The 115,343-nt window shown below is 68.3% G+C and carries 100 protein-coding genes, 3 tRNA genes and 1 other RNA gene (1 of these 104 running past the window's edge); 41 read left to right on the top strand and 63 right to left on the bottom strand.

Annotated features, from left to right (window positions below; all coding sequences use genetic code 11):
- Together JI739_RS08385 and JI739_RS08380 are read right to left on the bottom strand one after the other, a co-directional pair.
- Positions 1-514: the 5' portion of a RelA/SpoT family protein gene (locus tag JI739_RS08385; protein WP_201683438.1), read on the bottom strand. It extends 1,670 nt beyond the left edge of the window; 514 of the gene's 2,184 nt are visible here — the first part of the coding sequence; the start codon lies at positions 512-514; its stop codon lies off the left edge, out of view.
- Positions 495-1,427: an alpha/beta fold hydrolase gene (locus JI739_RS08380; RefSeq protein WP_201683437.1), complete on the bottom strand. Its 933-nt coding sequence runs from the start codon at positions 1,425-1,427 to the stop codon at positions 495-497. Before JI739_RS08380 ends, JI739_RS08385 begins: the two co-directional genes overlap by 20 nt.
- A 55-nt stretch (positions 1,428-1,482) precedes the next feature.
- Between JI739_RS08380 and JI739_RS08375 the strand changes: the two genes are divergently transcribed.
- Positions 1,483-2,253, top strand: a complete 771-nt coding sequence (locus JI739_RS08375) for a 3-hydroxybutyrate dehydrogenase (protein ID WP_201683436.1) — start codon at positions 1,483-1,485, stop codon at positions 2,251-2,253.
- A gap of 6 nt (positions 2,254-2,259) precedes the next feature.
- On the opposite strand, the gene JI739_RS08370 is transcribed toward JI739_RS08375, so the two are convergent.
- The 3 genes from JI739_RS08370 to JI739_RS08360 are packed head-to-tail and all read right to left on the bottom strand — an operon-like array spanning position 2,260 to position 4,747.
- Entirely contained in the window at positions 2,260-3,078 is an 819-nt protein-coding gene (locus tag JI739_RS08370) for a metallophosphoesterase family protein (RefSeq protein ID WP_201683435.1), read from the bottom strand.
- The gene (locus JI739_RS08365) at positions 3,075-4,013 is read right to left on the bottom strand and encodes a diacylglycerol/lipid kinase family protein (protein ID WP_201683434.1); all 939 of its coding nucleotides are present in this window, start codon (positions 4,011-4,013) and stop codon (positions 3,075-3,077) included. The genes JI739_RS08370 and JI739_RS08365 overlap by 4 nt, the downstream gene beginning before the upstream one ends.
- Positions 4,010-4,747, bottom strand: coding sequence for an SIMPL domain-containing protein (locus JI739_RS08360; protein WP_201683433.1), 738 nt, complete (start codon positions 4,745-4,747; stop codon positions 4,010-4,012). Before JI739_RS08360 ends, JI739_RS08365 begins: the two co-directional genes overlap by 4 nt.
- 184 nt (positions 4,748-4,931) lie before the next feature.
- On the opposite strand from JI739_RS08360, the gene ompR reads away from it, so the two are divergent.
- Together ompR and JI739_RS08350 are read left to right on the top strand one after the other, a co-directional pair.
- Complete coding sequence (ompR, locus tag JI739_RS08355) at positions 4,932-5,663, top strand: osmolarity response regulator transcription factor OmpR (protein WP_201683432.1); 732 nt, start codon at positions 4,932-4,934, stop codon at positions 5,661-5,663.
- Positions 5,664-5,753: 90 nt separating this feature from the next.
- Complete coding sequence (locus JI739_RS08350) at positions 5,754-7,190, top strand: sensor histidine kinase (RefSeq protein ID WP_201683431.1); 1,437 nt, start codon at positions 5,754-5,756, stop codon at positions 7,188-7,190.
- 38 nt (positions 7,191-7,228) lie between these two features.
- On the opposite strand, the gene JI739_RS08345 is transcribed toward JI739_RS08350, so the two are convergent.
- From JI739_RS08345 to surE, 4 genes are all read right to left on the bottom strand, one after another.
- Positions 7,229-7,744: a BON domain-containing protein gene (locus JI739_RS08345; RefSeq protein ID WP_201683430.1), complete on the bottom strand. Its 516-nt coding sequence runs from the start codon at positions 7,742-7,744 to the stop codon at positions 7,229-7,231.
- 277 nt (positions 7,745-8,021) lie between these two features.
- Positions 8,022-9,077: a peptidoglycan DD-metalloendopeptidase family protein gene (locus JI739_RS08340; RefSeq protein ID WP_201683429.1), complete on the bottom strand. Its 1,056-nt coding sequence runs from the start codon at positions 9,075-9,077 to the stop codon at positions 8,022-8,024.
- A 14-nt stretch (positions 9,078-9,091) separates the two neighbouring features.
- Positions 9,092-9,868: a protein-L-isoaspartate(D-aspartate) O-methyltransferase gene (locus JI739_RS08335; protein WP_201683428.1), complete on the bottom strand. Its 777-nt coding sequence runs from the start codon at positions 9,866-9,868 to the stop codon at positions 9,092-9,094.
- Positions 9,865-10,632 (bottom strand): 5'/3'-nucleotidase SurE, encoded by a 768-nt coding sequence (surE, locus tag JI739_RS08330; protein WP_201683427.1) that lies wholly within the window; start codon positions 10,630-10,632, stop codon positions 9,865-9,867. The genes JI739_RS08335 and surE overlap by 4 nt, the downstream gene beginning before the upstream one ends.
- A 182-nt stretch (positions 10,633-10,814) precedes the next feature.
- Here surE and JI739_RS08325 point away from each other — a divergent pair.
- A tRNA-His gene (locus JI739_RS08325) sits at positions 10,815-10,890 on the top strand.
- Positions 10,891-11,011: 121 nt separating this feature from the next.
- Here the strand turns inward: JI739_RS08325 and JI739_RS08320 are convergent.
- The 8 genes from JI739_RS08320 to uvrC form a co-directional block, all read right to left on the bottom strand.
- Complete coding sequence (locus JI739_RS08320; protein ID WP_201683426.1) at positions 11,012-12,934, bottom strand: SurA N-terminal domain-containing protein; 1,923 nt, start codon at positions 12,932-12,934, stop codon at positions 11,012-11,014.
- Positions 12,935-13,011: 77 nt separating this feature from the next.
- Positions 13,012-13,087, bottom strand: a tRNA-Val gene (locus JI739_RS08315).
- Positions 13,088-13,103: 16 nt separating this feature from the next.
- The gene (locus JI739_RS08310; RefSeq protein ID WP_201683425.1) at positions 13,104-13,376 is read right to left on the bottom strand and encodes an HU family DNA-binding protein; all 273 of its coding nucleotides are present in this window, start codon (positions 13,374-13,376) and stop codon (positions 13,104-13,106) included.
- 223 nt (positions 13,377-13,599) lie between these two features.
- A complete protein-coding gene (locus tag JI739_RS08305) occupies positions 13,600-14,685 on the bottom strand; it encodes a tartrate dehydrogenase (RefSeq protein ID WP_201683424.1) in 1,086 nt (361 codons plus the stop codon).
- Position 14,686: 1 nt separating this feature from the next.
- Positions 14,687-15,568, bottom strand: coding sequence for an alpha/beta fold hydrolase (locus JI739_RS08300; protein WP_201683423.1), 882 nt, complete (start codon positions 15,566-15,568; stop codon positions 14,687-14,689).
- 34 nt (positions 15,569-15,602) lie between these two features.
- Positions 15,603-16,517 carry a DMT family transporter gene (locus JI739_RS08295; RefSeq protein WP_236589426.1) on the bottom strand — a complete coding sequence of 305 codons (915 nt, stop codon included), beginning with the start codon at positions 16,515-16,517 and terminating at the stop codon, positions 15,603-15,605.
- 39 nt (positions 16,518-16,556) lie between these two features.
- Complete coding sequence (gene pgsA / locus JI739_RS08290) at positions 16,557-17,123, bottom strand: CDP-diacylglycerol--glycerol-3-phosphate 3-phosphatidyltransferase (protein ID WP_201683422.1); 567 nt, start codon at positions 17,121-17,123, stop codon at positions 16,557-16,559.
- 37 nt (positions 17,124-17,160) lie between these two features.
- Positions 17,161-19,194, bottom strand: a complete 2,034-nt coding sequence (uvrC, locus tag JI739_RS08285) for an excinuclease ABC subunit UvrC (RefSeq protein ID WP_201683421.1) — start codon at positions 19,192-19,194, stop codon at positions 17,161-17,163.
- A gap of 21 nt (positions 19,195-19,215) precedes the next feature.
- Between uvrC and earP the strand changes: the two genes are divergently transcribed.
- The 4 genes from earP (at position 19,216) to JI739_RS08265 (ending at position 22,801) form a co-directional block, all read left to right on the top strand.
- Positions 19,216-20,295 carry an elongation factor P maturation arginine rhamnosyltransferase EarP gene (gene earP / locus JI739_RS08280; protein WP_201683420.1) on the top strand — a complete coding sequence of 360 codons (1,080 nt, stop codon included), beginning with the start codon at positions 19,216-19,218 and terminating at the stop codon, positions 20,293-20,295.
- A 138-nt stretch (positions 20,296-20,433) separates the two neighbouring features.
- Positions 20,434-20,988 carry an elongation factor P gene (gene efp, locus JI739_RS08275; protein WP_201683419.1) on the top strand — a complete coding sequence of 185 codons (555 nt, stop codon included), beginning with the start codon at positions 20,434-20,436 and terminating at the stop codon, positions 20,986-20,988.
- Between the two features lie 63 nt (positions 20,989-21,051).
- Positions 21,052-21,873 carry a heme-dependent oxidative N-demethylase subunit alpha family protein gene (locus JI739_RS08270; protein WP_201683418.1) on the top strand — a complete coding sequence of 274 codons (822 nt, stop codon included), beginning with the start codon at positions 21,052-21,054 and terminating at the stop codon, positions 21,871-21,873.
- A 67-nt stretch (positions 21,874-21,940) separates the two neighbouring features.
- Complete coding sequence (locus JI739_RS08265; RefSeq protein WP_201683417.1) at positions 21,941-22,801, top strand: LOG family protein; 861 nt, start codon at positions 21,941-21,943, stop codon at positions 22,799-22,801.
- 13 nt (positions 22,802-22,814) lie between these two features.
- Here the strand turns inward: JI739_RS08265 and JI739_RS08260 are convergent, their stop codons facing one another.
- Genes JI739_RS08260 through JI739_RS08240 form a run of 5 tightly spaced genes read right to left on the bottom strand, consistent with a single transcriptional unit; the run spans position 22,815 to position 28,021 of the window.
- Positions 22,815-24,005 (bottom strand): MFS transporter, encoded by a 1,191-nt coding sequence (locus tag JI739_RS08260; RefSeq protein WP_255520201.1) that lies wholly within the window; start codon positions 24,003-24,005, stop codon positions 22,815-22,817.
- Positions 23,986-25,332 (bottom strand): DNA recombination protein RmuC, encoded by a 1,347-nt coding sequence (locus JI739_RS08255; protein WP_435531595.1) that lies wholly within the window; start codon positions 25,330-25,332, stop codon positions 23,986-23,988. Before JI739_RS08255 ends, JI739_RS08260 begins: the two co-directional genes overlap by 20 nt.
- Positions 25,329-26,321 carry a 2-hydroxyacid dehydrogenase gene (locus tag JI739_RS08250; protein WP_201683416.1) on the bottom strand — a complete coding sequence of 331 codons (993 nt, stop codon included), beginning with the start codon at positions 26,319-26,321 and terminating at the stop codon, positions 25,329-25,331. The genes JI739_RS08255 and JI739_RS08250 overlap by 4 nt, the downstream gene beginning before the upstream one ends.
- 11 nt (positions 26,322-26,332) lie before the next feature.
- Positions 26,333-27,061 carry a nitroreductase gene (locus JI739_RS08245; protein WP_201683415.1) on the bottom strand — a complete coding sequence of 243 codons (729 nt, stop codon included), beginning with the start codon at positions 27,059-27,061 and terminating at the stop codon, positions 26,333-26,335.
- A 33-nt stretch (positions 27,062-27,094) separates the two neighbouring features.
- Positions 27,095-28,021, bottom strand: a complete 927-nt coding sequence (locus JI739_RS08240) for a histone deacetylase family protein (protein ID WP_201683414.1) — start codon at positions 28,019-28,021, stop codon at positions 27,095-27,097.
- A gap of 184 nt (positions 28,022-28,205) precedes the next feature.
- On the opposite strand from JI739_RS08240, the gene JI739_RS08235 reads away from it, so the two are divergent.
- From JI739_RS08235 to rpoD, 6 genes are all read left to right on the top strand, one after another.
- A complete protein-coding gene (locus JI739_RS08235; RefSeq protein ID WP_201683413.1) occupies positions 28,206-28,754 on the top strand; it encodes a phasin family protein in 549 nt (182 codons plus the stop codon).
- Between the two features lie 299 nt (positions 28,755-29,053).
- Positions 29,054-30,097, top strand: coding sequence for an extracellular solute-binding protein (locus JI739_RS08230; RefSeq protein WP_201683412.1), 1,044 nt, complete (start codon positions 29,054-29,056; stop codon positions 30,095-30,097).
- A gap of 122 nt (positions 30,098-30,219) precedes the next feature.
- On the top strand, positions 30,220-30,978 hold the full coding sequence (locus JI739_RS08225) for a 3-hydroxyacyl-CoA dehydrogenase (RefSeq protein WP_201683411.1): 759 nt from the start codon (positions 30,220-30,222) through the stop codon (positions 30,976-30,978).
- Between the two features lie 82 nt (positions 30,979-31,060).
- Positions 31,061-32,806 (top strand): gamma-glutamyltransferase family protein, encoded by a 1,746-nt coding sequence (locus tag JI739_RS08220; RefSeq protein WP_201683735.1) that lies wholly within the window; start codon positions 31,061-31,063, stop codon positions 32,804-32,806.
- A gap of 39 nt (positions 32,807-32,845) precedes the next feature.
- Positions 32,846-34,624 carry a DNA primase gene (dnaG, locus tag JI739_RS08215; protein WP_201683410.1) on the top strand — a complete coding sequence of 593 codons (1,779 nt, stop codon included), beginning with the start codon at positions 32,846-32,848 and terminating at the stop codon, positions 34,622-34,624.
- Between the two features lie 262 nt (positions 34,625-34,886).
- Positions 34,887-37,271: an RNA polymerase sigma factor RpoD gene (rpoD, locus tag JI739_RS08210; protein ID WP_201683734.1), complete on the top strand. Its 2,385-nt coding sequence runs from the start codon at positions 34,887-34,889 to the stop codon at positions 37,269-37,271.
- Positions 37,272-37,350: 79 nt separating this feature from the next.
- Here the strand turns inward: rpoD and JI739_RS08205 are convergent, their stop codons facing one another.
- From JI739_RS08205 to JI739_RS08165, 9 genes are all read right to left on the bottom strand, one after another.
- A complete protein-coding gene (locus JI739_RS08205; RefSeq protein WP_201683409.1) occupies positions 37,351-38,793 on the bottom strand; it encodes an efflux transporter outer membrane subunit in 1,443 nt (480 codons plus the stop codon).
- Between the two features lie 2 nt (positions 38,794-38,795).
- Positions 38,796-41,996, bottom strand: coding sequence for an efflux RND transporter permease subunit (locus JI739_RS08200; protein ID WP_201683408.1), 3,201 nt, complete (start codon positions 41,994-41,996; stop codon positions 38,796-38,798).
- Positions 41,993-45,142, bottom strand: coding sequence for an efflux RND transporter permease subunit (locus tag JI739_RS08195; RefSeq protein ID WP_201683407.1), 3,150 nt, complete (start codon positions 45,140-45,142; stop codon positions 41,993-41,995). The genes JI739_RS08200 and JI739_RS08195 overlap by 4 nt, the downstream gene beginning before the upstream one ends.
- Positions 45,139-46,785 (bottom strand): efflux RND transporter periplasmic adaptor subunit, encoded by a 1,647-nt coding sequence (locus JI739_RS08190; protein WP_201683406.1) that lies wholly within the window; start codon positions 46,783-46,785, stop codon positions 45,139-45,141. Before JI739_RS08190 ends, JI739_RS08195 begins: the two co-directional genes overlap by 4 nt.
- A 220-nt stretch (positions 46,786-47,005) precedes the next feature.
- On the bottom strand, positions 47,006-47,443 hold the full coding sequence (locus JI739_RS08185; protein WP_201683405.1) for a universal stress protein: 438 nt from the start codon (positions 47,441-47,443) through the stop codon (positions 47,006-47,008).
- Between the two features lie 79 nt (positions 47,444-47,522).
- On the bottom strand, positions 47,523-49,091 hold the full coding sequence (locus JI739_RS08180; RefSeq protein ID WP_201683404.1) for a ShlB/FhaC/HecB family hemolysin secretion/activation protein: 1,569 nt from the start codon (positions 49,089-49,091) through the stop codon (positions 47,523-47,525).
- Positions 49,092-49,104: 13 nt separating this feature from the next.
- Entirely contained in the window at positions 49,105-50,613 is a 1,509-nt protein-coding gene (locus tag JI739_RS08175) for a FecR family protein (RefSeq protein WP_201683403.1), read from the bottom strand.
- Positions 50,604-55,445, bottom strand: a complete 4,842-nt coding sequence (locus JI739_RS08170; protein ID WP_354003693.1) for a two-partner secretion domain-containing protein — start codon at positions 55,443-55,445, stop codon at positions 50,604-50,606. Before JI739_RS08170 ends, JI739_RS08175 begins: the two co-directional genes overlap by 10 nt.
- 190 nt (positions 55,446-55,635) lie before the next feature.
- Positions 55,636-56,217: a bifunctional adenosylcobinamide kinase/adenosylcobinamide-phosphate guanylyltransferase gene (locus JI739_RS08165; protein WP_201683401.1), complete on the bottom strand. Its 582-nt coding sequence runs from the start codon at positions 56,215-56,217 to the stop codon at positions 55,636-55,638.
- Between the two features lie 264 nt (positions 56,218-56,481).
- Between JI739_RS08165 and JI739_RS08160 the strand changes: the two genes are divergently transcribed.
- The 4 genes from JI739_RS08160 (at position 56,482) to JI739_RS08150 (ending at position 58,179) form a co-directional block, all read left to right on the top strand.
- Positions 56,482-56,697 carry a DUF904 domain-containing protein gene (locus JI739_RS08160; RefSeq protein WP_201683400.1) on the top strand — a complete coding sequence of 72 codons (216 nt, stop codon included), beginning with the start codon at positions 56,482-56,484 and terminating at the stop codon, positions 56,695-56,697.
- A gap of 8 nt (positions 56,698-56,705) precedes the next feature.
- A complete protein-coding gene (locus JI739_RS08155) occupies positions 56,706-57,026 on the top strand; it encodes a cell division protein ZapA (RefSeq protein ID WP_201683399.1) in 321 nt (106 codons plus the stop codon).
- Positions 57,027-57,131: 105 nt separating this feature from the next.
- Positions 57,132-57,310, top strand: a non-coding RNA gene (ssrS, locus tag JI739_RS24925) — 6S RNA.
- Positions 57,311-57,363: 53 nt separating this feature from the next.
- Entirely contained in the window at positions 57,364-58,179 is an 816-nt protein-coding gene (locus JI739_RS08150) for a sulfite exporter TauE/SafE family protein (protein WP_201683398.1), read from the top strand.
- Here JI739_RS08150 and JI739_RS08145 read toward each other — a convergent pair.
- A complete protein-coding gene (locus JI739_RS08145) occupies positions 58,158-58,967 on the bottom strand; it encodes an alpha/beta fold hydrolase (RefSeq protein WP_201683397.1) in 810 nt (269 codons plus the stop codon). The two genes, JI739_RS08150 and JI739_RS08145, sit on opposite strands and share 22 nt — an antisense overlap.
- Before the next feature lie 5 nt (positions 58,968-58,972).
- Complete coding sequence (locus tag JI739_RS08140; RefSeq protein WP_201683755.1) at positions 58,973-59,302, bottom strand: hypothetical protein; 330 nt, start codon at positions 59,300-59,302, stop codon at positions 58,973-58,975.
- 113 nt (positions 59,303-59,415) lie between these two features.
- Between JI739_RS08140 and JI739_RS08135 the strand changes: the two genes are divergently transcribed.
- A complete protein-coding gene (locus JI739_RS08135) occupies positions 59,416-59,868 on the top strand; it encodes a GNAT family N-acetyltransferase (protein WP_201683396.1) in 453 nt (150 codons plus the stop codon).
- 71 nt (positions 59,869-59,939) lie between these two features.
- Here the strand turns inward: JI739_RS08135 and JI739_RS08130 are convergent, their stop codons facing one another.
- From JI739_RS08130 to lgt, 3 genes are all read right to left on the bottom strand, one after another.
- The gene (locus JI739_RS08130; RefSeq protein WP_201683395.1) at positions 59,940-61,487 is read right to left on the bottom strand and encodes a malonate--CoA ligase; all 1,548 of its coding nucleotides are present in this window, start codon (positions 61,485-61,487) and stop codon (positions 59,940-59,942) included.
- Between the two features lie 26 nt (positions 61,488-61,513).
- Complete coding sequence (locus JI739_RS08125; RefSeq protein ID WP_201683394.1) at positions 61,514-62,512, bottom strand: Bug family tripartite tricarboxylate transporter substrate binding protein; 999 nt, start codon at positions 62,510-62,512, stop codon at positions 61,514-61,516.
- Between the two features lie 87 nt (positions 62,513-62,599).
- The gene (gene lgt / locus JI739_RS08120; protein WP_201683393.1) at positions 62,600-63,418 is read right to left on the bottom strand and encodes a prolipoprotein diacylglyceryl transferase; all 819 of its coding nucleotides are present in this window, start codon (positions 63,416-63,418) and stop codon (positions 62,600-62,602) included.
- 125 nt (positions 63,419-63,543) lie between these two features.
- Between lgt and ilvD the strand changes: the two genes are divergently transcribed.
- On the top strand, positions 63,544-65,238 hold the full coding sequence (ilvD, locus tag JI739_RS08115; protein ID WP_201683392.1) for a dihydroxy-acid dehydratase: 1,695 nt from the start codon (positions 63,544-63,546) through the stop codon (positions 65,236-65,238).
- 76 nt (positions 65,239-65,314) lie between these two features.
- A complete protein-coding gene (locus tag JI739_RS08110; protein ID WP_201683391.1) occupies positions 65,315-66,826 on the top strand; it encodes an FAD-dependent oxidoreductase in 1,512 nt (503 codons plus the stop codon).
- Between the two features lie 20 nt (positions 66,827-66,846).
- Here the strand turns inward: JI739_RS08110 and JI739_RS08105 are convergent, their stop codons facing one another.
- The gene (locus tag JI739_RS08105; RefSeq protein ID WP_201683390.1) at positions 66,847-67,080 is read right to left on the bottom strand and encodes a TIGR04438 family Trp-rich protein; all 234 of its coding nucleotides are present in this window, start codon (positions 67,078-67,080) and stop codon (positions 66,847-66,849) included.
- 116 nt (positions 67,081-67,196) lie between these two features.
- On the opposite strand from JI739_RS08105, the gene JI739_RS08100 reads away from it, so the two are divergent.
- Positions 67,197-67,502: a c-type cytochrome gene (locus tag JI739_RS08100; RefSeq protein ID WP_201683389.1), complete on the top strand. Its 306-nt coding sequence runs from the start codon at positions 67,197-67,199 to the stop codon at positions 67,500-67,502.
- A 68-nt stretch (positions 67,503-67,570) separates the two neighbouring features.
- On the opposite strand, the gene JI739_RS08095 is transcribed toward JI739_RS08100, so the two are convergent.
- The 3 genes from JI739_RS08095 to JI739_RS08085 form a co-directional block, all read right to left on the bottom strand.
- On the bottom strand, positions 67,571-68,413 hold the full coding sequence (locus tag JI739_RS08095) for a hypothetical protein (protein WP_201683388.1): 843 nt from the start codon (positions 68,411-68,413) through the stop codon (positions 67,571-67,573).
- Between the two features lie 257 nt (positions 68,414-68,670).
- Complete coding sequence (locus JI739_RS08090; protein WP_201683387.1) at positions 68,671-70,101, bottom strand: MmgE/PrpD family protein; 1,431 nt, start codon at positions 70,099-70,101, stop codon at positions 68,671-68,673.
- Complete coding sequence (locus JI739_RS08085) at positions 70,098-70,898, bottom strand: HpcH/HpaI aldolase family protein (RefSeq protein ID WP_201683386.1); 801 nt, start codon at positions 70,896-70,898, stop codon at positions 70,098-70,100. The genes JI739_RS08090 and JI739_RS08085 overlap by 4 nt, the downstream gene beginning before the upstream one ends.
- 191 nt (positions 70,899-71,089) lie before the next feature.
- Between JI739_RS08085 and JI739_RS08080 the strand changes: the two genes are divergently transcribed.
- A complete protein-coding gene (locus JI739_RS08080; protein ID WP_201683385.1) occupies positions 71,090-71,914 on the top strand; it encodes a GntR family transcriptional regulator in 825 nt (274 codons plus the stop codon).
- Positions 71,915-71,942: 28 nt separating this feature from the next.
- Here JI739_RS08080 and JI739_RS08075 read toward each other — a convergent pair whose 3' ends face one another.
- The 5 genes from JI739_RS08075 to acs all read right to left on the bottom strand — a co-directional run bounded on the left by JI739_RS08075 (position 71,943) and on the right by acs (position 77,995).
- Positions 71,943-72,470, bottom strand: coding sequence for an aromatic-ring-hydroxylating dioxygenase subunit beta (locus tag JI739_RS08075; RefSeq protein ID WP_201683384.1), 528 nt, complete (start codon positions 72,468-72,470; stop codon positions 71,943-71,945).
- The gene (locus JI739_RS08070) at positions 72,467-73,792 is read right to left on the bottom strand and encodes an aromatic ring-hydroxylating oxygenase subunit alpha (protein ID WP_201683383.1); all 1,326 of its coding nucleotides are present in this window, start codon (positions 73,790-73,792) and stop codon (positions 72,467-72,469) included. The genes JI739_RS08075 and JI739_RS08070 overlap by 4 nt, the downstream gene beginning before the upstream one ends.
- 42 nt (positions 73,793-73,834) lie before the next feature.
- Positions 73,835-74,605, bottom strand: a complete 771-nt coding sequence (locus JI739_RS08065) for an SDR family NAD(P)-dependent oxidoreductase (protein ID WP_201683382.1) — start codon at positions 74,603-74,605, stop codon at positions 73,835-73,837.
- Positions 74,598-75,563, bottom strand: a complete 966-nt coding sequence (locus JI739_RS08060; RefSeq protein ID WP_201683381.1) for a Bug family tripartite tricarboxylate transporter substrate binding protein — start codon at positions 75,561-75,563, stop codon at positions 74,598-74,600. The genes JI739_RS08065 and JI739_RS08060 overlap by 8 nt, the downstream gene beginning before the upstream one ends.
- Positions 75,564-76,009: 446 nt before the next feature.
- Positions 76,010-77,995, bottom strand: coding sequence for an acetate--CoA ligase (acs, locus tag JI739_RS08055; RefSeq protein WP_201683380.1), 1,986 nt, complete (start codon positions 77,993-77,995; stop codon positions 76,010-76,012).
- Positions 77,996-78,121: 126 nt separating this feature from the next.
- Between acs and JI739_RS08050 the strand changes: the two genes are divergently transcribed.
- Positions 78,122-78,739, top strand: a complete 618-nt coding sequence (locus JI739_RS08050) for a YqhA family protein (protein ID WP_201683379.1) — start codon at positions 78,122-78,124, stop codon at positions 78,737-78,739.
- Here the strand turns inward: JI739_RS08050 and JI739_RS24840 are convergent.
- The 13 genes from JI739_RS24840 to JI739_RS07985 all read right to left on the bottom strand — a co-directional run bounded on the left by JI739_RS24840 (position 78,736) and on the right by JI739_RS07985 (position 91,353).
- Positions 78,736-80,070, bottom strand: a complete 1,335-nt coding sequence (locus JI739_RS24840) for an ATP-binding protein (protein ID WP_201683378.1) — start codon at positions 80,068-80,070, stop codon at positions 78,736-78,738. The genes JI739_RS08050 and JI739_RS24840 overlap by 4 nt on opposite strands.
- A 251-nt stretch (positions 80,071-80,321) precedes the next feature.
- Complete coding sequence (gene fumC / locus JI739_RS08040) at positions 80,322-81,716, bottom strand: class II fumarate hydratase (protein WP_201683377.1); 1,395 nt, start codon at positions 81,714-81,716, stop codon at positions 80,322-80,324.
- 76 nt (positions 81,717-81,792) lie between these two features.
- Complete coding sequence (locus tag JI739_RS08035; RefSeq protein ID WP_236589425.1) at positions 81,793-83,466, bottom strand: complex I subunit 5 family protein; 1,674 nt, start codon at positions 83,464-83,466, stop codon at positions 81,793-81,795.
- Complete coding sequence (locus JI739_RS08030; protein ID WP_201683375.1) at positions 83,466-84,935, bottom strand: proton-conducting transporter transmembrane domain-containing protein; 1,470 nt, start codon at positions 84,933-84,935, stop codon at positions 83,466-83,468. Before JI739_RS08030 ends, JI739_RS08035 begins: the two co-directional genes overlap by 1 nt.
- Complete coding sequence (locus JI739_RS08025) at positions 84,932-86,434, bottom strand: complex I subunit 5 family protein (protein WP_201683374.1); 1,503 nt, start codon at positions 86,432-86,434, stop codon at positions 84,932-84,934. Before JI739_RS08025 ends, JI739_RS08030 begins: the two co-directional genes overlap by 4 nt.
- Positions 86,415-86,738 (bottom strand): NADH-quinone oxidoreductase subunit K, encoded by a 324-nt coding sequence (locus JI739_RS08020; RefSeq protein WP_201683373.1) that lies wholly within the window; start codon positions 86,736-86,738, stop codon positions 86,415-86,417. The genes JI739_RS08025 and JI739_RS08020 overlap by 20 nt, the downstream gene beginning before the upstream one ends.
- Positions 86,735-87,661: a hydrogenase subunit MbhD domain-containing protein gene (locus JI739_RS08015; protein WP_201683372.1), complete on the bottom strand. Its 927-nt coding sequence runs from the start codon at positions 87,659-87,661 to the stop codon at positions 86,735-86,737. The genes JI739_RS08020 and JI739_RS08015 overlap by 4 nt, the downstream gene beginning before the upstream one ends.
- Positions 87,658-87,966, bottom strand: coding sequence for a cation:proton antiporter (locus JI739_RS08010; RefSeq protein ID WP_201683371.1), 309 nt, complete (start codon positions 87,964-87,966; stop codon positions 87,658-87,660). Before JI739_RS08010 ends, JI739_RS08015 begins: the two co-directional genes overlap by 4 nt.
- Positions 87,963-88,250: an MrpF/PhaF family protein gene (locus JI739_RS08005; RefSeq protein ID WP_201683370.1), complete on the bottom strand. Its 288-nt coding sequence runs from the start codon at positions 88,248-88,250 to the stop codon at positions 87,963-87,965. Before JI739_RS08005 ends, JI739_RS08010 begins: the two co-directional genes overlap by 4 nt.
- A complete protein-coding gene (locus tag JI739_RS08000) occupies positions 88,240-88,734 on the bottom strand; it encodes a Na+/H+ antiporter subunit E (RefSeq protein WP_201683369.1) in 495 nt (164 codons plus the stop codon). Before JI739_RS08000 ends, JI739_RS08005 begins: the two co-directional genes overlap by 11 nt.
- A 130-nt stretch (positions 88,735-88,864) precedes the next feature.
- Complete coding sequence (locus tag JI739_RS07995; protein WP_201683368.1) at positions 88,865-89,911, bottom strand: MBL fold metallo-hydrolase; 1,047 nt, start codon at positions 89,909-89,911, stop codon at positions 88,865-88,867.
- A 23-nt stretch (positions 89,912-89,934) separates the two neighbouring features.
- Positions 89,935-90,594 (bottom strand): peroxiredoxin, encoded by a 660-nt coding sequence (locus tag JI739_RS07990; protein ID WP_201683367.1) that lies wholly within the window; start codon positions 90,592-90,594, stop codon positions 89,935-89,937.
- A gap of 117 nt (positions 90,595-90,711) precedes the next feature.
- On the bottom strand, positions 90,712-91,353 hold the full coding sequence (locus tag JI739_RS07985) for a DUF502 domain-containing protein (protein ID WP_201683366.1): 642 nt from the start codon (positions 91,351-91,353) through the stop codon (positions 90,712-90,714).
- A 145-nt stretch (positions 91,354-91,498) separates the two neighbouring features.
- Here JI739_RS07985 and JI739_RS07980 point away from each other — a divergent pair, with 145 nt between their 5' ends.
- The 4 genes from JI739_RS07980 to JI739_RS07965 all read left to right on the top strand — a co-directional run bounded on the left by JI739_RS07980 (position 91,499) and on the right by JI739_RS07965 (position 94,649).
- Positions 91,499-92,068 carry a DUF2238 domain-containing protein gene (locus JI739_RS07980; protein WP_201683365.1) on the top strand — a complete coding sequence of 190 codons (570 nt, stop codon included), beginning with the start codon at positions 91,499-91,501 and terminating at the stop codon, positions 92,066-92,068.
- A gap of 12 nt (positions 92,069-92,080) precedes the next feature.
- Entirely contained in the window at positions 92,081-92,821 is a 741-nt protein-coding gene (locus tag JI739_RS07975) for a ZIP family metal transporter (protein WP_201683364.1), read from the top strand.
- A gap of 107 nt (positions 92,822-92,928) precedes the next feature.
- Positions 92,929-93,357: a DUF2231 domain-containing protein gene (locus tag JI739_RS07970; protein ID WP_201683363.1), complete on the top strand. Its 429-nt coding sequence runs from the start codon at positions 92,929-92,931 to the stop codon at positions 93,355-93,357.
- Positions 93,354-94,649: a PQQ-dependent sugar dehydrogenase gene (locus JI739_RS07965; protein ID WP_201683362.1), complete on the top strand. Its 1,296-nt coding sequence runs from the start codon at positions 93,354-93,356 to the stop codon at positions 94,647-94,649. The genes JI739_RS07970 and JI739_RS07965 overlap by 4 nt, the downstream gene beginning before the upstream one ends.
- Before the next feature lie 6 nt (positions 94,650-94,655).
- Here JI739_RS07965 and JI739_RS07960 read toward each other — a convergent pair whose 3' ends face one another.
- Positions 94,656-95,765, bottom strand: coding sequence for an endonuclease/exonuclease/phosphatase family protein (locus JI739_RS07960; RefSeq protein WP_201683361.1), 1,110 nt, complete (start codon positions 95,763-95,765; stop codon positions 94,656-94,658).
- Between the two features lie 737 nt (positions 95,766-96,502).
- On the opposite strand from JI739_RS07960, the gene JI739_RS07955 reads away from it, so the two are divergent.
- Together JI739_RS07955 and murI are read left to right on the top strand one after the other, a co-directional pair.
- Positions 96,503-98,044 (top strand): fumarate hydratase, encoded by a 1,542-nt coding sequence (locus JI739_RS07955; RefSeq protein ID WP_201683360.1) that lies wholly within the window; start codon positions 96,503-96,505, stop codon positions 98,042-98,044.
- Complete coding sequence (gene murI / locus JI739_RS07950) at positions 98,041-98,838, top strand: glutamate racemase (protein WP_201683359.1); 798 nt, start codon at positions 98,041-98,043, stop codon at positions 98,836-98,838. The genes JI739_RS07955 and murI overlap by 4 nt, the downstream gene beginning before the upstream one ends.
- Here the strand turns inward: murI and JI739_RS07945 are convergent.
- From JI739_RS07945 to ompA, 4 genes are all read right to left on the bottom strand, one after another.
- Complete coding sequence (locus tag JI739_RS07945; RefSeq protein WP_201683358.1) at positions 98,835-100,124, bottom strand: MFS transporter; 1,290 nt, start codon at positions 100,122-100,124, stop codon at positions 98,835-98,837. The two genes, murI and JI739_RS07945, sit on opposite strands and share 4 nt — an antisense overlap.
- A gap of 112 nt (positions 100,125-100,236) precedes the next feature.
- Complete coding sequence (locus tag JI739_RS07940) at positions 100,237-100,869, bottom strand: DUF6806 family protein (protein WP_201683357.1); 633 nt, start codon at positions 100,867-100,869, stop codon at positions 100,237-100,239.
- A gap of 22 nt (positions 100,870-100,891) precedes the next feature.
- Positions 100,892-100,980, bottom strand: a tRNA-Leu gene (locus JI739_RS07935).
- 366 nt (positions 100,981-101,346) lie between these two features.
- Positions 101,347-102,066 (bottom strand): outer membrane protein OmpA, encoded by a 720-nt coding sequence (gene ompA, locus JI739_RS07930; protein WP_201683356.1) that lies wholly within the window; start codon positions 102,064-102,066, stop codon positions 101,347-101,349.
- Between the two features lie 232 nt (positions 102,067-102,298).
- On the opposite strand from ompA, the gene gyrA reads away from it, so the two are divergent.
- The 11 genes from gyrA (at position 102,299) to JI739_RS07875 (ending at position 114,980) form a co-directional block, all read left to right on the top strand.
- Positions 102,299-104,950: a DNA gyrase subunit A gene (gene gyrA / locus JI739_RS07925; protein ID WP_201683355.1), complete on the top strand. Its 2,652-nt coding sequence runs from the start codon at positions 102,299-102,301 to the stop codon at positions 104,948-104,950.
- A gap of 57 nt (positions 104,951-105,007) precedes the next feature.
- Positions 105,008-106,090: a prephenate dehydratase gene (gene pheA, locus JI739_RS07920; RefSeq protein WP_201683354.1), complete on the top strand. Its 1,083-nt coding sequence runs from the start codon at positions 105,008-105,010 to the stop codon at positions 106,088-106,090.
- Positions 106,091-106,094: 4 nt separating this feature from the next.
- Entirely contained in the window at positions 106,095-106,970 is an 876-nt protein-coding gene (locus JI739_RS07915) for a prephenate dehydrogenase (protein WP_201683353.1), read from the top strand.
- Between the two features lie 2 nt (positions 106,971-106,972).
- Positions 106,973-108,967 (top strand): bifunctional 3-phosphoshikimate 1-carboxyvinyltransferase/cytidylate kinase, encoded by a 1,995-nt coding sequence (locus JI739_RS07910; RefSeq protein WP_201683352.1) that lies wholly within the window; start codon positions 106,973-106,975, stop codon positions 108,965-108,967.
- A gap of 165 nt (positions 108,968-109,132) precedes the next feature.
- Positions 109,133-110,809 (top strand): 30S ribosomal protein S1, encoded by a 1,677-nt coding sequence (gene rpsA / locus JI739_RS07905; protein ID WP_201683351.1) that lies wholly within the window; start codon positions 109,133-109,135, stop codon positions 110,807-110,809.
- A gap of 67 nt (positions 110,810-110,876) precedes the next feature.
- Positions 110,877-111,176, top strand: a complete 300-nt coding sequence (locus JI739_RS07900) for an integration host factor subunit beta (RefSeq protein WP_201683350.1) — start codon at positions 110,877-110,879, stop codon at positions 111,174-111,176.
- Between the two features lie 35 nt (positions 111,177-111,211).
- Positions 111,212-111,484: a LapA family protein gene (locus tag JI739_RS07895; protein WP_201683349.1), complete on the top strand. Its 273-nt coding sequence runs from the start codon at positions 111,212-111,214 to the stop codon at positions 111,482-111,484.
- Positions 111,474-112,610, top strand: a complete 1,137-nt coding sequence (gene lapB / locus JI739_RS07890; protein WP_201683348.1) for a lipopolysaccharide assembly protein LapB — start codon at positions 111,474-111,476, stop codon at positions 112,608-112,610. Before JI739_RS07895 ends, lapB begins: the two co-directional genes overlap by 11 nt.
- Before the next feature lie 40 nt (positions 112,611-112,650).
- Positions 112,651-113,583, top strand: a complete 933-nt coding sequence (rfaE1, locus tag JI739_RS07885; protein ID WP_201683347.1) for a D-glycero-beta-D-manno-heptose-7-phosphate kinase — start codon at positions 112,651-112,653, stop codon at positions 113,581-113,583.
- The gene (rfaD, locus tag JI739_RS07880) at positions 113,580-114,590 is read left to right on the top strand and encodes an ADP-glyceromanno-heptose 6-epimerase (protein WP_201683346.1); all 1,011 of its coding nucleotides are present in this window, start codon (positions 113,580-113,582) and stop codon (positions 114,588-114,590) included. Before rfaE1 ends, rfaD begins: the two co-directional genes overlap by 4 nt.
- Positions 114,591-114,662: 72 nt before the next feature.
- On the top strand, positions 114,663-114,980 hold the full coding sequence (locus JI739_RS07875; RefSeq protein ID WP_201683345.1) for a ComEA family DNA-binding protein: 318 nt from the start codon (positions 114,663-114,665) through the stop codon (positions 114,978-114,980).
- The last annotated feature ends 363 nt before the right edge of the window (positions 114,981-115,343 follow it).

The raw sequence follows: 115,343 nt of genomic DNA, 5'->3' as shown, positions 1-115,343 counted from the left end.
GCGGCGCGATCGTGCGCGAAGCGGCATGCCAGCGCAGCGTTTGCAGGCGCGAGGCCAGCCGCAGCATCACCACACGCAAGTCGCGCGAGAACGCTAGCAGCATCTTGCGCACGTTCTCGGCATGTTCGCGTGAATCGGTTGGCGCGTCGTTGTCCCGCGTCTGCCGCTGCACCGCCACCAGCTTCGTGGTCTCGATCGCCAGGGTGGCATAGCTCTCGCCGAAGGCCTTGGCGATGACCTCGTGCGGCCGGTTCAGGTGGGCGCAGGCATACACCAGGTAGCTGGCGGCCTGCATCGCTTCGGAGCCGCCCATCTGCTTGAGGATGGCGGCCACGGCATCGGCATGGACCAGCGTGTTCTCGCCGGTGTCCAGGGTCTCGCCGGAGATCAGCGGTTCGGCGAAGGCCCGGGCCCGGGCCAGCGTGTCGGCCTGTCGTGGCAGCGACTGCTCGGCAGCGGTGACCAGGTCCGAGACCGGGGCGGCCTCGGCCGCCTCACTCGACAGGCTCTTCATCCAGCGGTGGCTCCTGCAGCAGGAACGAGACCACGGCATCGACCTGGGCCGGCGTCACCAGGGTCGGCGCGTGGCCGATGCCCGCGAATTCGATCAGCCGGGCGCGTGGACCGCGCTGGGTCATCTGAACCGCGGTGGCATGCGTGAGCAAGTCGGAATCGGCCCCTCGTATCAGCAGGACCTGGGCGCGGATCTGGTCATACAGCTGCCAAAGCACAGCCTCGCTGGCAGCGGCATCGTCCGGGCGCAGCTGCGACAGGGGCACGGAAATCGCCGGGTCGTAGTGCAAGGTAAAGCCGCCTTCCGGCAGCGGTCGCAGCATGGGCTTGGAGAGCGCCAGCCATTCTTCGGGTGAGTGCGGACCGAACCCGGCGGAGATCACGGCCATCGCGTCGGCCGCATGCTGCACGGTGTCGTAGCGCCCCGCTTTGCCCAGGTACTGCCCGATGCGCTGGAGCGCCTCCCACTGGATCACCGGACCCACGTCGTTGAGCACCAGGCGCCGCACCGGTGCGGGCATCGGCAAGCCCGGCGTACCGCAGACGCCCAGGCCGATGAGGCCGCCCATGCTCGTGCCGACCCAGTCGAACCAGGCGACCGGGGCGGTTCGGTCAAGCTCGTTGCACAGCGCCACCATGTCGGCGGCGTAGGTGGGGATCCGGTAGTGCGTCGGATCCTGCAGCCAGTCACTGTGTCCACGCCCGGCGACGTCCGGGCACACCACGCGCAGCGCCCCCCGCGCGGCACCCAGCAAGGCGCGCGCGAGCACGTCGAAATCACGACCCTGGCGCGAGAGCCCATGCACGCAGACCACCACCTGCGACGCCTGTGGATCACCCCATTGCCAATACGCCATCCGATGCGCACCAGCGGCACTTTGGCAGGTGATGTGGTGCAGGCGCGGCTCGGGCATGGTGCGGATGAAAATGGGGATACTCGGCGCATCCTAATTGAATCGGAGAAGGCAGATGCTCAGAGGCAAGACGGCTCTCGTCACGGGTTCCACCAGCGGCATCGGGCTGGGGATCGCCAAGGCACTCGCGCGCCAGGGCGCACGGATCCTGCTCAACGGGTTCGGCGACGTGCAGGCGCCCAAGGCCGAGATCGCAGCCCTGGGCGTGGAGGTCGACTACCACGGCGCGGACATGAGCCGGCCGGCCGACATCGAACAGATGATGCAGTTCGCGGCCGAGCGCTTCGGCCAGGTCGACGTGCTGGTGAACAACGCCGGCATCCAGCACGTGGCACCGGTGCAGGAGTTCCCGCCCGAGAAATGGGACGCCATCCTCGCCATCAACCTGTCGAGCGCCTTCCACACCACGCGGCTGGCGCTGCCGGCCATGCGGGCCGCCAATTGGGGCCGCATCATCAACGTGGCATCGGTGCACGGCCTGGTCGCCTCGGCCGAAAAGTGCGCCTATGTCTCGGCCAAGCATGCGCTGGTCGGGCTGACCAAGGTGGTGGCCCTGGAGAACGCCACCACCGGCATCACCTGCAACGCGATCTGCCCGGGATGGGTGCTGACGCCGCTGGTGCAAAAGCAGGTGGACGACAAGGCCGCGGCCCATGGCTGGAGCAACGAGGAAGCCACCCGGCGCCTGCTCGGAGAGAAGGAGCCGTCGATGCAGTTCACGACGCCCGAGGAACTCGGCGAGCTGGCCGTGTTCTTCTGCTCTCCGGCCGCGAACAACGTGCGCGGCGTGGCCTGGAACATGGATGGCGGCTGGGCCGCGCAGTAAGGGCCCTCATCCCAGCGCCAACTGGTGCTGGTCGGCGACGATGAACGCGCCGGCGTGTTCGTCGTAGTCGTGGCGCTCCACCTTGCAGCCGCGCGGCTGCCCCGGATCGGCCGCGTGCCAGTGGATCAGGTTGAGGGAGTTCGCCGTTCCCCAACGCACCCGGCGCGACAAGGCCGTTCCAGCCTGCACGCACCACAGCGGGCTTGCGCCGGTCGCGCCGCACTGGCGGCTCACTTCCACCACGTAGGGCAGATGGATGTGTCCGCCCAGCACCAGGTCGGCACCGGCTTCGGCCCACGCCTTGAGTGCGGCGTCCGCGCCTATCAGGCGGTCGTGCTGGTCGCCGGCGCGGATCACTGCCGCCGGCTGGTGGGTCACCACGATGCGCAACTGCCCGGGCGATCTCGCCGAGGCCAGTCGACGGGCTACCGCGTCCACCTGCAGCGACGACACCTCGCCGTCGGTGTGGCGTTGCGGCCGGGTGGTGTTCACTCCGATCACCAGGCAATCCTCCAGCTCCAGCACGGGCTCGAGCTCGGTCCCGAAGGCATGCGTGTAGCGGCGGTACGGCTGCAAGAAGCGAAGTGCCAGGTTGTAGAGCGGAATGTCGTGGTTGCCCGGCAGCACCAGACGCGGCTGGCGACCCAGCTCGTCGAGCAACCGCCGAGCAGCCGCGAACTGCGTGGCGGTGGCGCGCTGGGTCACATCGCCGCTGAGGATCACCGCGTCCGGCCGGCGCTCCTGCACCAGGTCTTTCAGTGCCTGCACGACAGGCGGCTGCTCGGTGCCGAAATGGGTATCGGAGATGTGCAGCAGCAGGCTCACTCCACCTCCACTCGGTCCTCGGCGCACGGCAGCATCAGCGTCAGCGGCTGCTCGCAGACTTCGAAGCGGATCGGCTGAGTCATCACGCCGATCTCGCCATCCGCCGCCACCTTGGTGCGGCGCACGCCACGCATGCGCACGGTGAGCCGCTGGAAGGTGAAGCTTTCCAGCTGGTCGGCCTCGCCCAGGCGACCCAGCGCGCCGCGAAGCAGCAGGCCCAGCATGGCCCAGGTGCCGATGGGCCTGAGCACCAGTGCCGCAAGCGATCCGTGCCCCACGTCTTTGACCAACCCGGCGTCCAGTCCCAATCGGGCGAGCTGCAGGGGGTTGTTGCCCACGAAGATCATGGGCGTGCGCAGCTGTCGCACCTGACCATCCGCCTCGACCTCCACCCGCAGCTGGTGCCGCCAGCGGACCAGCGTGGCCAGCGCAGCGGCCAGGGCCACCCAGCGGCGGCGGCCGAAGCGCTCGAGGAAGTCCTCCCGGTCATCGAGCAGCTGCGGGTACATGCCCAGGCTGGCATTGACCAGGAACAGGCGCGAGTTCACCGCCCCCACGTGCACCTGCCGCGGCTCGGCGCGCGCCAGTGCCTTGACGGCACGTTCGAGATCCTGCGGGATGCCGTGCACTCGGCAGAAGTAGTTGAAGGTGCCCTGTGGAATGGCACCCATGACGCAGCCCGCTTGATGCGCTGCCTGGGCCGCGGTGGTGATGGTGCCGTCCCCACCGACGGCGACCAGCACGGCGTCCTCGCGGCGCGCACGCTCGGCTGCCGCCCGGCAGGTCGAGTCCAGCTGCCCCGGATCGCGCACCTCGATGAAGTCGAAGTCGGCGCCGGCCTCGCGCAACCCCTGCTCGATCGCGCCGCGGCGCTCGGCCGCGTCGGCCGCGCCCGAACCCGACGCCGGGTTCATGATGACGAGCAGGCGCTTCATCGAGCACCCACCGGTGCATTCATCTGGATGGATCCCGAGACATTGACACGGACGGTCGTCCGCCCGGCCTCCACCGGCACGGGCGAGTCGGCGGTGGCGGCCCGGGCTTCCATCGCCAACATGCGCGGACGCGGCGGTGGACCCTGCTCGTTCGAATCGACGCTGGCTTCCCGCAGGACATAGCCGCCGAAGCCGAAGGCACGGGCCAGCTCGGTGGCTTTTGCCCGGAATCGCTGGATGGCTTCGTGCTGCGCGCGAGCCTCGGCTTCACGCAGCCGCTCGCGACTGAGGCCGAACTCGACGCCGGCCACGGTCATCGATTCGATGCGACCGGCCGCGCGGGTGATCCGTGCGATGTCCTGTCCCTCGAGCAGGATTTCGGCAGTGCCCGTCCACGATTGGATGCGCCCGTCGCGCCCGAACCTGGGCTGCACGTTCAATCCGCCGGTGCGCACCTCCATCAGCTGCTCCTGCGCCTGCGGCCGCAGCTGGCCCAGCGCCTGGTCCACGGCGGCCTTCAGCTGTTCCTGCACCGCCTGGGCCACCGGCGCCTCGCGCGTCGTGGACAAGCGCAGGCTGAGCTTGTCCTGTGGCACGTCGACGCTCGCGCTCGTGCTGAAGTTGAGAACATTTTCCGGAACCAGGGGGGTGGCAGGCGGCGTCTGCGCCACGGCGACGAAACTCTGCAGCAGCCATGGCAAGATCAGCGCAGCTACGCGCAAGTCGGGTTTCATGCGGTCTTTCTTATTCATAGAAGATGTGCAATTCGCTTGCCGGGGAGCGTACGCGAGCCCAATGTCCCTGCGTCCTGCTGGGGCAACTTTTGTAACCCTGTGTGAGGCACCGGGCAAAACATCGCACGACATGCAACAAGCGGCTCAAAATGGCCACTGTTACAAATGAACTTGTGGAATGCCGATGAACCAAAATGCAGCCCGCACAGACAAGATCCTCGTCGTCGATGACGACGCCCGGATTCGCGACTTGCTGCGCCGCTACCTCACGCAAGAAGGCTTCGAGGTCATCCTTGCGGAAGACGGCAAAGCCCTCAACCGGTTGATGCTTCGCGAGACGGCCGACTTGATCGTGCTGGACCTGATGATGCCGGGCGAAGACGGCCTGTCGATCTGCCGGCGCCTTCGTGCAGCCAACGACCGCACCCCCATCATCATGCTGACGGCCAAAGGCGAAGATGTGGATCGTATCGTCGGGCTCGAGGTGGGCGCCGACGATTACCTCGGCAAGCCTTTCAATCCGCGCGAACTGCTGGCGCGCGTCCATGCGGTGCTGCGGCGGCGCCCGGTGCAGGAAGCGCCCGGTGCTCCCTCCAGCGAGAACGAGGTGGTCAATTTCGGCCCCTTCGCCTTCGACCTGGGTGCCCGCACCTTGCGCAAGAACGGCGACGAACTGCCCTTGACCACCGGCGAATTCGCCATGCTCAAGGCGCTGGTGCGTCATCCGCGGCAGCCCCTGTCGCGGGAGAAGCTCGCACAACTGGCGCGCGGCCGTGAGTTCGAGCCGTTCGATCGCAGCCTCGACGTGCAGGTCTCGCGCCTGCGCAAGCTGGTCGAGACCGATCCCGCTGCACCGCGTTATATCCAGACCGTCTGGGGCGTGGGCTACGTGTTCGTGCCGGACGGTGCTGGCTGATCTATTTGAACCGTGCCTCGCGACGAGTCGCAGGACTCCAGGAAAGCCCGAGCCTTGCTCAGCGCACATAGCCGCCCCATCGAACCACCCATGAGCGGGCCCGTCCCGCTCGAAACTGCACCAGCCCCGCTGGAGAGCCGGCCCCGGGTGGGGCTTTCGCTCTTCTGGCGCACGTTCTTCTTGCTGTCGCTGCTGCTGATCGGCTCGATCGTTGCGTGGCTGCAGACCTTCCGCGCCCTCGAGTTCGAGCCGCGCGCGATGCAGACCGCGCAACAGATCGCGTCTCTGGTCAACCTCAGCCGGGCGGCCCTCCAGTATTCGGATGCCATTGCGCGCGTCTCGCTCATCAAGGCCTTGGCCGAGCGCGAGGACATGCGCATCATGCCGCGCAAGACGACTGATCGTTACACCGTATTCGACTCGGCGTCCATGGACCAGAACATCGCCCGCGAGCTGATGTCGCGGCTCGGTCCCGGCACGCTGCTGGCGGCGAGCGTCAACGGCGAAGCAGGCCTGTGGGTGGGATTCACCATCGGTGAGGATTCGTACTGGCTGCTGATGGACCGCACACGCTTTTCGCGCGTAGGCGGTCGCACCTGGCTGATCTGGCTGGTGACGGCGGCTGGACTGTCCCTGGCCGGTGCGGCGCTGATCGCACGGCTGATCAACCGCCCGCTCAAGCAACTGTCTTTTGCGGCCAGCCGCGTGCGCGACGGCGACTTCGACGCGAGCCGCCTGGACGAGAAGGCCGTCACCAGCGAGATCCGCGAGGTGAACATCGGGTTCAACCGCATGGCGCAGCAGTTGGCCAAGATCGAGCAGGATCGCGCCGTCATGCTGGCGGGCATCTCGCACGACCTGCGCACGCCGCTGGCCCGGTTGCGGCTTGAAACCGAAATGAGCGTGGCCGACCAGGATGCACGCGACCACATGGCCGCTGACATCGACCAGCTCGACGCCATCATCGACAAGTTTCTCGACTACGCCCGGCCCGACCACACCGAGCTCCGGCGCGTGAGCCTCAACGATGTGATCCAGGCCTGCGTGTACGCCGTGCAAGACCAGGGCGACATGCGCATCAACGTCGACATGCCGCGCAACATGTATGTGCTGGCGGACGAAGTCGAGCTCGCACGCGTGATCTCGAACCTGCTTGAAAACGCCCGCCGCTATGGCAAGACGCCCGACACCGGCATCGCGGTGGTCGACATCGCAGCGAAGACGCGCAATGACTGGGTGCTGCTGAAGGTGCGCGACCACGGCCCCGGCGTGGCCCCCGAAGCCTTGCCCAACCTCATGAAGCCCTTCTTCCGCGGTGACACCGCCCGAACGGCGGCCACGGGTGCGGGGCTCGGCCTGGCCATCGTGGACAAGACCGTGCAGCGCATGGGCGGTGTCTTCGCCCTCGCCAACACGAGTTCAGGCGGTCTGGCCGCCCACATCAAGCTGCAGCGCGCCCGCACGCAGAACGCCACGGAGCCTTCAGCGGCAGCGGACGGCCGCTCACCGGCGGCCCAACGCCGGTAAAGCCGCCGGGACAAGCTGGCAAGGCCGCGGCGAGAGTCTCAGCGGTCAGATTGCTGCTCGGGGTGACGGGCCGGACCCGCCCCCATGCGGGCGTCTCCACGCCGCTCGCCATCCATGCGGGCCGCCTGGGCGTCGACTCGCAGCTCGTTGCGTACCTGGCGCACTTCACTGTAGTTTTCGCGGACCAGGCGCTCGGCATGGAGCTTCGCCTCCTCGGAAGGCACCACGCCACGGAGCGTGACCACGTTGTCCAGGCTATGCACCTTGATGTCCTGAGCGCTCAGGTTCTCCTCGGCGGCCAGTCGCATATTGATGCGGGCAATCAGCGCAGCGTCCCCGATGGCTTCGGCGATGCCGCGGTTACTCTCGCCCGTCGGGGCATACACGCCCGGCTTCACGTTGCCTACGGGGGCGTAGTCTCTTTCTCGGGCCTGGGCCGCTGACTCGCGGGAGTCCGTCGCGGTCGCCTCGGCCGCAGCGTGGCCTGCGCTCAAAGCCAGCAGGACAGCGACCGATGACGCGGCCATCAGGCGCTTGGATCGAAGCTGATGCATGGCAGTGTCCTTTCATCGGTGAGCGGGCAACGCGCCCGCGACGGCCCACTTTGCAGCCGTCCGTCCACCTGGCAGGTGGGCCGGCCCTGGCGTCTGCCGTAGGAAGGGCTGGCGGACCGCGTTGCGATGCAGCGACCGGAAGAGTCGGCCGGTGCGCGGTGGCCGTGCCAGCGAAGGACTACATGAGAAGGTGATGCTCACCTTCAGCTTGGCCGCAGTAGTCCCCCACGAAAAAAAGAGCAGGCTGCACCTGCTCTTTTTTCTCAGCAGCGGATCGTCATCGGGACAGGAAGCGCGCGGGGTCGACGGGGCGTCCCTGTCGCCGAATTTCGAAGTGCAGCTTGACTCGATCGGCGTCCGACGATCCCATCTCGGCGATCTTCTGGCCCTTGCGAACCATCTGGTCTTCTTTCACCAGCAGCGTCTGGTTGTGCGCGTACGCGGTGAGATAGGTGTTGTTGTGTTTCAGGATGACGAGATTGCCATACCCGCGCAAGCCGGCGCCGGCATAGACCACCCGTCCGTCGGCCGCGGCTGTGACCGGGTCACCCGCCCGCCCCGCGATGTCGAGTCCCTTGTTGCGCGCCTCGTCGAAGGCGGCGATCACCTGGGTGTTGCCGGGGGCGGGCCAGCCCCAAGCGACGTCCTCGTCCGACGAGGGGACCGGGGCGCTGGGCGCAGGAATGGTGGGTGCCGGTGCCGGTGCCGGTGCCGGTGCCGGTGCCGGTGCCGGTGCCGGAGGCGATGCGGGTGCGGCCGGCGTGGCAGCAGTGGTGCCGGTCGCGCCTGGCGTCGGTGCGGTCGCGCCAGGTGCGGCGGCAGCGCCACGCGCCTGGCCAGACTGGGGCGCCACCGGCGCAGCGGCCATCGGAGAAGGTGGCACAGGACGAGTGACCACGCCGTCCGGTGTGGCGGTGGCCGGCGCCGTGGCGGCAGTAGCCGCGGCGACGGCAGGCCCCACCGGCGCCACCACGCGCAGCACCTGGCCCACTTCGATCAGGTTGGGGTTGTCCAGGTTGTTCCAGCGCTGCAGGTCGCGAACCGTGGATCCGGTGTCGAGCGCGATGCGGATCAGGGTGTCGCCGGGCCGAACGGTGTAGTAGCCCGGCTTGCCGGCGTTCTCGGCGCCCGGCAGCACGCGGGGAGCCTCGGCCACCACGGCGGGCTGCGGCGTCGACGTCGGTGCAGCGGCTGGTTGCGTGGCGCTGCGAACCATGGCACTGCGGTCTTCGATCGGTGCGGGTCCACGCGCGCGCGACGCGCAACCCGAGAGCACCGCTACCGCCAGCAGGATGAAAACGGGATTCCGAACCTGCCTCGGAAGCTGTGACATGTTGTGCAATTCCTTCAAGCGATTCCAGATTTTAGAGGGACGAAATGAACAGCCTCGAGCACGCTTCGCTTGAGGCCGGCGGTGGTCTTTTCCAGCACCACGAGGGCTTGCGCACCTCCGGTCATGACACTGGGCGCGACGATGCGCGCGCCGAACGCGAGCTGCTCGATCCATGCCGACGGAATGGACTCGCCGCCCGCCGCCGAGATGATTCCGGCGTACGGCCCGCCTTTGGCAAAGCCGACCATGCCGTCACCGAACAGGAGATGCACATTGGGGACCCGCAGCGGCCGCAGGTTGGCGCGCGCCTTCTCGTGCAGCCCCCGCAGCCGCTCGATGCTGTAGACCTCGCGCGAGACGCGTGCCAGCACGGCCGCCTGGTAGCCGCAGCCGGTGCCGATCTCCAGTACGCGGCCCAGGCGACCGTGCTCGTCGCACTGGCCGCCAAGCAGGAGTTCGATCATGCGCGCCACCACGTTGGGCTTGGAGATCGTCTGTCCCAGACCGATCGGCAGGCTGGTGTCCTCGTAAGCCTGGTTCACCAGCGCGCTGTCGACGAAGGCATGGCGCGGCACCTCGCCCATGGCCTGCAGCACGCGGCTGTCGGCGATGCCCTGGGCGGCGAGCTTGCGCACCATGCGGGCGCGAACCGCCGCGGAGTCCAGCCCGAGACCGCTGGCCTGGGTCGTCTTCGACACGACGGGTTGCGCGGGCGCTCCCGTGCCGCGCCGGATCGGGATCACCGCGGCAGGAATGGGCAAGCGTGCTGGAAAGGTGGGACGGCGCGTCATGGGTTGGCGCCGAAGCCCTGCACGTGACGCGTCCAGTCTCCGAGGCCCTCGTAGTCGGTGAGATCCACTTGCAGGGGAGTGACGGAGATGTTGCCTTGCGCCGTGGCGTGGAAATCGGTCCCTGGCGCACCGTCCTTGGCGGCACCGGCAGCACCGATCCAGTACAGCGTGCCACCACGCGGGCTGGCCTGCGAGATCACGTTCTCGGCCGCGTGCCGGCGCCCGAGCCTGCACACCTCGAACGAGCCGAGCGATTCGAGCGGCCGGTTCGGAATGTTCACGTTCAGCAGGAAGGGCGTGGCGCCCGCTTGCAGGCCTTGCTGCATCACGCGCTGCACCAGCTCGCGCGCCTTGTGGGCCGCCGCATCGAGATGGGCCCATCCCTTTTCGACCTGAGAGAAGGCAATCGCCGGAACACCGAACAGGTAGCCCTCCATCGCGGCTCCGACGGTGCCGGAGTAGATGGTGTCGTCGCCCATGTTGGCGCCGTTGTTGATGCCGCTCACCAGCAGGTCGGGCCGATATCCGAGCAACCCGGTGAGCGCGATGTGCATGCAGTCGGCGGGCGTGCCGTTGACGTAGCGAAAGCCGCGCGCCCCTTCGTACACGGTGAGCGGCTGGTTCAAGGTGAGCGCATTGGACTTTGCGCTGTTGTTGTGTTCGGGGGCGATGACTTCGACCTCACCCAGGTCCTTCAGCGCGTCGTGCAGCGCGATGATGCCCGGGGCCTGGTAGCCGTCGTCGTTTGAAATGAGGATTTTCATGGGCAAGCAGATGCAAACGATTTTAGAAGCGCTTGCGCCCCTCTCCTCACCTGAACTCATCCGAACAGCGACTGCCGACACATCGAGGCACGATTGTTCACGCCCCACCTCGCTTGCAGACGAAGAAGCTCAGGCGTCCTGAAAAGGAGCCGAGTTCGCCGGCTATAATGCCGGACTCGACGGTGGCTGTAGCTCAGTTGGTAGAGTCCCAGATTGTGATTCTGGTCGTCGTGGGTTCGAGTCCCATCAGCCACCCCACCATTTGAAGCCCCGGCAAGTCCGGGGCTTCGTCTTTTGTGCATCACGCACATCAACGGCACGAGACGCGCGAGCCGGCCGCCAGGTCGGCTCGCGGCTCGCCCTCAACGGCGGATGGCGTTCACCGGGGGGTCTCGGCGCCCAGTTGCGGCTTCGGCGCGCGAATCTGCACGTCGTAACGCTTCTGGAGCATCTCGTAGTACGCGCGAGCTTCCGCCTGCGCCACCCATTGAGCGACCTGCTGGCGTTCCTGCTGGGTCACGTCATCGGCGCGTGCCTCGCGCGGAACCACCTCCAGCACCTTGACCACCGCGTAGCCGTCCCTGCCCAGGTCGACGCCCACCGCGCCAGGCAACTTGCCCGGATCGGCGCGCAGTGCCGATTCGACGACGGCTTCAGGCAGGTTGCGCGGGGTTTCGCGCGAGATGACCATGGGCTCGGGAAGCTTCACCGAGCCAGGATCCGCCTTCAGCGCCTCCAGTTGCTTGACGCCCGCTTCACGCGCGAGCTCGATGCCTCGCGCCATCTTGAGTTGCTCGCGGGCACGATCTTTCACCTGCTCGAGCGGCAGCACCTGGGCGGGCTGGTGATTCACGACCCGCGCCGATACCAGCTGATTGGGTCCGACTTCGATGGCATCGGTGTTGCGCTTGCGCGAAATGCTTTCGGGCGAGAACAGGGCATTGAGCAGCTTCGGGTTGGACAGCACGCCTTGCGCGCCGGGAGCCGGTTCGCGCTGCACGCCGCTGGCGGTGCGCAGCTGGAGCTTGAAGCGTTCGGCCACCGGCTTCAGGGCCTCGGCCTGCTCGTACACCGCGTTGCTGAAGGCGTCGGCCATCTCCGCGAATTTGCGCTGCGCCTGCTGCTTCTTGAGCTCGGCCTCGAGCTGGGGACGCACCTCGGCGAATGTCTGCTGCTTGGGCGCGCGCACATCGGTGAGCTGGATGATGTGATAGCCGAAGTCCGTCTCCACCACCTCGGAGATCTCCCCCTTCTTCAGGTTGAAGGCCGCCTCTTCGAAGGGCTTGGTCATGGCCCCGCGGGTGAAGAAGTCGAGGTCACCACCACGCGCTGCCGAGCCCGGGTCTTGCGAGTTCTTGCGGGCGAGTTCGGCAAAGCTGGCGGGCGACTTCTTCACCTGCGCCAGCAGTTCTTCTGCCTTGCGTTTTGCGGCCTCACGCTCGGCCGCGGGAGCCGAAGCGGGCGCCGCCACCAGGATGTGGCTGGCGCGGCGCTCTTCGAGGCCGGCCTGGCGGGCCATGTTCTGCTCGAAATAGGTCTTGAGGTCGTCCTCGTTGATGCGGATGTCGCGCATGACCGACTCGAGGTCGAGCACCACATATTCGATGTCCACCTGTTCCGGCGCCTGGAACTGCTGCGTGTTGGCCTTGTAATACGCCTCGACCTCGGCATCGGTCGGCGTGACGCGCTTGGCGAATTCCGCGGGCTCGAAACGCTCCACCTGCACCTTGCGCCGCTGCAGGAAGGCATCGAGGATGGCCTGCGCCTGCGAAGGCGGCACCAGGCTGCTGGCGGCCAGGCCGCCGAGCACCTGCCGGTTGGACAGGTCGGCGCGCAACTGGTTTTCGAACATCTCGGGCGTCATGCCCTGCTGCGCCGCGAGTTGCCGATAGCGCGCCATGTCGATCTGGCCGTCCGGGCCGCGCAGGGACGCGATCACCGGGTGGTTCTGCAGTTCACCCGCGAGCCGCTGGTCCCCGGTGAATAGGCGCGCATCACTGGCCGCCGCGCGAATGACACGGTCCCGCACCAGGGCCTCCAGCGTGCCGTAGCGCGCCTGCGGCGTATCGAGCAGCTTGATGTCCAGGTTGGGCATGGCCTCGCGCATGCGGTCGACCTCGCGCCGGTGCGCGGCCTCCCATTCGCTTTCGCGGATGTCCTCGCCGGCCACTTTGGCGACCACCGGGCCGCGGTCGTTCATGCGGGTGTACCCCTCGATGCCGAACAGCACGAACGAGGGGATGATCAGCAGGAACAAAATGAACATCAAGACACGGTTGTTCTTGCGGATGTACTCAAACATGTCGACTCTCTTGGCGCGGTGCGCGTCGCTCTGGCGAAAAGACAAAAGGCGAACCTGAAGGTCCGCCTTTGCATGGATGGTGGGTGCTGACGGGCTCGAACCGCCGACCTACGCCTTGTAAGGGCGCCGCTCTACCAACTGAGCTAAGCACCCCACCGAAAGTTCCAGATCAATTCAGCGCATCCTTGAGCGCCTTACCGGGCCGGAACTTGGGTACCTTGGCGGCTTTGATTTTAATCTCGTCGCCGGTGCGGGGATTGCGGCCGCTGCGCGCAGCCCTCTTGCCAACGGCGAAGGTTCCGAAACCGACCAGGGAGACCGAGCCGCCTTTGCGCAGAGTCGTCTTGACGGCGCCGATCATGGACTCCAGTGCGCGGGTGGCTGCCGCCTTGGAGATGTCGGCGTGCTTGGCAATGTGATCGATCATCTCGGTCTTGTTCACGGGTACCCCTCATTGGTGATGAATAGCAGTCCGGTCGCCCTTGATCATCGGCCGACGCCTCCCCGACCCGCGAACTCGTCGCGGGCGCCAGATGAACAGGGAGGGTCGTACGTTGCAGCTGAGCCAGGCGGCCGCCGGAGGTGATTAAAGCCACCGCCCCAGGCGGTGTCAATACGGCCTGCGGCATTACAACAGGCTACCTCCGGCGCCCTGCGCAGCGGCCTCACAGGGCCGCGGCGATGTCGCGCCCGACGTCGTCGGTGCGGCCGGTGCCGCCGATGTCGGGTGTGCGCGCGGCGCCGCTGCCAGGGCGCAGCGCCTGCTCGATCGCCGCCAGGATCGCATCGTGCGCGTCCTTGTAGCCCAGGAACTCCAGCATCATCGCGCCGCACCAGATTTGCCCGATAGGGTTGGCCACTCCCTTGCCCGCGATGTCCGGCGCCGAGCCATGCACCGGCTCGAACAGGGACGGAGAACTGCGGTCCGGGTTCAAATTGGCGCTGGGAGCGATACCGATGGTGCCGGTGCAGGCGGGGCCGAGGTCGGACAGGATGTCTCCGAACAGGTTGCTGGCCACCACCACGTCGAAGAAGTCCGGCCGCTGCACGAAGTGCGCCGTGAGGATGTCGATGTGGAACTTGTCCACGTTCACCTGCGGGTAGGCGCGAGCCATGGCCTCCACGCGCTCGTCCCAGTAAGGCATGGTGATCGCGATGCCGTTGGATTTGGTGGCGCTGGTGAGGTGCTTCTTGGGCCGCGACTGGGCGAGCTCGAAGGCGAAGCGCAGCACCCGGTCCACGCCGAAGCGCGACATCACGGTTTCCTGCATCACGATCTCGCGCTCGGTGCCTGCGTACATCCGCCCGCCGATGCTGGAGTACTCGCCTTCGGTGTTCTCGCGCACGATGTACATGTCGATCTCGCCTGGTTGGCGAGGGCTGCCGTCACGGCGTACGACCGGGGCCATGATGCCGGGCATGAGGCGCGCCGGCCGCAGGTTGATGTACTGGTCGAACTCGCGCCGGAACATCAGGAGCGAGCCCCAGAGCGACACGTGGTCGGGGATCTTCTCGGGCCAGCCGACGGCGCCGAAATAAATCGCGTCGTGACCGCCGATGCGGTCCTTCCAGTCGTCCGGCAGCATCTTGCCGTGCCGCTCGTAGTACTCCCAGCTCGAGAAGTCGAAGTGGTCGAATTGCAGGTCGATGCCGAAGCGCGAGGCCGCCGATTCCAGCACGCGAATGCCCTCGGGCATGACCTCCTTGCCGATGCCGTCGCCCGCGATGACAGCGATGCGGTGCTTGCTCATTTCATGTACTCCTGAGAAAAGGCAGGGCCTCGGACAGCACCTCCTGCGGCGCCTCCTCGGCCAGGTAGTGGCCGCATGGCAGGCTGCGGCCCGTCACGCGCACGGCCCGCTCGCGCCACAGCGCCAGCACGTCGAAACAGGTTTCGAGCACACCGCGCCGGCCCCACAACACGTGTAGCGGCTGCTCGATGCGTCGGCCCCCGGCGATATCCGCGCGGTCGTGTTCGAGGTCGATGCCGGCGCTGGCACGGTAGTCGGCACACATGCCGCGCGCGCTGCCGGGAAGCTGGATCCAACGCTCGTACTCGGCCAGTGCGGCGGGATCGAACAGCGCCAGGCCGCCAGGCCTGCTGCCCATCACGCTGCGCAGGTAGCGCACCGGATCGGATTCGATCAGCGCCTCAGGCAGGGGCGGCGGCTGGATCAAGAAGAACCAGTGCCAGTAGGCCCGTGCGAAGGCCTCGCTGGTGTGCTGGTACATGCCCAGCGTGGGAGCGATATCCAGCAGCAGCAGGCGGTCCACCGCTCCAGGATGGTCCGCCGCCAGGCGGTGCGCCACACGGGCACCGCGATCGTGGGCGAGCACGGCGAAGCGATCGAAGCCCATCGAATGCATCACGTGCAGCGCGTCGGCGGCCATCTCGCGTTTGCTGTATGCCGCGCTCCCCTGCCCCGGCTCTGGCCGGGCCGAATCACCGTAACCGCGCAGGTCCATCAGGACCACCGTGAACTCGCGCGCCAGCTCCGGAGCGACGCGGTGCCACATGGACATGGTCTGGGGGTGTCCGTGCATCAGCAACAAGGGCGCGCCCTGCCCGCCGCGCCGTACGTGGAGCCGCACACCGGCGCGGTCCACCTCATGGGGAATGAAGTCTTGCAGCATGCCGCGATTCTGGAGCCGTGGAGGGATCAGGCAATCACGAGCGGCCCGTCCGCACGACGAGGCTGACCCCGATGGCGGTCAGCGCCACCCCGGCCACGGTGAGCGCCGTGATCGGCTCGCCGAAAAGCACCCAGGCCATCAGTGCGGTGGTGGGCGGCACGAGATACATCAGGCTGGTGACCGAGGTCGCCACGCCGCGCTGGATCAACAGGTACAACAGCGAACTGCCGCCCAGCGTGAGGACCAGCACCGACCAGGTCATGGCACCGGTGAGCTCGAGGTTGAGCGATCCGGAGGGCAGCCACCAGCGCATGGCCTCCCGCTCGAGCAGCGCAAACGGCAGCGTGATGACAAAGGCAGCCGCGAGCTGGACCAGGTTGGCGGTGCGCACATCGCAGGGCTGCACGAATCGCTTCTGGTAGAGGGTGCCTGCGGTGATGCTCAGGAGTGCCATGCCCGCCATCAGCAGGTTGGCCGAATTGACCTCACCGAGGCCCAGCTTCTGCCACACCACCAGCAGGAGTCCGCCCAGGCCGAGCGCGAGGCCCGTCCACTGTCGGCTCGACACCGATCCGCCCGCGCTCGAGACCCACAGCGCGGTGAGCACGGGCTGCAGGCCGACCAGCAAGGCCGCCAGGCCGGCACCCATGCCGCCCTTGACGGCGGCCCACACACCGCCCAGGTAGCCCGCATGCATGAGCACACCGGTCACGCCCAGATGCAGCCATTGCCTGCTGCCGGACGGCCATACGGCCCGCGCCAGAGCGGCCCAGGCCAGGAACGACAGCACCGAGAGGCCATAGCGGATCGCCAGGAAGGTCATCGGCGGCCCATGCGGCATGCCGTAGCGCGCCACGATGAAGCCGGTGCTCCAGATCAGCACGAACACCGCGGGCATCGAACGCAACAGCAAGTCCTGGCGCGCGTTTGTCGGCAGGGCCGCCGTCATGTCAGTTCTCCCATACGCTGCATCACTCCGGCCGCGTGATCACTTGACGCGCTTGCGGATCTCAGGGAGCGCCTTGCGCAGGTAGTACACCATCGACCAGACCGTGAGGACCGCCGAGATCCAGATCAGCCAGGCTCCCCAGGTGCCCGTGTGCAGCGCCCCGAAAAGCACGCCATCGAACAGCAGGAAAGGGATGGCCACCATCTGGACGGTGGTCTTGACCTTGCCCAGCATGTGAACCGCCACGCTGCGCGAGGCGCCGATGTGCGCCATCCACTCGCGCAAGGCGGAAATGGCGATTTCGCGGCCGATGATGATGAGGGCGACGAACACGTCGGCGCGCCCGAGGTTGACCAGCACCAGGAGCGAAGCGCTCACCAGGAACTTGTCCGCAACGGGATCGAGAAAGGCGCCGAAGGCGGAGGTCTGGTTCAGGCGCCGGGCCAGGTAGCCGTCCAGCCAATCGGTGAGCGCGAAGGCAATGAACATGACCGTGGCCACCAGGTTCTGCAGGCGCGGCTCCAGCCCGACGTAAAACACACCGACGAGGAGCGGAATGGCGACGATGCGCGTCCAGGTCAGGATCGTCGGGAGGGTCAGGAACATGGGCGCGATTCTGGCACGGCCGTGCTGTGCGCCCGGGTCAGTGCAGGGCGCGATAAATCTGCTCGGCCAGGTCACGCGAGATGCCTTCGACGGTGGCGATGTCGTCCACCCCCGCGGCGGCCACGCCGCGGATGCCGCCGAAGCGCTGCAATAGCCGCGCACGCTTCTTGGCTCCGACCCCGGGTATCTCCTCCAGCGTGCTGCCGCCCACGCGCACCCGAGCACGCCGTGCGCGCATGCCGGTGATCGCGAAACGGTGCGCTTCGTCGCGGATCTGGGCCACCAACATGAGGGCGGCGGAATCCTTGCCCAGGTACACCGAGGGACGGCCGTCGGCGAACACCAGCTCCTCCAGACCCACCTTGCGGCCCTCCCCTTTCTTGACACCGACGATGACCGACAACTCGAGCCCCAGTTCGGCGAAGACCTCGCGCGCCATCCCGACCTGGCCTTTGCCGCCGTCGATCAGCACGAGATCGGGCAGGCGGGTCGCGGCGCCGGTCGATCCGCGCGCGAAGCGCCGGGCCGGCGTCGCAGCCGCCTCGGCGGCTTCCGGTTCGCCACCAGCCTGCGGCACCGCGGCTTGCGGTGGCGAGGCGTCGGGCGGGTCGCGGCCGACCTCGGCCAAGCGGCCATAGCGGCGGGTGAGCACCTGGCGCATGGCGGCGTAGTCGTCACCGGGCGTGATGTCATCGATGTTGTAGCGCCGGTATTCGCCGTTCTGCATCTTGTGGTGGTGGAACACCACGCACGAGGCCTGGGTGGCCTCGCCGGCCGTGTGGGACACGTCGAAACATTCGATGCGCAGCCCGTCCAGGTCGTCCGGCGTGAGCTCCAGCGCCTCGACCAGCGCCCGCGTGCGAGCCTGCTGCGAGCCCTCCTCCGCAAGCAATCTCGCGAGCTGGAGCGCTGCGTTTTTCTCGGCCATCTCCAGCCAGATGCGACGCTGCTCGCGGGGATTGTGCACCGCGCCCAGCCGGATGCCCGCCTGTTGCGACAAGGCATCGATCAGTGCCCGGTCCACGGCATGGCTGGTGATCAGGGCCGGCGGCACCGGCACGTTGAGGTAGTGCTGGGCGATGAAGGCTTCCAGGACCTGGACCTCCGCCGGGCGAGCCGGGGCCGCGTCGGCCGCATCGTCCAGCGCCTCGACCGCCATCGCGTCCTCCACGTGCGTGGGAAAGTAGGGTCGATCGCCCAGGTGGCGCCCCCCGCGCACCATGGCCAGGTTCACGCAGGCCTTGCCGCCTTGCACCCGCACGGCCAGGATGTCCACGTCCTTGTCAGATGCCGTCTCCACCGACTGCTGGTGCAGCACGCGCGACAGCGCGCTGACCTGGTCGCGCAGCTGCGCGGCCTGCTCGAACTCCAGCCGTTGCGCGTGTTCGGTCATACGCGACTCCAGCGCATGCAGCACGCCCTGCGCATCGCCACGCAGGAAGGCCTCGGCGTCGGCGACATCGCGCTGGTAGGAGTCCGCGGACACCAGTCCGACGCACGGGCCCGAGCAGCGCTTGATCTGGTGCAGCAGGCAGGGTCGCGTGCGGTTGGCGAACACCGTGTCCTCGCAGGTGCGCAACCGGAAGACCTTTTGCAGCAGCTGGATGGATTCCTTGACCGCCCAGGCGCTCGGATAGGGGCCGAAGTAGCGATGCTTGCGATCGACCGCGCCGCGGTAGTAAGCCACCCGCGGGAACTCGGCCGCGCCCTGCCCGTCGGCACCGAGCTTGTCGGCGGCGCCGGTGATCTTCAGGTAGGGATAGCTCTTGTCGTCGCGGAACAGGATGTTGAACCGCGGGTTGAGCGCCTTGATGAGGTTGTTTTCGAGCAGCAGCGCCTCGGCCTCGGAGCGCACCACCGTGGTCTCCATTCGCGCGATGCGGCTGATCATGTGGCCGATGCGGGTGCCGCCGTGGTTCTTCTGGAAGTAGCTGGAGACGCGCTTCTTGAGGTTGCGCGCCTTGCCCACGTAGAGCACGCCACCGTCGGCATCGAAATATCGGTAGACCCCTGGCAGCTGCGGCAGGGCCGCGACCTGCGCCAGGAGTTGTTCGGAATGCACCACGGACATGCGCCCTATTATCCCGGGAGCATGCGCTGGGACATCTTCTGCAAAGTCATCGACAACCATGGCGATCTGGGCGTGTGCTGGCGCCTGGCGGCCGAACTCGCCGGCCGTGGCGAGTCGGTGCGGCTCTGGGTCGACGAGCCCGCCGCGTTGGCTTTCATGGCCCCCCGGGGCGCGCCTCGGGTCGAGGTGTTGCGCTGGCAGGAAGCGTCGGCGGCGCATTCGCCCGCGCAGGTGGTGGTGGAGGCCTTCGGCTGCGATCCGCACGAGGCCTACCTGGTCGCCCTGGCCGAGCGCACCCGGCGCGAACAGCGGCAGCCGGCATGGATCAACCTCGAGTACCTCAGTGCCGAAGCATGGGTCGAGCGCTGCCACGGATTGGCCTCGCCCGTGCTGAGCGGGCCGGCCAAAGGCCTGACCAAGAAGTTCTTCTATCCCGGCTTCACACCGCTGACCGGCGGGCTGATTCGTGAACAGGCCCTGGCAACTCGCCAGGCGGCGTTCGACCGCGCCGCCTGGTTGCGTGCGCGATCGCTGCCGCCGGAAGGAGAGAGGCTCATCAGCCTCTTTTGCTATGAGCCGCCCGTCGAACCGCTGCTGATGCAGCTGGCGCGGGGCGAGCCCACGCGGCTGCTGGTCACGGAAGGCCGCGCTCGCGCCGCCACCGGGCGTGCCATGCGCGAGCTCGACGCGCGGCAACCCGGCTGGAACGCTTCCGGCACCCTGCGAACGAGCTTTTTGCCGCTGATGAGCCAGGAGCAGTTCGATGAGCTGCTCTGGACCTGCGACCTGAACTTCGTGCGCGGCGAAGACTCGCTGGTGCGTGCGCTCTGGGCCGGCCAGCCCCTGGTCTGGCAGATCTACCCGCAAGAGGACGGGGTCCACCGCGACAAGCTGGATGCGTTCCTCGACCGCCTTGCGGCGCCACCGTCGCTGCGCGCCTTCCACTTGGCGTGGAACGGCTTCGCACCGGACTTGCCACCCATCGACGCGCTGTCCGGATGGCAACGGGCGGCACAGGCAGCCCGGGCCCGGCTGCTGGCGCAGGAGGACCTGGTCACGCAGCTGATGCGCATGGCGACAGGCAGCTGCCCGCGCGCCTGAAAGGGCCTTGGGCTTTACCGCGTAAAATCACGGGCTTTGCGCCTACTGGGCCGCCCACCGCGGCCATCCAGGGCGCCCTTGCCGCGGCATTCACGAACCGACTTGGTGCCGGCCGGCCTCACCCTCGCCACCACAGTTATGAAAATCGCTCAAGAAATTCGCGCCGGCAACGTCATCATGCAGAACGGCGCGCCCTGGGTCGTGCTCAAGACCGAGTACGCCCGCGGCGGACGCAACGCGGCCACGGTCCGCATGAAACTCAAGAGCCTGCTGTCCAACCAGGGCACCGAGATCGTCTTCAAGGCCGACGACAAGATGGACCAGATCGTGCTGGACAAGAAGGAGTGCACGTACTCCTACTTCGCCGATCCGATGTACGTGTGGATGGACACCGAGTACAACCAATACGAAGTCGAAGCCGAGAACATGGGCGACGCGCTCAACTACCTCGAAGACGGCATGTCCGCCGAGGTGGTGTTCTACGACGGCAAGGCGATCTCGGTCGAACTGCCCACCAGCGTCGAACGCGAGGTCACCTGGACCGAGCCGGCGGTCAAGGGCGACACTTCGGGCAAGGTGCTCAAGCCGGCCAAGATCGCCACCGGCTTCGAGGTCGGCGTGCCGATCTTCGTGGCGCAGGGCGACCGCATCGAAATCGACACGCGCACCGGGGAATACCGCCGCCGCGTCTGACGCCCAGCGCCAGGCCGGACCCCATTCAAGGGCTCCCTCGGGAGCCCTTTGTCTCTTGAGGCCATGGACTTCGACTTCAACCTGATTGCGACGCCCTTTCGCATGCAGCCCGGCCTGTCCCGCCTGGCGCCGGGCCGTGCGCCGCAGTTGACGGCGCTCGATCCTGGCAGTCCGCTGCATGCGGAGAAGCTGCGGGTCTGGCAGTCGGGCCAGTCACGGCTGTGCGTCCCCGGGTTCGACCCGGCCGCCGCGCAGGAGAGCATCGCCGAGCAAGCGGCGCTCGACGGTTGCGGTGCTGCGCTGGCCGCCGGAGCGCCACTCGAACTTGCTTTCGAGGAAGACCTGGCGATTCTGGATGGCTCCGACGGGACACTGCCCTGGCTGTGCGTATGCACGCCTTCGCACTGGGCACCCGAGCAAAAGATCGGCCGCAGCTTCGCCCAGGTGCATGCGCCGGTGGCCGACAACGCCAATCTCATCGCCGCAGCGCAGCAGCTGGTGCGCCTGGCCACGGCCGGGGACCGATGGCAGCGCCATGTCTGGACGATCAGCCCCTCGGCCCGGTTCGACCAGCATCCGCTGCGGCACCCCCGACAGCCCTGGCCCGCCGGCGACGATCCTGCGGCCCTGGCGCAGGCGAGCTTTCTCCGGGTGGAACGACAGACCTTCTTCCCTGTCGGGCGCGGCACGCGACAGGCGGTGTTCACCATCCGCGTCCAGTTGCAGCCACTGGTGCTCGCCGTCGACACGCGCGCCAAGGCCGCGCGGCTGCACGACAGCCTGGCTTCCATGAGCGAGGCGGTGGCGGCGTACAAGGGTTTGGCGCCAGCGCGCGCCGGGCTGCTTCGATGGCTGGCGCGACAGGCCAGCGACGCGCCGGCATAGTCCGCTCGGGCCATCGACGCCTCGTGTTCAAGGGCCGGGGTGCGACCTTGCGGTCAAAATCGCGCACATGGCTTCTCGAAACATCCACGATCAACGCCTGGCCGACGCCTGGGCCACCCTGCAAGCCCATTCCGATGCCGGCTTGCCCCTGACACCTGAAGCAAGCCGGCTCGCCTTTGCAGATCCCGAGTTCCTGCTGCGGCGCGAGACACGTGGCATCCGCTTCCAGCTGGAGCTGCTCAAGCCGGACCTGGGACAGATCGAGCACGGCATCGAGAACACGATCGTGGTGTTCGGAAGCGCACGCTTTCGCAGCCAGGAAGAGGCCGATGCGCTGCTGGCGGCGGCCGAAGCAGGCGGCGATGAGACCACCATCCGCCGCGCCAGGACGCTGGCACGCAACGCGCGCTACTACGAGCAGGCCCGTGCCTTCGGTCAGCTGGTGGCGCGCTACAGCTCGGACAAGGAGCCGTCCGACAAGCTGTTCATCTGCACGGGAGGCGGGCCGGGAATCATGCAGGCGGCGAACCGTGGGGCCTTCGAGGCGGACGGCATCAGTGTCGGCCTGTCCATCGCCCTGCCGATGGAAGAGGCCGCCAACCCCTACGTCACGCCCGCGCTGTCCTTCAAGTTCCACTACTTCGCCCTGCGCAAGATGCACTTCATGATGCGGGCCAAGGCGCTGGTGGCGTTCCCCGGCGGCTTCGGCACGCTCGACGAATTGTTCGAGGTGATCACGCTGGTGCAGACGCGCAAGTCGCGCCAGGTGCCCATCGTGCTGTTCGGGTCCGACTACTGGAAACGCCTGATCAATTTCGACACGCTGGTGGAAGAAGGCGTGATCTCGCCCAACGATTTGTCCTTGTTCCAGTACGCCGACGACCCCGAGGCAGCCTGGGACGTGATCCGCGGGTTCTACAACCTCTGACCTTGCGCTGGGCTCACGCCGGGCGGGGCTTCATCGCGAACGCCAGGCGGGTGCATGCGGCCATCACGGCACCCGTGCTCCAGAACACGCCGGCGACGCCCACCGCGGCGCCAGCCGCACCGAACAGCATGGGCATGACGACGCTGGAGCCGTTGAGCGACATCAGGCGCAGTCCGAGCGCCTCGCCATGCCGATGCGCGGGCGTGATCTGGTGCAGGGTGCTCATGACCATCGGTTGCACGGAACCCAGCGCCACGCCCAGCAAGGCCGAGCAGACACCCATGGCCCAGGGCGGTGCCACCAGGGGGTAGACGCCGAACACGAGCGCGGTCGTGGCCATGGCCCCGGCGATGACCTGCCACTCCTGCAGCCGCGCCGCGATCAGGGGCATGGCCAGGCGCACCAGGGCAGCGGCCAGGGCGAACGTGCCGAGCAAGGTGCCGATCACCGAGGCCGCCAGGCCCCGCTCGTGGCCCAGCACGGGCACGATGAACAGGTGCACGTCCCAGCACGAGGACAGCACCCAATTGATGACCATCAGCCGACGGAAATCGGGTTGACGCAGCAGGTCCCAGGCACTGCCCTTGCGGTCTCCAGCGGCCATCGCCACCGGCGGCAACTCACGCGCGCCACGGATGCAGGCCCAGGTGATCAGCGGCATCAGCGCCAGTGCGAAAAAGGCCACGCGGAAACCGCCGTTGTCGATCAACAGGCCAGCCATGAACGGCCCGACGAAGTTGGAGAACGCTGGCCCGATGGACAGCCAGGAGAAGACCTGGCGCAATTGAACGGGTCCCGCCGCCACCCGCCCCGCGTGGCGCTGCAGGCAGATGGACGCGACGCCGGTCGCCCCACCCGTCAGCAGCGCAGCCAGGCAAAGCACCGGAAAGATCGGCAAGGCCGCGGCAGCGCCGGCGCCCAGGGTTGCCGCGACCACAGCGAATTTCAACGGACGCTTCAGGCCGTGCCGGTCGGCATAGCGGCCGGCCGGCAGGGCCAGGAACACCTGCGTGAGAGCGAACAAGGCAAGCAGCATGCCCACCGCCAAGGGGGTATGGCCCTCGCGCAGCGCCAGCAGCGGCGCGGCCATGCGGGTGCCGGCCATGGTGCCGTGGATGAACAGCTGCCCCGCGATCAGGCGCGCCAGTTCGCGGCCGAGGGCGGGCCTGCCGTTGCCCGGGGGCTCAGGGTGCTTGCTCGTCAAGCGCGTCCTCCCCGACGGGCAACAGGGCCTGCGCCTGCGCCGCCGGCAAGGCCTCCACCTCTTTCAGCGCCCGCCGCAACTGGCGCGTGCGCGTGTCGGCCTTGTCCAACGTGTCGGCGGCCTTCTGCATCTGCTCGCGCATGCGCGCCACCCAGTCGCCATAGCGCTCCAGTTCGGTCTTGACGGCACCCAGCACCTTCCAGACTTCGGAGGCCTGCTCCTGCAGGGCCAAGGTTCGAAAGCCCATGTGCAGGCTATTGAGCATGGCCAGCAAGGTGGTGGGACCTGCGAGGGTGACGCGGTGCTCCCGCTGAAGAAAGTCCATCAGCCCGGGGCGGCGCAGCACCTCGGCGTAGAGGCTCTCCACAGGGAGGAACAGGATCGCGAAGTCAGTGGTGTGCGGTGGGCAGACGTAGTTTTCGCAGATGCTGCGCGCCTCCTGGCGAACCCGTGCTTCGAGGGCACGCGCCGCCGTCTCGACAGCCGCGGCGTCGGCGCGGTCGTGCGCATCGAGCAGGCGGTCGTAGTCCTCGCGCGGAAACTTCGCATCGATGGGCAGCCAGACCGGCGCGCCGTCGTCGCTGCGGCCAGGAAAGCGGATGGCGAAGTCCACGCGCTGTCGGCTGTTGGGCCGCGTCTCGACCTGGCACGCGTACTGCTCAGGGGTAAGCACCTGCTCGAGCAGCGCCTCCAGCTGCACCTCACCGAAGATACCGCGCGTCTTCACGTTGGTCAGCACGCGCTGCAGGTCACCCACACCCTGCGCCAGCGACTGCATCTGCCCCAGGCCGTGGTGAACCTGCTCGAGCCGCTCGGCGACTTGCCGGAAGCTCTCGCCAAGGCGAGTCTCCAGCGTGGCCTGCAGCTTCTCGTCGACGGTGCGGCGCATCTCCTCGAGCTTGGCGGTGTTGTTCTGCTGCAGTGAGGCCAGCTGGGTCTCCAGCGTCGCACGCACCTCGCCGATGCGGCGCGCGTTGGCTTCGCCCAGCGCGGCCAGCTGCAGGTTCAACGTGTCGCCCAGAGACTTTTGCAGCAGGGCCAGCTGCTGCCCGAAGGCATCGATCTGCGCGTTCTGGGTGCGGGTGGCCTCGGCCCCCTGTTGCACCAGCGCTTGCTGGAAGTGCGTGAGGCTGTGGGTGAGTTCCTGGCGGCCGCTGCGCGACGATTCGCTCACCTCGCGCCGCAGTTCGCGCTCGAGCCGCTCGCCCGCCGCGAGAAGTTCGGCACGCATGCTGCCGGCCTGCTGCAGGCTGCGGGCCAGCAGCAGCACCAACAGGGCGAGCGCGCCCAACGCCGCCGCCGCGGCGACCCAGGGTTCGGCGTTCAACGGTCCCCCAGCACTTCGGGATTGACCGGCGTCAGCGGTTTGCCGTGGACCAGGAAGGCGACCAGGTTATCGGCGGCCAGCTGCGCCATCGCGCGCCGCGTCGGCACCGAGGCACTGGCGATGTGGGGTGTGAGCACCACGTTGGGAACCGCCAGCAGGTCGGGGTGCACCTGCGGCTCCCCTTCGAACACATCCAGCCCGGCGGCGGCGATACGGCCCTCGCGCAGAGCGCGGGCGAGCGCCGCATCGTCGACGATGCCGCCCCGCGCGATGTTGACCAGCGTGGCGGTGGGCTTCATCAGGGCGAGCTCGGCCTCGCCGATCGCGTGGTGGGCTGCCGGGCTGTAGGGCAGCACCAGCATCAGGTGGTCAGCGCTTCGCAGCAGTTCGTCCTTGCTCACGTAGCGGGCCTTGCAGTCGGCTTCCAGCTCGGGCGAGAGGCGGCTGCGGTTGTGGTAGATCACCTGCATGCCGAAGCCGTGCGCTCCGCGTCTCGCGATACCCTGGCCAATGCGCCCCATGCCCAGGATGCCCAGCGTGGTGCCGTGCACGTCCTGGCCGGCGAACAGGTCGTAACTCCACTTGGTCCACCGGCCGGCGCGCAGGAAATGCTCGCCTTCGGTGATTCGACGGGCGGTGGCCATGAGCAAGGCGAAGCCGAAATCGGCCGTCGTCTCGGTGAGGACCCCCGGGGTGTTGGTCGCCAGCACGCCTGCGGCGTTCATGGCCGGCACGTCGAAGTTGTTGAAGCCCACGGCCATGTTCGCGCAGATGCGCAGCTCCGGGCAGGCGGAGAGCACCTCGGCATCGATGCGCTCGCTGCCCGTGGTCAGGGTTCCGGCCGCCCCGCGCAGCGTGGCGATCAACCGCTCGGGGCTCCAGACCTCGTCATCCTGATTGGCCTGGATGTCGAAATAGGTCTGCAGCTGCGCCAGCACGTCTGGGTAGACGGCGCGCGCCACCACGACGCGAGGTTTGGTTTTGCTCATGGGGATTTACTTCAGTCGAGCCAACGGGTGAAGGACGCCACCGGTTCCCGGGGCGTGTGGAAGTGATTGACTGGCGCGGTCTCGTCCGCCCAGCCGAGGGACATGCCGCACACGAGCATTTCGTCGGGGCCGGCTCCGATGTGCGGCAGCACGATGCGCGAAAAGCCGTTCCAGGCGGCCTGGGGACAGGTATGCAGGCCCCGGGCCCGCGCGGCCACCATGATGTTCTGCAGGAACATGCCGTAGTCCATGAGGGAACCACGGCCCAGCACGCGATCGATGGTGAACATCAGCCCCACGGGCGCGTCGAAGAAGCGGAAGTTGCGCTGGTGCTGCGCATGCATCTTGTCCTTTTCACCCCGAGCGATGCCCAGCAGCCCATACAGTCCCCAGCCGTTCTCGCGCCGGCGATCCAGGTAGGGGGACACCCATTGGCGGGGGTAGTAGTCCCAATCCTCGGGGTATTCCTGGGCGAGTGATGGATCGGCGTAGATCGCGTCGTGGGCGGCGCAGACCTGCGCCACCAGGGCCTCGCGGCTGGCACCTTGCAGGACGTAAACCCTCCAGGGCTGCGTGTTGGTTCCGGACGGTGAACGGCGCGCCACTTCGAGGATGCCTTCGATGGTCTCGCGCGGAACGGGCCGCGGCAGGAAAGCCCGCGCCGAGAATCGGCTGGCGATCGCGTCATCGACGCTGCCGGGATCCTCGATGCGGGTGCTGACTTGGGATGGGGTGCTCACGAAAGGTTCTCCAGGGTGGCGCGAACCGGCCGCTCACCGCGACCGATTTTGCCAGCGCCGCCAGTATTGGCTGGCCACGGTGAATGTGTTCACTTGCGCCTGCACGGTGTCTTCGATGCGGCGGCCGTAGCCACCGGCCATCGCGAAGGCCAGCGGCACGCCGCGTTGCCAGGCCCAGTCGAACACGCGGCGGTCACGCGCCTCGAGGCCATCCCAGGTGAGTTTGAGCCGCCCCAGGCGATCGCCTTCGTGCGGGTCGGCTCCGGCCAGGTAGATCACCAGGTCCGGGGAGAACCGATGTTCCAACTCCTGGAGCGCTCCATCCAAGGCGCACAGGTATTCGTCGTCCCGACAGCCGTCTGGCAGGTCCACGTCGAGATCGCCGGCTTCCTTGCGAAACGGGAAGTTGTTCCTTCCATGCAGCGACAAAGTGAACACGGAAGGGTCCTTGCGAAAAATGCGCGCGGTGCCGTTGCCCTGGTGCACGTCCAGGTCGATGACCGCCACCCGTAGCGCGCGCTGGCGACGTACCGACTCGGCCTGCATCAGGCGTGAGGCCACCGCCGCGTCGTTGAAGACACAAAAGCCACCGCCGCGCTCGGCACTGGCATGATGGGTTCCGCCGGCGATATTGGCAGCGATCCCCTCCTGCAGGGCGATCCGGCAGGCGGCGATCGTCGCTCCAACCGATCGGCGCGCCCGCTCTGCCATACCCGCGCTCCAGGGGAACCCGATTTCGCGAAGGATTTCAGCCGCCACGCTGCCATCGGCAATGGACCGGACGTAACCTGGCGCATGAGCCAGTGCGAGTTCGCCGTCGCTGGCGGCTTCGGCCTGCATCAGCCGCAATTCAGGCAGTTCCTGCACCAGCCGATCGCGCAACAGCTGGTATTTGGCCATCGGGAACCTGTGCCCAGCCGGCAACGGAAGCACGAACTGGGTGGCATAGAACACCTGCATCCGATCATTGTCGAACGGTCCGGCGGACTCGACGGCTGTGCCTGGACACCTTCTTTTTGTGCATCGCAGCAAAAAAAGCTTGCAATGCGCGTCAGCGTCCGTAAAATTCGGTTCATGCTGCGGCGCAACATCAACGTGAGGCGAGCAGCGACCGTTTCCCCCACCCTACCATTGGAGATTCCTCATGTTGACCGCAGAACAAGTCCTCGCCTCCCAGAAAGCCAGCTTTGAAACCCTGTTCGGCCTTACCGCCAAGGCTTTCGAAGGCGTCGAGAAACTCGTCGAACTGAACATCACCGCGTCCAAGGCTGCCCTGGCTGAAGCCGCTGGCAACGCCCAGGCCCTGCTGAGCGTCAAGGACGCGCAGGAACTGCTGGCGCTGCAGGCTTCGCTGTTCCAGCCCCTGGCCGAGAAGACCGCTTCCTACAACCGCCATCTGTACGAGATCGCGTCGGGCGCCAACGCCGAGCTCACCAAGACCTTCGAAGCCCAAGCTTCGGACGTGCAGAAGAAGCTGCTCGCCGTCGTCGACAACGCCGCCAAGAACGCCCCCGCCGGCAGCGAAACCGCCGTGGCCGTCTTCAAGAGCGCCGTTGCCGCCGGCAGCAACGCCCTGGAGTCGGTGCAGAAAGCCGTCAAGCAAGCGACCGACGTCGCCGAAGCCAACTTCAACGCAGTCGCCACGACTGCTGTGAACGCCGCCAAGACGACCACCCGCACCGCCAAGCGCTGATCTTTTATTCCGGGCCTGGGGAACTCCGCCCCGGGTCGAGGTAACCAAACTTTCGTCTGGGGGTGCCCAGGCAAGGTTCTTCAGGTTGTCTCCTCGGGTCCTTTCGACACCTTCGTGGTTCAGGGATCCCTTCAAGCCCCAGTCGCAAGACTGGGGCTTTTTTTCGCTCTCGATCCGCCGGGGGGCGATCGCCGATGTGGCGAAAGGCGGATGCCGACCGCCGGCCAGCCTCTGATTGCGAATCATTCTCGTTTTCTTTATGATCGCGCGGGTCCGCTTGTATACACATAAGGAGCCTCATGACTCGCAAGACACTGGCCACGCTCGGTTTGCTGCTGGCCGCAGCCACATCCGCTTCAGCCCAGGAGCAGGTGCTCAACCTGTACTCCGCACGCCACTACTCCACGGATGAGGCGCTCTACAACAACTTCACCAAGGCCACGGGGATCCGGATCAATCGGGTGGATTCGGACGACGCGGGCATCCTGGCGCGCCTGAAGGCCGAGGGCGCCGCTTCGCCGGCGGACGTGATCCTGCTGGTGGACGCAGCCCGGCTGCACCGCGGGCAGGTGGACGGGCTGTTCAAGCCGATCAAATCAAAGGTGCTGCAGGACGCGATCCCGGCCCAGTACCGCGGGCCGGAAACCGCCGAGGGCACCCCGTGGTTCGGGTTTTCAACCCGCGGACGAGTGATCGTTTATGACAAGGCACGGGTCAACCGTGCCGATGTGGACACCTACGAAGAACTCGCCGACCCCAAGCACAAGGGCAAGATCTGCATCCGGTCCGGTTCACACCCCTACAACCTCTCATTGTTCGGCTCCATCATGGAGCAAATGGGCGAACAACGAACGGAGGAGTGGCTGCGCGGCGTCGTGTCCAACCTGGCGCGCACGCCGCGCGGCGGCGACACGGACCAGATTCGAGGTGTCGCGAGCGGCGAGTGCCAGATCGCCGTCACCAACACCTATTACCTGGCCCGCTTGCTGCGTTCCGACAAGCCCGAGGACAAGGCGCTGGCCGAGCGTGTGGGCGTCGTGTTCCCGAACCAGAACAGCTGGGGCACCCACATGAACATCGCGGGCGGCGCCGTGGCCGCTCACGCCAAGAACCCGGCCAATGCGGTTCGGTTCCTCGAATACCTGGCCAGCCCCGAAGCGCAGAACTACTTCGCGAACGGCAACAATGAATGGCCCACGGCCAAGGGCGTGAAGGTCGCCAATCCGGCCCTGCAGGCCATGGCGGGTGGCGGAGACTTCAAGACCGAGACCATTCCCCTGGTGGCGGTGGGCGCGAATACGGTGAAGATCCAGCAGATGCTGGACCGCGTCGGCTTCAAGTAACCCAACCGCAAGTCGCGAAACAGCCCGGCCCAGCCGGGCTGTTTCGCTTCGTGGGGCACGAAAGTGCGTCCTCCATAATTCCGGCGACTACCCGTCTGCATCAACATCGTTCAGGAGCACACATGGATATCCAGGGCAAGGTTTTCATCGTCACCGGCGGCGCTTCGGGCCTCGGGGAAGGCACTGCGAGGATGCTCGCCTCGGCCGGAGGCAAGGTGGTGGTGGCCGACATGCAGACGGAAAAAGGCCAAACCGTCGCGCGCGAGATCGGGGGCGTCTTCGTGCGCTGCGATGTCACCCAGGAAGCCGATGCGAAGGCGGCCGTGGAGCAAGCCGTTTCGTTGGGCAAGCTGATGGGGCTGGTGAATTGCGCCGGCATCGCCACGGCCGAAAAGACCGTGCACAAGAACGGCGCCCATGACCTGGCCCTGTTCACCAAGACCGTGATGATCAACCTCGTGGGCACGTTCAACATGATTCGCCTGGCCGCCGATGCCATGGCTCGCAACGAGCCGGAACCCACCGGCGAGCGCGGCTGCATCGTCTCCACCGCATCCGTGGCGGCCTACGACGGCCAGATCGGACAGGCCGCCTACAGCGCCTCCAAGGGCGGCGTGGTGGGCATGACCTTGCCCATCGCCCGCGACCTGGCGCGCAGCGGCATCCGCAACATGACCATCGCGCCCGGCATTTTCGGCACGCCCATGATGTTCGGCATGCCCCAGGAAGTTCAGGATTCGTTGGCCGCGGCGGTGCCCTTTCCCTCCCGGCTGGGAACGCCGCAGGACTACGCCAAGCTAGCCCGCCACATTTTCGAGAACGACATGCTCAACGGCGAGGTGATCCGCCTCGACGGAGCCATCCGGCTCGCTCCGCGCTGAGCGGTCGGCAGTGCTCGACGGATCCTGGTTTCGGGAGGTCGGAGCCAAGACCTCGCGCCTTGCCGCGTGGGTCGTGGCGGCCATGCTCGCGGCCTGCGCCCACGCCCCGCCGGCTGTCACCGTCGAGCCACCCAGCCAGCCCGAGGCCGGCACCGGCCTCAGCAACAAGCCGGGGTGGGCCGTCCGCACCTGGGCGGTGGCGGCTGCCAACCCGCTGGCGGCCGATGCCGGGTTCCAGATGCTCCGGGCGGGCGGATCGGCGGTCGATGCCGCCATTGCCGTGCAAATGGTGCTCACCCTGGTGGAGCCGCAGTCCAGCGGCATTGGCGGGGGCGCCTTCCTGCTGCACTTCGACGGGCACCGGGTGGAAGCCTTCGACGGCCGGGAAACGGCCCCAGCAGCCGTCGATGACCGCCTTTTCATCGGCGCCGACGGCAAGGCCCTGCCCTTCTACGAAGCCGTGGTCGGTGGCCGCGCCGTGGGGGTGCCCGGGACGGTCCGCATGCTGGAGATGGCTCATCGGCAGCACGGCAAGCTGCCCTGGTCCCGCTTGTTCCAGCCCGCGATCCGGCTCGCCGAGCAGGGCTTTCCGGTCAGCCCTCGGCTGCACACGCTGCTGGCCGGCGACACCCACCTCAAGAAGGACCCGGTGGCGGCCGGCTATTTCTACCAGCCAGACGGCCGGCCGCATCGAGTCGGGCATGAGCTACGCAACCCGGCACTGGCTGCGGTGTTGCGCCGTCTGGCCATCGAAGGCGCGCGCGCCCTGCACGAAGGCGACATCGCCCAGGCCATCGTCGAGAAGGTCCGCAGCCATCCGGACAACCCAGGTCGCATGACCCTGGCCGACCTGGCCGGCTACCAGCCCAGGCAGCGCTCCGCGCTGTGCCACGACTGGCGTGCCAGTGGGAAGGACTGGCACGTGTGCGGATTTCCGCCCCCGAGCTCCGGCGCCATCGCCGTGGCGCAGATCCTGGGCATCCTCTCGTTGCGGCCTGCGGCCTCGCTGCCCCTGCGGGACGGATTGCCTTCGGCGGACTGGTTGCACGAATACACCGAGTCGGCGCGCCTGGCATTCGCCGACCGGGCCCAGTACGTCGCCGATCCCGACTTCGTGCAGCCGCCTGGCGGCAGCTGGGCGAGCTTGCTCGAGCCCGATTACCTGGCCCAGCGCGCGGCCCTCATCGCCAGCCGCAGCATGCGGGTCGCGCAGCCAGGTGTCCCCGGCGCGCTCCGCCCTGCGCAGGGCGCCATGGGCGAGCAACTCGAATACGGCACCTCTCACATCAGCATCGTGGACCGGTGGGGAAACGCGCTTGCCATGACTGCGAGCATCGAGGACCAGTTCGGGTCGCGCCAGATGGTCCGCGGCTTCCTGCTGAACAACCAACTGACCGACTTCAGCTTCGTTCCCGCCGACGCGCTAGGGCGGCCGATCGCCAACCGGGTCCAGCCCGGCAAGCGCCCGCGCTCGTCCATGGCTCCCACCCTGGTCTTCGACCGTGCCGACGGCCGACTCGTGCTCACGGTCGGCAGTCCGGGGGGCGCGCAGATCATTCATTACGTCGCCAAGACGCTGCAGGGCGTGTTCGGCTGGGGGCTCGATGCGCAGCAGGCCATCACGCTGCCCAACTTCGGCTCCAACAATGGCCCGACGGTGCTCGAGGAGGGTCGCTTTCCGTCCCACGCCATCCAATCCCTGCGCGCGCGCGGCGCCGAGGTGCGTGAGCAGGCCATGACCAGCGGTCTGCAGGCCATCATGCGCACCCCGGACGGCTGGTTCGGCGGAGCCGACCCGCGTCGCGAAGGCGTCGTCATGGGTGAGTAGCCGCCCGCCCCGTCACAATACGGCGCCGAGACCGCAGTCATGGCCATCCCCGAAACCTTCATCCAGGAGTTGCTGGCCCGCGCCGACGTGGTCGAGATCGTCGGCCGCTACGTGCCGCTGAAGAAGACGGGCGCCAACTTCTCCGGGCTGTGCCCCTTCCACGCGGAGAAGTCGCCCTCCTTCACCGTGAGCCCCAGCAAGCAGTTCTTCCATTGCTTCGGCTGCGGCAAACACGGCAACGCCATCGGCTTCCTGATGGAGCACACCGGCATGGGCTTCATCGAGGCCGTCAAAGACCTGGCGGGGCAGTTCGGCCTGCAGGTGCCCGAGGACGAGCGCTCGCCTCAAGACCAAGTCCTGGCCGCCCAGCAGCGGCAGAAGCAGTCGACCCTGACCGGGGTTCTGGAGAAAGCCGCCGAGGCCTACCGGCAGCACCTCAAGCAGGCGCCTCGCGCCGTGGCCTACCTGAAGAATCGCGGGCTGTCCGGCGAGGTGGCCCGGCGGTTCGGGCTGGGCTACGCACCCGAAGGCTGGCGCACGCTGGCCGGCGTGTTTCCCTCCTACGACGATCCGGTGCTGGCCGAAAGCGGCTTGGTCATCGTCCACGAGGAGGACGACAAGCGCTATGACCGCTTCCGCGACCGCATCATGTTTCCGATCCGCAACGTCAAGGGCGAATGCATCGGCTTTGGCGGCCGCGTGCTCGGGGACGAAAAACCCAAGTACCTGAACTCGCCCGAAACGCCCGTCTTCAGCAAAGGGCGCGAGCTCTACGGGTTGTTCGAAGCCCGGCAGGCGCTGCGCGAGCACGGCTTCGCCCTGGTCACCGAGGGCTACATGGACGTGGTGGCATTGGCCCAGCTCGGCTTCCCCAATGCCGTCGCGACCCTGGGCACCGCCTGCACGACCGAACACGTGCAGAAGCTGTTCCGATTCACCGACAGCGTCGTGTTCAGCTTCGATGGGGACGCCGCCGGCCGACGCGCGGCGCGCAAGGCGCTCGACGGGGCCCTACCCTTTGCCACCGACCTGCGTTCGGTCAAGTTCCTGTTCCTGCCCCCTGAGCACGACCCCGACAGCTACGTCCGGGAGCACGGCCACGACGCTTTCGCGCGGTACATCGGAGAGGCCGCGCCCTTGTCGCGCTTCCTGGTCGACAGCGCCCGCGAGGGCTGCGACCTGTCCACCGCCGAAGGCCGCGCGCACATGGTGGCCACGGCCAAGCCGCTGTGGATTCAGCTGCCCGACGGCGCCCTCAAGCGCCAGCTGCTGGGGGAAATCGCCGACCTGGCCCAGCTCGACCGGGACGACCTGTCGGCCCTGTGGACCGGCCGCCCCGCGGCGTCGCGCAAGCCCCGTCGCCGGGTCGAGGGCGCGCCGCCCCGCCCCCGACCCGGGCGCGTGCTCCCGTTGGGGCGTGCCGATCGCATCCTGCAGATCATGTTGACCGATGCCGCCGCCTGGGAGCGCCTGTCGAACGACGACCACCACATGCTGTGCGAGCTGTCGGCCCCGCACGGACCGCTGCTCGCCTGGCTGGACGCGCGCATGCACGAGCACGGTCCCGAGCCGTGGGACGCCCTGCAGGCGGCGCTCCAAGGGCACGAGCACCACGACTTCGCGGTGTCGGTGATGACCCGCATGCCCACGGCCATTGAAAACGACCCGGCCGAGCTCGCGCACATCCTGCAGCTCGAGCGCGAGCGCCGGCGAGCCGAGGAAATGAAGGAGTTGTCGCTGCGCGCCGCCAGCGACCCCGCGGCCTATGAGCGCCTCAAGCAGCTGGTGGCCGGTCATCGCGCAGCCCGCACCTCTTGAAATTAGGCATCGAAGGTATAATGTGCGGTTTGCTCGCGGCAAGAGCGACAGCAGCACCTCCGGGCCGGCCGACAGTGACAGATGCATCCCCATGCAGCACGACAGCGCCATTCACGCAAGGACTGCACTCCAAATGTTCGCCCCACCATCTTGCCCCTGAGTCGCCGACCGCCCAGCCACGGGCGGCAGGTGCTCATCCCACGCGCCGGGCCCGCGGCGCATTTGTTGGTGTCTCGTCCTGAACATGCAGAGGTACTGGTACATGCCCGCACAGAAGTCAGCCCAGGCTGCCGTGAAACCCACCGCCACGAAGTCGATCAAACAAGCCTCCGCTGCTGCGAAGCCCGAGCTCAAGGTTGTCAAGACCCACGACAGGCCCGCAGCTGCCCAGTCATCCACGAAAGCCAAGCCTGTGCCTGCAACGAAGACCATTGCCAAATCCGATAAAGCCACGGCCAAGGACGAGCTGAAGAAGCCCGTCAAAGCCGCTGCCGAGGCGGGTGAAGTCGTCGCCAAGAAGAAGCCGGGTCGCCCGCCCAAGAGCGCGGCCGCCGAATCCGACGCCCCTGCCAAGGCGCCCGCCAAGCGCGGCCGCAAGCCCAAGGCCGCCACCACGGCCGCGGCCGGCAAGACCGGCGACACCGAAGACGAAGACCTCTCCGACATCGAGGCCGAGTTCGCCGAAGAGTCGGTGCCCGAGGCCGAGACCGCCACGGCCGAGAAGGCCAAGCCCCTGCGCATGAAGATCAGCAAGGCCAAGGAGCGGGCCTTGATGAAGGAATTCGGCCTGGACGAAACCGTCCTCACCGAAGAGGAAATGCTCAAGCGCCGCCAGCGCCTGAAAACCCTCATCAAGCTGGGCAAGACGCGCGGCTACCTGACCCACGCCGAGATCACCGACCACCTGCCCGAGAAGCTGGTCGAGGCCGAGACGCTCGAGGTGGTGGTGTCCATGCTCAACGACATGGGCGTGGCCGTGTACGAGCAGACGCCCGATGCCGAGACCCTGCTGCTGACCAACACCGGCCCCACCGCGGCCACCGAGGAAGAGGCCGAGGAAGAGGCCGAAGCCGCCCTGTCCACGGTCGACAGCGAATTCGGGCGCACCACCGACCCCGTGCGCATGTACATGCGCGAGATGGGCACGGTCGAACTGCTCACCCGCGAGGGCGAGATCGAGATCGCCAAGCGCATCGAAGGCGGCCTGCAGGCCATGATGGAGGCCATCTCCGCCTCCCCGGCCACCATCGCCGAGATCCTGCGCCTGGCCGCCGAGATCCGCGAGGGCAAGGTCGTCATCTCCACGGTGGTCGACGGCTTCTCCAACCCCAACGAAGCCGACGACTACGTGGCCGAGGAAGACTTCGACGAGTTCGATGCCGACGACGACGACGACGGCAACGGCGGCTCCAAGGCGCTGACCAAGAAGCTCGAGGAGCTGAAGAACCAGGCGCTGGAACGCTTCGCCCGCATCGCCGAGCTGTTCGAGAAGATCCACGCGACCTACGACCGCGAAGGCTACGGCACGCCTGCCTACATGGCCGCGCAACGCGAGCTGTCCGAGCAGCTCATGACCATCCGCTTCACCGCCAAGACCATCGAGAAGCTGTGCGACATGGTGCGCACCCAAGTCGAGGACGTGCGCAAGAAGGAGCGCGAGCTGCGCCGGATCATCGTGGACAAGTGCGGCATGCCGCAGGACACCTTCATCAAGGAGTTCCCGCCCAACCTGCTGAACCTCAAATGGGTGGAGAAGCAGGCTGCCGCCGGCAAGCCCTGGAGCACGGTCATCGCCCGCAACGTCCCGCCCATCCAGGAGTTGCAGACCAAGCTGGCCGAGATCCAGTCGAAGGTCGTCGTGCCGCTGACCGAGCTCAAGGAGATCAACAAGCGCATGAACGAAGGCGAGGCGGCCTCGCGCGATGCCAAGAAGGAGATGATCGAGGCCAACCTGCGGCTGGTGATCTCCATCGCCAAGAAGTACACCAACCGCGGCTTGCAGTTCCTGGACCTGATCCAGGAAGGCAACATCGGCCTGATGAAGGCGGTGGACAAGTTCGAATACCGTCGCGGCTACAAATTCTCGACCTATGCCACCTGGTGGATCCGGCAGGCCATCACGCGCTCGATCGCGGACCAGGCCCGCACCATCCGCATCCCGGTCCACATGATCGAGACCATCAACAAGATGAACCGCATCTCGCGCCAGCACCTGCAGGAGTTCGGCTTCGAGCCCGACGCCGGCATCCTGGCGGCCAAGATGGAGATCCCCGAGGACAAGATCCGCAAGATCATGAAGATCGCCAAGGAGCCGATCTCGATGGAAACGCCCATCGGGGACGACGACGATTCGCACCTGGGCGACTTCATCGAGGACACCGGCAACACCGCCCCCATCGAGGCGGCCATGCAGGCTGGCCTGCGTGACGTGGTCAAGGACATCCTCGACAGCCTCACCCCGCGCGAAGCCAAGGTGCTGCGCATGCGCTTCGGCATCGAGATGAGCACGGACCACACGCTGGAAGAAGTCGGCAAGCAGTTCGACGTGACCCGCGAGCGCATCCGCCAGATCGAAGCCAAGGCCCTGCGCAAGCTCAAGCACCCGAGCCGCAGCGACAAGCTGCGCAGCTTCATCGATTCGCTCTGATCGGGCGCCGGCAGGGTCCGGCGCCTGGCATCAAAGGGGACCCTCGTGGTCCCCTTTTTCCTGGCCGCCGTCGATGAACCTAAGAGCCGGCATCCGGCGCGCGCCAGCCGCCGCCCAGTGCCTGGACCAGCGACACCGCCGCCGCCTGCCGGCTGGTGCGCAGCTGGGCCAGCGCGCGGCGGGCTGTCTGTGCCGTGTTCTGGGCGGTGATCACCTCGCTGAAGCCGACCTGACCCGCCTGGTAGCGGTTCATCACCTGCTGTTCGACCAGGGCCGCATCGCGGGCGGCCTGCGCGCGCAGGGCTTCCTGCTCGCGCAGCAGCCGCACCGCTGCCAGCTGGTCTTCCACGGCGCGGAACGCGGCCAGCACCGTCTGCCGGTAGCGCGCCGCCGACTCTTCGAGGGCGCCCTCGGCCGCCCGCACCCGGGCCGCGATCGCGCCCCCCTCGAACACCGTCTGCGCCAGCGACGCACCCAGCGCCCAAACCAGGCTGCCTGCGCTGAGCAGGTCGCCCACGCTAGCCGCGCCCAGGCCGGCCGAGCCACTCAGGCGCAGGCTGGGATACCAGGCGGTCTGCGCCACGCCCAGCTGCGCATTCGCCAGGGCCACGCGGCGCTCGGCGGCGGCGATGTCGGGCCGGCGCAGCAGCAGCAGCGATGGCACCTCGGGCGGCACCTCGGGAATGCGGACGAAGGGCGTGTCCAGCGACTCCGCGGGGCGCGCCGCCAGGCTGAAGTTCGCCGGCGCCCGCCCCACCAGCACCGCGATGGCGTGCTCCAGCTGCGCCCGCTGGCGCTCCAGGCTCAACAGCTCGGCCCGTGAATTGGCCAGCTGCGTCTGCGCCTGCAGCACGTCGGTGCGGGCCACCACGCCAGCCTCGTAGCGGTTGCGCGTGATCTGCAGCGTGCGTTCCAGGCCCTGCACGATTTGCTGCAGCAGGGCGCGCTCGGCATCGGTGCCGCGCAGGCTGAAGTAGCTGAGCGCCAGCTCCCCCTGCAGCGACAGCCGCGCCGCCGCCAGGTCGGCCGCGCTGGCCTGCTCCGACGCGCGTGCGCCCGCCAGGCCCAGCCCCAGGCGCCCCCACAGGTCGGGTTCCCAGCTCGCGCCCAGCCCCAGGTCGAAGCTGCCGCGCGTGCCACTGGTGCCGCTGCGCGCGCCGGAGCGGTCGGCCCCGGCCTGCCCCGTCACCACCGGGAAGAACGACGCCCGCTGCTCGGCCACCAGCGCCCTCGCCTGGGCGTACGCGGCCACGGCGGCCGCGAGTGTCTGGTTGGACACCTCCACCCGCTGCATCAGTTCGGCCAGCTGCGCATCATCGAAGAGCTCCCACCAGGCGCCGCGCCCCCAGGCCTGCGCGTACCCGGCCGACGCCGGCACCCAGCTGCCCGAGCCCTGCCGGAAAGCCGCCGGCGTGTCCACCACCGGAGGCGGCTCATCGCGCACGGGGGCCATGGCGCAACCGGCCAGCGCGAGGCCGACCAGCAGGCAACCGGGGACACGAGAGGATTGCAGGCACTTCATCGTCAGGAGGTCTTCGGGTCGGCGTGGCGCACCAGCTGGTGCTCGGTGGCGCTGCGGCGGCGCAGCTTGTCCAGCAGCAGGTACACCACCGGCGTGGTCAGCAAGGTGAGCAGCTGGCTGGCGATGAGGCCGCCGACGATGGCGATGCCCAGCGGCCGGCGCAGCTCGGCGCCGTCGCCGAATCCGATCGCCAGCGGCAGCGCGCCGAGCATGGCGGCCAGGGTGGTCATCAGGATGGGGCGGAAACGCAGGAGGCAGGCCTCACGCACGGCCTGTGCCGGCGACAGGCCTCGCGCCCGCTCGGCCTCCAGCGCGAAATCGATGATCAGGATGGCGTTCTTCTTGACGATGCCGATCAGCAGGAACAGGCCGATCAGCGCCATCACCGAGAAATCGAGCCGGAACAGCATCAGCGCCAGCACCGCCCCCAGCCCGGCCGAGGGCAGCGTGGACAGCACCGTCACCGGATGCACCAGGCTTTCGTACAGGATGCCGAGCACCAGGTAAATGACGGCGATCGCCGCCGCGATCAGCAAGGCCTGCTGCGCCTGCGATTGGGCGGCCGCCCGGGCCGTGCCCTGCAGGCTGCCGCGCACGTTGTTCGGCAGGGCCACCTGCGCCTCGGCGGCGCGCACGGCCGCCTGCGCATCGGCCAGGCTGTGGCCCTCGGCCAGGTTGTAGGAGATGGTGGTGGCCAGCTCCGCGTCGTCGTGGCTCACGCCGGCCGCGGCCGGGCGCTGCGAAAAACGGGCGATCGCGGCCAGCGGAACCATGGGCGTGCCGACGCTGCTCAGGGCCTGGCCGGTGGCCGGATCGCGCAAGGCCGGGTTCGGTGGCGAGCCGGCGCCTGCCCCGGTTCCGGCGGCCGCCGCGCGCGCGGGCACGTGGATGTCCTCCAGCGCCTCGGGGCTGCGGATGTAGCGCGGCTCCACCCCCAGGATCACGCGGTACTGGTTCTGCGAGTCGTAGATGGTGGCGACCTGGCGCTGGCCGAATGCGTTGTAGAGCGCGTTGTCGATGTCGCGCGAACTCACGCCCAGGCGCGAGGCGAGCTCCTTGTCGACCTCGACGTAGCTTTCCACGGCCCGGTCCTGCTGGTCGGTATCCACGTCCACCAGCGCCGGCTGCGCCTTCATGGCCTCGGCCATGCGCAGGGCCCAGCGCTTGAGGTCGGCCTCGTTGTCGCTCTTGAGCGTGTACTCGTAGGTGGAGTTGCTCGAACGCCCGCCCATGCGCAAGTCCTGAACCGGATTCAGGAACAGGCTGATGCCGGGCACCTGGGCGAGCTGCGGCCGCAGCCGGCCGATCACCGCCTGGCCGCGCTCCCCCTTGGGCCGCTGGTCGGCCGGCTTGAGCGTGACGAAGACGAAGCCGCTGCCGGCGCGCGATCCGCCGGTGAAGCCCACCACCGTGTCGACCGACGGATCGGCCCGGATGATGTCGATCAGGGCCCGCATCTTGTCCTGCATGGCCTGGAACGAAATGCTCCGGTCGGCCCGCACCCCGCCCTGGATCTGCGAGGTGTCCTGCCGCGGGAAGAAGCCCTTTGGGATGTGCATGAACAGGTACACGTTCAGGCCGATCGCCGCCACCAGCATCGCCAGCACCAGCCAACGCGCCTGCAGCGCCCAGTCGAGCGACACCGCGTAGGCACGCTGCAGGGCGTCGAAGCCGCGCTCGAACACCCGGGCCACCCGCCCCGGCCGATGCCCGGTACCGGGCCGCAGCAGCCAGGCGCACATCATGGGCGTGGTGGTCAGCGAGATCAGCAGCGAGATCATCACGGCCGCCGACAGGGTGACCGCGAACTCGCGGAACAACCGGCCCATCTGCCCGCCCATGAACAGCAGCGGGATGAACACCGCCACCAGCGACACGCTGATCGACAGCACCGTGAAACTCACCTCGCGCGCACCCTGCAGCGCCGCCTGGAAGCGGTCCATGCCGCGCTCCATGTGACGCGCCGTGTTTTCCAGCACCACGATGGCGTCGTCCACGACGAAACCCGTGGCCACCGTGAGCGCCATCAGCGACAGGTTGTTCAGCGAAAAGCCCAGCAGTTGCATCACGCCGAAGGTGCCGAGCAGCGACACGATGGTCGCCACGCCGGGAATCAGGGTGGCCCGTGCGCTGCGCAGGAAGGCACTCACCACCAGCACCACCAGCACCAGCGCGATCACCAGCGTGAGCTGCACCTCGTGCAGCGAAGCGCGGATGGAATGGGTGCGATCGGAGGCCACCGCCACCCGCACGTCGGACGGCAGCGACGCCTGCAGCTGCGGCAGCAGGTCGCGCACCGCGTCCACCGTCTCGATCACGTTGGCCCCGGCCTGCAGGCGGATGACCACGATCACCGCCGGCTGTCCGTTGAACAGGCCCAGCGTGTTGATGTTCTCGACCCCGTCGGTCACCTCGGCCACGTCGGCCAGGCGCACCGCCGCGCCGTTGCGCCAGGCGACCACCAGGTCGCGCCAGTCCGACGCGCTGCGGCCGCCGCCGACGCTGTTGCGGGTGTAGATGGTCAGGCGTTCCTCGCCCGACTCGATCTCTCCCTTGGGCCGGTTCCCCGTGGCCGCCTGGATGGCCGCGCGCACGTCTTCGGTGGCGATGCCCCAGCGGTTCAGCGCGAAGGGCAGCAGGTTCACCCGCACCGCGGGCTGCGAGCCGCCCCCCAGCTCGACGTCGCCCACCCCGGGCACCTGCGCGATCTTCTGCTCGACGATGTTGGAGACCTCATCGTACACCCGGCCCGGCGATCGCGTGGCCGAGGTCAGCGCCAGGATCATCACCGGCGCGGCCGCCGGGTTGGCCTTGCGGTAGGTGGGATTGCTGCGCAGCGTCGCCGGCAGGTCGGCGCGCGAGGCGTTGATCGCGGCCTGCACCTCGCGCGCCGCGGCGTTGATGTCGCGATCCAGGTCGAACTGCAGCGTGACCCGCGTCGATCCGGTGCTGCTGAACGAGGTCATCTCGTTCACCCCGGCGATCACCCCCAGCCGGCGCTCCAGCGGCGTGGCCACGCTGCTGGCCATGGTTTGCGGACTGGCCCCCGGCAGGCTGGCACTGACCGAGATCACGGGGTAGTCGACCTGGGGCAACGACGCCACCGGCAGCATGAAGAAGGCCGCGATTCCCGCGAGCGCGAGCCAGGCCGTGAGGAGCACGGTGCCCACCGGCCGGCGGATGAAGGGCGCGGCCAGGTTCACGAGGCCCCGTCCTCCAGACGCCGGGCCGACGGCAGGGCCGCGGCGCCCCCACCGCCGTGGCCGGCACCCTCGCCCGCGCCGGCGCCGCGGCGCAGCCGCCTGGCCAGCCGGTCGAAGGCCAGGTAGATCACCGGCGTCGTGAACAGCGTCAGCAGCTGGCTCACGATCAGGCCGCCGAAGATGGTCAGCCCCAGCGGCCGGCGCAGCTCGGCGCCCTCGCCCCAGCCGAACATCAGCGGGATGGCCGCCCCCAGCGCCGCCAGCGTGGTCATGAGAATGGGCCGGAAGCGCAGCAGCGCCGCCTGGTGGATGGCCTCGCGCGGGCTCTTGCCCTGCTCGCGTTCGGCATCGAGGGCGAAGTCGATCATGATGATCGCGTTCTTCTTGACGATGCCGATCAACAGGATGATGCCGATGATCGCGATGACGCCCAGCGAATGGCCGCTCACCATCAGCATCAGCAGCGCACCCACCGCCGCCGAGGGCAGCGTCGAGAGGATGGTCACCGGGTGTACGTAGCTCTCATAGAGCACGCCCAGCACGATGTACATGCACACCACCGCCGCCAGGATCAGCCACAGCTGGTTCGTGAGCGATGCCTCGAAGGCACCGGCCGCGCCGAGCAGGCGCACGGTCACGGCTGGTGGCGGGTTCAGGGAGGCGGTGGCGTCGCGGATGGCCGCGACCGCCTGGCCCAGCGAATGGCCGGGCGCCGGCTCGAAGCCCACCGTGGCCGCCGGATACTGCGCGGCGCGGGTCACCTGCAGCGGCGCACGCACCTCGCGGATGCGGGCCACCGCCGACAGCGGCGTGGCGTTGCCCGAGCCGGTGCGCAGCTGCACGTCACCCAGCGACGCGGGAGTGCCCTGGGCCGGTCGCGCCTCCAGGATCACGCGGTACTGGTTGGTCTCGGTGAAGATGGTGGAGACGATGCGCTGGCCGAAGGCGCTGTACAGCGCCTCGTCGATGGCGGCGGCGGTGATGTTCAGGCGGGCGGCCGTGTCGCGGTCGATGTCCACCACCAGGGCGGCGCCCGCGGCGCCGGCATCGGTCACCACCTGTCGCAGCTGCGGCAGCTCACGCAGGCGCTGCGTGATGCGCCCGGCCCAGTCATCCACCAGGCGGCCGTCCGCCGCCTCCACCGCCAACCGGTACGGCGTGGGCCCGCTCTCGGCATCGATGGTGAGGTCTTGCACGGGCTGCAGGTAGAGCGTCACGCCGGACACTTGCTGGCCCGCGCGCCGCAGCCGGTCCATCACGGCCTCGAGCCCGTCGGCGTCGGCGCGCAGGTTCACCAGCAGCCGGCCCGTGTGCAGCATGGTGTTGTTGGCCGCGTCCACGCCCACGAAGCTGCTCAGGCTCTTGACGGCGGGATCCTGCAGCAGCGTCCTCGCCACCTCCTGCTGGACCTCGGCCATGCGCGGGAAGGAAATCGATTCCTCGGCCTGCACCCGCACCTGGACCTGGCCGGTGTCCTGCATCGGGAACAGGCCCTTGGGCACCCACCACCACAGCAGCGCCGTGAGCGCCAGCAGGGACACCGCCACCACCAGCGTGAGCGGCTGGTGCGACAGCACCCACTGCAGGCCGCGGTCGTAGCGCGCGATCACGCCGTCGAAGAAATCGGGCCCGTGCCGCTGCGGCTCCTTGAGCCAGCGGGCGGTCATCATCGGCACCAGGGTCAGCGACACCACGGCCGAAATCAGGATGGTGACCGCCAGGGTCACCGCGAACTCGCGGAACAGCCGGCCCACCACGTCGCCCATGAACAGCAGCGGGATCAGCACCGCCACCAGCGACACCGTGAGCGAGATGATGGTGAAGCCGATCTCGGTGGCCCCGTCCAGCGCCGCCTGCATCGGCCGCTTGCCCATCTCCAGGTGGCGCGAGACGTTCTCGATCATGACGATCGCGTCGTCGACCACGAAGCCGGTGGCGATGGTCAGCGCCATCAGCGTGAGGTTGTTCAGGCTGTACCCCAGCAGGTACATGGCGGCGCAGGTGCCCACCAGCGAGATCGGCACCGCCAGGCTGGCGATCACCGTGGCGCGCAGGCTGCGCAGGAAGGCGAACATCACCAGCACCACCAGCAGGGCCGCCAGCGCCAGCTCCAGCTGCACGTGGTGCACCGAGGCCCGGATGCCGGTGGTGCGGTCGGCCAGCACCTCCACGCGCACCGACTCCGGCATGCCCTGCGTGAGCTCGGGCAGCCGCTGCTGGATGGCATCGACGGTGGCGATCACGTTCGCGCCCGGCTGCCGCTGCACGTTCAGCACGATCGCCGGCTGCAGGCTGGCCTCGCCCGCGTCGGAGCGCGCACCCACCCAGGCGCCGAGCCGCACGTTCTCGGCACTCTCGACCACCCGCGCCACCTGCGACAGGCGCACCGGCGCGTTGTTCTGCCACGAGATGACCAGGTCCTGGTAGTCCTCGGCGTGCAACAGCTGGCCGTTGGCGTTGATGGTCCAGGAGCGCGTGGGGCCGTCGATGCTGCCCTTGGCGCCGGTACTGTTGGCCGCGGCGATGGCGGTGCGGATCTGGGCCAGCGTCAGTCCCTGCGAGGCCAGGGCGCGGGTGTCGACCTGGATGCGAACGGCCGGCCGCTGGCCGCCGGACACCGTGACCTGGCCCACGCCGGACACCTGGCTGATCTTGAGGGCCAGGCGCGTGTCGACCAGGTTGCGCACCTCGGTCAGCGGCAGGGCGTCCGAGGTGACCGCCAGGCTCAGCACCGGCGCATCGGCCGGGTTGACCTTGGCATAGACCGGCGGGCCCGGCAGGTCGGCCGGCAGCAGCGAGCCGCCCGCGTTGATGGCCGCCTGCACCTGCTGCTCGGCCACGTCAAGGGGCAGCCCCAGGGTGAACTGCAGCGTCACGATGGACACGCCGGTGGCGCTCGTCGAGCTCATGCGCGAAAGCCCGGGCATCTGCCCGAACTGCCGCTCGAGCGGGGCGGTGACCGTCTGGGCCATCACCTCCGGGCTGGCGCCCGGGTACAGCGTCTGCACCTGGATGGTCGGATAGTCCACCTGTGGCAGTGCGGAGACGGGCAGCAGCCGCAGGGCCGCCAGGCCGCCGAGCACGATCGCCAGCATCAGCAGCGCGGTGGCGACCGGCCGCAGGATGAAGGGACGGGACGGACTCACTGCGGGCCCGCTCCCGCCGGGCCACCGGGGCGCCGCGCCTGCATCTGGCGCCACCGCTCGAGGGCGGCGGGCTCGCCGCGGTCGAGCGCCTGCAGGAAGCTCTGGCGCCGCGCCAGCAACTCGGGGTCACCCTGGGCGGAGTCCAGCAGCCGGCGGCGCTGATCGGGGCTGGGACCGGCGGGCGCGGCGTCGCCCGGTCGCGGGGCCGCCCCGGCGACCCGGCTCGCGGCAGGGGTCGCGGCAGTGGCAGTGGCAGTGGCAGTGGCAGTGGCGGCGGAGGAGGAGGCGGGTGGCCCGCCCGGCGCCGCACCCGGTGACACGGCGGCGTCAGCGGGTGCCGCGGGTCGCCGCCCGCCCTCGCCAGCGCCACCCCGCCCGCCCGATCCGCGAGCCGCGTCACCGGGCAGTGCCACCCGCGAGCCGTCGCGCAGCCGGTCGGCGCCTTCGGTCACCACCCGCTCACCCGGGCTCAGGCCCTGCACGATCTGCACCCGGTCGGTGGTGGTGTGGCCACGCTGCACGTTGCGCAGCGATACCGTGCGGTCGGCGTTGACCACGAACACCTGCTCGCCCTGCGGGCCGCTGCGCACGGCCGCCACGGGCACCACGAGCGCGCCTTCGATGGTGCGCAGCTGCAGCCGCACGTTGACGAACTGGTTGGGGAACAGCGCGCCGTCGCTGTTCGCGAACCGGGCCTTGGCGCGCACGGTGCCGGTCTGCGCGTCGATCTGGTTGTCGAAGGAGGCCAGGCGCCCGGTGCCCAGCACCTGCGTGCGGGTGCGATCCATCGCGCGCACCGGCGCACCGGCCGAGGCGGCTTCCCGCAGCGAGGCGATCAGGTCCTGGGGCACCGCGAACTCGACGTCGATGGGCACGGTCTGCGTGATCACCGCGACGCCGTTGGAGTCGCTGGGCCCCACCACGTTGCCCACGTCCACCACCCGAAGCCCGACCCGGCCGGCGATGGGAGCGGTGATGCGGGTGTGCGCCAGGTTCAGCCGGGCGGTGCCTTCGTTGGCCTTGGACACCACGACAGCCGCCTCGAGCTGCTTGACCAGAGCCTCCTGGGTATCGACTTCCTGGCGCGCGATGGAGTCCTGCTGCAGCAGCGTGCGAAAGCGCTGCAGCGTCACCCGGGCGGCCGCCAGCTGCGCCTCGTCGCGCATGCGCTGGCCGGTGGCCTGCTGCACAGCCAGCTCGAACGGGCGCGGGTCGATCTGCGCCAGCAGCTCACCGGCGCGCACCAGCTGGCCTTCGCGGTAATTGACTTGCTGCAGCACCCCGGAGACCTGGGGCCGCACGCGGGCGGTGGCCGCCGGGATCACGGTTCCCAGGGCCTCCACCGTGACGGGGATGTCGGCACGCTCCACCTCCGCCATGCCCACGGTGGTGGGCGGCACGCGCGGCGCGCCGCCACCCGTAGCGCCCGGTCCGGCCGCGGCCCCAGGACGACCGGGGGGAACCTCGGGCGTCGACGGGCGCTGGGTCAGGTGCCAGGCCAGCCAGCCCACCGCGGCCACGATCAGCAGGGCGATCAGGGTTCCCAGCAGGGAGGCCCGTCGGCCGAGGCGGCGGGCAGGCGGCAGGTGGGGACTGCCGGGGGTCGGTTGTTCGGTCTGGAGCTGCGGGTCAGGTCGATCCATCGATGTCCTTGCGGTCGGCACGGCTCGCGGGCGTCGGGCCCGCCTTGGCAGGTCCCGCGGCCACCCCTCGAGGGGGCGGCTGGCAGTTTAGGGCCTGGCCCGTGGCGACGAAGGACGAAGCATCGCCTGCCCCTGTATCGGGCAAGTGAACTTGTGCGTCCACGCGGAAAAAAATGGACCAGGCACGAAGCCGCCCGGCTGCCGCTGCCGGGTGGACCGCCTACTGCGTGATCACCACCAGCACGCTGCAGTGGGCGTGCTCGATCAGCGCCCCCGAAATCGACCCGCGCCACCAGCGGGCGGCCCAGCTGCCCAGGTGCTTGTGGCCGACGATGATGAGGTCGGCCTCGACCTTGCGGGCGAACTTGGTGATCTCCTCGACGGCCTCGCCCATGACCACCTCGCCGCGGGCGGCGAAGCCCTTGGCTTCGAGCCGCTGCAGGCCGTCGCGCAGCACCCCCTCGAACTTGCGCCGCTCGCGTTCTTCGAGCTCCACGTCGTAGACGCCGCCTTCCAGCCCGACGAAGCTCATCGTGGACGGCATGACGGCGACCAGCACCAGTTCGGACTTGCTCCACTGGGCGAGTTCACCGCAATCGAGCAAGGCCTTCTGTCCCGCGTCGCTGCCGTCATAGGCCAAAAGAATTCGCTTGTACATGCTGCTCCTCCGCCGAAATCGATCGGCTCAGGATAGGCCGGCACGCTGGCCCGGCGGCAGGGAGAAAACCCGCAGACCTTCAGTAGCGGGCGACCACCGCCAGGTGCAGCCGGAGGTCCCCGCGCTCCGCGGGCCGGCCGCGGTGCTCCAGCACCCGCGCCAGGTCCAGCGTGACCTGCCAATCCGGGGTACCCCACCGAAGGCCAGCGCCGGCCGCGGCCAAGACATTCGAGTCGGCCATTCGCGGGCGCACCCGCCCCAGGTCGAGGAAGAACACCGGCCGCAGCCCGCCGTCACCCCAGGATGGCGCGACGGCTTCCAGGTTCAGGAGCGCGCCGCGCTCGCCGACGGCCACCCGGTCGCCGAAGCCGCGCACCGATTGAGCGCCGCCGATGCCGAACTGCTCGCCGCTGACCAGCCGCGAGCCGCTGTACTGCCCGCGGGTGCGACCCAGCACCTGCCAGCCGCCCGTGGGCACCGCCGCCTCGACCGACCAGCGCACGGAGCGCCAGGCGCGGTCGCCCTGGTTCTCGTCGTGGGCGGCGTCGGTGTTGTTCGAGCCGCCCCCCAGGTTGCCGGCCCAGTCGAGCGAAGCGGACCAGGTGCCCCAGGCCTGCTCGGCGCGCGCGCTCGCCTGCACCGTCAGCACCCGCGAGCTCACATCGGGCTGCAATCGCTGGCTGATGAAGGTGGTCTCGTTGCGGAACAGGCGGTCCTCCAGTCCGACCGCCAGCGTGGGTTCGGCACTGCCCAGGCGGGCCAGCGAGCGGGTCAGGCGCAGGCCGATGAAGCGGCCGCTGCCGCTGACGTCGAAGAATCCGTCGCCGATCGGAATGCGGCCGGAGTCGACCTCCGAATGTGTGAAGAACCCGGCCGCGGTCAGTCCCAGGGCCGGCAGCGGAACCTGGTAGTGGGCCGCGGCCATGCGCACCCGGCCCACGTCGCGAGGATCGGTTCCCCAGGAGAGCGTGGCCACATGGTCGCGGCCCCAGAGATTGGCGTGCTGCCAGGTCCCCACCAGTCGCAGCACGTCGCGGCTGGAGCCCTTGCCGCCCACGCTGGCCATGCCCGAGACGATGAAGGCCTGCGGCGGCAGATCCCGCACCCGCACCACGGCGTCCACGGTGGCGGGCTGGCGGGATTCGCGGAACACGATGGTCGCGCGCCGCGCCGGATTGCCGTTGCCCACTGCCAACTGCAGGCCCAGGCTGGACAGGGCCGGCGGCTGTCCCTCCTGCAGCGCCGGAAGGCCGGCGCGGATGTGGTCCTCGCTGAAGTGGCGGTTGCCGACCACCTCCACCTCGCCCAGGCGGATGGCGACCACCTGAAGCCGCACCTCGCCGCGTTCGGGCCGCTGCGCCGGCACATGGACCCGATGAAACGGAAAACCCGCTTCGCGCAGCCGCTGCTCGAGCGCCTGGCCGGCGGCCTCGATCTGCGTCAGCGAGCGGCCTTCGCCGAGGTGAGCGGCCAGCACCTCGCGCACCACCTGCGGCGCCAGCGGCAGCGGACCCTCGACGACATACCGCTGCACGTCCAGGGTCGGCCCGGCTGCCGGCACCCCTTGCTGCGCCTGCGCCCGCGCGGGCACGGCGGCGGCGATCCAGAAGGTTGCCCACAGCAGCAGCTTGAAGATGGCAGGGGTCATCGGGCTCAGCTTCTCAGCGGTAGCAGATGTCCGAACCCGTGGCCTGCCGGATCTGGAACAGCTGGGTGATGGGGCTTTCGGGGATGTCCGCGTCCGGCTCGGGCGTCGCGTCGTCGCTCAAGAAGGACGGGGCCTCGCGGGTGCGTTCGGCTTGTCCCGGCGTGCCGGACCAACCGGTCTCGCCGGCCGCCAGGTCGAGTCGCCGGTTGCCGGACTGCAGCACCACATGCCCCTGCCTCACGCCCACGTACAGGCCGTCCGCGCCACCGGGATCGGTGGCACCGAACACCCGGTCCCACTCGATCGGCACCCGGTCGGGCCGCGCCACCGGCAGGGCGTCCAGGAAGGCGGGCACCTCGCGCAGCACCCGCGGCAGGCCATCGCCGCCGATGTGGCCGACGCGGTCCAGCGGCACGTCGAGCGGACCGCGCTCGAAATACGGCAGCCCGTCCCAGGTGCGCATGAACAGGCCGTCTTCAGGGCGCGCCGCCACCTGCGACCCGGGCTCGGACGACCCGCCGGCCTGCTGGTGACGGGCCGATGCGGACGCCGGCTCGCCGCCCGCTTCCAGCACCAGCGACGGATCGATGCACGGGCCCTCGCAGATGATGTCCATGCCGGTGCCACGGATGCCGATCACCGAGGTGGCGGTCTTGATCTTGACCGCCTCGGGTGACTGCTTGCCGACCGAGCCGGTCAGCACGCGCAGGCCGCCACGCAGCAGGTCCAGCGCCACGTTGCTGCTTCGCTGCGGCTGCTCCCAGCTGAAGGCGCTGATACGCAGCACCGTGGCCGGGGCGACCGAGACCACCGAGTGGTCGCGGAAGGCCAGCACCAGCACCGTGCCCACGCCGGTGCGGACCTCCTCGCCCTCGAACAGCGCGCCACCCATGGCCAGGGGTCGGCTCACGCGGTCCTGGGTGAAAGCCGTGGCGACGCCAGACAGCTGCACGGCGCGCGCGACCACCGGCAGCGCCACGGCGCCGGCGCCGCCAGGGACCGGCGCACGCGCGGCGTCCCGGCAGTCCTCACCGCACAGGCGGGCATCGAAGCGGGTGCCCCGCACGCCTATGCTGGCCGTGGGGGTGTGCAGCGCAAAGGCTTCGGGCTGGCGCCTGGCGATCATTCCGGTGACCGCCCGCACGCCACCGCGCAGCAGCCGGAACCAGGCCGCTTCGGCGCCGGCCGCGGCGAGCTCGAACCGCTCCAGCACGAAAGCGGTGCCGGGGCGCAGCGTGAAGGCGGTGCCGTCGTGCAGCGTGACCACCGCGAATCCCTGCCCGCCGGTGACCAGCGTGTCGCCTTCGAACACGGGATCACCCGCCACCAGGAAGCGCGCGCCGGCGCCCGCCTGCTGCGCGCTGGTCAGGCCTTGCAGGCGCGTGACCTGGCCGATGGGCGACTGGGCGCTCGCCGTCGGCGCGGCCAGCAGAAGCAGCCCGACGGCCAGCACCGCCAGCACCGCCCGCCACGCGCGCCGGCCGCCGGCGGACACGGGAGCGGGGGCGCGGGTCACTGGCACGTGGTCTCCCCGTCCGGCGGACTCTCGCTCCTGCGCGGCCGCGACTCGTCGTCGAACCACTGCGTGTCGCTGAGGTAGCCGAACAGGTCGGGCATCTCCGGCACGGGCCCGGCGGGGTCCTGGACGACCTCGTTCCAGCCGGGAAAGTAATGCCGGAAAAGCTGCGCGTTGATCGCCGCGCCACCGGTGTTCGCCTGCAGCGAGAGCCCGCCCTGGGTGGTGGCCAGGTCGAAGCTGCCGGCCGTGATGGTGCTGGCGGCGCCATTGCCGCCACCTTGCAGCAGCAGGTCGCCATTGGCCGCGACGGACAGCACGGCGGGATCGATGCTCGCCGCGCCGGCAGCCCCGCCGGTGATGCCGATGCCTCCCCGCAGCGTGCTGATCGACATGAGGTCGGGCGCGTTGACCGCGGCCCAGCCGGCCACCGTGGCGCCGCCCAGGATCTGCAGCGAACCGGCGACCAGGCCCAGGCTGGTGCCGGCCTGGATGCGGCTCGCACCGCGCGCATCGGACGAGCCCACCTGCAAGACGCCGGCGGTGTCGTAGCCGAAGCCACCCGCCTGCAGCTCGAGGGCGCCGCTGGAATCGATCGCCGCCAGCGAGCCGGTGGCCTCGCTGGTGTTGCGCAGGCTCAGGCGGGCGCTGCCGGCCACGCCTTCGGTGCCGCGCAGGTGGATCACCTGGCGGTTGCCGTTGGCCGTGCCCAGGCCGGCGAAGCGGCCGGAGCCCGTCACGGCGATGTCCAGGGTGGCGGCCTGCAGCCACTGCGTGCCGCCGCTCGCCTGCACGCGCACCTCGTCGCCCGATGCGTTGTGCAGCGAGACCGCGCCGCCGGCCTGGAGGTCCTGGTCGCCGCCGGACTCGACGCTCACCGAGTGGCCGTCCGTGCCGCTGGCCAGCCGCAGGTCGCGGCCCGCCACCAGGCGCTGGCGGGAACCGCTGGTGAGGGTGACGCTGCCCGCGGCCGCGTCGATACGCAGGTCGTCCCGCGCAGCCAGCTCCATCCCGCCCCCCGAGCGCACCAGCAGTCCGCCGGCCACGCCGTGCAGGCTGAGATGGCCGCCCTGCGCGTGCAGGCTCAGGTCACCATCGACGGCCACTGGCGCCACCACCGCGATGCCGCCGTCAGGGGCGACCAGGCTGAACGAATGGGTCAGCGAAGCGGGCGTGCCGCCCAGGGTGAGCTGGCCCGCCTGGCGGCCGATCTGCAGGTCATCGGCACCCCGGCCCAACCGCAGCGCGCCGGAGCCATCGACGCTGGCTTCGATGGACAGGGCGCTGAGCGGCGCGCCGTCCAACTGCACACCGATGCCGTCACGGACGCGGATGCCGATCTCGCCCGCGTCCCTGATGCGCAGGGCGTCGGCCCCGCCGACGCTGCCGCGCTGGGCCGACAGGCTCACCCGGCCGCCCGGGCCGGAGAGCACATGCGGATCGAGGCCCCGCTCGGGGTTGCCCAGGATGCTGCCCTGGTCGGCCTGCAGGGTCACGTCGCCGGCGCGCCCGGAGCCGGCCGTCGAGACCGCGTCCACCTGGATGTCACCCAGCCTGGAGGTCACGTTCACCGCACCGCCGGCGGTCGTGGCGTTCAGCCGAATGGCCCCTGCCGAAACGAGCGTGAACGAATTGGGGTCCGCGACATCCCCCAGCTGGGCCTGCGCCCTGACGAGGGAGGCGGACGCCAACTCCACGTGCATGGACCCCGCTCCCTCGTGCGCCGCCTGGAGGATTTGCGGCCCCTGGTAAGCCTCGGCGGACGTGTCGCGGAAATCCACGTGCCAGGGCGCTGGGCCAGGCCCGACCGAGGCGATGCCGAGCACGCCTGCCGGGCCGGTGTAGGAAACGGTCTGCACGAGGTTGGCCTGCGCATCGAAAACGTCGAGCGAAGCGCCTGCGTTGTTGGCAAAGGCGCGACTCAGGTTCGTCCGGATAGCCAGGCGCTCCAGCCAGGAGCCGTTCACCTGAACGGCAAAGCCTCCTGCGGTGTCGAGCGTGAGGTCGTTCGTGCCCACCAGGCTGGCGGCGATGTCGCCACTGCCGGCGCGCAACACGATGGTGGGCGCGGTCAGCGTGCCGACCGCCAGGGCGCCCGCACTCTCCAGTTGCAGCGAACCGGCGACGGTGAGGTCGCCTACCTGCAGCCCCGCGCCGCGGCCGGTGAGCCGGAAGCCCTGCAGGGTGCTGTCCCACCGGTTCGGCGTGAAAGTGATGCCGCTGCCGGCGGCCGAGAGTGCCAGGTCCAGGTTCTCGGACTGGAACCGTGCCGCGTTCAGTTCGAGCCCGCCCGCCGACGCCGACAGGCCGAGTGTCGACACGGTACCCCCGGCCCGCACGTCGAAGCGGCCGCTTGCCGACTCGATGTCGATGCTCGGTGCCACCACCCACAGGCTGCCACCCGAGGCCGACCGGATGTCACCGCCGGCACGGATGTCCAGCGCCGATGCCTGGACGTGCGGCTGCGAGCCGTCGTCTCCCAGCACGGCCCCGCGCGACTGCAGCGCCACCTGGCCATCGGCCACCACGGAGCCGACGGCGAGATCGCCGGCGCCGAGCTGTTGCACCTGCACCGAGCCGCCGGTGGTGATCACCCCCAGGCGCAGCGCGCCGGCGTCGCGGGTGCGCAGCACCACCCCGGCGCCACCGGCCAGGCGCAGTGAGTCGACCCGCAGGCCGCCGCCGCTGACGTCGAGTGACAGCAGGCCATCGAACCCCGCCTTGGCGTGGGCAGAAAAGCGCAGGCCGGTGCCCTCGCGAGTGAAAGTCCAGTCGCCGAGATTGCTCCCCCCGGTGATCGTCGACGCCGCCAGGGCCGCAACGCCGCCGGCCAGCGACACCGCGCGCACCACCGTGCCGGCGTCGAAGCGCAGGTGCAGCGGCGCCGATGGCCCGGTGAACCGCAGATCCGCCACATCCACCCGCAGCGGGGCATCGGCCGATGCTCCGACGCTCTCCGTGCCGCTCGCCTGCACGTCGAGGAACTGGCCGCTCAGGCGGCCGCCCGCCGTTTGGGCGACCCCGGCGTCGGTCGCCAACCGGATCCCGCCACCCGCCCGCACCTCGCCCAGGCGCAGCACCCGGCCGGTGAGGTTGCGCAGCGAGATATCGCCGGCCGCGAAGGCATCGACCGAGCTGGCGTCGATCGCGGGGGCGCCGGTGATGGCGCCCCGCAGGGACTCCAGGCGGACCCCGGCACCGCCGGCCCGGATGACGCCCGAGTAGCCCAGGTCGCCCGCCACCTGCACGTCGACGGTGCCACCGTTCGTGGTGATGTCCCCCGTGCCGCTCAGGCCGCTGCCGCGCAGGATCACGTGGCCCTGGTGCGTGGTGATCCCGCCGCGCAGGTCGATGCCGCCGCGATCGTGGCTGGCGCCGCCGGCGCGGATGGTCAGGCCCGCGCCCACGGTGTTCAGCTGCAGGTGGTCGCGCACGAAGACGTTGCGCTCGGCCTGCAGCATCACGTCGCCCCTGATGGCGTCCAGCACGGCGGGGGCGATGGTGACCACGTTGTCGGGGAAGTCCGCGAACTCGTCGACCAGCTCGGGCATCTGCCCGCCGTCGGCCGCAATCACGATATCCAGCGGGTCCAGCAGCAAGGTGCCAGCCGCGCCATGGGGGGCCGACAGATCCGCGCGGCCGGTGAACTGCAACTGCTGCTTGCCCGACACCTCCGCGAAACCGCCGTCGCCGCCTTGCGCGCCGCCGCGCACCGACAAGGCGCCGGCGAACCGCGTGCTTTGGTCGGCCCAGACGATGATGCGGCCGCCATTGCCCTGCACGTCCGCGTCGGCCCGCAGGACCGCGCCCTCGGCCACGCTCACCCTTTGCGCATTGGCCACCTCGGGGTTGGCGCCCTGGTAGTCGCCCCCCACCAGGATGCGGCCGCCGCTGGAGCCGCTGGCGTCGAGCAGCGCGCCGGGCTCCAACGCCACCCGAGTGCCCAGCACCTGCACCTCGCCGCCGGGGCCTGCCAGGCCGCGTACATCGACCAGGCCGGCGACGCGGGTGGTGCCCCCGGCCTGCAAGTGGACGGCGCCGCCGCCGGTGGCGCTCAGCACGCTTTGCGGCGAAAGGCTCAGATCACCCGAGGCCGCCAGGACGATGCGGCCGTCGGCCCCTTGCACCAGCCGGTCCGCGCGGATGGTGCCCTCATGGCGCACGCTGGCGGCGAAGGCGCGCACCGCGCCGTTGTCGGCCAGGAGCTGGCCGAGATTGAGCACGGCATCGGTGGGCGCCTGCAGCTCGAAACGCACCCCGGGCAGATCGGGGCTGCCGATCTCCACGCGGCGGCCGGCGGCCAGCAGGATCTCACCGTTCGGCGCATGCACGATGCCGCTGTTGGCGATGTCGGGCGCGACCAGCACCACCCGCCCGCCGGGGCCCGTGGTGATGAAGCCTTCGTTGCGGATGCTCCCGCTGCCCGTGCTGCCTTGGGAAAAGCGCAGGCGGCCGGCCAGGAAGTCGGCGTCGGCCATGTCCAGCGTGGAGGCGACGAAGCCGTTGGTGTCGATGCGGGCGCCACCGCCGATCACGATGCCGTTGGGGTTGATCAGGAAGACCCGGCCGTTGGCCTGCAATTGGCCGAGCAGCTGCGAAGCCTCGGCCCCGGTGACGCGATTGAGCACGGCGCTCTGGGTCGAGGGCTGGACGAACCGCGCGACCTCGCCGGGGGCAATCGAAAAGCGTTGCCAGTTGATGATGGCGCCGTGGCCAGCCGTGACCTGGAGCCCCCCGGGCCCCTGCGAGATGCCCACGGCGCCGTGGGCCACGGTGGCGCCTTGCGGCAGCGCCCACGCCGCACCACCCAGGGCCGCCTGGATGGCCAGGGCGATCACGCCCAGCAGACACGGCGTCCGTGTGTTCCCCAGCTGCCCCATCCGAAGCCCCCCCTCGTCGAGCCTGGCCGCCTGGAAGCGAACGCAGGCTTGTCACAGATGAGCCCAGAATACGGAAGACTGACAGAATTAACAATAGACTGAACTAAAGCTGACTCCCCGAGTTAACCCGGACACGCCACGGCCGGCGTCAGCGGTCCTTGAGCGTCAGGGGCAGGCCGGCCGACATCAGGGTGACCCGTTCACAGGCCTGCACCGCCTGCTGTTCCAGCGATCCCAGCGTCTCCAGCAGCCGGCGCAGGTCGGGTTGTCCTGCCCCGGCGGCGCCGATGCGGTTGCCCACCAGCACCAGGGGGCCCGCGCAGGCGTTCACGGCATCGGCCAGGCGCAGCGGTCGGCCGCGGGCCACCAGCTGGGCGCCCTCGGCGTCGTCCGCTCCCATCGCATGCACCAGGGTGGCGGTGAGCCAGAAGCTGAGGCAATCGACCACGATCAGCGTGTCGGGACGGCTGTGCGAACCCAACGCCTGCGCCAGTTCGCTCGGCTGCTCCAGCCGCGGCAGCGATCGACCCGCTGCGCTCGTGTCGCGTCGACATCGCTCCACCAGGGCCCGCAGCTCCGGATCCCAGGCCTGCGCCGTATCGATGCACACGGCCCGGTGCTGCGGGGCCTCGGCCAGCCAGCTGGCCGCCAGGGCCTGGGCACGGGCACTGCGTGCACCCGGCCCGGCACCCAGGATCAACTCGCTGCGGGCCACGCGCAGTTCAGCCACGGCGCGCCTCCGGGACCGACTCGTGATCCCGAACCGGACGGCGGCCTGCCCGGAGTGCCTGGAGCGGCTCGAGCCGGGCGGCAAGGACGGCGCGAAGGCGCGGCAGGTCCACGACGCAGCGGGGACCGGGGGCGATCACGAAAAAGGATGCGGCTTGCACGTCTTGGCAAGGATACCCACGCCTGCGGCCTGCGAGCCACACCTGCTTCGCGACGCGCGTGAATTCGCCGGAGTGCGCCGGAGCGACGCCTACAATCCGCAGCCATGTCCGCGCCCGCCTCCCAGATCGAGCAGCTCGCCGAACGCGTCGAACGCCTGCTGATACGCCACGAGGAGCTTGCCCGCACCAACGCCTTGTTGTCGCAGCAAGTCGAGGCCTTGACCCAGGAGCGTGAATCCCTGAAGTCGCGGCTGTCCGCGGCCCGCGCCCGGGTCGATGCGCTGCTCGAACGCCTCCCCCCCTTGAAGAACGCCGCGTGAGCCGGTCCATGAAGCAAATCGAAGTGCAGATCATGGGGCAGAGCTATCTGCTCGGATGCCCCGAGGGCGGTGAGTCGCGGCTGCGCGATGCCGTGGGCAAGGTGGACGAGGCCATGTGCCGCATCCGCGATGCCGGCAAGGTCAAGGCCCGCGACCGCATCGCGGTCCTGGCGGCCCTGAACCTCGCCTTCGACCTCGGTGAACGCGCGGCCACCGGCGCTTCGTTCGCCCCGGCCGCCGCCAACGAAAGCGGCGCGCCCGACGAGCGCATCAGCCAGCTCGTCGAGCGCCTGGACCAGGCACTCGCCGGCGATGGCCGGCTGCTGTGAATGCAGTTGAGTCCGCCGCGCCGCTGTCAACCTCGCCGCTTCAAATCTTTCGCAACCGAAGGTTTTGACCTACCCGTCTCCAGGGGGCTCACGCCTACAATGGCCCCGTGTCTGCAGTGCGTGCCGGGCTTTATATTTCCTTGAACCAATGCTCTATGAGCTCGGGCCTGGAACAAAGCTGGCGAGCGTGATCGTCTCGCGTCAGATGAACCCAACGCCAGCTTGACCTAGCCCACCTGAACCCCGGTTCAGGATGCCGGTCCGGTGGCACTTGCAGACGCCTTATTCCTGCTCGTTCGCAAGCGCGAACGGCCATAACAAGAACAACACGCGACGGATGTTCCTGGACCCGCTTCTCATCGCCGAGCTGGCCCTGCTGGGCATCGCCACGGGCTTTCTGGCGGGGCTGCTGGGCATCGGCGGCGGCATGGTGCTGGTGCCCTTCGTCACCCTCATCCTCGACAGCCGCGGCATCGAATCCGAACTTGCCGTGAAGATGGCCATCGCCACCTCGATGGCCACCATCATCTTCACGTCCGTCTCCAGCGTGCGGGCCCACCATCGCCGCGGCGCAGTGCGCTGGAACCTGGTCGCCCGCCTCGCTCCCGGCATCGTCGTCGGCAGCCTGGTCGCCAGCCTGGGCGTGTTCGCGTTGCTCAAGGGGTCGTGGCTTGCGCTGTTCTTCGCTGCCTTCGTGGGCTTCTCCGCCACGCAGATGTTCGTCGACAGAAAGCCCGCGCCCACGCGGCAGATGCCGGGTACCGGTGGACAGCTGGCAGCCGGTGGCTTCATCGGGTTCCTGTCGGGACTGGTCGGCGCCGGGGGCGGCTTCATCAGCGTGCCGTTCATGACCTGGTGCAACGTGGCCATCCACCAGGCGGTGGCCACGTCTGCCGCGCTGGGCTTCCCCATCGCCGTCACCAATGCGCTCGGTTATGCCCTAAGTGGCCAAGCGGTGGGGAACCTGCCCCCGGGCTCCTTCGGCTACATCTGGCTGCCGGCGCTGGCCGTCATCGCAGCGTGCAGCGTCTTCACCGCGCCGCTGGGCGCGCGCGCCGCGCACGCCTTGCCGGTCAAGCCGCTCAAGCGGGTGTTCGCCATCGTGCTGTACCTGCTGGCCGCCTACATGGCCTACAAGGGGCTCACCGCCTGAGCGTCCTCGGGCTGCGGGCGCCGCTCGGCGACGCACCCGGCCATCGCCCGCAGCACCTGCAACACCAACTGCGGCTCGGTTCGCTGGGGGAAGTGTCCCGATCGTCGTGCGATCACCTGCTTCCCTGCTGGTGAGAGCTGCACGAGTTCGGCCTGGTGGCGGCGCCGCCGCTCCCAGGCCTGCGCATCGGACAACCAGCGGGGGGGCGACCGGCCTGCACTGACCACGGTGAGCGGCACGGGGGGAAACGGGCCGGCCTGCGTGAGTTCGCGCACCGTCGCTTGCTGCCAGGCCAGTTCGGCCTCGAGGTTGGCGCGAAACCACCCGGTCGGCACCTCGAACAATCGTCCGAGCACCTGCGCCAGGCGCTTCTCGTGCCCGTGGCCATGCACGGTGTCATCCGGATGCGTGGACTCGACCAACACCACGCCTGCCACCTCCTGCGGGTAGAGCCGCGCAAACAGGTTGGCATGCAGGCCGCCGAGCGAATGCCCGACCAGCACGTAGGGCGGCTGCAGCTCACAACCGTGCAGCAGTTCGCGCAGGGTCGCGAGTACGGTGGTGCCGGTTTGCGGCACCCGCGGCCGCGCGCTGCGCCCCAATCCGAATCGGTTCCAGGCAAGCACTCGACCCAGGCGCTCGATGTCCGGATACAGCGCCTTCCAGCCCTCGAGGGTCACGCCGGCGCCGCTGAAAAGAATCCAGTGCGGCGGGCCATCGCCGGAAAGAACGTATTCCAGTGCCCCCGCCTGCGTCGGCAGCAGGCGCTTGCGCGGCAGCGCACCCATGCGAGCTAGGCGCCGCCGATCCCGACGTTGACCTTGCCCGTACCTTCGCAGGCGGGACAGCGCGAGCCATTGAGCTGGCCGCTGCCGCCACAGGTTCCGCACACGTCCTCGCCCGTGCCAGGTGTGCCCACGGGCGCTTCGTCACCCGGGCTCATGGGCGGGGTGCTGCGGGGCGCCGGCTGGGCGGGATCGGAACCGCCGCCACCACCGGCAGCGGCACCGCGCGCCCCGGCACCGGCGAGATCGAGAGTGGCGCCCGGATCTTCCTCGCCGGCCACGGATTCGGCCGACAGATCGACGGGGCGTGGGGATGCGGCAGAGGAGGTCGTGTTCATCGTTCGATGCTGGAGCGGGCGCGCCACACGGGCTGTAGGACGCTGCCGCGACGAGGGGCGCGCGCCAGCGGCCAACCCAGCGATTGCCGCCGGCTGCCGGGCACAATGAGTGCATGAGCCCCGTCGTCATCCGAGCCGCCTTGCCGGCGGACGAGCCGAGCTGGCGCCAGTTGTGGCGCGGCTACTTCGGCTTCATCGGCAAGGCCATGCCCGAGGAAACTGCCCGGCGCACCTGGGCCCGCATCCTCGACCCCGACTCGGCCATCATGTGCATCGTGGCCGAGGTCGATGGCCAGGTCTATGGATTCGCCAATTGCGTGGTGCACGAGAACACCTGGCAAACACAGCCCGCCTGCTACCTGGAAGATCTGTATGTGATGCCCTCGGCCCGCGGCCACGGCATCGGAACCGCCCTGGTGGAGTGGCTGCGCAATGCGATGCGTGCTGAAGGCTGGGAGCGGCTCTACTGGATGGCCCCCGCCGACAACGCCGCAGTCCGCCGCCTCTACGACCGCTTCGCCGAGGGCCAGGAACTGGTGCGGTATGTGGTTCGGGATAGGGCTTAGGGGCTGGGGAGCACCTCGGAGCCGCGTGCCTTCCCCTGGTCCCTGGAACCCAGGCCCTGGCCCCTGGGCCTTCAGCCCCTGAACAACGCCCCATACTGCTGCCGCAGCACGTTCTTCTGCACCTTGCCCATCGTGTTGCGCGGCAGGTCTTCGACGATGAAGCAGCGCTTGGGAATCTTGAAGTTGGCCAGGCGCGCCTTGAGGCTCTCGATGACCGCATCGCCGTCGACTCGCTCACCCGGCTTGCACACCACCACCGCCACGCCGACTTCGCCGAAGTCCGGGTGCGGCACGCCCACCAGCGCACTTTCGGCCACGCCAGGCATCTCGTTGATGTAGCCCTCGATCTCGGCCGGGTAGACGTTGTAGCCGCCGCTGATGATGAGGTCCTTGCTGCGGCCCACGATGGTGACGTAGCCCAGTTCGTCCACCTTGCCGACGTCGCCGGTCTTGAACCAGCCGTCGCTGGTGAACTCTTCGCGGGTTTTCTCGGGCATGCGCCAGTAGCCGACGAACACGTTGGGCCCGCGCACCTCGATGCCGCCGATCTCGCCTGCGGGAAGGCCGGATCCGTCATCCGCGCGAACGCGCAGGCCCACACCGGGCAGCGGGAAGCCGACCGTGCCGCCGCGGCGCTCGCCGTCTTCCGGACGATAGGGATTGGACGTGAGCATGAGGGTTTCGCTCATGCCGTAGCGCTCGACGATGGTGTGGCCGGTGCGATCACGCCAGTCGTTGAAGGTCTCCAGCAACAGCGGCGCCGAGCCCGAGATGAAGAGGCGCATGCGACGCGCGGCCTGCCGACCCAGGGCCGGCTCGGCCAGCATGCGCACGTACATCGTGGGCACGCCCATGAACACCGTGGCCTCGGGCAGGCGTGCGATGGCGCGTCGGACGTCAAAGCGGTTCATCCAGATCATGCGGCTGCCGTTGATCAGCGCGCCATGGATCGCGACGAACAGCCCGTGCACGTGGAAGATGGGCAGGGCGTGCAGGAGCACGTCGCCGCCCTCCTCCGGCGTGCGCCAGCCCCAGTAGGACTTGAGCACCTGCGCGTTGGACAGCAGGTTGCCGTGCGTGAGCATGGCGCCCTTGCTGCGGCCGGTGGTGCCCGAGGTGTAGAGGATGGCCCCCAGCTCGCCGGACTCGCGGCGCGCGATCTCGTGCTGGTCGCTCTGCTGCATCGCCTGCTCGAGCAGCGTGCCGGTGCGGTCGTCACCCAATGTGAAGACGTGGCGCGTCCCCGCCTGCGCCGCGAGACGGCCGACCCAGCCCAGGTTGCGTGGGCTGCAAACCACCACGGCCGGCTCGGCGTCCTTCAGGAAGTACTCGATCTCGGCACTCTGATAGGCGGTGTTGAGCGGCAGGAACACGTAGCCGGCCCGCAGCGTGGCCAGGTACAGCATCATGGCCTCGACCGACTTGTCCACCTGCACCGCCACGCGCGAATCGGCGGGCAGGCCCAGCGAGTGCAGCAGGTTGGCGATCATCGCCGTCGCGCGGTCGATGTCGCGCCAGCTGTAGCTGTGCCCTTCGTCGGTGTCGATGGCGACGGCGTTCAGGTTGGCGGGGAACGCGGCTCGGAGGGCGGCGAAGAGGTTGGGGTTGCTGGCGGACATGGAACGGGACACAGCGATCGATTGGATCAGTCGAGCTTGGCGCCGGCGGCCTTGACGACCGCGGACCAGCGCTTGATTTCGCTGTTGATGTGGGAAGCGAACTGTTGCTGGTTGAGGTTGGGGACTTCGGCGCCCTGGCCGGCCCAGACGGTCTTGATCTCGTCGGCGGCAAGCGTCTTGCGCATCTCCTCGATCACCCGGGTCTGCACATCCTGTGGCGTCCCCTTGGGGGCCCAGAGCGCATACCAGGTGCTGACCGTGTAATCGGGGAACCCGACCTCGGCCGCCGAGGGCACATCGGGAAAGGCCGGCGAACGCCGGTTGCCGGAGACCATCAGTGCCTTGATGCGGCCCCCCTTGATGTGGGCGGCCGAGGAGCCCAGCCCGTCGAACATCATGTCCACCTGCCCGCCCACCAGGTCGCGCAGGGCGGGCCCGGCCCCGGTGTAGGGGATGTGGATGATGAAGGTCTGGCTCTGCTGCTTGAACAGCTCCCCGGCCAGGTGGTGCGAGGTGCCGGTGCCGGCCGATCCGTAGTTGTAGCGACCCGGGCTCTTGCGCACCGTGGCCAGGAACTCCTTGAAGTCGGCCACCGGCAGGTTGCGCGGATTGACCACGAGCACCTGCGGCACGTTGGCCAGGACCATCAGGGGCACGAAATCCTTCTCGAGGTCGTAGTCCAGCTTGGGATACATCGATGGCGCGATGGCGTGGTGCACCGCGCCCATGAACAGCGTGTAGCCGTCCGGCGCCGCCCGGGCTGCCAGGCTGGCGCCGACGGTGCCGCCGGCTCCGCCGCGGTTCTCGACCACCAGCTGGCGACCGGTCTGCTTGGCGAACTGCGCCGCCAGGGGCCGCGCGAAGGCGTCGGTGCCGCCGCCGGCCGGGAAGGGCACGATCAGGTTGACCGGCCGGGCGGGCCAGCTGCCGGCAGCGCCTTGCGCCAGGGTCAGGGGTGCGCAGGCGGCCGTGGTGGCCCCCAGCGCCAGGCGCATCAGGTCGCGACGGGTGGCTTCGAATGCCATGGCTCGTTGTCTCCGTTGTTGTGGTCGATCGGGGTGCGACACCTTAGCCGCAGCCGATCCGCATCGGCATCCGGATTTGCCCCGTCCTCAGGCGTGCGCCGGCTTGCGGCGGACGGACCAGTGCCACAACGCCACACCGGCGATCACCATGGGCACGCACAGCCACTGCCCCATCGTCATGCCCAGCGAGAGCACGCCCAGGTGGGCGTCGGGTTCGCGGAAGTACTCGGCGATGAAACGCAGCACGCCGTAGCCGATCAGGAAGAACGCCGACACCTGCGCCTCGGGCCGGCGCCGCCGCGCGAACAGCCACAGGAGGACGAACAACAGCAGCCCCTCGAGCAGGATCTGGTAGATCTGCGACGGGTGGCGCGGCACCATCGAGCCGCTGTGCGGGAACACCATCGCCCAGGGCAGCGACGGATCGGCCGGCCGTCCCCACAACTCGCCATTGATGAAGTTGCCGACGCGGCCGGCGGCCAGCCCCAGCGGCACGCAGGGAGCCACCAGGTCCATCACCTGCCAGAACGGCTTGCCACGCGAGCGGGCGAACCACCATTGGGAAACGATCACCCCCACCAGGCCGCCGTGGAAGCTCATGCCGCCGCGCCAGATGGCGAAGATCTCGAGCGGGTGCGCGGCGTAGTACGCCGGCTTGTAGAACAAGCCGTAGCCCAGGCGCCCGCCGACGATCACCCCCACCACGCCGAGGAACAGCATGTCCTCGATGTCCCGCCGGCTCCAGGCACCGGGCCCGCGGATGGAGGCGAAGGGCTCGTGGCTTAGACGGCGCACGGCCAGCAGGTAGAACAGCGTGAAGGCCAGCACATAGGTGAGGCCGTACCAGTGGATGGCGATCGGCCCGAGCTGGATGGCGACCGGATCGATCTGCGGGAAGGTGAGCATCGGGCTATTGTGCCGCCGCCTGGAGGCACCAGGCCCGGCCGCATCGGCCCGGCTCCAGGCCGATGCGAGAATCACGGACCGGTCACCCGGCCACCCTGCCTCGCCTCAATTCGATCGATATTCCTATGGACACCCAGCCGATCCACCTGCACCTGCGCAGCAGCCACATCACCGAAGGCAAGTCGCGCGCCCCCAACCGCTCCATGTACTACGGCATGGGCTACCAGGAGTCCGATTTCGGCAAGCCCATGGTGGGCATCGCCAACGGCTTCAGCACCATCACCCCGTGCAACAGCGGCCTGCAGCGACTGGCCGACGCAGCTGTCGAGGGCATCCGCGAAGCCGGTGGCAACCCGCAGGTCTTCGGCACGCCCACCATCTCCGATGGCATGGCCATGGGCACCGAGGGCATGAAGTACAGCCTGGTCAGCCGCGAAGTCATCTCCGACTGCATCGAGACCTGCGTGCAAGGCCAGTGGATGGATGGCGTGCTGGTCATCGGCGGCTGCGACAAGAACATGCCCGGCGGCCTCATGGGCATGCTGCGCGCCAACGTGCCGGCCATCTACGTCTACGGCGGCACCATCCTGCCGGGCAAGTGGAAGGGCGAGGACCTGAACATCGTGAGCGTCTTCGAGGCCGTGGGTCAGAACGCCGCCGGCAAGATCAGCGACCAGGACCTCAAGGAGATCGAGCAGCGCGCCATTCCCGGCACGGGCTCGTGCGGCGGCATGTACACCGCCAACACCATGTCCTCCGCCTTCGAGGCGCTGGGCATCTCGCTGCCCTACTCCTCCACCATGGCCAACCCGCACGACGAGAAGGTGCAGTCGACGCGGGAATCGGCCAAGGTCCTGCTCGAAGCCATCCGCAAGGACATCAAGCCCCGCGACATCGTGACCCGCAAGTCCATCGAGAACGCCGTGGCGGTGATCATGGCCACCGGCGGCTCCACCAACGCGGTGCTGCACTTCCTGGCCATTGCCCACGCCGCCGAGGTGGAGTGGACCATCGACGACTTCGAGCGGGTGCGCCAGCGCACCCCGGTGCTGTGCGACCTCAAGCCCAGCGGAAAGTACCTGGCCGTGGACCTGCACCGCGCCGGCGGCATTCCGCAGATCATGAAGATGCTGCTGAACGCCGGGCTGCTGCACGGCGACTGCCTCACCATCACCGGCCAGACGGTGGCCGAGGTGCTCGCGGACGTGCCGGACCAGCCGCGCGCCGACCAGGACGTGATCCGGCCGCTCAGCAACCCGATGTACGAGCAAGGCCACTTGGCCATCCTCAAGGGCAACCTCTCCCCCGAAGGCGCGGTGGCCAAGATCACCGGGCTGGCCAACCCGGTCATCACCGGACCTGCCCGCGTCTTCGATGACGAGCAGTCCGCCCTGCAGGCCATTCTCGATGGCCGGATCCAGGCCGGCGACGTGATGGTGCTGCGTTACCTCGGCCCCAAGGGCGGGCCGGGCATGCCCGAGATGCTGGCCCCTACCGGCGCCCTGATCGGCGCCGGCCTCGGCGAAAGCGTCGGCCTGATCACCGACGGCCGCTTCTCCGGTGGCACGTGGGGCATGGTGGTGGGCCACGTGGCGCCCGAAGCCGCCGCCGGCGGCACCATCGCCCTGGTGAACGAGGGCGACACGATCACCATCGACGCCCACCGACTGCTGCTGCAGCTGAACGTGCCAGACGAAGAGATCGCGCGCCGGCGCCAGGGCTGGACCGCGCCGCCGCCGCGGTACACGCGCGGCGTGCAGGCCAAGTTCGCCTTCAACGCCTCCAGCGCCAGCAAGGGTGCTGTCCTCGACAATTTCTGAGCGCGCCGGCAGTCGCTCCCGTCCTACGGAAGGCGGCGGGCCGCGCTCCTAGCATGAGGCCTCCCAGGAGGCGCTCATGAACACCCAGTCCGTCTGGCGCGGCACCGCGCCGTCGCCCGGTTTCGGCATGCTCAACGGCGACCTCGGCACCGAGGTGCTGATCATCGGCGGCGGCATCACCGGGCTGACCCTGGCCATGCTGCTGGCGCGGCAGGGCCGGCAGGTCGTGCTGATCGAAGCCGATGAGATCGGCAGCGGCACCACGGGTCACTCCACGGGCAACCTGTACGAGACACTGTCCGGCGGCCTGCACACCATCCGCTCCGGCTGGGGCGAGCAGGTGGTCCGCCAGGTGGTGGCCGAGCGCCGCGCGGCCATCGAGTTCATCGAGGAACAGTCGCGTGCCGCGACCGGCGTGGGCTTTCGGCGCTGTCCGCTGGTGCTTTATGCGATGAGCCCCTCGCAGCAAGGCTTTGTCGACGGCGAAATCGACACCCTGCTGCGCGCCGGCGCGCAGCAGGAGCGCCGCTCCTCGATCGATGCCCCGCTGCCACCGGCCGCGGGACCGGTGCTGGTGCTGCCCAACCAGGCGCAGATCCAGCCGCAGGCCTATGCCACCCACCTGGCGCGGCAAGCCGCCGCGGCCGGAGCCAGCCTGCACGAGCACACCCGTGCGCTGCAGATCGACGCCCGCGCCAAGATCGTCGAAACCGCCACCGGCGCCATCACGGCGCGCGAGATCGTGATGGCGACCCACACCCCCAAGGGCATTCGCTTCGTGCACGCCGAGATGCCCGTGCACCGCGAGTACGCGGTCGCCCTGCCCTTTGGCGCCGGCATGTCCGACCCAGGCCCCGGGATCTTCTGGGCCCTGGGCGACGAGGGCTTGTCGATACGCACCTACGACGCAGATGGCCAACGCTTCGTGATCTGCGTCGGCCGCGAGCATCCACCGGGCGCGCACAACGCCAAGGCGGCGCTGATGGCGGTGGAGGCCGCGGCCGCGCGTCACTTCGGGGCGGTACAGCCGGCGTTCCGCTGGTCCGCGCAGAACTACCACGGCGCCGACGGCCTGCCCTATATCGGGCGGGACAGTACCGGCTGCTTCATCGCCACCGGCTTCGCCACGGACGGCCTGACCTGGGGCACGGTGGCCGCCCGCCTCATTGCCGAGGAACTCTCGGGGTCGTCTCCCGCCTTCGCCAGCCTGTGCAAGCCGTCAAGGCTGTCCCTGATCAAGGGCGCCAAATCGATCCTGGAAGAAGTGGCCGTGACCGCGAAGTCGCTGGTCAAGGACTACCTGACCCACCGGCAGGAGGAGAAGCTGTCGAGCCTGGCACCGGGTGACAGCGCGATCATCGATTCGGATGGCGGAAGCTGCGCCGCCTGGCGCTCCCCCCAGGGCGAGCTGTTCGCCGTGTCGGCGGTGTGTACGCACATGGGGTGCAAGGTGCACTGGAACAGCGTGGAAACCAGCTGGGACTGCCCCTGCCACGGCAGCCGGTTCCGCCCCGACGGCACGGTGATCGAAGGGCCGGCCCTGAGACCGCTTGCCGTGCGGCACCCGCGCTCGCTGAAGTCCGGATGACCGGGAGCTCGCGCCGCCGCTCAGCGAAACGACTTCTGCTGCTGCGCCAGGTGCCGGCGCATCTGGCGCAGCCGCCGCTGCAGCTCACGCTCGGCAGCGCGCCGCTTGGTGTAACCGGTGAGATCAGCCACCGTCCACCACAGGGATGCCAGCGGGAACGGCAGGAGCACGCCCCACCAGGACCAGTCCGCCACCGGCGCCGCGCCCAGCAACTTCAGAACCATCAGCAAGATCCCAAGTCCGAGCAAGTACATGTCTTTTCCTTCTGCAACCGGGTGCCGCCGCGGACGATCCATCCTGGATTACCCGGTCAACGCCCATCCCTACAATCGCGTTCGGAACTGTAAATCACGCTGCTGAGGATCCCTAGATGAAACGAGCATTTTTCGTCCTGATGACGGCCTGCGGCCTGGCCGCACCGGCCCTGGCCAACCAGGCCCTGGCCACCGCCAAGAACTGCATGGCCTGCCACGCCGTCGACAAGAAACTGGTCGGCCCCTCCTACAAGGACATCGCCGCCAAGTACGCCAGCGACAAGGGCGCGGTCGACAAGCTGAGCGCCAAGATCATCAAGGGTGGTGCTGGCGTCTGGGGCCCCGTGCCCATGCCGGCCAACCCGCAGGTCACCGAAGCCGAAGCCAAGACGCTCGCCGCCTGGGTGCTGACCGCCAAGTAGGCCCGCATCTCCCTACGCAAAGGGCGCCCTCGTGGCGCCCTTTGCATGGGCCGGCACCGCCGGCTTTCTCAGCCCCAGTGCGCCAGGCTGTTCGGCCCCGGGGCCATCGTTGCCTGCGTCCGGTCGGCGAACGCCCGGAGCTCGACCTGCACCGCCTGCTCGTCGATCGCCCCGGCCGCCTGGCGCGCACCGGCCACCACGAGGGCCGTTTCGATGCGGGCCAGGCCCGCCACCAGCGCCTGCGCTTCCTGGCGAATGTCGAGGGCCAGCGTCGGATGACCGGCGCAGGCCAGGAAGTACCCCTGTACGCCAGCCTCGAGGGCGGCGTGGTTCGCCGGCCAGTCCGCGGCCACAGCGGCCGCGCCGGCGCCTGGCCTGCGGGTGATCAGGTCGCGCAGCACGTCGCGCACGTCGTGAGGCCCATCGACCGCGCAGCAAGCCCGGGTGAGGTGCCTCACGGCATCCCGCATGCGCGTCGGATCGGCGCAGAAGGCAGCCACCAAGCTCGCCAGCCGCTGCCGCCACACCGTCGGCCCCGCCCCATGGCGCAGTTCGCGCAAGAGAGGAATCAAGACCCGGGCGTCGGTGATCGGGCACACGGCGAGCGCCTCGAATCCGATGCGTATCGCCTCGGCCGGCGCGGGGCCGGCTCCAGCCATCCGGAACAGGCGGCGGTACACGGCGCCGAACAGCAAGGTTCGGTGGCGAACCGGCACGGGCCCGACCGGCGCCTGGGCGCGCAGCAGGTGGCTGATCACCTCGTGCAGGGCCCGGGGCTCGATGGAATGCTGGACCCGCAGGCAGCCACCCCTGGCGCGCACATGCCCCGAGTCGACGAGCCGCTGGACAAGGCGCGCGGGTGCTCGGTGGCGGACCAGCCAACTCCCCGCGTCGGCTTGCGCCAGGGCCATCGCAGCCCGGTTCAGCAACCTAGGGTCGCCTGCCGATTCGGCGGGGCCGGATGTCAGGCTACGTTCGGAAGCGCCGGACCACGCCGGATAGACCCTCGCCTGAATCAAGATAGCTCCCCCTGGTGAGTCCAGCCACCGCCGGACCAGCTGCATTCTCGATCAGCTCAGCAGCTGCCGCCGCAAAGCTTGCCGGGGCTCACTTCGCAGGGCTGGCGGGGAGGCATCAGCCATCGGGCGTGGCGTCGCCCTGCTCGTGCTCAGGCCTGCCCGTCTCCGTCCAGCACCAGGGCGGCGGTCAGCCCACAGACGTCCGGCGCCGAATGGATGTTCAGGGCCAGCTCCAGGATCCTGGCCGTCGATGCATCGCCGTAGACGGGCTCGACGTTCTCCCGGAATTTCGCCGCCACGTCCGCCGCCGTGAACGGTCGGCTGGGATGTCCTGGCGGCGCTTGCGCAGGCTCCACGTGGCGAGCACCGTCCATCGTGACGACCTCCACGCTGGCAAGGAACCCACGTGCGGCGCCCTGCGTGTGCTCGGCATCGGGCTCGATCGTGACCACCTTCCTGATGAAGGCGAGCCGGCCATCGGCCCGCACCCGCTCGGGATCGAAGCTTTCGACGCCGAGGCTGCCGTCCAGCAGGCAGCTGCCCACGATGTACGGCAGCGAATGGTCGGCCGTCTCGCGCGAGCTCGGGTTCCACGGATCGGCGCGTCTGGCCAGCAGGTGGTTGTACGCGTCCTGGTCGCACCGGACCACGACTTGCCGGATCGTGGACGGATCGCCCACCCGCTGGCGGACGGCGAGTGCCGCGCGGATGGCACTTTGCGCGCGAGATCCCACCGGCCATCGCTTGAAGGTTGTCATGGCGGCGCGATCCGGCTCGACGGGGCCCTGCAGCTTCTGCACCAGCGCCTGCACCGCCGCCGGGCTCATCGCGAACTTGGAGAGGAAGGCGGTCTTGCCCTGGAACGGCCGGACGGCCCCTTCGATGCCCACCTCGGCGAGCGTCGCGCAGTACAAGGCGTGCCTGATCGCATGGCTGCCATTGAAGCGCTTCCACATGGTGAGGTCACCGCGTTCGTTGAGGTCGCCTGATTCGACCTCGTCCGACGCCAGCTGGGAAACCGCCGCGATGGCCAGTGCCTCGGCCGTCTGCTTCTCGGACAGCCCCAGCAGCTTCGCCGCGGCGCAGGTCGCGCCGATGCCGATCAGGTTGGGGTAATCCCAGCCATGGGCCTCGATGTCGATCTCATCGAGCAAGATCATGTTGACGTCGTAGGCGAGTGCGATGCAGGCCAGCAGTTGCTCGCCTGTTTTCCGCCGCGCCTCGGCCAGGGCGATCAGGCCGGGAATGACATCACTCGGATGGCCGCCCGACTTGCCGATGTACAGGTCGTTGTAGTCATACGCGCGCAAAGGCACGCCATTGACCAGCGCCGCGACGTCCATCGACGCGACCAGCTGGGTACCCCACACGCGGGCACCACCGCCCATCTGGTTGAGCCGTGCATAGGCCCGGGCCAGCCGGGCTGCGGGGTGCTGCAGGGCGCCCAATGACACGGCGAGCGTGTCGACCAGGCATCGACCCACCGCATCGACCGCGGCGGCGGGAAGTTGCGCCGGCGCACGTGCCACCCGTGCGGCCAGGGCTTCGAGGACCGCGTCACCGCGGCGGTACGCGCTCACGTGTAGCCCCCCTGGACGAGGCTCTGGCTGGGCTCCGCCTCACCGCGAGCGACGCGGATCTCGTTGCGCGCGGCGGCCTGCAGGAGCGACGAATCCTTGCCCACCGTGACCAGGCGAAAACCCTGCGCCGCATAGAGCCTGCCCGACCGGCCGGATGCACACTGGATGCCGGCCACGATGCGGTGTCGCTGGCAGCTCTCCAGGATCGTGCGGACCGCCAAGACGTGCTCGGGCTCGGTCTTGTCCAGGTCTGGCGGCAGCCCCAGGCCCAGGGCCAAGTCCGCCGGTCCGACGTAGATGCCATCCAGGCCCGGGGTGCTGGCGATGGCGTCGATGTTCGCGAGCCCCAGGCGGGTCTCGACCATGACGAAGCACAGCACCGAATCCCCGAGGCTGGCCGCGTCGCGCTGATCACTCACAAGGGCGGCGCGAATGGGCCCATACGACCGGATGCCACGCGGCGGGTACCTGCAGGCCATCACGGCGGCCTCGGCCTCTTCCCGCGTATTCACCAGCGGAACGACGACACCCTGGGCGCCCGCATCGAGGTTCTTGCCGATCATCCAGGGTGCGTTCGCCGGAACCCGCGTGATCGGCAGCACCCCTCGCCCCTCGGCGGCGGCGTACATGGTCACGGCGTCCGAGTAGTCGATCAGGCCGTGCTGCTGGTCGACGCACACGTACTGCACACCCGGTGCGGCCATGAGCTCGACCGAAAACGCGGACGGCAAAGCCGCCCACATGCCGAAGACGGTTTCGCCACGCTCCCACGCTGCCCGCATCGCCAGTGCTTTCATGGTTGCCCCATATCCTTCATAAAGTGCATCCACCTTTTGGAATGTGGATGCACTTTAACCCCCTGAACCGCTTTGAACACATGGATTTCCCCCGATGGATCAGGGGTAAATGCATCCATTTGACGTCGAATGAACCGGCGACCCTGATGGCCGCGGAGTACACTGGCCTTCGATAACTGCCACCCATTCGTATGCTTGACCTGAACCGGATCGACCGGGATCGCAAGGCCCCTACGAGCGAGCCCGAAGAAGACCCGTCACCGGCGGGCGCCGCCCAGCGAAAGAACGCTGGCGGGGACATCCACCGGGTCCATTCACTCCTGCGCCGTCGCATCATCTTTGGCGAAATCGCCCCCGGCGAGGTGTTGAACCAGGTTCACCTCGCCCGCGACTTGGGGGTCAGCCGAACGCCCGTCCGGGAGGCCTTCCGCCTGCTGCAGGCCGAGAACCTGGTGGAAACGAACCACCAGCATCGTGTGCGCGTGACGGCGATCACGCCCGCGGACGTCGATAGCGTCTATGCCACCTGGATCGTCGTGCAGGCCCTCGGAACCGCTCTGACGGTCCCGCGCATCACACCCAGCGAGATGCGCGCGATACGCCGCACCCTCGACGAGCTGGAAACACACACACCGCCAGGGACCGCGTCGAGCACCGAATGGGACGACTCCCACGTCCACTTCCACCGCGCGCTCGTGATGCATGCCGGGCCCATGATCCTGGAGACGATCGATAGCTGCTGGTCCCGCTCCGAGCGGGCACGCCGGACCTGCATCAGTGCGTCACTGCACTCGTACGGCGCCTCGCACGAGGAACATGCCGGCCTCGTCGACGCGTACGCGCAGGGCGACGTGGCCAAGGCCATCTTCCTCTCGAGCCGGCAACTGGCTCGTGTCGCCCGGATCGTCATCGGCAACATCGATCCCGGGTACGAACCTGTGGCGGTGCGGGACGCGTTGAAGATGGCCACCTCGAACGCACCCGAGCCCAAGTTGCCCTCGGGCCGGCGCACGTGAGGCTCGGGCGAATCGAATCCACCCGCGCTCAGAACACGAAGGTCAGGTTGCCGTGCCAGCTGTCGCGATTGAGCAGCAGCACCTTTTTCTGGGCAATGCGCAGCCCGCCCTCACCGATGCGAAGCCGATGCTCGACCTGGGCGACCAGCGGGCGCATCTCCCCCAGGCCCAGCTGCGAGTAGTCACCGGTCCGCATCTCGTAGGTGAGCTGGCTGGACGTGACCGTGATCTCAAGGTCGGCGCGACCGGTCACCAGCACATTCGAGATGAAATGCAGGGTGCGCGAGCGCGGTGATTGCGCGGGGAAGCTGTTGTGCAGCAGGTGATACACCCGCTCCTCGCGGCGCGCCGGCGTATCCCGCACGAGCGACACGTTCGTGCGCACGTCGGCCTCGTCATCGATCGGCAGCCAGTACACGCCATCCGGCGTGAAGAGGGCGGACCACTCCTCGAGCGCCCAGCGATCCAGCAGCAGCGCCTCCCGGTAGAGGAAAGCCTCGATGGTCTTCAGGTCCGCGCCTGGGTGATCCCAGGCGGTCTCGCGCGTGCCGATCATGTCTGCTCCTCGCACATCAGGCGTGCCCATGCCCGCCACAAGGCGCGCTGCGGCGCTTCACTGGCCGGCAGTCCGCGCCAGTCGCCATCGACCAGCTCGTCGGTGTCCAGGCCCCTCTCGAGGATCAGCCAGTCGACGGCGCTGCCCAGCAGGCCCTGCTGGTTGCGCGAGAAGATGTCGACGTCGTCGGCAGCGCCGTGGCCCGCAGGGCCATAGAACCGCTCCTGGCTGCGCAGCATGCCCTCGTTGTAGGCATCCGGTGCATCCTTCAGTTCGTACGGATAGATGGTCACTTCGGTCACGTCGGGGGCGATGGGGCGCCAGGTCCGGATCTGTTGGTGGATCATCCCGACGTTGGGGAAGATCGACACCGCGCCCTTGCCCACCAGCCAGGCGAATTCCTCGTCCCCGTGCGTGCGCCTGATGCCTTCGTAGAAGGACGAGAACTCTCCCTCGAGGTAGGTCTCGGGGTGGCTCGAGGGGTTCTCGAGCATGCCGTGCCCGTGGGCGCAGCTCCAGGTCGCCCCCTGGAAACGCAGCTTGCGCATCTCCTTGACCGATCCGCCCTTGTGGACCCCGAAGTCGCCGGTCGTGTCGCCGAACCTGGCCTGCAGGTTGACGAAGCCTTTGTGGGTGTGCAGGAAGTGGTAGGCATCGACGATGTTCTCGGCCTGGAACTTCCAGTTGCCCTGGTACCGCACGACGAAGGGCCTGGACCGCAATACGATTTCACCGCCGGGCGCCAGGTTCAGCTTGCGGTCGATCACGCTCCTGGCGCGACCCAGGAAGGCTTCCAGCCCGGGCGCGTCGGCATTGAAGCTTGCGAAGATGAAGCCGCGATAGGTGGCGACACGCGGCAGCCTGAACAAACCCTCGGGCTGCCGGAAGTTCTCCGAGTAGCCGCCGGGCTCGCGCCGCTCGGACACGGCGATCAGCCGACCGTCGATGCCATACACCCAGCCGTGGTACGGGCAGTTGAATTCCGTGGCGTTCCCGCGCGCATCGCGGGTGAGGACCGCGCCGCGGTGCACGCAGCGATTGACGAACACATGGATGGTGTCGTCCTCGCCACGCGAGACGACGACTGGCTGAAGTCCGATGTGCGACGTCTTGAAGTCGCCCGCCTTGGGAATTTCACTGGCGTGGCCCACGTAGACCCAGGTCTTGGCGAAGACCTTGTCCATCTCCTCGCGGAAGACGCGCTCGTCGGTATACGCACTGGTGTGCACGCGGAACGTGCGCTCGTCCCGCTGGAGGATCTGCGCGGAGCGCGGCTCTTCCTGTCGGGTGAACCGCACCCGCGCTTCGGGTTGGTTGTTCATCATCTCCAAAATCCTTCCGGGCCTCCCCTGGGCGGCCCTGCCTCAATCCATGAACCGGCCGCCGGACAGGTTCAACGTCTCACCCGTCACGTAGCCGGCGTTGCGCGAAGCCAGAAACAAGGCCGCGTGCGCCGCCTCGGCGGAACGCCCCACCCGTCCGACCGGAATTCCCTTGGCGGCTTCGGAGGCATCGTCCATCGCCGCGACCTGCACGTCGAACAGGGCCGTCGCGATGACATTCACCGTCACGCCGGTCGGAGCGATTTCGGCGGCAAGGCCGCGCGAGAACGTGATCAGTCCGCCTTTGGCCGCGGCGTACGGGGACACGTGGGGATGGACACCCGTCTTCCCGGACATCGAGCAAAAGGAGATCAGCCGGCCGTACTGCTGCCGGACCATCCGCCTGGCCGCCGCTCGCAGCCAGGCGATGGGTTGCAGCAGCTCCGTCTCGATGACCCGCCGGTACTCCGCATCCTCGATGTCGAAGACCTTGGCCGTCTTCACCGGCGGGGCCATCAGCACCAGCACGTCCAGCCTGCCCGACGGCCCCTGGGCCTGGTCGAGGAAGTCGTCGATGGCCTCGGGCTGCGTCATGTCGACCGGCAGGTAGCGCGCGCCCTCCATGGCGCAGCCGGGTGGCGCCGGTGCGTGGGCCAGGTCAGCCACGGTGACCTGCGCGCCGCGACCGACGAAAGCGCGCACGGTGGCGGGCCCGGTACCCAGGCGGCCGCCGATGACGGCGACCCGGGCCTGCGAAAACTCGTTCGGATCGAACTCCTGCATGCCGTGCCCTGAAGCGGTTCGCTCACTCATTGGTGATCTTGTGCCGGTCGATGAGGGCCGCGTATCGGCGGAATTCCGCCTGGACGTACTTCTGCATCTCCTCCGATGTCGAGGGCCGCACCTGCAGCCCGGTCGCCTGCAGGTCCGACTTGATGGACGGCTTGTCCAGCGCGCTGCTGATGCCATCGAACAGCTTCTTGCGAACCGGTTCGGGAACGTCGCGCGGGATCATGAAGCCGTACCAGGCCTCGGTCGACACGTTCGGGACGCCGGCCTCGGCGAAGGTCGGCGTCGCCGAAATCAGCGGGTTGCGCTTGGCCGCGCCGACCGCGATCAGCTTCAGCTGCCCCGAATCGACGAAGGGCTTGACGGTGTGGCTCGCGACGAACATGACATCCACGTGGCCGGCGATCAGGTCCGTCACCGCGGGCGCCGTGCCCTTGTAGGGGATGTGAAGGAATTTCAGCTGCGCGGCGTCTTCGAACTCGGCCATCGCAAGATGCATAGGGGAGCCGCTGCCCGGGGTCGCGAATCGCATGCCGCCCGGGTTGCTGCGGGCCGCCGCCATCACGTCGGCCAAGTTGTTGAACTTGGACTTGCCGCCCACCACCAGCGACGAGTCGCCGTACGCGGCGATCAGCAGCGGCTTCAATTCGCTCATGGCGTCGAAGCCGGCACTCTTCACCAGCGTGGCCGTGATGGAGATGTTGCTGGCCGTGACCAGCACGGTGTGCCCGTCCGCCGGCGCCTTGGCCGCGAGTTGCGCACCCACGTGACCGGCGGCGCCCGTGCGGTTCTCGACGGTGACCGGTTGTCCCCACTGGTTTTTCAGGTCCTCAGCGACCAGGCGCGCGATCCGATCCATGCCCGTGCCAGGCGTGAACGGCACCACGAACCGGATCGGTTTGGTCGGGAACTCGGTGGCATGCGCGGGCAGCAACCCCGCAATGACCAGCAGCCCTGCACACAAGCCAGACAGCGGCTTCATAGATGGATTCCCCTATAAGCGAGTGACGCACCAAAGTGGATGCACTTTCATCTTATGCATCCATTTCAGCGTGTCAACCGGGTTCGGCCCGACAGGGATCCACCGTCGATCCCCCATGAAACATAGGGGATATACCAAACATTGGCGCACCTTGCCGCGCTCGATACTCGATTTCGCTCATCCAAAGTGCATCCACTTCGCGCCCCGGATTGGCATGTCGCCAAGAGACGTCGTCCCAAGCGGCTCGACTGTCGAATGCCTCGTGCGGCATCGCGGAACCGGCTCGGCGAGCCGAAGGCGGCGGAGAGAGGGATGGAGATCGTCGAGCTGCCCGCGTGCCGCCCGGGCGAGCTCGTCCAGGGCCCGGTGATCTCCCGATCACCGGCCTGCAACTTGCCGATGGCCGAACCCTGCCGGTGCCGCCCTCGAACCGGGCAGCAAGGCGATCAGTTGGCTTGCGACAACTGATCGAGGATGGCCGGGTTCTCCAGGGTGCTGGTGTCCTGGGTGATGGCCTCGCCCTTGGCGATGCTGCGCAGCAGGCGCCGCATGATCTTGCCGCTGCGGGTCTTGGGCAGGTTCTCGCCGAAGCGGATATCGCGCGGCTTGGCGATGGGCCCGATTTCCTTGGCCACCCAGTTGCGCAACTCGTTGGCGATCTGCCTGGCTTCATCGCCCGTGGGCCGTGGCCGCTTCAGCACGACGAATGCGCAGACGGCCTCGCCGGTCACGTCATCGGGCCTGCCCACCACGGCCGCCTCGGCCACCAGATCGGTTTTGGCCACCAGCGCCGATTCGATCTCCATGGTGCCCAGCCGGTGACCGGAGACGTTGAGCACGTCGTCGATGCGGCCGGTGATGCGGAAGTACCCGCGGTCCTCGCTGCGCACGGCGCCGTCGCCGGCGAGGTAGACGCGCCCGCCCATTTCCTCCGGAAAGTAGCTTTTCTTGAAGCGCTCGGGGTCGTTCCAGATGGTGCGGATCATCGAAGGCCAGGGCCGCTTGATGACCAGCATGCCGCCGGCACCGTGGGGCAGGTCCTTGCCGGTTTCGTCGACGATGGCGGCCATGATGCCCGGCAGCGGCAGCGTGCACGAGCCGGGCACCAGCGGCGTGGCCCCGGGCAGCGGCGTGATCACGTGCCCGCCCGTTTCGGTCTGCCAGAAGGTGTCGACCACCGGGCAACGCTCGCCGCCCACGTTCCGCCAGTACCACATCCAGGCTTCCGGGTTGATCGGCTCGCCCACGCTGCCGAGGATGCGCAGCGAGGACAGGTCCCAATTGCGCGGATGCACCTTGTCGTCGGTCTCGGCGGCCTTGATCAGCGAGCGGATCGCCGTGGGCGCCGTGTAGAACACGCTGACCTGGTGGCGCTCGATCATTTCCCAGAAACGGCCCGCGTGCGGATACGTGGGCACGCCCTCGAAGACCAGCTGCGTGGCGCCGGCCGCCAGCGGACCGTAGGCCACGTAGGTGTGGCCGGTGATCCAGCCGATGTCGGCGGTGCACCAGAACACGTCTTCGGGGCGGATGTCGAAGGTCCATTCCATGGTCAGGCGGGCCCACAGCAGGTAGCCACCGGTGGCGTGCTGCACGCCCTTGGGCTTGCCGGTCGACCCCGAGGTGTACAGGATGAAGAGCGGATGCTCCGCATCCACCGGCACCGGCGGGCAGTCGTTGCCCTGCCCCTGCAACACCTGGTCGAACGTGCGGTCGCGCCCCTCGACCATGGCGCATTCGGTCGGGGTGCGCTGGTAGACCAGCACCGAGCGCACCGTCTCGCAACCACCCATGGCAATGGCTTCGTCGATGATGGCCTTCAGCGGCATCTCCTTGCCGCCGCGCATCTGGTAGTTGGCCGTCACCACGGCCACCGCGCCGGCATCGATGATGCGTTCGTTCAGCGCCTTGGCCGAGAAACCGCCGAACACCACGCTGTGGGTGGCGCCGATGCGGGCGCAGGCCTGCATGGCGACGACGCCTTCGACGCTCATGGGCATGTAGATGACGACCCGGTCGCCCTTGGCGATGCCCTGCGCCTTCAGGGCATTGGCGAAGCGGGCGACCCGGTCGAGCAGTTCACGGTAGGTGACGCGGGTGACCTGGCCGTCGTCGGCCTCGAACACGATGGCGGTCCTGCTCTCGACCTCGGTGCCCATGTGCCGATCGAGGCAATTGGCCGACGCGTTGAGCTGGCCGTCGTCGAACCAGCGGTAGAACGGCGCGTTGCTCTCGTCCAGCGTCCGGGTGAACGGCCGCGTCCAGTTCAGCTGCTCGCGCGCCAGTCGCGCCCAGAAGCCCTCGAAATCCTGCTCGGCCTCCCGGCACAGGGCCTGGTAGGCCTCCATGCTGGGGATGCGCGCCCCCTGCGAGGCGGCCGCAGGGGGCGGGAACACGCGGTTTTCGACCAGTACCGATTGGATGGATGTCATGTTGTCTCCGGGGTCAGGGATCGGGCAGGCAAGGACTCGCCGCGCCTCCTGCGGCCAGTTTACCGAGGCGCTCGCGGTTGGACAGCCCCCTAGAATGCCGCGCTTTGATCGAGAACAAGCATAGCGATGGCCGACCCGAATCCCCTCCAGAGCCGCAGCTCGCCCCTGCGCCCGCTTCCCAACATCATTTTTGCCAGCCGCTGGCTGCAACTGCCCTTGTACGTCGGGCTGATCCTGGCGCAGGCCGTGTACGTCTACCACTTCTGGATCGAATTGATCCACCTGCTGGAAGCGGCCTTCGGCAGTGAAACGGCGCTGCAGCAGCTGGTGACGAGCATCGGCTACAAGAGCACGGCACCCATCGGCGCGCTCAATGAGACGGTGATCATGCTGGTGGTGCTGGCGTTGATCGACGTGGTGATGATCTCCAACCTGCTGATCATGGTGATCATCGGCGGCTACGAGACTTTCGTGAGCCGGATGAACCTCGAAGGCCACCCGGACCAGCCCGAATGGCTCAGCCACGTGAACGCGTCGGTGCTCAAGGTGAAGCTGGCCACGGCCATCATCGGCATCAGCTCCATCCACCTGCTCAAGACCTTCATCAACGCCGAGAACTACTCCGACCGGGTGCTGATCGCGCAGACCGCGATCCACATCGCATTCCTGTTGTCGGCCATGGCAATCGCCTTCACCGACCGCATCATGGGCGGCTCATCGCCGCCATCGCAGCCTCATCACTAGTCGCCCGGGCCCTCGCCCTCGGTCAACCGGGCCGGCCGCAGCCACAGTTCGACCCACAGGCCGCCATCGGCGCGGCGCAAAACCCGCAACTCCCCTCGCTCCTGCTCGACTTCGCGGGAGGCCACGAGCAAGGACAGCTCGGCGAAGGGGCTGCGCTGGCGGTCCATGGTGGCGCGATCGAAGGGCTGGCTCAGTTGTGCAAGTTCCCCTTCGCTCAGGCCCGGTCCGTGGTCGGCGATGCGCACCACGATCCATCCCTGCTCCAGCGAGCTCTGCACCTCGACCAGGCCGCTGCCGTGACGCAGGGCGTTGTCCAGCAGGTTGAAGAGCGTCCGCCGGCGCGACGAGGGCCTGCATTGCACGTAAGGCAGGCCGCCCAGTTCCAACCTGACCCGTCCGCTCGCGCCAGGCAGCCGCGCCACCAGGTCGGTGATTTCCTTGTTCATGTCGACCACCGCCATCGGCTCGGTCGGACTGTGGCTCCGGGCGAAAGCCTCGAACCGGTCGATGGTGCGCTCCATCTCATCGATTCGCTGCAGGGCCTGGGTCGGCGCTGTTGCGCGCGGCAGCGCCTGCCGCAGCCGTTCCAGATGGCTCCGGATGTCATAGGAGCTGTCCTGCATCATGACGGCCAGCTCGACCCGCGCATCGGCCAGCCGGCGGCTCATGTCGTTGAAGCGTCGGTTCAGCTCCAGCAGGTCGTCGCGTTCGTCCTGCGCCACCTCCGTCGGCAGCGTGCCCACCTCGCTGCGCGGGTCCACGCTATCGATGGCGAACGCCAGCCAGCCCAGCTGTTGGCGCAGCCGCAGCATCAGGAAGGCGGCAGCGGCCGAACTCGCCACGACCACGAGCAAGGCCACGCCGACCATCAGCCCGATCGGGATGTCCACCAGGGGAGCCATCTTGATGCGGACCCAGCGGTTGCGGCCCGTCTCCACCGGGACTGACAGCCAGAGTGCGGGAGCCGGCGTGTCGGTGAACACGATCGAGTAGGCCGACATGTGTTTGCCGAGCTCATCGAAGAACTGCCGGGTCACCTTGAGCTTGGGGAGGATCAGCAACGCGGGATCGACCTCTTCGGCCTTCAGGTTCCCCTGGGTGTACTGGTCGAGTCGGTCGAGGTAGGCGTTCTGCATGTGCGGCGGCAAGGCACGGACACTGCCGATCAGCCCGACGAGCTGGTTGGCGAACACCTCGCTGGCCATGCGCATGCGTGCCTGCTGCACGGTCTCCTGGAAAACCAGCGTCACCGTGCCCAGGGCCAGCAACATCGCCGCGACCAGCACCGCGAAGTAAACGAGAAACGGCGCGAAGAGGGTGCGAAGGGACACCGGGACTTGCAGGGCCAGTCCGCGGAAGCGACGCAACCCGGGCCACCCCGCATCTGCCTTCGCATCCGATGCGTCACCTGGCAATTTGTCGTCACAGTCGGCATCGCCCACAGCCCGCTCCATGCACAAGACCGATGGGTCTCCGCGCGATCTGTTCGCCCCCTGAAAATCAGCGTAACACACAAGTAACACGCCAACACCTAACTCGCTGTACCCGACCCGGGCGCGAGGTATCGCCACCTATTCCGTATTCAATCGGCTGGGCGTCCCACCATGCGAACCGGCTGGACCCACTCGTCGAACTGCTTGGCCGTGACATGGCCCGATGCGAGCGCCGCCTCTCGCAGCGAGCTGCCTTCCCGGTGCGCCTTCTTGGCGATCTCGGCCGCCTTGTCGTAGCCGATATGCGGGTTGAGGGCCGTCACCAGCATGAGCGAGCGCCCGACCAGTTCACCGATGCGCGCGCGGTCGGCCTCGATGCCACGGGCGCAGTGATGATCGAAGCTGGCCATGCCGTCGGCCAGCAGCCTCGCGCTCTGTTGGAAGTTGTGCGCCATCATGGGTCGGAAGACGTTGAGCTCGAAATTGCCCGAGGCGCCGCCGATGTTGATGGCCACGTCGTTGCCGAACACCTGGCAGCACAGCATGGTGACCGCCTCGCTCTGGGTGGGGTTCACCTTCCCCGGCATGATCGACGAGCCCGGTTCGTTCTCGGGGATGCGCAGCTCGCCGATGCCGCTGCGTGGACCGCTGGCCAGCCAGCGGATGTCGTTGGCGATCTTCATCAGGCTGGCCGCCAGCGTCTTGAAGGCCCCGTGCGCATGCACCAGCGCATCGGCCGCCGCCATCACGGCGAACTTGTTGGGCGCGCTCACGAAGGGGTGCCCGGTCAGGCGGGCGATCTCGACCGCCACCTGCTGCCCATAACCTGGCGGCGCGTTCAGGCCGGTGCCCACCGCGGTGCCGCCCAGGGCCAGTTCATACAGCGCCGGCAAGCTCGCCTCCAGGTGCCGCTGCGCCTGTTCGAGCTGGGCGACGTAGCCCGAGAACTCCTGGCCGAGCGTCAGCGGTGTTGCGTCCTGGAGGTGGGTGCGGCCGATCTTCACGATGTCGTCGAACTCGCCCGATTTCGCCTGCAGCGTCGAGCGCAAGCCCTCCAGCGCCGGCAGCACCTGCTCCCGGATGGCCACCACCGCGGCGACATGCATGGCCGTCGGAAAGACGTCGTTGGACGACTGGCTGCGGTTCACGTCGTCGTTGGGATGCACCTGCCGCCCAGCCCCACGCGAACCGCCCAGGAGCTCGCTCGCGCGGTTGGCCAGCACCTCGTTGACGTTCATGTTGGTCTGCGTGCCCGAGCCGGTCTGCCAGACCACCAGCGGGAACTCCGCCTCGTGGCCGCCCGCCAGCACCTCGTCGGCGGCGGCGGCGATGGCCGAGGCTTTGCGCTCGTCCAGCAGCCCGAGCTGGCGGTTCACGACCGCCGAGGCCCGCTTGACCTGCACCAGCGCCCGGATGATCTCGCGCGGCTGGCGCTCGCCCGAGATCGCGAAATGCTGCAGCGAGCGCTGCGTCTGTGCGCCCCAGAGCCGGTCTGCCGGCACCTCGATGGGCCCGAAGGTGTCGTGTTCGATGCGGGTCGTCATGCGGCCTCCCATGGGAAGACGGACAACCGTAGCAGAGCCCGCGGGGGGGCGTGGCGATTTCGCCGCCGCTCGTCCATCAAGACAGCGCGAGGACGAAAACGAGCACGGACAGGCCCAACCCGGCCGCGACCGCTGGCCAACCCGCCAGCGGCCGCGCCAGCCTTTCCAGCACCGTCCAGCCCGCCCCCCCGCCCCAACCGGACGGGGGCGGGGCAGCGCCGGGCCCGGCCTCGGCATCCCGTCGCCACCAGGCCGCCCAGGCCGACTCGCCCCAGGCGGCCAGGTCGCCCACCGGGGGTGCCGGCATGCCCCCGCGCGAACGGCCGGCGACGAGCGCCAGCGCGGTCGCCAGCAGCAGGGGCCAGGCCGCGCTCCACAGCTTGGATCCCGACCCGAGTTCCGCCAGCGTCGGCCCACCCCGTGCGAGCGAGAACCACCACGGCGCCGCCAGGGCAGCCACGACCATCACCCCGAACGCGACCCGCATGGCCGCGGGTGCGGGCTGTGCCGCCCCGGCCGGCCCGGCCTTCTCCAGGAAAAGAAAGCGCAGCATCAGCAGCGCCGTGCCGGCCGCCGACCAGCCGGCCAGCGTCGCGGCCCAACCGGTGCCCAGCGGCTCCTTGGTGGCCAGCTTGGCGATGGCGCCGCCACTGAGCGGCAGGCCAGCGATGACCGCGCCCATCAGGGCGGCCGCGGCCAGCACCGCCAGCCGCACCCGTCCCGACTCCCGCGCCAGCAGGCCCGCCGACAGGAACAGGCCGCCCTTGGCCAGCCCGTGCTGCAGCGCCAGCAGGGTCAGCGCGAGGTAGCCGGCCGCGGGCCCGTCCGGCGCGCCCAGCGCCGCCCCCAGCACGGCCACCATCAGCCCCATCTGGCTCATCGTCGAATAGGCCAGCACCGCCTTCGGCAGCTGCTGCGCAAGCCCCAGCAGCACGGCCGCATAGGCGGTGAGCAGGCCGGTCCACGTCAGCACCTCCGGCCAGACCGGCAGGGCCTGGTCGGCCGGCAGGAACCGCATGAGCCCGATCAGCCCGGCCTTGACGATGGCGCCGCTGAGGACCGCCGAGGCGGGCACCGGCGCCGCCGAGTGGGCCAGCGGGAGCCAGCCATGCAGCGGCACCAGCCCGCACTTCAGGCCCAGCCCCACCAGCAGTCCCAGCACCGCGGCATCGCGCCAGGGTGCCTGCGCCAGCGCCTGCCGCACCGCCTCAATGCCGATGGAGCCAGCCGCGTCGACCGACAGCATGAGCCCCATCAGCAAAGCCATTTCGCCGAGCACGGCCAGGGCGATGTAGACGCGCCCGGCGCGCAGGCTGCCCGGAGCGCGGTCGTGGATGACCAGGACATAGGCCGGCAGCGAGACGGTGGCGAAGGCCAGGTAGAACGTGATCGCGTCCGCCGCCAGGCACACACCGAGGCTGCCCGCCAACGTGAGCTGCCAGAACCCGCAGAACATGCGCTCGTGCGGCTGGCCGGCGACGTAGCTGCGGCCATACAGGGCGGCGCAGGTCCAGATGAACGCGCAAAGGCCCAGGAATGCGGCGCCCAGGGCATCCAGGCGCAGGGCGGCGCCCAGCAGGGCCTGTGGCATGGCCACCTCGCTGCCGGATGGGACCAGCAACGCACAGAGCAGGCCCGGCGCGCCCCCCCACGGCAGCAGCCGCCTGGGCTGCCTGGCCACGGCACTGGCCGCGGCCAGCAGCAGCGGCACCAGCACCGTGGCGGCGATCAGGAAGGTGTGCCAGCGCATCATGGCGAGTACGTGCGCTCCACGATGAGCCTGGCCCACGCGAGGGGGCTCCAGGGCGTCCCGGCCAGCGCGCCCGCCCCCAGGCTGGCGATCGCGGTCGCCAGGGCCGGCCCCACCATGCCGAGCGCCCCCGTTTCGGCACGCGGCGGCGTGTCCTCCACCGACGGGCAGAACCAGACGCGGTGCAGCAGCGGCAGGAAGTACGCCGCGTTGAGCAGGCTGCTGGCGGCGAGCACGGCGATCACCCACGGCTGCCCCGCCTGCAGGCCGCCGATGCCCAGGTACCACTTGCTCACGAAGCCGGCCACCGGCGGCACGCCGATCATCCCCAGCGCCCCGATGCTGAAGGCCACCATGGTCAACGGCATGCGCCGGCCCGCCCCATCCAGCTGCTGCACCTGCGTCACCCCGATGCGCTCGGCCAGCACGCCGGCGCAGAAGAACAACGTGATCTTCATCAGTCCCTGGTGCACCAGGTGCACCAGTCCCCCCACCGTCGCATAGGGGCCGAACAGCGCCGCGCCCAGCACGATGTAGGAGACCTGGCTCACGGTGGAGAACGCCAGCCGCCGCTTGATGTCGGCCTGCTGCAGCGCCCGCACCGAGCCCCAGAGGATGGTGACGCTGGCCAGCACCGCCAGCGGCAGCCCCAGGCCCAGGCGTTCCACCAGGTCGATGCCGAACACGTCGTAGATCACGCGCACGATGCCGAAGGCGCCGGCCTTGACCACGGCCACCGCGTGCAGCAGCGCGCTGACCGGCGCCGGCGCCACCATGGCCGCGGGCAGCCAGCCGTGCAGCGGCACCAGCGCGGCCTTCACCCCCAGGCCGCCGACCATCAGGGCGAAGATCCAGCGCAGCGACTGCGCATCGCCTTCGTGAAGGCTGCCTTGGCGCACGAACTCGATCGGCCCGGTCTGCCCCTCCAGGCCGACGATGCCGGCCAGCAGCAGCGCGCTGCCGCTCATGGTGTAGGCCAGGTAGCGGCGGCCCGCGGCCAGCGAGGCGGCATCGCCCTTGTGCACCACCAGCGGCCAGGTCGCCAGCGTGAGCAGCTCGTAGAAGATGAAGAAAGTCACCAGCGTGCCGGCCAGCGCCACCCCGGTGGTGGCGGCCACGCACAGGCTGAAGAAGCCGAAGAAGCGCGAGAGGTTCGGCCCCTTGCCCAGGTAGCTGATGGCGTAGATGGTGGTGAGCAGCCACAGCCCCACCGAGAGCGTGACGAACAACAGCGACAGGGCGTCCACCCGCAGCAGCAGGTCCAGCCCCGGCACCAGCCGCAGCCGCGCCTCGTACGACTCGCCACCGGCCACGCCCCACAACATCACGCCCACCAGGGTCAGCTTGGCCAGCGCAGCGCCCAGGTTGAGGACCGTGCGGGTGCGGACCCGGCGCTCGGGCAGCAGGAAGATCACCAGCGCCGCGAACAGCGACGTGCCGATGGTCGCCAGCGGCAGCCAGGCGTTCACAGCGCCACCTCGCCGGCCCAGTGCGGCGCCAGCAGCCGTGCAGGCGCCGCCGACAACAGGCCCAGCCCGATCGCCCCCAGGGCCAGGACCAGCGCGATGACCTGCCGCCCCAACGGCACCGGCGAGTGCAGGGCAGGCCGCGCATCGGCCATGAAGCAGGACAGGGGCCGGAACAGGTAGGCGGCAGCCAGCAGGCCGCCCAGCAGGATCACCGCCGCCCACCACCACTGGCCGCTGCCCAGGGCCGCCGTGAGCAGCAGGTATTTGCCGGTGAAGCCGCCCGAAGGCGGCAGCCCCATCAGCGACACCGCCGCCAGCGCGAACGCGAACGCCGACACCGGCATCGCGCCGCCGACGCCGGCCATGCCGTCGATGCGGTCGTGGCCCAGGCCCTGCAACATCGCGCCGGCCGACAGGAACATCGCCGCCTTGGCCAGCGCGTGGGCCATCAGGTGGAAGGCCGCGCCGGTCCAGGCGGCGGCCGCCCACTCGTGATCCCGTGCCGCCGCCGCACCCAGCGGAAACACCAGCAGCACATAGCCCAGCTGGGCCACCGTGGAGTACGCGACCAGCCGCTTCAGGCGCTCTTCGCGCAGCGCCAGCAGCGACCCGAGCAGGATGGCGGCCGCGCCGAGAGCCCCCACCAGCTGCGCGAACGACGGGGTGGGCAGGCCGGGCAGCGCCTCGAACCACACGCGCAGCAGGATCACGATCGGCGCCTTCACCACCAGTGCCGACAGCAGCGCACTGGCGGGCGCGGGGGCCGCCGCGTGGGCCGGCGCCAGCCAGCCGTGCAGCGGGAACAGCGCGCCCTTGGCCAGCAGCCCGGTGGTGATCAGCGCCACGGCCAGCAACAGGTCGAACTCGCCGCCGCCCTGCAAGGGGATGGCCCGCAGGACGTGCAGGTCCAGCGTGCCGCTGCGTGCGTAGAGCAGCGCCACGCCCAGCAGGTAGGCGAGCGAGCCCGCGAGCGCCACGAACAGGTAGCGCAGTGCCGCCGCCAGTGCCGCTGGCGTCCCCTCCAGCGCCACCAGGGCCACCGCCGACACGGTGAGCAACTCCAGCGCCACGTACAGGTTGAACAGGTCGGCGCCGAGCAGGCTGGCGTGCAGCGCCGCGAGGATGCAGAACGCCAGCGGCCAGAACGCCGCCTCCTGGCGGGCCGGCCCTTCGGCCAACCCGGCCCGCGCGAAGACCAGGGCCGCCAGCGACACCAGCGACGCCACCAGCAGCATGGCGCCGGCGAGTCCGTCGAGCCGCAGGCTGATGCCCAGGGGCGGCCGCCAGCCGCCCACCGCCAGTTCGATGGCGCCGTGCTGCCACACCTGCGCGCACGCCAGCGCGGCGACGGCCACGTTCGCCAGGCCGGCGGGCCAGACGAGCGCGCGTGCCAGCACCGGCCACAGGGCCGCCGCCAGTGCCATGGCCAGGGGCCCCACGATGGCCAGCGCGGCCCAGGGCACGCCCGGCTGCGTCCAGTCAGTGATCCACGGCGGCATCCCCGTCCTCTTCCGGCAGCCGCGTGGCGCCCGTGTCTTCGTGCAGCCGCACGGCCAGTGCCAGCGCCAGCGCACTCGCCGCCAGCGACACCACGATGCCGGTGATGACCATGGCCAGCGGCACCGGGTCGGGCATGGCCTGCGGGCCGCGGGACGCCAGGCTGCCGAACAGCAGGAAGATACCGCTGCCCACCATGTTGAAGCCGATCACCAGCCGCAGCAGGTGCATGCGCACCATCAGGCCGTAGACGCCGATGGCGATCAGCGCCGCCCCGGCCAGGCCGAAGACCGTTGCGGTGCTCATGGCGCCTCTGCCGGCGGTCCCATGACCAGCAAGGCCAGCGTGGCCGCCACCGACACCGTGAGCCCGGCCTCCACCCCCCACACCAGCGGCTTGGCCCAGGCGGGCGGGATCACCAGCAGGCCGCCCCCCGGAATCGCCGCCGCCGCCACCCCCAGGAACAGCGCGGGGCCCAGCACCACCGCGGCGCGCAGGCGCGGGTCGGTCACGTGCGGAGCCGGCAGCACGCCGGCCATGGACACCAGCAGCCACACGGTGGCCAGGATGGTGCCGGCCTGGAAGGCGCCGCCCGGCGCGCTGGAGCCGGCCCAGAACAGGTGAAGCCCCACGACCAGGCCGATGGGTGGCAGCACCCGGGCGAAGGACGCCAGCACGCCCGTGGGATGGGCGTGGTCGCGCACCCCCGCGCGACCACCCCAGGCCGCGTCCTTCGAGACGGACCAGGCCCCCACCAGGGCCGCCAGCAGCACCACCGTCTCGAGCAGCGTGTCATAGCCGCGGAAATTCAGGAGCACCGCGGTCACCGGGTTGGTCACGCCCGTGCGCGACAGCTGCTCCTGCACGGACAGGTGCAGGCCGTTGGCGGCCGGCGCGCCCAGCACCACCGCGGCCAGTCCCCCGAACAGGGCCAGCGCGAGCAACGCCGCCAGCAATTGCCGGCCGGGCCCGACCGGGCGCGGGCCGCCCGGGGTCAGGCGCAAGCGCGCCGCCGCTCGCAGCAGCAACACCCCGGTCAGGCCGGCGCCGAGGGCCGCTTCGGCCAGGGCCACGTCGATGGCGCCGAGGCGCACCCACGCGACGGCGATGAACAGGCCGTAGGCCAGGAACATCACGACGGCGGTGAACACGCCCCGGGCCAGCACCGCGCCCGCGGCGATGCTTGCGAGCAGCGCGCCCAGCAGCGCATCGAAGACCAGGCCGTTCATGGCGCGGGGTCCTCCTCGTCCTGCGGACTGACCAGCGCCGAGCGCGCCACCAGCTGCGCCGCGGTGGCGGCCGCCAGCAGCGCCAGTGCCCACACCAGCAGCAGCTTGAACGCTTGCCACGGACCCGGGGCGTGCAAGGCCAGGCCGATCGCGACGAACCCCAGCCCCAGGTTGTCGGCCTTGGTCAGCGCATGCAACCGGCTGTGCGGATCGGGAAAGCGCAGCAGTCCCACCGTGCCGGCGACGAAGAACAGCAGGCCGACCCCCACCAGCACGAGCGCAGCGATCGAGAGCCATCCGTTCACGGCTGCTCCTCCTCGGGGTCGCCGGCTCCGTCGCGGCTGGCCGCCTTGACGAAGGCCACGGCGGCCGTCGCGGCCAGCAGCGCCAGGACCAGGGCGACGTCGAGTACCGCCTCGTCGCCCGACACCGCCGACAGCACCATCAGGACGCCGACACCGGCGGTGCCGCTCAGTTGAGCGCCCATCATCCGGTCGGCGCCGGTGGGCCCGCGCCAGATCCGCCACAGGCTGGCCGCCACGGTGAAGAGCAGCACCGCCGCGGCCGTCCACAGGGCTTCAGGCGGCATGGCCGTCCTCCCGGCTCGGGTCCGCTTCGCCCGAGGCGGCGCGCAGGTGCCGCTCGGTGCGCTCCACCTGCTGGCGGACCGGCTGGCCCACGTCCAGGCAGTGCACCAGCAGGTCCGGCCCCTGGTCGCCGGCGCCCATGCTGCCCGGCATCAGGCTCAGGATGTCTCCCAGCAGCATCCGGCGCGGACCCGGCGCCATCCGCAGCGGCAGCCGCAACCAGCCGGGGTGCATCGGCAGTCTCGGATCGAACGCGCGCCGGGCCACGTCCAGCCCGCCGAGCACGGAGTCGCGCGCGAACATGCCGAACAAGGCGAGCGTCGGCCACGCTCGCAAATGGCCGGGACGCGGCGGCAGCAGCCGCAGTGACAGCGCCGCGGCGGCCGCGGCGGCGAAGGCGCCGAACCACCACGCCCCTCGGTCCGCGCCCGTGACCACCAGCCACAGGACGGCCATGAGCAGGAAACGTCTGAAGAAAGAAACCATGCGTCCGGACCCTTGCCTCCTGGTTGGGGATCCGGCCCACGCTAGCAGAGCCGCGCGGCCGCGCATGACGGACCACGCCGCATTCGACGGCGGCGCTGGACCACGCCGCACGACGGCGGCGCTGGCGCGCCTACGGCTGCTGCGGCGACGCGCTCGCCAGCGGGTAACCCGCGTCGCGCCAGGCCTTCACGCCGCCATCGAGCGCCACCGCGCGCTGAAAGCCCATCTCGCGCAGGGTGGCCGCGGCCAGCGTGGAGATCCGGCCGAACTCGCAACAGGTCACGATATGGCGCGTCGGGTCGGGCAGTTCGTCGTTCACCCGCAGCTCCAGCTGCCCCCGCGGCAGCAGCCGGGCGCCGGGAATGTGCGCCGCCGTCCAGGCGTCGCGCTCGCGCACGTCCAGCACCACCAACTCGGTGTCGCCCCGCTCGATGCGCTCGCGCAGGTGGGCCATGGACATGAAGGGCACGGACGCCGCGGCTTCGGCCAGCATCTGGGCCACGGTCTTGCCGCCACTGAGGTTGGTCCGCAGCGCCTCGGTGATGTGGGTGGGCATCTGCAGGTTCAGGCTGCCCATCAGCGAGATGAACGCGGCGCGGTCGGCCACCTGCAGGCGCGGGTTGGACGCGAGTTCCTGGGCGATGGTGGTGTGCTCGCGCCCCTTGTATTCGTGCGCGGGAAACACGCGGGTGGCGCCGTCCAGCCGCAGCAGCTTGCCGAACAGGCTGTCGTAGAGCGCGCCGGCATCGCCCGAGGGCAGGTCGGTACGGCCGGTGCCGCCGATGAGCAGGGCGTCGCCGGTGAACACCCGGTCCTCCACCTGCAGGCACATCGAGTCGCGGGTGTGCCCCGGTGTGTGCAGCACCTGCAGCCGCAGCTTGCCGAGCACCACCATGTCGCCGTCGTCGACCCGCATCTCCACGGTGGGCGCGGTGGTCTCGCGGTGCATCACCACGGTGGCCCCGGCCTGGCGTGCCAGCGGCCTGCTGGCCGAGAAGTGGTCGGCGTGGGTGTGGGTATCGATCACGTACCGGATGCGCAGGCCATCGCGCGCCGCCAGCGCCAGGTAGCGGTCGACCTGGCTCACCTCGGGGTCGATCACCGCGGCGGCGCAGGTCTCCTCGCAGCCGACCAGGTACGAGCGGCATCCGCCGGTGGCGATCTGCTCGAAGATCATGGCGACGCTCGGCGTGCGCGGCGTCAGCCCGGCTGCTTGACCACGCGCAGGTAGGGCTTGACGGCCTTCCAGCCGTCCGGGAACAGCGTCTTGGCCTCTTCGTCGCTCACCGAGCCGGCAATGATCACGTCCTCGCCCTGCTTCCAGTTCGCCGGCGTGGCCACCTTGTGGCGCGCCGTCATCTGGATCGAGTCGAGCGCGCGCAGGATCTCGTCGAAGTTGCGGCCGGTGGTCATCGGGTAGACCAGCATCATCTTGATGCGCTTGTCGGGGCCGATCACGAACACCGAGCGCACCGTCTGGTTGGTCGCCGCCGTGCGGCCATCGGACGTGCCGGGCTCCTCGGCCGGCAGCATGTTGTAGAGCTTGGAGACATTGAGGTCGCGGTCCGCGATGATGGGGTAGTTGACCTTGGCCCCCTGAGTCTCCTCGATGTCCGAGAGCCAGCGCTGGTGGCTGTCCACCGGGTCCACGCTCAATCCGATGAGCTTGGCCTGGCGCCGCGTGAATTCGGGTTCGATCCGGGCCATGTAGCCCAGCTCCGTGGTGCACACGGGAGTGAAGTCCTTGGGATGCGAAAACAGGATGGCCCAGCCATCGCCGATCCATTCGTGGAAATCGATGGTGCCCTGGGTGGTCTCGGCGCGGAAATTGGGCGCCACATCATTGATGCGCAACAGCATGGAGGTCCCCTGTGGAAGCTGCGGCGGCGGCCGCGGGAGGGGCATGATGCGGCGCTGAAAACGGCGGTGTCAAGGCGCCTGGCGAGAGCGGCCAGGCCCGGGGCGCCATCGATCGATTCAGAAGCCCGATTGCGGGCTTGCCGCCGACACACCCTTGGGCTGGCCGGCGGTGCCGGGCCTGGCTTCCATCCAGGCGATCAGTGACGAACGCATGGCCTCTTCCACCGTCATGTTGATCGGCGTGACCCAGCTGCTGGGCACAAACACGGTGTAGCCACCGATCATGTACCCCATGGGCAGGTAGACCGCCACGCGCTCCCCGGGCAGGAAACCAGCAGGCAGGTCGGCAAAGCCGCGGCGGGTGACCAGGCCCACCACTTCGAGTTCATGGCCCGGCATGCGCAGCACCACCACCACCTGCTGGGTATCGGACTTGGCCCGGGGTGCGAAGTAGTCGGAGAAGCTCTTCAGGGCCGAGTAGATGCTCTTGACGACCGGCAAGCGCGTGAAGGGCAGCTCGATCAACGCCAGGGCCTCGCGCACCTGCGACTTGGACAACACGGCCCCGATGCCCACGATGATCGCCACCCCGAACAGCAGCCCCATGCCCGGCACGTAGAAGCTGCCGATGAGCGGCCGCAGCAGGCCGAGCGCGATCGACTCGACCCACCCCAGGAAAAGGAGCAGCACGTAGACCGTCAACGCGAGCGGCAGCACGGCGAGCAAGCCGCGGAAGAAGTACCTGTACAACCGCTTCATCAGGCCAATTTAGCACGCGCGGCCAGGCGCACCGGGGTGCAGGCGAGCGCAGCTGCCGTGGGGCGGCATGGGGCGGCGTACTACAGCCGAATCGCGCGCCGCCTTGCATGGGGTCCAGGTCGAATGGCCCTAAGGTCGCTCCAGCATGGGAAGCACACAGGCTCGAGGGTTGGGGCTGCACGGGCAGGCTTGGCAGGTGCTCGGCTGGGCCGGCGTGGGAGCCATCGCGTCCCTGCTGGTGCTCACGCTGGCGCGACAGCAGTGGGCCATGACCGTGAGCCTGGCGGTCTTCCTCGCGGCAAGCTGGGGCATCGTGGGGCTGCTGAGCCGGTTGCCGAGTTTCCTGCGCTTCCTGCTCGTGCTGGTGGCGCTGCTGAACGGCGCGGGCGGCACGTTCGACTGGTTCGAGACCCATGCCTGGTTCGATGAACTCGTCCACACCTACGGCGGCTTCGCCGGATTGGCGGCGATCGGCTACCTGCACGCGCGCGACAGCGAGGCGAAGCAGGACTGGCTCGTGGCGTGGTGCGTCGGCATGGGCCTCGCCCTGGGCATCGGATGGGAAGTACTGGAGGGACTGATGGGAGACCTCGAGTTCGTGGACACGCTGACCGACATCATCGCGGACACGGTGGGCGCGGCCCTGGGCGGCGCATTCGCCCGGCACGCGCTGCGGGCCGGGCAGGCAGGACCGAGGCCGTTCCTGCGCGCCTGACCCCCTTCCATCATGGGCGACGCGAACGACTACCTGCAGCTGGCCTGGCTCGTGTTGCTTCCGGCCGGCGGCGCGCTGGCAGGCGCGCTCGCCGCCGAGTGGACCCGGCTGCCGCGCCACGCACTCGGCGCACTGCTGCACGCGGCGGCGGGAGTGGCCGTCGCCGTGGTGAGCGTGGAGCTGATGCCGCGCATCCTGGAGGACATCGCCCCCTGGCAACTGGTGCTCGGATTCCTGCTGGGAGCCGCTGCGTCGGTGGCCATGGTGAAGCTGACGCACGGGGCCGTGCGCCGTCTCGAGCTGGGTGGCACCGGCGGCTGGAAGGTGTACCTGGCGATCGCGATCGACATGGCCGGCGACGGGCTCATGGTGGGCATCGGCTCGGCGGTTTCCGGCGGTGTCGGTCTGACGCTGGCGCTGAGCCAGGTGGTGGGCAACCTGCCCGGCGGCTTCGTGACGGTGGCCAACCTGCGCGACAAGCAGGTGTCGCGCGCGGTCCGCCTGGGAGCGGCGGCGTCGCTGCTCGTGCCGGTGATCGTGGGTGCGGCGATCGGCTATTGGCTGCTGCGAGGCCAGGCGGCGAGCGTGCAGAACATGGCCTTGGCGTTCGTGGCGGGCATGCTGCTCCTGGCCACGATCGAAGACCTGGTGCCCGAGGCGGACGAGCCGCAGACCCGCCGCCGCTACACCACGGCGGCGTTCGCCGCCGGCTTCGTGTTCTTCGCCCTGCTGTCCCTGTACGTCGGCACTTGAGCGCGGGCGATGAAAGCCTTGCAACCAGAAGCGCGGCCAGCCCCACGGCGCACGCACTTTTCGGTAGGGTGAGGGCATCGACAAACCGTGAACTGGAGCGCGTCCAAGTGGCCCACACTCTCGCCGCCCGGTACTCCCAGGCCATCCACCCGTTCCATGCCGTCCTGGTGGCGGGCGGCATGGTGCTTTTCCTCGGCGCGACCTTGAGTGACCTGGCGTATGCCGCGACCTACCATGTCCAGTGGACGAACTTCGGCTCCTGGCTGATCCCGGGTGCGCTGCTGCTCACTGGCCTGGCCCTGCTGTTCACCCTGGCAGACCTCATCCGCGTCCATCGGCGCGCGGCGGGCATCGGCGCCTATGCCGTCGTGCTGGTCATCACGTGGATCCTGGGCTTCATCAACGCGCTGGTGCACGCGCGCGACGCCTGGGGAGCCATGCCGATGGGCCTGTGGCTGTCCGTGATCACCACCGTCCTCGCCGCCGCCGCCACCTGGCTCGGGTTCTCGCACCGCCACCCCGGAGTGCCACGATGAAGCGCCCTCACCTGCTCGCCCTTGCCACCGCCGGCCTGCTGCTGGCCGCCTGCGGCGACGATCCGTCGGCGCCGCAGTACGGCACCCAGGTCGAGTTGCCGGCACCGCAACGGGGGCTGCTGCCCGCGATGGACATCGCCGAGCCCGTGGGATGGGGCGACCAGCGGCCGACGGTGCCGCAGGGCTACACCATCACCGCCATCGCCACCGACCTTCAGATCCCGCGCCAGACGCTGCTGCTGCCCAACGGCGACATCCTCGTGGCCGAAGGCAAGGGCGGCAATGCGCCCAAGCTGCTGCCCAAGGACGTGATTGCGGGCTACATCAAGTCCAAGGGAACCTCCTCGGTCAAGAGCGGGGACCGCCTGACCCTGCTGCGCGACGCCGACGGAGACGGCACCTATGAAACGCGCACGGTCTTCGCCAGCGACCTCAACGCGCCCTACGGGCTGGCGCTGATCGACCGCAGCCTGTTCGTCGCCAATCAGGACGCACTGGTGCGATTCGACTACCAACCGGGCCAGACCAAGGCCAGCGCGCCGCCTGAGAAGGTCACGGACCTGCCCTCGGAGATCAACCATCACTGGACCAAGGCACTCACGGCAAGCGCGGACGGCCGCTTCCTCTACGTGGGCATCGGCTCGAACAGCAACATCACCGAGCGGGGGATGATTGCGGAGGTCGACCGGGCGATGATCTGGCAGGTGGACGCCCGCACCGGCTCGCACAAGCCCTATGCCACGGGCCTGCGCAACCCCACGGCCCTGACGATCCAGCCTGGTAGCGGCCAGCTGTGGGCGGTGGTGAACGAGCGCGACGAGCTCGGCGCCAATCTCGTGCCGGACTACCTCACGGCCGTGCGTGAGGGCGGCTTCTACGGCTGGCCCTACAGCTACTGGGGCAAGAACGTCGATGACCGGGTGCGCCCGCAGGATCCGCAGAAGGTCGCATCGGCCATCACGCCCGACTACGCCCTCGGCGCCCACGTGGCGGCCCTCGGCGTCGCGTTCTCCAACGCGGCGATGGGCTCATCTTTCAACGACGGGGTCTTCGTCGGCGAGCACGGGAGCTGGAATCGATCGCAACCGGTCGGCTACAAGGTGGTCTTCGTTCCTTTCCGCAACGGTCGTCCCGCCGGGGCGCCGGTCGACTTCGTGACCGGCTTCCAGGGACCGGATGGCAAGACCCGCGGCCGGCCCGTGGGCGTGACGGTGGACCCGCGCGGTGCGCTCATCGTGGCGGACGACCTGTCGAACACCGTCTGGCGGGTGGTGCCGGCGCAGAACCGCTAACCGCTGTCACTCGTCGAGCGCGGCGGCAGCCTCGATGGCGGTCTTGGCTTCGTCCAGGTCGCCCGCATGAAGCGCCGGCGCTTCAGGATGCGCCGCACTTTGCGGCAGCAGGCACAACTGCGCGGACACCGCATAGTGGTCGGAGCCGAACGCGGGCAGGCGCCCCCAATCCAGCAAGGCGAATCGACGGCTGAACAGGATCTGGTCCAGCGGCCATGACTGCAGCAGGCTGCCGACCTTGTAGGTCGGCAAGACTCCGCGGCCCAGGCGCGGATCCAGGAGTTCGCCCACGCGCATGGCGCGGCGTACCACCCGCTCCCACGGCACGGCATTGAAGTCGCCAGCCACGATCACAGGGTCGTTCTCCCCGCGCGCCTGCAGCGCCACATGCATCAACTGACCATCGCGCGCGGTGGTCGGCTGCGACCAAGCCTGCGGCGGCCGCGGATGCAGGGCATGAAGCCGAACGAGACGTCCGTCCGGCAGGCGCAACCCGGAGCTGAGCATGGGCGTGTCGGCGCCGAACAGGTATTTGAATTCGGGAGACACGAGTTCGTATCGGGAGAACACGTGCATGCCGTAGAAGGAGTCCCGGCCGGGGATCGCCTGTACGACCTGCGAGAAGTCGCTGCGCAAGGCCACCAGATGCTCGTCCCACCAGGGGTCAGTCTCCATCACCACGAGGACGTCCGGCCGCACCCGCGCGACGAGTTGGATGAACGCCTGCGCCAGCTGGTTGTCCCGCTGGACGTTCGCGACCATGATGCGCAGCCGCGCCGGCGGCTCGCAGGCGTCGGTCGCAGGCACCTGCCGCGCGAACACGGGAAGGTAGGGATGCACGCGGTACAAGTGATAGGCCAGTCCCCCCAGTCCCAGGAGCAGCGCGGCCATCCCCAGCGCGCCCAGGCGCGGCCTGAGCGCCGCCAGTGCGGCCAGCATCAGCAGCATGGCGATGACCAGTTGCAAGCGGACAAAGTCCAGGTAGCGAACCCACCAGACATTGGTTTCGGCCAGCGTCACGAGCGAAGCCAGGCCTGCCACCGCGAGCAGGCCCAACACCGCCCGTCCGCTCCACCGCCGCCAAGGGCCCTGTTTCCTCAGTCCAAGTTCATGCATGGCACCTCCTTCGATCGTGCGGCCCGGCGCCACCGGGTGCGATGCCGCCGCGCGCTCGCAATCATGCTGAAGCCTCCCGACGCAGGGGCAACGGACGCGATCGTTTGGAGATCAACCGCGTCCGATGTCACGGCAGTGCGGCCCACTCGCGGTACAGGTCGAACACTTCTTCCGCATTGTTTTCCAGACTGCTGAAGACGACCAACATGCGACTGTTCGTCCGGTTCCACGCAATGCGTTGCCCACCAAATCCCCAAGCCCGGCAACTGTCGCGATGCCGTGGGTTGTCGGTCCAGACGAAGTAGCCAAATCCACGATGCAGGCTGAACCCGACGTTGCTCTTGTTGGCAATCTGCGTGCTGGTCGCCGAGCGACCTGAGCACGGTGCCTTCCATGTGCTTCGACAGCGGCTGCCCAGCGGCGGCCTGCACCATGAGGCCGAGTACGAATGCGTCCATCTCCTTGTATTCGAAAGACTCGCCGGCCTGCAACGGTTTGCCAAGGAAACTTGTCCGCTTCTGGAGGACCGGCGGCAGCAAGTCGCGCCACGGCGCTTGCCCGGCATGGGTCACGCTGCACCTTTCTAACAAGCAGAGCAGTTGGCTCCGAGCAATGTAACGAGCGTGTTACAGGCTTCGACACAGCCGCCGAATCCTGGGCCTGCCGCCGCTGCCACGGCAGTGGCTGAAGGGCGGGTGGGATAATCCGCCGCAGCGCCTGCAACCCTCTCAAGCGACATGACAACCACCATCAAGGCAGCCGACCTGATCGAATCGATCGCCGCCGCGCTGCAGTACATCAGCTACTACCACCCCGCCGACTACATCGCCCATCTCGCCCGCGCCTACGAACGCGAGCAGAGTCCGGCGGCCAAGGACGCGATCGCGCAGATCCTCACCAACAGCAAGATGAGCGCGATCGGGCATCGTCCCATCTGCCAGGACACCGGCATCGTCAACGTCTTCCTCAAGATCGGCATGGACGTTCGCTTCGAAGGCTTCGGCGGCAGCCTGGAGGACGCCATCAACGAGGGCGTGCGTCGCGGCTACAACCATCCCGACAACACCCTGCGCGCCAGCGTGGTGGCCGACCCGCAGTTCGACCGCAGGAACACTCGCGACAACACGCCCGCCGTGGTGTTCACGCAGATCGTGCCCGGCGACAAGCTCGACATCACGGTCGCGGCCAAGGGCGGCGGCAGCGAGAACAAGACCAAGTTCGCGATGCTCAACCCCAGCGACTCACTGGTCGACTGGGTGCTCAAGACCGTGCCCACCATGGGCGCGGGCTGGTGCCCCCCGGGCATGCTGGGCATCGGCATCGGCGGCACCGCCGAGAAGGCCATGCTGATGGCCAAGGAGTCGCTGATGGAGGACATCGACATGTACGAGCTGCAGCAGCGCGGCCCGGCCAGCAAGGCCGAGGAGCTGCGCCTGGAGCTGTACGAGAAGGTGAACGCGCTGGGCATCGGCGCCCAGGGCCTGGGCGGCCTCACCACCGTGCTCGACGTCAAGATCAAGATGTACCCCACGCACGCGGCCAGCAAGCCCGTGGCCATGATCCCCAACTGCGCGGCCACGCGCCACGCGCACTTCGTGATGGACGGCTCGGGCCCGGTCTACCTCGACGTGCCCAGCCTCGAGCTGTGGCCCGACGTGCAGTGGACGCCCGACACGCAGAAGAGCCGCCGCGTGAACCTGGACACGCTCACCCGCGAGGAAGTCGCCTCTTGGAAGCCGGGCGAGACGCTGCTCCTGAACGGCAAGATGCTCACCGGCCGCGACGCGGCCCACAAGCGCATCCAGGACATGCTGGCACGCGGCGAGAAACTGCCGGTGGACTTCAGCAACCGGGTCATCTACTACGTGGGCCCCGTCGATCCGGTGAAGGACGAGGCCGTGGGCCCGGCCGGCCCCACGACCGCCACGCGCATGGACAAGTTCACCGACATGATGCTGGCGCAGACCGGGCTGATCGCCATGATCGGCAAGGCCGAACGCGGGCCGGTCGCGATCGAGGCGATCAAGAAGCACCGCAGCGCCTACCTGATGGCCGTGGGAGGCGCGGCCTACCTGGTGTCCAAGGCCATCAGGCACGCGAAGGTGCTGGGCTTCGAAGACCTGGGCATGGAAGCGATCTACGAGTTCGACGTGGTGGACATGCCAGTGACCGTGGCCGTCGATGCCGGCGGCACCAGCGCGCACATCACCGGACCCGCCGAGTGGCAAAAGCGCATCGCCACCGGCGACTTCAAGAACATTCCGGTCGCCGCGATGTGAGCCCGTCGCCCATCGGCGTCTTTGACAGCGGCATCGGGGGCCTGAGCATCCTCAGGGCCCTGCGTGCCGCACTCCCGGGCGAAGACTTCGTCTACTACGCCGACACCGGGCACGCGCCCTACGGTGAACGGGGCGACAAGTTCGTGGCCGAGCGTTCGCTGGCCGTGACGCGCGAATTGATGGCCCGGCACGGCATCAAGCTGCTGGTGGTGGCCTGCAACACCGCCACGGCGGCAGCCATCGCCCGGCTGCGACAGACGTGGCCAGAACTGCCCATCGTGGGCGTGGAGCCGGCACTCAAGCCGGCCGCCAAGGCGACGCGCAGCGGGCATGTCGGGGTGCTGGCCACGCGCGGGACCCTGGCCAGCGCCAAGTTCGCGCAGTTGCACGACTCGATCGGTGGACAGGTGCGCTTCCACCTGCAGCCCTGCGACGGCCTGGCCGCTGCCATCGAGGCGGACGATGCCGCCCTCGTCGAGACCTTGTGCCAGCGCTACCTGACCCAGCTGGGGCTCGGGCCGGGCGGGCGCCGTGACATCGACACCTTGGTCCTGGGTTGCACGCACTATGCCTTCGCCACCGAGGTCATCGCACGCATCGTCGGCCTGGACGTGCGCATCCTGGAAACCGGCGAACCGGTGGCGCGCCAGACCGCGCGCCTGCTGGCTGAGCGTGGGATCGTGAATCAACCAGGCAGGAGCGGGCATTGCTTGTTGCTCGGATCCGGTGTGCCTCAAGCGTTGCAAGCCGCGGCGACGCGCTGGCTGCCTGGCTTCGTCAACCAGGCGCGCTAAGCCACCGCTGCAGCCCGGCCACGGCGGACGTTCACGCGTGCCAGCAGCAGCAGGCCGCCGACGAATAGCAAGGCTGTCGAGAAGATGGCCACCCGCTGGTTGCCCCCGGCGGCCCAGGTGACCAGTCCGTACCCCAGCGGTCCGACGATGCTGGCCAGGCGCACGGCGAAGGTCCAGAGGCCGAAGAATTCCGCCAGCCGTTGCGGCGGGGCGAAGTAACCCACCAGGGCGCGACCGGCGGACTGGCTCGAGCCCATGCACAAGCCAGCGATGGTGGCGGCGATCCAGAAACTGCCCTTGGTGGTGGCAAGCCCGGCGATGACACAGGTGGCGATCCAGCCGACGAGCGTGCCGGCGAGCGCCGCGCGGTGGCCGATCCGATCCTGCAGGTGGCCCCAGGCGAAGGCGCCGGCGGCCGCCGCGGCGTTGAGCGCGAAGATCAGCACCATCGTCTCCTGCGGCTGGAAACCGATCACCTGCTCGGCGTAAATGGCCGCCAGCGTGATGGCCACCGCCACCCCGCCCTGGTAGCAGACCACGCAGGCCATCAGCCACATGAAGTCACGGTACTGCCGGGCGTGCGAGAGGGTTTGGCGCAGACGCTGCCAGGACGCGGCCATGCCGCCTTGCGGCGACGACCCCGCGCGAGCGACCGCCCGCTCACGCAACAGGGCGAAGGTGACACTCGACGCAGCCGCGTACACCAGCGCGGTGATCACCATGGTCACCGGAACGAACTGAGTCGCTGCGCGCCCTTGCGCCTGCGCCCAAAGGACATACGCGAGGCACAGCCCCAGGGTGAACATGCCGCCCACGTAGCCCAGCGCCCAGCCCCAGCCACTAACCTTGCCCATGTCCTGCGGCCGCGCCAACTCGGGCAGGAAGGCCGCGACGAGCGACTCGCCCCAGGAATAGAACACGTTGGACGTGATCACCAGCACGATCGCCAGCGGCAAGGCGCCGGGCCTGGCGAACGCCAGTGCGGCGGTACTCAGCGCACAGCCCACGGTGATGCCGATCAACAGGCGCTTCTTGGCGCCACGGGCGTCGGCCCAGGCGCCCAGGGCTGGCGTGGTGAGCATCACGATGGCGTACGACAGGCTCAGGGTGGCCGTCCAGGCGAACGTGGCCCAGGGCGCCCCGCCGCCGATGGCGCCGACGAAGTACGCCGCGAACACGGCGGTGATGACGACGGTCGTGTAGCCCGAATTGGCGAAGTCGTACATGGCCCAGCCGAACACCTCGCGCCGGCGCACCCCGGGGTTCAGCGCCTCAGACCAGGCCATGCGATCGGGTGGATGCGAGAGAGGTCGCGCGACGCATGCGAAAAGGCCGGAGGAAATCCGGCCTTTCGCGTTGATGGAGATGCGGCGTGTTCAAGCTTCGCCGGCACGAGGGCTAGTGCAGATGGCGCGGCCGGCGACCGCCGCCGTGGCTGCTGCCGCCCGAGCCGCCTCCGCTGCCACGCGGGGGCTTGCCGAGTTCGAGCGAACTCACCAGGGCATCGAAGCGGTTGCTGAACAAGCGGTCGACTTCGGCGACCACGCCTCCCAGTTCGGATGCATCGAAATGCCGCTCCATGAGGTTCACCACATCCTCCACCAACAGGTCGCGCTGCACCTGCATGATGGCCGCTGGCGTGGGCCCGACGAAGAGCATCACGAAGTCGTCGCGGGACTCGGCCTCAGGCGGTTCCTCTTCCTCGTCGAACTCGGTGTCGTAGAAGGTGACCTCGATGGCCGCGCCCTGCTCGGCCAGTTCGTTCAGGCTCATGCACATCTCGTCGAGCGCCTGCCGGAAGTCGTCGTTGCCGGGCACCGTCCAGCACAAGGTGAGCAGGTGTTCGGTCGCGTCGAATCGGATGCCGGGCTCTTCCTCGTATGCGCTTTCAGCGGCGTCGGCCAGCGACTTGGCACCGGTGTACGTCCACAACGGCTTGAGAGCGTCCTGGATCTGGGTGAACGTGACATCCGCGCGCAGCGGGACGTCCCCGTGCACGTGGATCTCGAAAGGGGCGTTGTATGAAGACATGATGCTCTCGGGCCTGGGCCAATGGTGCCCCGAACCGGAATCGAACCGGTACGCCCGGTTGGGGGCCGCGGATTTTAAGTCCGCTGTGTCTACCTATTTCACCATCGGGGCCGACGCGGCGAGGCCAGTATAGCCAGCCGTTCGCAGCGCTTCGGCCAATCGGGATCGGGGGGACCGCATCGTAGCGGCCACCCCTCCTCCCACACCACCCGGCGTGCGGGTCCGCACCGGGCGGTCCGAGCGTTCGAGGTCATGAGAGGCGAGGCAGTCCGAGCCGCTCGAAGTTGGCCGATGGTCAGCACGCCGTTGATGGCTCCGGCGCTGTTGCGCCACCAGCGGAGCAAGTTGGCAGCGACCTTGTGGGTCGTCGCCTCGTTCGCGCCAAGCGCGCGCAACTCTCACCAGGTCCACGTCGCCGCACATAGAAAAAAGGGCCCCGCTTGCGGGGCCCTTTTGTCATGGACTTCGCGTCGAGCGTCAGCGGTTGGGACGGGTGCCCACAACTTCGATTTCCACGCGGCGGTTCTTGGCACGGCCGTCTGCGCTGCGGTTGTCCGCAACTGGCTGGGTCTCGCCCTTGCCTTCGGTGTAGATACGGTTGCGCTCGATGCCCTTGGACACCAGATAAGCCTTGACGGCTTCTGCGCGACGCACCGACAGCCGCTGGTTGTAGGCGTTCGTGCCGATCGAGTCGGTGTGACCGACCGCGATGATCACTTCAAGGTTGATGTCCTTGACCTTGGCAACCAGATCGTCGAGCTTGGCTCGGCCTTCCGGCTTGAGCACGGCACGATCGAAGTCAAAGAACGCATCGGCAGCGTAGGTGACTTTCGAAGCAGCCGGCGGCTGAGGAGCCGGTGCGGGCGGCGGAGGCGGCGGGGGCGGCGGAGCCACCGGCGGCGGGGGGGGCGGCGGCGGCGGCGGCGGCGGCGGCGGAACCTGAGCAACACGAGGAGCCGGAGGCGGAGGCGGAACAAGGGCGCCATCGCAACCACGGGCAGCCGTTGCCGGCGTCCAGGTGGCATCGCGCCAGCACAACTCGTTGGTGCCGTTGCGCCAGACAAGTTCGCCAGTACCGTTCTGCCAGTTATCGATTGCTGTGCCACCGCCGGCAGCGGCCACGCGGGTCTGCGCGCCCGCGGCCGTTGCCAACGCCGCGGTGGCAAACAAAAGCGCCACTTTGTTCAGTTTCTTCATGTTTCTCCTCTTAGGGGGAAAAGGCCGCAGACGCGCTGCGTCAAGACTACGATTCAGGTGACCACCACCAAAAACGTCCGAGTAATTGTGCCATACGGCCCCGCCCGATCAACGGGCACCCCCGAAGCCTACCGTAGGACAAAACCGCTTTACCAGGCGCTGTTGCAGGGTCGCGACATGACCTTGCCAGCCTTAAAATCCAACGATTACGCCTGGCTTGCGCCTCCCTCACATGACCTCATTCGCCAAAGAAACGCTTCCAATCAGTCTCGAAGAGGAAATGCGGCGCAGCTATCTCGATTACGCAATGAGCGTGATCGTGGGGCGCGCACTTCCGGATGCGCGTGACGGTTTGAAACCGGTGCATCGGCGCGTGCTTTATGCAATGCACGAGCTCAACAACGATTGGAATCGTCCGTACAAGAAATCGGCTCGTATCGTCGGTGATGTGATCGGCAAGTACCACCCGCACGGCGATCAGTCGGTCTACGACACCATCGTCCGCTTGGCGCAGGATTTTTCGATGCGCCACATGCTCGTCGATGGGCAGGGCAACTTCGGCTCGGTCGACGGCGACGCCGCCGCGGCGATGCGGTACACCGAAATTCGCCTGGCGAAAATCGCACATGAGATGCTGGGCGACATCGACAAGGAGACTGTCGATTTCGGCCCTAACTACGACGGCAGCGAACGCGAGCCTCTGGTGTTGCCGTCGCGCCTGCCCAATCTGCTGGTCAATGGGTCAGGCGGGATCGCGGTGGGCATGGCCACCAACATCCCCCCGCACAACCTGAACGAGGTTGTGGATGCCTGCCTGCACCTGCTGAAGAATCCGGACGCGTCTGTTGACGAGCTGATGGAATTGGTGCCGGCGCCCGACTTCCCGACCGCAGCCATCATTTACGGCATCACAGGGGTGAAGGAAGGCTATCGAACAGGCCGCGGCAAGGTCGTCATGCGGGCCAAGTGCCATTTCGAAGATATCGACCGGGGCCAGCGACAAGCGATCATCGTCGACGAGCTGCCTTACCAGGTCAACAAGAAGACTCTGCAGGAGAGAATGGCCGAGCTGGTGCACGAGAAGAAGCTCGAAGGCATCAGCCATATTCAGGATGAGTCCGATAAATCGGGCATGCGCCTGGTCATCGAGCTCAAGCGGGGCGAGGTTCCGGAGGTTGTTCTCAACAACCTCTACAAGCAGACTCAGCTGCAAGATACCTTCGGCATCAACATGGTGGCGCTGGTCGAAGGCCAGCCCAAGCTGTGCAACCTGAAGGACCTGGTCGACATCTTCCTGCAGCACCGCCGCGAAGTGGTGACCCGCCGGACAGTGTTCAACCTGCGCAAGGCTCGCGAGCGCGGGCATGTGCTCGAGGGTCTGGCAGTAGCGCTCGCGAACATCGACGAGTTCATTCGCATCATCCGTGAATCCCCGACGCCGCCGGTGGCCAAGACCGAGCTGATGTCGCGCTCGTGGGATAGCCAGCTGGTGCGCGAGATGCTCACCCGCGCCCGGGAGGATGGAAGTGTCGTGAACGCCGATGACTACCGGCCCGAAGGCCTCGAGCGCGCTTATGGCATGCAGGGCGACGGCCTGTATCGCCTGTCGGACACGCAAGCGCAAGAGATCCTGCAGATGCGCCTGCAGCGCCTGACCGGCCTGGAGCAGGACAAGATCGTCGCCGAGTACCGCGAGGTGATGTCCGAGATCGAGGACCTGCTTGATATCCTGGCGAAGCCGCAGCGCGTGTCCAGCATCATCAGCGACGAACTCGTTGCGCTGCGGCAGGAATTCGGCCAGACCAAGCTCGGCGCACGCCGCAGTGAGATCGAGCACAACGCGCAGGATCTGGCAACCGAAGACCTGATCACACCGACCGACATGGTGGTGACGCTCTCGCACGCCGGGTACATCAAGAGCCAGCCGTTGTCCGAATACCGCGCGCAAAAGCGCGGTGGACGTGGCAAGCAGGCGACGTCGACCAAGGAAGACGATTGGATCGACCAGCTGTTCATCGCCAACACCCACGACTGGATCCTGTGTTTTTCCAATCGCGGCCGCATGTACTGGCTCAAGGTCTGGGAAGTGCCGGCCGGCTCGCGTGGCTCGCGCGGTCGGCCCATCGTCAACATGTTCCCGCTGGCGGAGGGAGAGAAGATCAACGTGGTGCTGCCGCTGACTGGCGAGTTCCGAAGCTTCCCGGCCGACCACTACGTGTTCATGTCCACGTCGATGGGCACAGTCAAGAAGACGACGCTGGATGAATTTAGCAACCCCCGGAAGGCCGGCATCATTGCCGTCGACCTGGACGAAGGCGACTATCTGATCGGCGCCGCCCTGACTGATGGCAAACACGATGTGATGCTGTTCTCGGACGGCGGCAAGGCGGTGCGCTTCGACGAGAACGACGTGCGTCCCATGGGCCGCAACGCCCGGGGGGTGCGCGGCATGATGCTAGAGGAGGGCCAGCGGGTGATCGCGATGCTGGTGGCCGAGGATGAGACACAAAGCGTGTTGACCGCGACGGTCAATGGGTACGGCAAGCGCACCCCTATCACGGAGTACACCCGCCACGGCCGCGGGACCAAGGGCATGATTGCCATCCAGCAGAGCGAGCGCAACGGGAAGGTCGTTGCGGCCACGCTGGTGCACACCGACGACGAGATCATGCTGATCACCGACAAGGGCGTGCTGGTGCGCACGCGGGTGAGCGAGATCCGCGAGCTGGGTCGCGCGACGCAAGGTGTCACGCTGATCGGGCTGGACGCGGGCTCGGAGCTGAGCGGGCTGCAGCGCATCGTCGAGAATGATGCCCAAGCGGCTGAAGCCGAGGCCGAGGCCAACCCTGGCGAGGACACTCCCGGCGACACCACCGAGGGCTGACAGGCCCCTCCCCCACCCCACGGCGCGCCCCAGCGCGCCGTGCCACTTTTGGCTGAGATGGCAAAGAACCTGGCGACATTGAGGACCGACATCGATGCGGTCGACCGTGAACTGCTCCAGTTGCTGAACCGCAGGGCGGCGCTGGCCAACGAAGTTGGCGAAATCAAGCGGGCCGAACGCTCGCCTGTTTACCGGCCCGAGCGCGAGGCACAGGTGATCCACGGATTGCAGCAGGCCAACCCGGGACCGCTCAAGCCCGAAAATGTCGCCACCATCTGGCGCGAGATCATGTCTGCGTGCCGCGCGCTTGAAGCGCCGCAACGCGTCGCCTACCTAGGCCCGGCGGGCACGTTCAGCGAGCAGGCCGCGCTCGAGTTCTTCGGCTCCAGCATCGAGCATGTGCCCTGCGTGAGCTTTGACGAGGTGTTCCATTCCGCCTCCTCCGGTAATGCCGACTTCGGCGTGGTGCCGGTGGAAAACAGCACCGAGGGCGTGGTCACCCGGTCGCTGGACCTGCTGCTGACCTCTCCTCTGCACATCGTCGGAGAGATCAGCCTGATGGTGCGCCACCACCTGCTGCGCAGCAGCGCATCGCTCGAGGGCATCGAGGCGGTGCTGGCCCATCCGCAAGCCTTGGCGCAGTGCCAGGGCTGGCTGAACAAGCATCTGCCCGACGCCGAGAGACGGGCCGTGTCCAGCAACGCGGAGGGTGCGCGACTGGCTGCCAGCCACCCCAACTGGGCCGCCATTGCCGGGGAACGGGCCGGCAGCGAATTCGGCTTGCACCTCGCAGCGCAGGCCATCCAGGACGATGCCTTCAATCGCACCCGGTTCGCGATCGTCTGCCTACCGCAGAAGCTACAGGCGCCCCAGGCGTCCGGCAAGGATTGCGTGAGCCTGGTGGTGTCGGTGCCCAACCGCCCCGGCGCGGTACATGACCTGCTGATGCCGCTGAAGCAGCACGGCGTTTCCATGACGCGCTTTGAGTCACGTCCAGCTCGGTCAGGCCAGTGGGAGTACTACTTCTTCATTGACATCCAGGGGCACCCGTCACAGCCGCAGATAGCAGCCACACTGTCCGACCTGCGCGACTTGTGCGCGTTCTACAAGGTGCTGGGCACCTACCCTGTGAACGACTAGCGCCATGTTCGAACAACTGGGCCTGATCGGCTGTGGCCTCATGGGGGGCTCCTTTGCCCTGGCGTTGCGCCGCGCTGGCCTTGTCAAGCGCGTGGTCGGCTACAGCAAGTCCCCCTCGACCACGGAGCGCGCGCGACAACTCGGCGTGATCGACGTCGAGGCCCCATCGGCCCTACTGGCCGTGAGCGGCGCAGACATCGTCCTGCTCGCGGTGCCGGTTTCCGCCACGGAAAGCACGCTGAAGGCCATCAGGCACTTGGTTCGGCCGGACATGCTGCTGATGGACGTGGGATCGACCAAGCGCGACGTGGTTGACGCGGCCCGCCGCGTGCTCCGCGATCAGGTGGGCACGTTCGTGCCGTGCCACCCCATCACCGGCAAGGAAAATGCTGGTGTCGAGCATGCCGCCTCCGACCTGTACACAGACCGGCAAGTGATCATCACGCCCATCGAACGCACCCTGGTTGCACAGCTCAAGCGGGCCGAGCAGGTGTGGCAGGCAATCGGCTCTCGCGTGCTGAAGATGTCACCCGACGCGCACGATGCAGCCTACGCCGCCGTGAGCCATCTGCCGCATGTGCTGGCCTACGGGTTGGTCACGAGCATTCACGAGCAACCGCAAGGGCAGGAATTTTTGTCGCTGGCGGGCCCTGGGTTCAGGGACTTCACACGCATCGCGGCCAGCGATCCAGCCGTTTGGCGCGACATCTTGCTGGCCAATCGCACCGAGTTGCTCGCACAGTCCAGGCAATTCCGCGATGCCCTGGCCCGGTTCGAGAAGTTGATCGAAGAGGGAAACGCTCACGAATTGGAAGGCCTGATCCGCGCTGCCAGCGAGATCCGCGCCCGTTGGCGGATGGGACAGAGGCTGGAAGATTAGCGATGTACACGACCGAGTTCCTCGACCTGCCCCCTCTCGACTCGGCCGATGGCGTGGTGCGCCTGCCTGGCTCCAAAAGCATCTCGAATCGCGTGCTGCTGCTTGCGGCCCTGTGCGAGGGCACGACGGCAGTCCACGACCTGCTCGATTCCGACGACACGCTGGTCATGCTCAAAGCACTGGAGCAACTGGGCTGCTCGCTGAGTCGACATGGGGGCGTATTGCGGATCACCGGCCTGGCGGGGCTGCCGCCGGCAAAGCCCGCGAAGCTGTTCCTCGGCAACGCCGGCACCGCGATGCGCCCGCTGACCGCGGCCTTGGCCGTGCTTGGGGGGGAGTTCGAGCTGTCGGGTGTGCCCCGCATGCACGAACGGCCGATTGGCGACCTCGTCGATGCGCTGCGCAAGCTGGGCTGCACGATTGACTACCTGGCGCAACAAGGCTTTCCGCCCCTTCGCATCGGACGCCCTCAGTTGCGGTTGACGGAGGCGATCCCGGTGCGGGGTGACGTCTCCAGCCAATTTCTCACGGCCCTGCTGATGGCGCTACCGCTGGTGGCGCAACAGGACATCACCATCGAGGTGGAGGGCGAACTCGTCTCCAGGCCGTACATCGAGATCACGCTGAACCTGCTGGCGCGATTTGGCGTAGCGGTGCGGCGCGACGGTTGGCGACGTTTCATCATTCCAGCTGGCAGCCGACTGGTATCGCCGGGCGAGGTGCATGTGGAGGCTGACGCCTCTTCCGCGAGCTACTTCATCGCGTTGGGTGCCATCGCGGCCCACGATGGACGCGTCCTGCGTATCGAAGGGCTGGGGCATGACTCCATTCAGGGAGACATCCGCTTCGTCGAAGCGGCCCAGCTGATGGGGGCCGACGTGCGCAGCGGCCCCAACTGGATTGAAGTGCGCCGCGGCGCCTGGCCTCTGCGGCCGATCAACATCGACTGCAACCACATCCCGGACGCGGCCATGACCTTGGGCGTCATGGCCTTGTACGCGACGGGCGGCAGCAGCGTGCTTCGCAACATCGCCAGCTGGCGCGTGAAGGAAACCGATCGGATCGCCGCCATGGCCACGGAGCTTCGCAAGCTGGGGGCTCGGGTGGAGGAAGGTGCCGACTGGCTTCGGATCACCCCGCCGGACGTCTGGAAGTCAGCACGGATCGGCACGTATGACGACCACCGGATGGCGATGTGCTTCTCGCTGGCCGCCTTCGCAGACCAAGGTACTACCGTGCGGGTCGAGGACCCGAAATGTGTGGGCAAGACCTTTCCCCAGTACTTCGAAACACTGTTCACGGTGGCCCGCACGGCGCCAGAACACATTCCAGTCATTTGCATCGACGGCCCCACCGCCTCTGGAAAGGGCACGCTGGCTTCGCGCGTCGCCGACCGCCTCGGCTATCACTACCTGGACTCCGGCGCCCTTTACCGGATCGCGGCCCTGGCTGCGCGGAATGCCGGGCTGGAACTCACCGCCCAGCGAGAAAGCGAGATTGCAGCCGTCGCGGCGACCCTGCCTGTGCGGTTCGCCGCTGACCGGGTATTGCTCGACGGCCAGGACGTAACCGATGCGATTCGAACGGAAGAGGCCGGCATGAACGCGTCGCGGGTGTCGGCGTTGCCGGCCGTGAGAACAGCCCTGGTCGAGCTGCAACGCGGCTTTCGGCAGTTGCCTGGACTCGTTGCCGACGGACGGGACATGGGCACCGTGATTTTTCCGGGTGCGGCGCTCAAGGTCTACCTCACCGCGAGCGCTGCCCAGCGCGCCGACCGGCGACAGCGTCAATTGAGTGCAAAAGGGATAGCCACTACAATTGACGTCCTTCGCGCCGACTTGGAGGCGCGCGATGCGCGGGATTCGCAGCGGGCGGTGGCGCCCCTCAAAGCCGCGCAAGATGCCCTTCTGCTGGACAACTCCGAACAGTCGATCGAGGAATCGGTCGACCAGGTGCTCCGGTGGTGGGAAGAACGGCAGCCGTTCAAGGACACTTGAGCGCGTCTGCCAACGGGACCCGTGACGCTCCTTCCGCGCGACAGCGCATTGGCGAAACGGGATCATCAACCTCAATCGCGGCAGCAGCCGCAACAAGCGCCGTCCCAGCCATAAGAACGTTAGCAATGGTGCTGATGGAAACCTGTGGACGTGCAAGGAACCTGAATGTCTGAATCTTTTGCCGCCCTGTTCGAAGAATCCCTGCAGCGTGCCGAAATGCGCGCCGGGGAGGTCATCACCGCCGAGGTGGTACGAATCGAACACAACTTCGTCGTGGTGAACGCTGGCCTCAAGTCTGAAGCCTACGTGCCTATCGACGAGTTCAAGAACGATCAGGGCGAAATCGAAGTCCAGGTTGGCGACTTCGTCTCGGTGGCCATCGATGCCATCGAGAACGGCTACGGCGACACGATCCTGTCCCGCGACAAGGCCAAGCGCCTGGCGTCTTGGATGGCGCTCGAGAAGGCGCTCGAGTCCGGCGAGTTCGTGACCGGCACGACCACGGGCAAGGTCAAAGGCGGCCTCACGGTCCTGGTCAACGGTATCCGGGCGTTCCTGCCCGGCTCCCTGATCGACACGCGCCCGATCAAGGACCTGACTCCATACGAAAACAAGACGATGGAGTTCAAGGTCATCAAACTCGATCGGAAGCGCAACAACGTGGTGCTGAGCCGCCGCGCCGTGGTCGAAGCGTCCATGGGCGAAGAGCGCGCCAAGCTGATGGAAACCCTGAAGGAAGGGTCCATCGTCCGTGGAGTGGTCAAGAACATCACCGAGTACGGCGCATTCGTCGACCTCGGCGGCATCGACGGCCTGCTGCACATCACCGACATGGCCTGGCGTCGGGTGCGCCATCCGAGCGAGGTCGTGCAGGCCGGCCAGGAGATCACGGCCAAGATCCTCAAGTTCGACACTGAAAAGAACCGCGTATCGCTGGGCCTGAAACAGATGGGCGATGACCCGTGGATGGGCGTGTCGCGCCGCTATCCCCAGGGCACGCGCATGTTCGGCAAGGTCACCAACATCGCCGATTACGGCGCGTTCGTCGAACTCGAGCCCGGCATCGAAGGCCTGGTGCACGTGTCCGAGATGGACTGGACCAACAAGAACGTCGCGCCGTCCAAGGTTGTCTCGCTGGGTGACGAAGTCGAAGTGATGATCCTTGAGATCGACGAGGACAAGCGTCGCATCTCCCTGGGCATGAAGCAGTGCAAGCCGAACCCCTGGCAAGAGTTCGCGCAAGACACCAAGCGCGGCGACCGCGTCAAGGGCCCGATCAAGTCCATCACCGACTTCGGCGTATTCGTCGGCCTGGCGGCCGGTATCGATGGCCTGGTGCACCTGTCCGACCTGTCTTGGAACGAGCCCGGCGAAGCCGCCGTTCGCAACTACAAGAAGGGCCAGGAAGTCGAAGCCGTGGTGTTGGCCGTCGATGTCGATCGCGAACGCATTTCTTTGGGCATCAAGCAACTGGACCAGGATCCGTTCACGACCTTCGTGTCCGTCAACGACAAGGGTTCGGTGGTGTCCGGCAAGGTCAAGACGGTTGATCCCAAGGGCGCCGAGATCGACCTGGGCCAGGACATCATCGGCTACCTGCGTGCCAGCGAGATTTCACGTGATCGCGTGGAAGACGCTCGCAACGTGCTCAAGGAAGGCGATGAGGTCTCCGCGGTGGTTGTGAATGTGGACCGCAAGACCCGCAACATCCAGTTGTCGATCAAGGCCAAGGACATGGTGGACCAGCAGGAGGCGATGGCCAGCCTGAGCCAGCAGTCTTCACGCGAGAACGCCGGCACGACCAGCCTCGGCGCCCTGCTGCGAGCCAAGCTCGAGAAGTAAGGCCAGCAAAGATGGCGCCGCAACCGCTTGTCGTGGGGCTGCCGCGCCATCTCGCCTCCGACCGCGCATGACACGCAGCGATCTCGTCGACGAACTGGCCAGCCGCTTTGCCCAGCTTACTCAGCGTGATGCCGAGTTCGCGGTGAAGACGATCCTCGATGCGATGTCCGAAGCCTTGGTGCGCGGACATCGCATCGAAATCCGCGGCTTCGGCAGCTTCTCCGTGAACCGCCGGCCACCCCGCACGGGCCGAAACCCACGGTCGGGCGAAAGCGTACAAATTCCGGAAAAGCGCGTTCCGCACTTCAAGCCGGGCAAGGCCCTGCGTGAGGCGGTGGACCAGCGGACCCGGGAACTGGAAGGCTAGCCGGCCGCCTAGAATTCGGCCAGCCAAGGAGCCGAATGAAATACCTCTCATGGCTGCTTAGGGCAGCCATTTTTTTCACCCTGTTCGCCTTTGCATTGAACAACCAGCACAGTGTGACCGTGCACTTCTTTTTCGGCGCGCACTGGAACACCGCACTCGTGCTGGTAGTGCTCGCCGCATTTGCCATCGGACTTGCCGTGGGGGCGCTGGGAATGGTCCCACGCTGGTGGAAGCAACGCAGCGCTGCACGCCGGAGCCAGCCTCCAGCGGCCGCAGAGCCCGCGCCGGCGGAGCCACATGGAATCTGAATTCAGTTGGTTGCTATGGGGCTTGCCGATTGCCTTTGTGCTTGGCTGGATGGCATCGCGCCTGGATCTGCGGCAACTTCGTATCGAGAACCGACAGGCTCCGAAGGCGTACTTTCGAGGCCTCAATTTCCTGCTGAACGAACAGCAGGACCAGGCAATCGATGCATTTATCGAAGCGGTAAGAAACGATCCGGATACTTCGGAGCTTCATTTCGCCCTTGGCAATCTGTTTCGCCGCCGCGGTGAGTACGAGCGCGCAGTCCGCGTTCACGAGCACCTCCTTTCGCGCGGCGACCTGACCCGCGCCGATCGCCAACGTGCCCAGCATGCGCTGGCCCTGGACTTTCTCAAGGCCGGTCTACTGGATCGCGCCGAAGACGCACTGCGCAAGCTAGAAGGCAGCATTTACGAATCCCAGGCGCTGTTGGCGCTGCTCGCCATCTATGAACGCACGCGCGACTGGCCGCGGGCAACCGAGATTGCCCGACGGCTCCAGGCCCGAGGTGAAGCGGACTTTGGACCACGACTGGCGCATTACCTTTGCGAGCAGGCTGCTCAGGCCACATCTGCCGAAGAGGCCGAGCGACTCCTTCGGGAGGCTATGCATGTCGCACCCAGCTCAGCGCGGCCAGCACTGGAGCTTGCAGCACTTCTGCGCCGGGCAGGTGACGATCATGCTGCACTGGACTGCCTCACGGAGGTCGCGCAGCGGGTGCCGCGTGCCGCAGGCTTGGTGGCCAAACCCCTTGCAGACTCGGCGCTGGCTACCGGTCAGCTCGAGCGAGCTGTACGAACGCTGATGGACATGCAGCAGGTCGCCCCATCCCTGGACGTTCTCGAGGCGCTCGTTCGACTCGAACAGGATTCCGAGAAATCCCGAGAACTGTATGTTCGCCACTTGGAACGAGAACCCTCTCTGGTCGCGGCGACACGCTGGCTTGCGGGCGAACGCCTGGAACACGAGGAGTTGCATCCGCTTCTTCAGCGTTCGCTCGAGCAGGCGGTCAAGCCCCTTACCCGCTATCGCTGCGCGGCGTGCGGCTTCGAAGCCAACCAGCACTTCTGGCAATGCCCCGGCTGCCAAGCTTGGGACAGCTATCCAGCACGGCGGGTCGAGGAACTCTGATCCAGCTTGCAACGAACAAAACCATGATTCCCGCAGACCGATGAATCACCCAACCCAGCAACAACTCGCCCAGGTGCGCGTCCTTGTCGTAGGCGACGCCATGCTCGACCGCTACTGGCACGGCGCGGTGGAGCGGATCTCACCGGAAGCCCCCGTTCCGGTGGTGAAGATCAGTCGCGAAGAAGAGCGAATTGGCGGTGCGGCGAACGTGGCCTACAACGTCGTCACGCTCGGTGGCCTGGCGAGCTTCCTCGGCGTTGTCGGTGACGATGAAGCTGGCGAGCGTCTGGAACGCCTGCTCGAGCACACCGGCATCAGTGCTCACCTGAGGCGAGACCCGGGCCTGAAGACAACAGTCAAGCTTCGGGTGATCGGGCGGCAGCAGCAGTTGCTACGCATGGACTTCGAAAATGAGCCCGACCATGAGGTGCTAGCGCAACAAGGTGAGTCGTTTGCGGAACTGGCGCCGTCCCATCAGGCGGTGCTCTTTTCCGACTATGGCAAAGGTGGATTGGCCCACATCACCTCCATGATCGCAACGGCCCGCGCGTTGGGTAAACCCGTTCTTATCGACCCGAAGGGGAGCGAATACGGAAGGTATCGTGGGGCCACCGTCATCACCCCCAACCGGGCCGAGTTGCGCGAGGTCGTCGGCGGCTGGTCGGACGCAGACTCTCTCTACCAGAAGGCGCAGAGTCTGCGTTCTGAACTTGATCTGGAGGCGGTATTGGTCACCCTCGGTGAAGATGGAATGACCTTGTTCGACTCCAGGGGCCAGATGCACGTGGATGCCAAGGCCCGGGAAGTCTTCGACGTCACGGGTGCCGGGGACACTGTGATCGCTACGCTCGCCGCATTGGTGGCGGCCGGGATGCCCCTCCGAGACGCCGTGCCACTGGCCAATGACGCTGCGGGGATCGTCGTGGCGAAATTCGGCACGGCCACCGTTACCTACGAGGAACTCTTTAGATGACCCGCATCGTGGTTACCGGCGCAGCCGGCTTCATCGGCAGCAACATCATCAAGGGTCTGAATGCACGTGGCATCGACGACATCATTGCCGTCGACGACTTGACTGCAGGGGACAAGTTCCGAAACCTCGCAGATCTGCGCATCGCGGACTATGTAGATGTGGACCGCTTCTATGGCTCCTTTAGCGATGGCTACTACGGACATATCGAGGCCGTGTTCCACGAAGGCGCCTGCAGCGACACCATGGAGCCCAACGGCAAGTTCATGATGGAGAACAACTACACGACTTCTTGTGGGTTGTTTCGGGCCTGCCAAGAGCGCGGCACGCGGTTGCTCTATGCGTCGTCGGCTGCCGTCTATGGTGGATCCGACACCTTCAGGGAGGAGCCCGCCTGCGAGCGCCCGCTGAACGTCTACGGCTGGAGCAAGCTCCTGTTCGACCAGCGCCTCAGGCGCGAACTTGGCACCCAGTTCGAGCACGCGACGCATCAGGTGGTGGGTTTTCGCTACTTCAACGTCTATGGTCCCAGGGAGCAGCACAAGGGTCGAATGGCCAGCGTCGCGTTTCACCAGTTCAACCAGTTTCGCGCGGAGGAAAAGGTGCGGCTGTTCGGAGAGTACGGTGGCTACGGACCGGGCCAGCAGATACGGGACTTTGTCCATGTAGATGATGTCGTCGCCGTCAATCTGTGGTTCTTTGACCAGCCGCGCCTGAGCGGGATCTTCAATCTTGGGACTGGCCGTGCTCAGCCATTCAACGATGTCGCAGCCGCAGTGGTCAACGCAATGAGGACGGCGCTACCGGCATTGAGCGCTGCCGGCGCCGCCAGCGCAGGCCTGATCGAGTACATCCCTTTCCCAGAGGCACTCCGCGGGAAGTACCAAGTGCGTACGGAAGCTGACCTCCACCGCCTGCGGGAAGTCGGCTGCCTGCACAGCTTCCAGGGCGTCGAAGAGGGCGTGCGCAGCTATATCGGCCACTTACGTACAAACTCACAGGCAGATTAGTAGGAACGGCTTCATCCTCTTTTACAGTGCGTATGTCCAAATTCGGACTGACTCACGAGGAGGAAATTCCTAATGCTCAAGCGTATTATCGTTGCCGGCGCCGCTCTGCTATGCGTTGCGGCCTTCGCTGCAGTCGACGTCAACAAGGCTAGCGAAGCAGAGCTGGATGCCGTCAAAGGGCTGGGGCCAGCCACCACGAAGCTGATCCTTGACCAGCGTAAAAGCGGTACGTTCAAGAACTGGGACGACCTGATTGCACGGGTAAACGGTATCGGGCCGGCGAGAGCCGCGCGCCTTTCTTCTGAGGGTCTCACTGTAGGCGGCGACCCATTCAAAGCCCCTGGTGCGACTAAACTGAAGCCTGATCCCACGAAGGAACCGAAGAAGTAATGTCTTGACCTCGTCATACGGACGGGTTTGAGCTTGGTTCTCAAGCGTTCATAGGTGCAGGGTTATCCACCGCGGCGAGCGGCGCTTGCGATGCACCGACCGCTGCGGTGGGTAACCCGTGTTCGCGGCCGCGCGGTTTGGTCGCGTCGTGCTTCTCCTGGTGGGGAAGGGCGTGAGTGGTCATCCTGGTCGAGTGACACCGGCGCAGCTGTACCTTCGTAAGCGTCTGCCAAACCCATCTGAATCGCCCCGAGATTCCTGGAGGCCAGTTGGTTTAAGTCAGGCCACCGCGGTGGGGGCCTGATTGGCGAATTGCCGGTAGTAGTTTGCCTCAGCCTCTGCCGGCGGTATGTAGCCGATCGG

Source organism: Ramlibacter aurantiacus, assembly GCF_016722895.1.
GTDB classification, from domain to species: Bacteria; Pseudomonadota; Gammaproteobacteria; order Burkholderiales; family Burkholderiaceae_C; genus Ramlibacter; species Ramlibacter aurantiacus.
Note: the sequence above shows the minus strand (reverse complement) of the source record. Positions and strands in the feature narration are given on the sequence as shown.

Coding starts and splice junctions, on each gene's coding strand:
- JI739_RS08095 (WP_201683388.1), bottom strand. CDS start 68,413: ATGGCCCTGGCGCAAGCCGACGCGGGGAGTTGGCTGGTCCGCCACCGA.
- JI739_RS08305 (WP_201683424.1), bottom strand. CDS start 14,685: ATGAGCAAGCACCGCATCGCTGTCATCGCGGGCGACGGCATCGGCAAG.
- JI739_RS08135 (WP_201683396.1), top strand. CDS start 59,416: ATGAGCCCCGTCGTCATCCGAGCCGCCTTGCCGGCGGACGAGCCGAGC.
- JI739_RS08360 (WP_201683433.1), bottom strand. CDS start 4,747: ATGAAACCCGACTTGCGCGTAGCTGCGCTGATCTTGCCATGGCTGCTG.
- JI739_RS07945 (WP_201683358.1), bottom strand. CDS start 100,124: ATGGCCTGGTCTGAGGCGCTGAACCCCGGGGTGCGCCGGCGCGAGGTG.
- acs (WP_201683380.1), bottom strand. CDS start 77,995: ATGACATCCATCCAATCGGTACTGGTCGAAAACCGCGTGTTCCCGCCC.
- surE (WP_201683427.1), bottom strand. CDS start 10,632: ATGAAAATCCTCATTTCAAACGACGACGGCTACCAGGCCCCGGGCATC.
- JI739_RS08380 (WP_201683437.1), bottom strand. CDS start 1,427: ATGCCCGAGCCGCGCCTGCACCACATCACCTGCCAAAGTGCCGCTGGT.
- JI739_RS07990 (WP_201683367.1), bottom strand. CDS start 90,594: ATGCTGTTGCGCATCAATGATGTGGCGCCCAATTTCCGCGCCGAGACC.
- JI739_RS08065 (WP_201683382.1), bottom strand. CDS start 74,605: ATGAGTGAGCGAACCGCTTCAGGGCACGGCATGCAGGAGTTCGATCCG.
- rpsA (WP_201683351.1), top strand. CDS start 109,133: ATGTCTGAATCTTTTGCCGCCCTGTTCGAAGAATCCCTGCAGCGTGCC.
- JI739_RS08350 (WP_201683431.1), top strand. CDS start 5,754: ATGAGCGGGCCCGTCCCGCTCGAAACTGCACCAGCCCCGCTGGAGAGC.
- JI739_RS08005 (WP_201683370.1), bottom strand. CDS start 88,250: ATGCCGCCTGAAGCCCTGTGGACGGCCGCGGCGGTGCTGCTCTTCACC.
- JI739_RS08250 (WP_201683416.1), bottom strand. CDS start 26,321: ATGAGCAAAACCAAACCTCGCGTCGTGGTGGCGCGCGCCGTCTACCCA.
- JI739_RS07910 (WP_201683352.1), top strand. CDS start 106,973: ATGTACACGACCGAGTTCCTCGACCTGCCCCCTCTCGACTCGGCCGAT.
- JI739_RS08130 (WP_201683395.1), bottom strand. CDS start 61,487: ATGTCCGCCAGCAACCCCAACCTCTTCGCCGCCCTCCGAGCCGCGTTC.
- JI739_RS08125 (WP_201683394.1), bottom strand. CDS start 62,512: ATGGCATTCGAAGCCACCCGTCGCGACCTGATGCGCCTGGCGCTGGGG.
- JI739_RS07985 (WP_201683366.1), bottom strand. CDS start 91,353: ATGAAGCGGTTGTACAGGTACTTCTTCCGCGGCTTGCTCGCCGTGCTG.
- JI739_RS08320 (WP_201683426.1), bottom strand. CDS start 12,934: ATGTTTGAGTACATCCGCAAGAACAACCGTGTCTTGATGTTCATTTTG.
- rpoD (WP_201683734.1), top strand. CDS start 34,887: ATGCCCGCACAGAAGTCAGCCCAGGCTGCCGTGAAACCCACCGCCACG.
- JI739_RS08105 (WP_201683390.1), bottom strand. CDS start 67,080: ATGTACTTGCTCGGACTTGGGATCTTGCTGATGGTTCTGAAGTTGCTG.
- JI739_RS07915 (WP_201683353.1), top strand. CDS start 106,095: ATGTTCGAACAACTGGGCCTGATCGGCTGTGGCCTCATGGGGGGCTCC.
- JI739_RS08220 (WP_201683735.1), top strand. CDS start 31,061: ATGCTCGCGGCCTGCGCCCACGCCCCGCCGGCTGTCACCGTCGAGCCA.
- JI739_RS08160 (WP_201683400.1), top strand. CDS start 56,482: ATGTCCGCGCCCGCCTCCCAGATCGAGCAGCTCGCCGAACGCGTCGAA.
- JI739_RS08375 (WP_201683436.1), top strand. CDS start 1,483: ATGCTCAGAGGCAAGACGGCTCTCGTCACGGGTTCCACCAGCGGCATC.
- ompA (WP_201683356.1), bottom strand. CDS start 102,066: ATGAAGAAACTGAACAAAGTGGCGCTTTTGTTTGCCACCGCGGCGTTG.
- lgt (WP_201683393.1), bottom strand. CDS start 63,418: ATGCTCACCTTCCCGCAGATCGATCCGGTCGCCATCCAGCTCGGGCCG.
- JI739_RS08340 (WP_201683429.1), bottom strand. CDS start 9,077: ATGTCACAGCTTCCGAGGCAGGTTCGGAATCCCGTTTTCATCCTGCTG.
- JI739_RS08075 (WP_201683384.1), bottom strand. CDS start 72,470: ATGATCGGCACGCGCGAGACCGCCTGGGATCACCCAGGCGCGGACCTG.
- JI739_RS08070 (WP_201683383.1), bottom strand. CDS start 73,792: ATGAACAACCAACCCGAAGCGCGGGTGCGGTTCACCCGACAGGAAGAG.
- JI739_RS08110 (WP_201683391.1), top strand. CDS start 65,315: ATGAACACCCAGTCCGTCTGGCGCGGCACCGCGCCGTCGCCCGGTTTC.
- JI739_RS08180 (WP_201683404.1), bottom strand. CDS start 49,091: ATGACCCCTGCCATCTTCAAGCTGCTGCTGTGGGCAACCTTCTGGATC.
- JI739_RS08240 (WP_201683414.1), bottom strand. CDS start 28,021: ATGCAGGTGTTCTATGCCACCCAGTTCGTGCTTCCGTTGCCGGCTGGG.
- JI739_RS08235 (WP_201683413.1), top strand. CDS start 28,206: ATGTTGACCGCAGAACAAGTCCTCGCCTCCCAGAAAGCCAGCTTTGAA.
- JI739_RS08150 (WP_201683398.1), top strand. CDS start 57,364: ATGTTCCTGGACCCGCTTCTCATCGCCGAGCTGGCCCTGCTGGGCATC.
- JI739_RS08000 (WP_201683369.1), bottom strand. CDS start 88,734: ATGGTTTCTTTCTTCAGACGTTTCCTGCTCATGGCCGTCCTGTGGCTG.
- uvrC (WP_201683421.1), bottom strand. CDS start 19,194: ATGTCCGTGGTGCATTCCGAACAACTCCTGGCGCAGGTCGCGGCCCTG.
- JI739_RS08050 (WP_201683379.1), top strand. CDS start 78,122: ATGGCCGACCCGAATCCCCTCCAGAGCCGCAGCTCGCCCCTGCGCCCG.
- rfaD (WP_201683346.1), top strand. CDS start 113,580: ATGACCCGCATCGTGGTTACCGGCGCAGCCGGCTTCATCGGCAGCAAC.
- earP (WP_201683420.1), top strand. CDS start 19,216: ATGCGCTGGGACATCTTCTGCAAAGTCATCGACAACCATGGCGATCTG.
- JI739_RS07965 (WP_201683362.1), top strand. CDS start 93,354: ATGAAGCGCCCTCACCTGCTCGCCCTTGCCACCGCCGGCCTGCTGCTG.
- lapB (WP_201683348.1), top strand. CDS start 111,474: ATGGAATCTGAATTCAGTTGGTTGCTATGGGGCTTGCCGATTGCCTTT.
- JI739_RS08205 (WP_201683409.1), bottom strand. CDS start 38,793: ATGAAGTGCCTGCAATCCTCTCGTGTCCCCGGTTGCCTGCTGGTCGGC.
- JI739_RS08345 (WP_201683430.1), bottom strand. CDS start 7,744: ATGCATCAGCTTCGATCCAAGCGCCTGATGGCCGCGTCATCGGTCGCT.
- JI739_RS08335 (WP_201683428.1), bottom strand. CDS start 9,868: ATGACGCGCCGTCCCACCTTTCCAGCACGCTTGCCCATTCCTGCCGCG.
- efp (WP_201683419.1), top strand. CDS start 20,434: ATGAAAATCGCTCAAGAAATTCGCGCCGGCAACGTCATCATGCAGAAC.
- fumC (WP_201683377.1), bottom strand. CDS start 81,716: ATGACGACCCGCATCGAACACGACACCTTCGGGCCCATCGAGGTGCCG.
- JI739_RS08080 (WP_201683385.1), top strand. CDS start 71,090: ATGCTTGACCTGAACCGGATCGACCGGGATCGCAAGGCCCCTACGAGC.
- JI739_RS08155 (WP_201683399.1), top strand. CDS start 56,706: ATGAAGCAAATCGAAGTGCAGATCATGGGGCAGAGCTATCTGCTCGGA.
- JI739_RS08015 (WP_201683372.1), bottom strand. CDS start 87,661: ATGAACGGCCTGGTCTTCGATGCGCTGCTGGGCGCGCTGCTCGCAAGC.
- rfaE1 (WP_201683347.1), top strand. CDS start 112,651: ATGAATCACCCAACCCAGCAACAACTCGCCCAGGTGCGCGTCCTTGTC.
- JI739_RS08100 (WP_201683389.1), top strand. CDS start 67,197: ATGAAACGAGCATTTTTCGTCCTGATGACGGCCTGCGGCCTGGCCGCA.
- JI739_RS08270 (WP_201683418.1), top strand. CDS start 21,052: ATGGACTTCGACTTCAACCTGATTGCGACGCCCTTTCGCATGCAGCCC.
- JI739_RS08060 (WP_201683381.1), bottom strand. CDS start 75,563: ATGAAGCCGCTGTCTGGCTTGTGTGCAGGGCTGCTGGTCATTGCGGGG.
- JI739_RS08300 (WP_201683423.1), bottom strand. CDS start 15,568: ATGCTGCAAGACTTCATTCCCCATGAGGTGGACCGCGCCGGTGTGCGG.
- JI739_RS07875 (WP_201683345.1), top strand. CDS start 114,663: ATGCTCAAGCGTATTATCGTTGCCGGCGCCGCTCTGCTATGCGTTGCG.
- pgsA (WP_201683422.1), bottom strand. CDS start 17,123: ATGTTCCTGACCCTCCCGACGATCCTGACCTGGACGCGCATCGTCGCC.
- JI739_RS07975 (WP_201683364.1), top strand. CDS start 92,081: ATGGGCGACGCGAACGACTACCTGCAGCTGGCCTGGCTCGTGTTGCTT.
- dnaG (WP_201683410.1), top strand. CDS start 32,846: ATGGCCATCCCCGAAACCTTCATCCAGGAGTTGCTGGCCCGCGCCGAC.
- gyrA (WP_201683355.1), top strand. CDS start 102,299: ATGACCTCATTCGCCAAAGAAACGCTTCCAATCAGTCTCGAAGAGGAA.
- JI739_RS08365 (WP_201683434.1), bottom strand. CDS start 4,013: ATGAAGCGCCTGCTCGTCATCATGAACCCGGCGTCGGGTTCGGGCGCG.
- JI739_RS07955 (WP_201683360.1), top strand. CDS start 96,503: ATGACAACCACCATCAAGGCAGCCGACCTGATCGAATCGATCGCCGCC.
- JI739_RS07900 (WP_201683350.1), top strand. CDS start 110,877: ATGACACGCAGCGATCTCGTCGACGAACTGGCCAGCCGCTTTGCCCAG.
- JI739_RS08020 (WP_201683373.1), bottom strand. CDS start 86,738: ATGAGCACCGCAACGGTCTTCGGCCTGGCCGGGGCGGCGCTGATCGCC.
- JI739_RS08035 (WP_236589425.1), bottom strand. CDS start 83,466: ATGCGCTGGCACACCTTCCTGATCGCCGCCACGGTGCTGGTGCCGCTG.
- JI739_RS08190 (WP_201683406.1), bottom strand. CDS start 46,785: ATGGATCGACCTGACCCGCAGCTCCAGACCGAACAACCGACCCCCGGC.
- JI739_RS07895 (WP_201683349.1), top strand. CDS start 111,212: ATGAAATACCTCTCATGGCTGCTTAGGGCAGCCATTTTTTTCACCCTG.
- JI739_RS07940 (WP_201683357.1), bottom strand. CDS start 100,869: ATGTCTTCATACAACGCCCCTTTCGAGATCCACGTGCACGGGGACGTC.
- JI739_RS07960 (WP_201683361.1), bottom strand. CDS start 95,765: ATGCATGAACTTGGACTGAGGAAACAGGGCCCTTGGCGGCGGTGGAGC.
- JI739_RS08230 (WP_201683412.1), top strand. CDS start 29,054: ATGACTCGCAAGACACTGGCCACGCTCGGTTTGCTGCTGGCCGCAGCC.
- pheA (WP_201683354.1), top strand. CDS start 105,008: ATGGCAAAGAACCTGGCGACATTGAGGACCGACATCGATGCGGTCGAC.
- JI739_RS08025 (WP_201683374.1), bottom strand. CDS start 86,434: ATGCCGCCGTGGATCACTGACTGGACGCAGCCGGGCGTGCCCTGGGCC.
- ilvD (WP_201683392.1), top strand. CDS start 63,544: ATGGACACCCAGCCGATCCACCTGCACCTGCGCAGCAGCCACATCACC.
- ompR (WP_201683432.1), top strand. CDS start 4,932: ATGAACCAAAATGCAGCCCGCACAGACAAGATCCTCGTCGTCGATGAC.
- JI739_RS08140 (WP_201683755.1), bottom strand. CDS start 59,302: ATGAACACGACCTCCTCTGCCGCATCCCCACGCCCCGTCGATCTGTCG.
- JI739_RS08145 (WP_201683397.1), bottom strand. CDS start 58,967: ATGGGTGCGCTGCCGCGCAAGCGCCTGCTGCCGACGCAGGCGGGGGCA.
- JI739_RS07995 (WP_201683368.1), bottom strand. CDS start 89,911: ATGATCTTCGAGCAGATCGCCACCGGCGGATGCCGCTCGTACCTGGTC.
- JI739_RS08265 (WP_201683417.1), top strand. CDS start 21,941: ATGGCTTCTCGAAACATCCACGATCAACGCCTGGCCGACGCCTGGGCC.
- JI739_RS08185 (WP_201683405.1), bottom strand. CDS start 47,443: ATGTACAAGCGAATTCTTTTGGCCTATGACGGCAGCGACGCGGGACAG.
- JI739_RS08225 (WP_201683411.1), top strand. CDS start 30,220: ATGGATATCCAGGGCAAGGTTTTCATCGTCACCGGCGGCGCTTCGGGC.
- JI739_RS08295 (WP_236589426.1), bottom strand. CDS start 16,517: ATGACGGCGGCCCTGCCGACAAACGCGCGCCAGGACTTGCTGTTGCGT.
- JI739_RS07980 (WP_201683365.1), top strand. CDS start 91,499: ATGGGAAGCACACAGGCTCGAGGGTTGGGGCTGCACGGGCAGGCTTGG.
- JI739_RS08085 (WP_201683386.1), bottom strand. CDS start 70,898: ATGAAAGCACTGGCGATGCGGGCAGCGTGGGAGCGTGGCGAAACCGTC.